The 115,343-nt window shown below is 63.3% G+C and carries 86 protein-coding genes, 1 tRNA gene and 2 pseudogenes (2 of these 89 running past the window's edge); 45 read left to right on the forward strand and 44 right to left on the reverse strand.

Annotated features, from left to right (window positions below):
- Both CBM2586_RS11350 and gluQRS read left to right on the forward strand, forming a co-directional pair.
- Nucleotides 1-754, forward strand: the 3' portion of a protein-coding gene (locus tag CBM2586_RS11350) for a LysR family transcriptional regulator (RefSeq protein WP_112774555.1). Its footprint begins 167 nt before the window's first position; the window shows 754 of its 921 coding nt (coding positions 168-921); the start codon falls outside the window, past its left edge; the stop codon is at nt 752-754.
- A 28-nt stretch (nt 755-782) separates the two neighbouring features.
- Nucleotides 783-1,697, forward strand: a complete 915-nt coding sequence (gene gluQRS / locus CBM2586_RS11355; RefSeq protein WP_115687571.1) for a tRNA glutamyl-Q(34) synthetase GluQRS — start codon at nt 783-785, stop codon at nt 1,695-1,697.
- Between the two features lie 57 nt (nt 1,698-1,754).
- On the opposite strand, the gene CBM2586_RS11360 is transcribed toward gluQRS, so the two are convergent.
- The gene (locus tag CBM2586_RS11360; protein ID WP_115661562.1) at nt 1,755-3,257 is read right to left on the reverse strand and encodes a DEAD/DEAH box helicase; all 1,503 of its coding nucleotides are present in this window, start codon (nt 3,255-3,257) and stop codon (nt 1,755-1,757) included.
- 334 nt (nt 3,258-3,591) lie between these two features.
- Here CBM2586_RS11360 and CBM2586_RS11365 point away from each other — a divergent pair, with 334 nt between their 5' ends.
- Nucleotides 3,592-3,747: a hypothetical protein gene (locus CBM2586_RS11365; RefSeq protein ID WP_172583245.1), complete on the forward strand. Its 156-nt coding sequence runs from the start codon at nt 3,592-3,594 to the stop codon at nt 3,745-3,747.
- A gap of 32 nt (nt 3,748-3,779) precedes the next feature.
- Here the strand turns inward: CBM2586_RS11365 and CBM2586_RS11370 are convergent, their stop codons facing one another.
- Both CBM2586_RS11370 and CBM2586_RS11375 read right to left on the reverse strand, forming a co-directional pair.
- Complete coding sequence (locus CBM2586_RS11370) at nt 3,780-4,778, reverse strand: Bug family tripartite tricarboxylate transporter substrate binding protein (RefSeq protein WP_115661561.1); 999 nt, start codon at nt 4,776-4,778, stop codon at nt 3,780-3,782.
- A 173-nt stretch (nt 4,779-4,951) separates the two neighbouring features.
- The gene (locus tag CBM2586_RS11375) at nt 4,952-6,589 is read right to left on the reverse strand and encodes an acyl CoA:acetate/3-ketoacid CoA transferase (protein ID WP_115687573.1); all 1,638 of its coding nucleotides are present in this window, start codon (nt 6,587-6,589) and stop codon (nt 4,952-4,954) included.
- A 192-nt stretch (nt 6,590-6,781) separates the two neighbouring features.
- Between CBM2586_RS11375 and CBM2586_RS11380 the strand changes: the two genes are divergently transcribed.
- Nucleotides 6,782-7,561: an IclR family transcriptional regulator domain-containing protein gene (locus CBM2586_RS11380; protein ID WP_115687575.1), complete on the forward strand. Its 780-nt coding sequence runs from the start codon at nt 6,782-6,784 to the stop codon at nt 7,559-7,561.
- Between the two features lie 534 nt (nt 7,562-8,095).
- On the opposite strand, the gene CBM2586_RS11385 is transcribed toward CBM2586_RS11380, so the two are convergent.
- Nucleotides 8,096-8,386 (reverse strand): LysR substrate-binding domain-containing protein, encoded by a 291-nt coding sequence (locus CBM2586_RS11385; protein WP_240988411.1) that lies wholly within the window; start codon nt 8,384-8,386, stop codon nt 8,096-8,098.
- A 79-nt stretch (nt 8,387-8,465) separates the two neighbouring features.
- Here CBM2586_RS11385 and CBM2586_RS11390 point away from each other — a divergent pair, with 79 nt between their 5' ends.
- Nucleotides 8,466-8,975 (forward strand): nucleoside deaminase, encoded by a 510-nt coding sequence (locus tag CBM2586_RS11390; RefSeq protein WP_115687577.1) that lies wholly within the window; start codon nt 8,466-8,468, stop codon nt 8,973-8,975.
- Between the two features lie 96 nt (nt 8,976-9,071).
- Here the strand turns inward: CBM2586_RS11390 and CBM2586_RS11395 are convergent, their stop codons facing one another.
- The 5 genes from CBM2586_RS11395 to CBM2586_RS11415 form a co-directional block, all read right to left on the reverse strand.
- Nucleotides 9,072-9,650, reverse strand: a complete 579-nt coding sequence (locus CBM2586_RS11395; RefSeq protein WP_115661557.1) for a hypothetical protein — start codon at nt 9,648-9,650, stop codon at nt 9,072-9,074.
- Between the two features lie 56 nt (nt 9,651-9,706).
- Entirely contained in the window at nt 9,707-10,771 is a 1,065-nt protein-coding gene (locus tag CBM2586_RS11400; protein WP_115661556.1) for an extracellular catalytic domain type 2 short-chain-length polyhydroxyalkanoate depolymerase, read from the reverse strand.
- Between the two features lie 158 nt (nt 10,772-10,929).
- Nucleotides 10,930-11,163: a response regulator transcription factor gene (locus CBM2586_RS32650; protein ID WP_115663702.1), complete on the reverse strand. Its 234-nt coding sequence runs from the start codon at nt 11,161-11,163 to the stop codon at nt 10,930-10,932.
- On the reverse strand, nt 11,097-11,372 hold the full coding sequence (locus CBM2586_RS11410) for a response regulator transcription factor (protein WP_115661555.1): 276 nt from the start codon (nt 11,370-11,372) through the stop codon (nt 11,097-11,099). The genes CBM2586_RS32650 and CBM2586_RS11410 overlap by 67 nt, the downstream gene beginning before the upstream one ends.
- Before the next feature lie 58 nt (nt 11,373-11,430).
- Nucleotides 11,431-11,868, reverse strand: a complete 438-nt coding sequence (locus tag CBM2586_RS11415) for a hypothetical protein (protein ID WP_145987397.1) — start codon at nt 11,866-11,868, stop codon at nt 11,431-11,433.
- 14 nt (nt 11,869-11,882) lie between these two features.
- Here CBM2586_RS11415 and CBM2586_RS11420 point away from each other — a divergent pair, with 14 nt between their 5' ends.
- The 7 genes from CBM2586_RS11420 to CBM2586_RS11450 all read left to right on the forward strand — a co-directional run bounded on the left by CBM2586_RS11420 (nt 11,883) and on the right by CBM2586_RS11450 (nt 19,807).
- Nucleotides 11,883-12,638 (forward strand): hypothetical protein, encoded by a 756-nt coding sequence (locus CBM2586_RS11420; protein ID WP_115687579.1) that lies wholly within the window; start codon nt 11,883-11,885, stop codon nt 12,636-12,638.
- 125 nt (nt 12,639-12,763) lie between these two features.
- Nucleotides 12,764-14,443 (forward strand): S8 family serine peptidase, encoded by a 1,680-nt coding sequence (locus CBM2586_RS11425; protein ID WP_115687581.1) that lies wholly within the window; start codon nt 12,764-12,766, stop codon nt 14,441-14,443.
- Nucleotides 14,444-14,659: 216 nt separating this feature from the next.
- Complete coding sequence (locus tag CBM2586_RS11430) at nt 14,660-15,394, forward strand: hypothetical protein (RefSeq protein ID WP_240987918.1); 735 nt, start codon at nt 14,660-14,662, stop codon at nt 15,392-15,394.
- Between the two features lie 4 nt (nt 15,395-15,398).
- Nucleotides 15,399-16,277, forward strand: coding sequence for a DUF4239 domain-containing protein (locus tag CBM2586_RS11435; protein ID WP_115687585.1), 879 nt, complete (start codon nt 15,399-15,401; stop codon nt 16,275-16,277).
- Nucleotides 16,278-16,327: 50 nt separating this feature from the next.
- On the forward strand, nt 16,328-16,867 hold the full coding sequence (locus tag CBM2586_RS11440; protein ID WP_115688739.1) for a glycoside hydrolase family 19 protein: 540 nt from the start codon (nt 16,328-16,330) through the stop codon (nt 16,865-16,867).
- A 704-nt stretch (nt 16,868-17,571) separates the two neighbouring features.
- Nucleotides 17,572-18,447: a LysR family transcriptional regulator gene (locus CBM2586_RS11445; RefSeq protein ID WP_115687587.1), complete on the forward strand. Its 876-nt coding sequence runs from the start codon at nt 17,572-17,574 to the stop codon at nt 18,445-18,447.
- 130 nt (nt 18,448-18,577) lie between these two features.
- The gene (locus CBM2586_RS11450; RefSeq protein WP_115688741.1) at nt 18,578-19,807 is read left to right on the forward strand and encodes a YbfB/YjiJ family MFS transporter; all 1,230 of its coding nucleotides are present in this window, start codon (nt 18,578-18,580) and stop codon (nt 19,805-19,807) included.
- 78 nt (nt 19,808-19,885) lie between these two features.
- On the opposite strand, the gene CBM2586_RS11455 is transcribed toward CBM2586_RS11450, so the two are convergent.
- The 4 genes and pseudogenes from CBM2586_RS11455 to CBM2586_RS11470 all read right to left on the reverse strand — a co-directional run bounded on the left by CBM2586_RS11455 (nt 19,886) and on the right by CBM2586_RS11470 (nt 24,084).
- Nucleotides 19,886-20,707: an alpha/beta fold hydrolase gene (locus tag CBM2586_RS11455; RefSeq protein WP_115687589.1), complete on the reverse strand. Its 822-nt coding sequence runs from the start codon at nt 20,705-20,707 to the stop codon at nt 19,886-19,888.
- Nucleotides 20,708-21,206: 499 nt separating this feature from the next.
- A pseudogene (locus CBM2586_RS32035) lies at nt 21,207-21,452 on the reverse strand (maleylacetate reductase); the annotation flags it as partial.
- A 7-nt stretch (nt 21,453-21,459) separates the two neighbouring features.
- Complete coding sequence (locus tag CBM2586_RS11465) at nt 21,460-22,926, reverse strand: aldehyde dehydrogenase family protein (RefSeq protein ID WP_115661548.1); 1,467 nt, start codon at nt 22,924-22,926, stop codon at nt 21,460-21,462.
- 228 nt (nt 22,927-23,154) lie between these two features.
- Nucleotides 23,155-24,084 carry a LysR family transcriptional regulator gene (locus tag CBM2586_RS11470; protein WP_115687591.1) on the reverse strand — a complete coding sequence of 310 codons (930 nt, stop codon included), beginning with the start codon at nt 24,082-24,084 and terminating at the stop codon, nt 23,155-23,157.
- 224 nt (nt 24,085-24,308) lie between these two features.
- Between CBM2586_RS11470 and CBM2586_RS11475 the strand changes: the two genes are divergently transcribed.
- Nucleotides 24,309-25,694 carry an MFS transporter gene (locus CBM2586_RS11475; RefSeq protein ID WP_115661546.1) on the forward strand — a complete coding sequence of 462 codons (1,386 nt, stop codon included), beginning with the start codon at nt 24,309-24,311 and terminating at the stop codon, nt 25,692-25,694.
- Nucleotides 25,695-25,873: 179 nt separating this feature from the next.
- Nucleotides 25,874-26,869: an NAD(P)H-quinone oxidoreductase gene (locus tag CBM2586_RS11480; protein WP_115661545.1), complete on the forward strand. Its 996-nt coding sequence runs from the start codon at nt 25,874-25,876 to the stop codon at nt 26,867-26,869.
- A gap of 197 nt (nt 26,870-27,066) precedes the next feature.
- Here CBM2586_RS11480 and CBM2586_RS11485 read toward each other — a convergent pair whose 3' ends face one another.
- Nucleotides 27,067-28,227, reverse strand: a complete 1,161-nt coding sequence (locus CBM2586_RS11485) for an IS30 family transposase (RefSeq protein ID WP_115687593.1) — start codon at nt 28,225-28,227, stop codon at nt 27,067-27,069.
- Nucleotides 28,228-28,878: 651 nt separating this feature from the next.
- Between CBM2586_RS11485 and CBM2586_RS11490 the strand changes: the two genes are divergently transcribed.
- From CBM2586_RS11490 to CBM2586_RS11520, 7 genes and pseudogenes are all read left to right on the forward strand, one after another.
- Nucleotides 28,879-30,057, forward strand: coding sequence for a hypothetical protein (locus CBM2586_RS11490; RefSeq protein ID WP_115687595.1), 1,179 nt, complete (start codon nt 28,879-28,881; stop codon nt 30,055-30,057).
- An 833-nt stretch (nt 30,058-30,890) separates the two neighbouring features.
- Nucleotides 30,891-31,625, forward strand: a complete 735-nt coding sequence (locus CBM2586_RS11495; protein WP_115661543.1) for a Crp/Fnr family transcriptional regulator — start codon at nt 30,891-30,893, stop codon at nt 31,623-31,625.
- Nucleotides 31,626-32,416: 791 nt separating this feature from the next.
- On the forward strand, nt 32,417-32,653 hold the full coding sequence (locus CBM2586_RS11500) for a hypothetical protein (RefSeq protein WP_115687597.1): 237 nt from the start codon (nt 32,417-32,419) through the stop codon (nt 32,651-32,653).
- Between the two features lie 437 nt (nt 32,654-33,090).
- Nucleotides 33,091-34,278 carry a hypothetical protein gene (locus CBM2586_RS32040; protein WP_240991466.1) on the forward strand — a complete coding sequence of 396 codons (1,188 nt, stop codon included), beginning with the start codon at nt 33,091-33,093 and terminating at the stop codon, nt 34,276-34,278.
- Nucleotides 34,244-35,742, forward strand: a pseudogene (gene istA, locus CBM2586_RS11510) (IS21 family transposase). Before CBM2586_RS32040 ends, istA begins: the two are co-directional and overlap by 35 nt.
- Nucleotides 35,739-36,575 carry an IS21-like element helper ATPase IstB gene (gene istB, locus CBM2586_RS11515; RefSeq protein WP_012354406.1) on the forward strand — a complete coding sequence of 279 codons (837 nt, stop codon included), beginning with the start codon at nt 35,739-35,741 and terminating at the stop codon, nt 36,573-36,575. Before istA ends, istB begins: the two are co-directional and overlap by 4 nt.
- A 63-nt stretch (nt 36,576-36,638) precedes the next feature.
- The gene (locus CBM2586_RS11520; RefSeq protein ID WP_145987398.1) at nt 36,639-37,154 is read left to right on the forward strand and encodes a hypothetical protein; all 516 of its coding nucleotides are present in this window, start codon (nt 36,639-36,641) and stop codon (nt 37,152-37,154) included.
- A 723-nt stretch (nt 37,155-37,877) separates the two neighbouring features.
- On the opposite strand, the gene CBM2586_RS11525 is transcribed toward CBM2586_RS11520, so the two are convergent.
- Entirely contained in the window at nt 37,878-38,129 is a 252-nt protein-coding gene (locus CBM2586_RS11525; protein ID WP_115687599.1) for a hypothetical protein, read from the reverse strand.
- A 481-nt stretch (nt 38,130-38,610) separates the two neighbouring features.
- On the opposite strand from CBM2586_RS11525, the gene CBM2586_RS11530 reads away from it, so the two are divergent.
- The 5 genes from CBM2586_RS11530 to CBM2586_RS11550 all read left to right on the forward strand — a co-directional run bounded on the left by CBM2586_RS11530 (nt 38,611) and on the right by CBM2586_RS11550 (nt 42,602).
- A complete protein-coding gene (locus CBM2586_RS11530; protein ID WP_145987399.1) occupies nt 38,611-39,045 on the forward strand; it encodes a hypothetical protein in 435 nt (144 codons plus the stop codon).
- A 41-nt stretch (nt 39,046-39,086) separates the two neighbouring features.
- Nucleotides 39,087-39,380 (forward strand): hypothetical protein, encoded by a 294-nt coding sequence (locus tag CBM2586_RS11535; RefSeq protein ID WP_115687603.1) that lies wholly within the window; start codon nt 39,087-39,089, stop codon nt 39,378-39,380.
- Nucleotides 39,381-39,405: 25 nt separating this feature from the next.
- Nucleotides 39,406-39,597 (forward strand): hypothetical protein, encoded by a 192-nt coding sequence (locus CBM2586_RS11540; RefSeq protein WP_115687605.1) that lies wholly within the window; start codon nt 39,406-39,408, stop codon nt 39,595-39,597.
- Between the two features lie 903 nt (nt 39,598-40,500).
- The gene (locus CBM2586_RS11545) at nt 40,501-40,791 is read left to right on the forward strand and encodes a hypothetical protein (protein WP_115687607.1); all 291 of its coding nucleotides are present in this window, start codon (nt 40,501-40,503) and stop codon (nt 40,789-40,791) included.
- A 1,019-nt stretch (nt 40,792-41,810) separates the two neighbouring features.
- On the forward strand, nt 41,811-42,602 hold the full coding sequence (locus CBM2586_RS11550) for an NYN domain-containing protein (RefSeq protein WP_115687609.1): 792 nt from the start codon (nt 41,811-41,813) through the stop codon (nt 42,600-42,602).
- Between the two features lie 113 nt (nt 42,603-42,715).
- Here CBM2586_RS11550 and CBM2586_RS11555 read toward each other — a convergent pair whose 3' ends face one another.
- The 10 genes from CBM2586_RS11555 to CBM2586_RS11600 form a co-directional block, all read right to left on the reverse strand.
- A complete protein-coding gene (locus CBM2586_RS11555; protein WP_240988084.1) occupies nt 42,716-43,588 on the reverse strand; it encodes a hypothetical protein in 873 nt (290 codons plus the stop codon).
- A 504-nt stretch (nt 43,589-44,092) separates the two neighbouring features.
- Nucleotides 44,093-47,233, reverse strand: coding sequence for a sacsin N-terminal ATP-binding-like domain-containing protein (locus CBM2586_RS11560; protein WP_115687613.1), 3,141 nt, complete (start codon nt 47,231-47,233; stop codon nt 44,093-44,095).
- Entirely contained in the window at nt 47,230-50,817 is a 3,588-nt protein-coding gene (locus CBM2586_RS11565) for a DEAD/DEAH box helicase (RefSeq protein WP_115688743.1), read from the reverse strand. The genes CBM2586_RS11560 and CBM2586_RS11565 overlap by 4 nt, the downstream gene beginning before the upstream one ends.
- A gap of 1,188 nt (nt 50,818-52,005) precedes the next feature.
- Entirely contained in the window at nt 52,006-53,193 is a 1,188-nt protein-coding gene (locus CBM2586_RS11570) for an HNH endonuclease (protein ID WP_172587071.1), read from the reverse strand.
- On the reverse strand, nt 53,190-53,945 hold the full coding sequence (locus tag CBM2586_RS11575; protein ID WP_145987400.1) for a hypothetical protein: 756 nt from the start codon (nt 53,943-53,945) through the stop codon (nt 53,190-53,192). The genes CBM2586_RS11570 and CBM2586_RS11575 overlap by 4 nt, the downstream gene beginning before the upstream one ends.
- Complete coding sequence (locus CBM2586_RS11580; RefSeq protein WP_197723039.1) at nt 53,942-55,738, reverse strand: GmrSD restriction endonuclease domain-containing protein; 1,797 nt, start codon at nt 55,736-55,738, stop codon at nt 53,942-53,944. The genes CBM2586_RS11575 and CBM2586_RS11580 overlap by 4 nt, the downstream gene beginning before the upstream one ends.
- 52 nt (nt 55,739-55,790) lie before the next feature.
- Nucleotides 55,791-57,554 carry a hypothetical protein gene (locus CBM2586_RS11585; protein WP_240988085.1) on the reverse strand — a complete coding sequence of 588 codons (1,764 nt, stop codon included), beginning with the start codon at nt 57,552-57,554 and terminating at the stop codon, nt 55,791-55,793.
- A 225-nt stretch (nt 57,555-57,779) separates the two neighbouring features.
- Nucleotides 57,780-62,240: an Eco57I restriction-modification methylase domain-containing protein gene (locus CBM2586_RS11590; protein WP_115687621.1), complete on the reverse strand. Its 4,461-nt coding sequence runs from the start codon at nt 62,238-62,240 to the stop codon at nt 57,780-57,782.
- 31 nt (nt 62,241-62,271) lie between these two features.
- The gene (locus tag CBM2586_RS11595; RefSeq protein ID WP_115687623.1) at nt 62,272-65,121 is read right to left on the reverse strand and encodes a helicase-related protein; all 2,850 of its coding nucleotides are present in this window, start codon (nt 65,119-65,121) and stop codon (nt 62,272-62,274) included.
- Between the two features lie 9 nt (nt 65,122-65,130).
- A complete protein-coding gene (locus CBM2586_RS11600; RefSeq protein ID WP_115687625.1) occupies nt 65,131-70,443 on the reverse strand; it encodes a DEAD/DEAH box helicase in 5,313 nt (1,770 codons plus the stop codon).
- 735 nt (nt 70,444-71,178) lie between these two features.
- Between CBM2586_RS11600 and CBM2586_RS11605 the strand changes: the two genes are divergently transcribed.
- Both CBM2586_RS11605 and CBM2586_RS11610 read left to right on the forward strand, forming a co-directional pair.
- Nucleotides 71,179-72,753: a hypothetical protein gene (locus tag CBM2586_RS11605; protein ID WP_115687627.1), complete on the forward strand. Its 1,575-nt coding sequence runs from the start codon at nt 71,179-71,181 to the stop codon at nt 72,751-72,753.
- Nucleotides 72,754-73,906: 1,153 nt separating this feature from the next.
- Nucleotides 73,907-74,311 (forward strand): M15 family metallopeptidase, encoded by a 405-nt coding sequence (locus CBM2586_RS11610; protein WP_115687629.1) that lies wholly within the window; start codon nt 73,907-73,909, stop codon nt 74,309-74,311.
- A 30-nt stretch (nt 74,312-74,341) separates the two neighbouring features.
- On the opposite strand, the gene CBM2586_RS11615 is transcribed toward CBM2586_RS11610, so the two are convergent.
- Complete coding sequence (locus CBM2586_RS11615; RefSeq protein ID WP_115687631.1) at nt 74,342-75,286, reverse strand: hypothetical protein; 945 nt, start codon at nt 75,284-75,286, stop codon at nt 74,342-74,344.
- Between the two features lie 392 nt (nt 75,287-75,678).
- On the opposite strand from CBM2586_RS11615, the gene CBM2586_RS11620 reads away from it, so the two are divergent.
- The 3 genes from CBM2586_RS11620 (at nt 75,679) to CBM2586_RS11630 (ending at nt 77,969) form a co-directional block, all read left to right on the forward strand.
- Nucleotides 75,679-75,975: a hypothetical protein gene (locus CBM2586_RS11620; RefSeq protein WP_145987401.1), complete on the forward strand. Its 297-nt coding sequence runs from the start codon at nt 75,679-75,681 to the stop codon at nt 75,973-75,975.
- A 19-nt stretch (nt 75,976-75,994) separates the two neighbouring features.
- Nucleotides 75,995-76,201, forward strand: a complete 207-nt coding sequence (locus tag CBM2586_RS11625) for a hypothetical protein (protein ID WP_115687635.1) — start codon at nt 75,995-75,997, stop codon at nt 76,199-76,201.
- Between the two features lie 1,417 nt (nt 76,202-77,618).
- Complete coding sequence (locus CBM2586_RS11630) at nt 77,619-77,969, forward strand: hypothetical protein (RefSeq protein ID WP_115687637.1); 351 nt, start codon at nt 77,619-77,621, stop codon at nt 77,967-77,969.
- 44 nt (nt 77,970-78,013) lie between these two features.
- Here CBM2586_RS11630 and CBM2586_RS11635 read toward each other — a convergent pair whose 3' ends face one another.
- The gene (locus tag CBM2586_RS11635) at nt 78,014-79,072 is read right to left on the reverse strand and encodes a hypothetical protein (protein ID WP_115687639.1); all 1,059 of its coding nucleotides are present in this window, start codon (nt 79,070-79,072) and stop codon (nt 78,014-78,016) included.
- A 259-nt stretch (nt 79,073-79,331) separates the two neighbouring features.
- Here CBM2586_RS11635 and CBM2586_RS11640 point away from each other — a divergent pair, with 259 nt between their 5' ends.
- Complete coding sequence (locus CBM2586_RS11640; protein WP_145987402.1) at nt 79,332-79,709, forward strand: hypothetical protein; 378 nt, start codon at nt 79,332-79,334, stop codon at nt 79,707-79,709.
- Nucleotides 79,710-79,818: 109 nt separating this feature from the next.
- Here the strand turns inward: CBM2586_RS11640 and CBM2586_RS11645 are convergent, their stop codons facing one another.
- The 3 genes from CBM2586_RS11645 to rpoD all read right to left on the reverse strand — a co-directional run bounded on the left by CBM2586_RS11645 (nt 79,819) and on the right by rpoD (nt 83,037).
- A complete protein-coding gene (locus CBM2586_RS11645; protein ID WP_115687643.1) occupies nt 79,819-80,322 on the reverse strand; it encodes a hypothetical protein in 504 nt (167 codons plus the stop codon).
- A gap of 110 nt (nt 80,323-80,432) precedes the next feature.
- Nucleotides 80,433-80,520, reverse strand: a tRNA-Ile gene (locus tag CBM2586_RS11650).
- Nucleotides 80,521-80,763: 243 nt separating this feature from the next.
- On the reverse strand, nt 80,764-83,037 hold the full coding sequence (gene rpoD, locus CBM2586_RS11655; protein ID WP_231942408.1) for an RNA polymerase sigma factor RpoD: 2,274 nt from the start codon (nt 83,035-83,037) through the stop codon (nt 80,764-80,766).
- Between rpoD and CBM2586_RS32045 the strand changes: the two genes are divergently transcribed.
- Nucleotides 83,027-83,434, forward strand: a complete 408-nt coding sequence (locus tag CBM2586_RS32045; protein ID WP_231942406.1) for a hypothetical protein — start codon at nt 83,027-83,029, stop codon at nt 83,432-83,434. The two genes, rpoD and CBM2586_RS32045, sit on opposite strands and share 11 nt — an antisense overlap.
- A gap of 106 nt (nt 83,435-83,540) precedes the next feature.
- On the opposite strand, the gene dnaG is transcribed toward CBM2586_RS32045, so the two are convergent.
- The 4 genes from dnaG to CBM2586_RS11675 all read right to left on the reverse strand — a co-directional run bounded on the left by dnaG (nt 83,541) and on the right by CBM2586_RS11675 (nt 87,757).
- Nucleotides 83,541-85,352 (reverse strand): DNA primase, encoded by a 1,812-nt coding sequence (gene dnaG / locus CBM2586_RS11660; protein ID WP_115687645.1) that lies wholly within the window; start codon nt 85,350-85,352, stop codon nt 83,541-83,543.
- 202 nt (nt 85,353-85,554) lie between these two features.
- Nucleotides 85,555-86,004 carry a GatB/YqeY domain-containing protein gene (locus CBM2586_RS11665; RefSeq protein WP_115661539.1) on the reverse strand — a complete coding sequence of 150 codons (450 nt, stop codon included), beginning with the start codon at nt 86,002-86,004 and terminating at the stop codon, nt 85,555-85,557.
- Nucleotides 86,005-86,130: 126 nt separating this feature from the next.
- Nucleotides 86,131-86,343 carry a 30S ribosomal protein S21 gene (gene rpsU / locus CBM2586_RS11670; RefSeq protein ID WP_115661538.1) on the reverse strand — a complete coding sequence of 71 codons (213 nt, stop codon included), beginning with the start codon at nt 86,341-86,343 and terminating at the stop codon, nt 86,131-86,133.
- 154 nt (nt 86,344-86,497) lie between these two features.
- Nucleotides 86,498-87,757 carry an NAD(P)/FAD-dependent oxidoreductase gene (locus tag CBM2586_RS11675; RefSeq protein ID WP_115687647.1) on the reverse strand — a complete coding sequence of 420 codons (1,260 nt, stop codon included), beginning with the start codon at nt 87,755-87,757 and terminating at the stop codon, nt 86,498-86,500.
- Between the two features lie 155 nt (nt 87,758-87,912).
- On the opposite strand from CBM2586_RS11675, the gene tsaD reads away from it, so the two are divergent.
- The gene (gene tsaD / locus CBM2586_RS11680) at nt 87,913-88,947 is read left to right on the forward strand and encodes a tRNA (adenosine(37)-N6)-threonylcarbamoyltransferase complex transferase subunit TsaD (protein ID WP_115687649.1); all 1,035 of its coding nucleotides are present in this window, start codon (nt 87,913-87,915) and stop codon (nt 88,945-88,947) included.
- A gap of 72 nt (nt 88,948-89,019) precedes the next feature.
- On the opposite strand, the gene folE2 is transcribed toward tsaD, so the two are convergent.
- The 4 genes from folE2 to CBM2586_RS11700 form a co-directional block, all read right to left on the reverse strand.
- Entirely contained in the window at nt 89,020-89,823 is an 804-nt protein-coding gene (gene folE2 / locus CBM2586_RS11685; RefSeq protein WP_115687651.1) for a GTP cyclohydrolase FolE2, read from the reverse strand.
- Nucleotides 89,824-90,034: 211 nt separating this feature from the next.
- Entirely contained in the window at nt 90,035-91,951 is a 1,917-nt protein-coding gene (dxs, locus tag CBM2586_RS11690) for a 1-deoxy-D-xylulose-5-phosphate synthase (protein WP_115687653.1), read from the reverse strand.
- A 24-nt stretch (nt 91,952-91,975) separates the two neighbouring features.
- On the reverse strand, nt 91,976-92,860 hold the full coding sequence (locus CBM2586_RS11695) for a polyprenyl synthetase family protein (RefSeq protein WP_115661533.1): 885 nt from the start codon (nt 92,858-92,860) through the stop codon (nt 91,976-91,978).
- Complete coding sequence (locus tag CBM2586_RS11700; protein WP_115661532.1) at nt 92,857-93,162, reverse strand: exodeoxyribonuclease VII small subunit; 306 nt, start codon at nt 93,160-93,162, stop codon at nt 92,857-92,859. The genes CBM2586_RS11695 and CBM2586_RS11700 overlap by 4 nt, the downstream gene beginning before the upstream one ends.
- Nucleotides 93,163-93,538: 376 nt before the next feature.
- Here CBM2586_RS11700 and CBM2586_RS11705 point away from each other — a divergent pair, with 376 nt between their 5' ends.
- The 3 genes from CBM2586_RS11705 (at nt 93,539) to CBM2586_RS11715 (ending at nt 96,684) form a co-directional block, all read left to right on the forward strand.
- A complete protein-coding gene (locus tag CBM2586_RS11705; protein ID WP_115687655.1) occupies nt 93,539-94,642 on the forward strand; it encodes an aromatic ring-hydroxylating oxygenase subunit alpha in 1,104 nt (367 codons plus the stop codon).
- 205 nt (nt 94,643-94,847) lie between these two features.
- Entirely contained in the window at nt 94,848-95,771 is a 924-nt protein-coding gene (locus CBM2586_RS11710) for a DMT family transporter (RefSeq protein WP_115661530.1), read from the forward strand.
- 55 nt (nt 95,772-95,826) lie between these two features.
- On the forward strand, nt 95,827-96,684 hold the full coding sequence (locus CBM2586_RS11715) for a sulfurtransferase (protein ID WP_115687657.1): 858 nt from the start codon (nt 95,827-95,829) through the stop codon (nt 96,682-96,684).
- 5 nt (nt 96,685-96,689) lie between these two features.
- Here CBM2586_RS11715 and CBM2586_RS11720 read toward each other — a convergent pair whose 3' ends face one another.
- The 4 genes from CBM2586_RS11720 to polA form a co-directional block, all read right to left on the reverse strand.
- Entirely contained in the window at nt 96,690-97,571 is an 882-nt protein-coding gene (locus CBM2586_RS11720; RefSeq protein WP_115687659.1) for a ZIP family metal transporter, read from the reverse strand.
- Nucleotides 97,572-97,696: 125 nt separating this feature from the next.
- Nucleotides 97,697-98,575 (reverse strand): dienelactone hydrolase family protein, encoded by an 879-nt coding sequence (locus tag CBM2586_RS11725; RefSeq protein ID WP_115661527.1) that lies wholly within the window; start codon nt 98,573-98,575, stop codon nt 97,697-97,699.
- A gap of 135 nt (nt 98,576-98,710) precedes the next feature.
- A complete protein-coding gene (locus tag CBM2586_RS11730; RefSeq protein WP_115661526.1) occupies nt 98,711-100,036 on the reverse strand; it encodes an NAD(P)/FAD-dependent oxidoreductase in 1,326 nt (441 codons plus the stop codon).
- Between the two features lie 169 nt (nt 100,037-100,205).
- Nucleotides 100,206-103,025, reverse strand: a complete 2,820-nt coding sequence (gene polA / locus CBM2586_RS11735; RefSeq protein WP_115661525.1) for a DNA polymerase I — start codon at nt 103,023-103,025, stop codon at nt 100,206-100,208.
- A 4-nt stretch (nt 103,026-103,029) separates the two neighbouring features.
- Here polA and CBM2586_RS11740 point away from each other — a divergent pair, with 4 nt between their 5' ends.
- From CBM2586_RS11740 to CBM2586_RS11755, 4 genes are all read left to right on the forward strand, one after another.
- Nucleotides 103,030-103,974 carry a TIGR00730 family Rossman fold protein gene (locus CBM2586_RS11740; RefSeq protein WP_240987919.1) on the forward strand — a complete coding sequence of 315 codons (945 nt, stop codon included), beginning with the start codon at nt 103,030-103,032 and terminating at the stop codon, nt 103,972-103,974.
- A gap of 228 nt (nt 103,975-104,202) precedes the next feature.
- Nucleotides 104,203-104,646, forward strand: coding sequence for a hypothetical protein (locus CBM2586_RS11745; protein WP_115663699.1), 444 nt, complete (start codon nt 104,203-104,205; stop codon nt 104,644-104,646).
- Between the two features lie 129 nt (nt 104,647-104,775).
- Entirely contained in the window at nt 104,776-105,780 is a 1,005-nt protein-coding gene (locus CBM2586_RS11750; RefSeq protein ID WP_115661524.1) for a homoserine kinase, read from the forward strand.
- Nucleotides 105,781-105,785: 5 nt separating this feature from the next.
- Nucleotides 105,786-106,583: a BPSS1780 family membrane protein gene (locus tag CBM2586_RS11755; RefSeq protein ID WP_115661523.1), complete on the forward strand. Its 798-nt coding sequence runs from the start codon at nt 105,786-105,788 to the stop codon at nt 106,581-106,583.
- A 223-nt stretch (nt 106,584-106,806) separates the two neighbouring features.
- Here CBM2586_RS11755 and CBM2586_RS11760 read toward each other — a convergent pair whose 3' ends face one another.
- A complete protein-coding gene (locus CBM2586_RS11760) occupies nt 106,807-107,565 on the reverse strand; it encodes an IclR family transcriptional regulator (RefSeq protein ID WP_115687661.1) in 759 nt (252 codons plus the stop codon).
- Between the two features lie 189 nt (nt 107,566-107,754).
- Here CBM2586_RS11760 and sauS point away from each other — a divergent pair, with 189 nt between their 5' ends.
- The 3 genes from sauS to CBM2586_RS11775 all read left to right on the forward strand — a co-directional run bounded on the left by sauS (nt 107,755) and on the right by CBM2586_RS11775 (nt 112,249).
- Nucleotides 107,755-109,200 (forward strand): acylating sulfoacetaldehyde dehydrogenase, encoded by a 1,446-nt coding sequence (sauS, locus tag CBM2586_RS11765; RefSeq protein WP_115687663.1) that lies wholly within the window; start codon nt 107,755-107,757, stop codon nt 109,198-109,200.
- Nucleotides 109,197-110,726: an acyl--CoA ligase gene (locus tag CBM2586_RS11770; RefSeq protein WP_115687665.1), complete on the forward strand. Its 1,530-nt coding sequence runs from the start codon at nt 109,197-109,199 to the stop codon at nt 110,724-110,726. Before sauS ends, CBM2586_RS11770 begins: the two co-directional genes overlap by 4 nt.
- A gap of 230 nt (nt 110,727-110,956) precedes the next feature.
- Nucleotides 110,957-112,249: an MFS transporter gene (locus tag CBM2586_RS11775; protein WP_115687667.1), complete on the forward strand. Its 1,293-nt coding sequence runs from the start codon at nt 110,957-110,959 to the stop codon at nt 112,247-112,249.
- A 26-nt stretch (nt 112,250-112,275) separates the two neighbouring features.
- Here CBM2586_RS11775 and CBM2586_RS11780 read toward each other — a convergent pair whose 3' ends face one another.
- Nucleotides 112,276-114,624, reverse strand: a complete 2,349-nt coding sequence (locus tag CBM2586_RS11780) for a UvrD-helicase domain-containing protein (protein ID WP_115687669.1) — start codon at nt 114,622-114,624, stop codon at nt 112,276-112,278.
- 254 nt (nt 114,625-114,878) lie between these two features.
- On the opposite strand from CBM2586_RS11780, the gene CBM2586_RS11785 reads away from it, so the two are divergent.
- On the forward strand, nt 114,879-115,343 hold the 5' end (the start) of the coding sequence (locus CBM2586_RS11785) for a valine--tRNA ligase (protein WP_115687671.1). 2,403 nt of this gene lie beyond the right edge of the window; the window shows 465 of its 2,868 coding nt (coding positions 1-465); its start codon is at nt 114,879-114,881; the stop codon falls past the right edge of the window.

Raw genomic sequence — 115,343 nt, forward strand, 5'->3', positions numbered from 1 at the left:
CGCCGAACTGACGCCCGCCGGCCGCGCCCTGCTCGACGAGGGCCGCCACCTGCTGCACGCCGCCGACGACCTGGCGCGGCGCGTCAAGCGCCTGGCCACCGGCTGGGAGGCCACCCTCACCATCGTGGTCGACGACCTGATCAACTTCCGCGCGCTGCTGCCGGTGATCCACGACTTCTACGCCGAGAACACCGCAACCCGGCTGCGCTTCTCCAAGGAGGTGCTGGGCGGCGCGTGGGACGCGCTGGTCAGCAACCGCGCCGACCTGGTGATCGGCGGCGCCTACGACGCACCCAGCACGCAGGGCTTCCAGATCCGGCCGCTGGGGTCGATGCCGTTCGTGTTCGCGGTGGCCGCGCACCATCCGCTTGCCACCGAGGAAGGCCCGCTCACCACCATCCAGATCGCCAAACACCGCATCGTCGCGGTGGGCGACACCTCGCGCAACCTGCCGGCCCGCACCCATGGCGTGCTGGCCGGCCAGGACGTGCTGGTGGTGCCGACCATGCGCGACAAGCTCGAAGCGCAGATCCGCGGCCTTGGCTGCGGCTGGCTGCCGGCGCCGATGGCGCAGCCGCATATCGAGAGCGGCGTGCTGCAGGCACGCGAGACCGTCGAGGTGCGCGCGCCGGGCAACTTCAAGGTGGCGTGGCGCACCAGCAACCGCGGCAAGGCGCTGCAGTGGTGGGCCGGCAAGCTGGAAGACCCGCGCCTGGCGCAGGCGCTGCTGCAGCAACCCGACTTTGCCGGCTGAGGAAGGGCTGATGGCAGGGAGGGCTGCAATGGCAGTGCAGAAGAGCGCCGCGGGCGGCTATCGCGGCCGCTTCGCGCCCTCGCCCACCGGGCCGCTGCACATGGGCTCGCTGGTGACCGCGCTGGCCAGCTGGCTGGACGCGCGCGCGCATGGCGGGCAATGGCTGGTGCGCATCGAGGACATCGACACGCCGCGCTGCGTGCGCGACGCGGACCACGACATCCTGCGCACGCTGGAGCGGGTCGGCATGACGCCCGACGAGCCGCCGGTGTGGCAGAGCCGGCGCGAACCGCACTATGCCGAGGCGCTGCGCCGGCTCGATGCCGCCGGGCAACTCTACCCGTGCGGCTGCTCGCGCAAGGAGATCGCCGATTCGCTGGTGCACGTGCGCGAACGCCACCAGACCCTGGGCTATCCCGGCACCTGCCGCCACGGCCTGAACGGCAAGCTGCCGCGCGCGTGGCGCGTGCGCGTGCCGGACGGGCCGGCCGCCATCGTGTGTTTCGATGACCGCTGGCAGGGGCGCCAGTGCCAGAACCTGGAAACCGAGCTGGGCGACTTCGTGCTGCGCCGCGCCGACGGGCTGTGGGCCTACCAGTTGGCGGTGGTGGTCGACGACGGCCTGCAGGGCATCACGCATATCGTGCGCGGCGCCGACCTGCTCGACTCCACGCCGCGGCAGATCCACCTGCAGCACCTGCTGGGCCTGCCCACGCCGGCGTACCTGCACGTGCCGGTGGTGGTGAACCAGCTTGGCGAGAAGCTCAGCAAACAGAGCGGCGCGCAGGCGATCGACACCAGCGCACCGCTGGACGTCTTGCGCGAGGCCGGTGCGCACCTGGAATTGTCGAATGCCGCCGGCACGGTCCAGGACTGGCTGGCGCGGGCCACCGACGGCTGGCGCGAGCGCCTGGCCACACCGCCGTTGCCGGCACGGCGCTAGACCCGCAAAAGCAAAGGGCCCGCGCAAGCGAGCCCTTCTCTGTCAACGCGGATCCGGTCAGGACTTGCGCGGCGCACCGCCGAGCAAGGCCGCCACCGGCCGCTTGGGCGCCTGGCGGCCGCGCGTGAGCGCGGCGGCGACTTCATCCGCGGCCTTGGCCTGCGCCGCGCTGGCGGGGCTGGGCTCATACGGGCGCGAGAAGAACGGGTCGTCCGAGGCGCGGAAGGCCTGGCGGCTGGCGCCGTGGTCGTGGCGGCGCGGACGCTCTTCGCTGTCGGCGCTGCCGCGCGCGCGGCGCACTTCGCCGCGCTCGCGGCGGCGCTCGCTGTCGTCCTGGCGGGCGCGCGCGCCGGTGGGGTCGAAGCCCTCGAGCTTGCCGCGCGGGATGCTGCGCTTGATCAGCTTTTCGATGTCGGACAGCAGACGCTCGTCATTGCCCGGCACGTAGATCGACAGCGCGTCGCCGCTGGCGCCGGCGCGGCCGGTGCGCCCGATGCGGTGCACATAGTCCTCGGCGCTGTACGGCACGTCGAAGTTGATCACGCACGGCATGTCGGGAATATCGAGCCCGCGCGCCGCCACGTCGGTGGCAACCAGCGCATCGATGGTGCCGCTCTTGAAGCCGTCCAGCGTCTGCATGCGCTCGGTCTGGGTCTTGTCGCCGTGGATCGCGGCGGCGTTGATGCCCTCGCGCTCCAGGTGCCGCGCCAGCCGCGAACAGCCGATCTTGCTGTTGACGAAGACGATGCACTGGCGCGAAAGCCCTTGCTCGGCGCGCTGCCTGAGCAGGTGCACCACCGCGGCCTGCTTGTGGCCGTCCTCGACCTGGTACACCGCCTGACGCACGTTCTCGTTGGTCGAGTTGCTGCGCGCCACTTCGATGGTGACCGGCTGCTTCAGGTAGCTGGAGGCCAGCCGCTTGATTTCCGGCGAGAACGTCGCCGAGAACAGCAGCGTCTGGCGCTGCGCCGGCAGCAGGTTGATGATGCGCTGCAGGTCCGGCAGGAAGCCCATGTCGAGCATGCGGTCGGCTTCGTCCAGCACCAGCATCTGCACCTGAGACAGGTTCACCGATTTCTGCTGCACGTGGTCGAGCAGGCGGCCGGGCGTGGCCACCAGGATCTCGACGCCGCGGCGCAGCGCATCGGTCTGCGGGTTCATGTCGACGCCGCCGAACACCACCGTGCTGCGCAGGTCGGTGTGCTTGGCATAGCGGGCGACGTTGTCATAGACCTGGTCGGCCAGCTCGCGCGTCGGCGTCAGCATCAGCGCACGCACCGGGTGGCGCGCCGGCGAGGCGCTGGCATTGGCCAGCGGCAGCAGGCGCTGGATGATCGGCAGCGCGAAACCGGCGGTCTTGCCGGTGCCGGTCTGCGCGGCGCCCATCACGTCCTTGCCCAGCAGCACCACCGGAATGGCCTGTGCCTGGATCGGCGTGGGAGAGCTATAGCCCTGCTCGGACAGGGCGCGCAGGATGCGCGGATCGAGGCCGAAGCTGTCGAAGGTCTGCACAGCGGCGGCAACCGCGGTGGTAGGTTCTGGTGCGTTCGTAGTGGTCATGGGTATCGGTATTGGCGGGAGGCGAACCCGGCACAAACGGATACGCGTCTGGAACTCATCTCGCCCTGAATCTCGCCCCTGAATCACGCCTGGCGGCAAGGTTCCGGCGCGGCCCTGCTGGCTACAGCATTTGGCCATGAGAATCAAAGACTTAGATTTTAGCACCTCTGCCCGCGCAGTGGGCGCTCCGGCGCCGCCGTGCGGCGGGTGCGACAAGCCCGTGCCAGCGGCGGCCGGCGCGCGCATTGTCAAGACATTGTCATATCGGCCAAGCAAGATGCCGGCGGCGCGGCGGCACTGCCGGACCGCGCGGCTTCTTCACATCGAGACTGACATGGATTTCGAGCTGTTCCGCCAGACCTGCCAGCAGTTCCTGCGCACTTCCAGCCAGTTCCTGGGACTGGCCGCAGCCGGCCGCCAGCCGGCGCTACCGATGCCGGCGCTGCCCGCCCTGCCAGCGAGCGAGCCCCGGCGCCGGCAGCCCGCCTGAACCGCGGCCAGGCGCCGGCTCGTCATGCGCGCTCAGTCGCCGCGGATGCCGTTGTCCTGGATCACCTTGCCCCACTTGCTGTAGTCGGCCTTCATGCGCGCGGCCAGCTGCTCCGGCGGCATGTAGGCGGCCACGGTGCCGGCGCCCAGCATCTTCTGCTGCACGGTCGGATCGGCCAGCGCCTTCTTCAGTTCGGCCGACAACGTCGCCACCACCTCCCTGGGCGTGCCGGCCGGCGCCAGCAGCCCGCCCCATGCGGTGGCATCGAAGCCCGGGAAGCCCTGTTCGGCCACCGTCTTGACCTCCGGCGTAAAGCTGACGCGCTTGTTGGAGCCGACCGCGATCGGGCGCAGCTTGCCGGCCTTGATATGCGGCAGCGCCGCGATCATGTCCGAGAACATCATCGGCACCTGGCCGGCAAGCAGGTCGGAGATGGCCGGCGCGCTGCCCTTGTAGGGCACGTGCTGCACGTCGAAGTGGCCCAGGTTCTTCAGCAGTTCGGTCGACAGGTGGCCGAAGCTGCCATTGCCGGCACTGGTGTAGTTGAGCGCACCCGGTTTGGCCTTGGCCTTCGCGATGTACTGCTGCAGGCTGGTCACGTCGGGCATCGCCTGCGGATTGACCACCATCACGATCGGCAGGTCATAGGCGGCGCCGATGGGCGTGAAGTCCTTGAAGATGTCGTAACCCTTGCGGTTGATCAGGTGCGGCGCCAGCAGCGTGGGCGTGGCCAGCACCAGCAGGGTATAGCCGTCGGCGGCGCTCTTGGCGACGTTTTCGGCGCCGATCGTGCCCGAGGCGCCGGGGCGGTTGTCCACCACCACCGGCTGCTTCAGCGTTTCGCTCATCTTCTGGCCGATGATGCGCGCGGCGGTGTCGGTCGGGCCGCCTGGCGGGAACGGCACCACCAGCCGGATCGGCTTGCTTGGGTAGGTCTCGGCGAAAGCCGGTGCGGCGGCGAGCGGCAGCGTGGCGCTCAGGAGCACGGCGCCCAGGCGGCGCTGGAAGGTACGGCGGCTGGTGTTCTGCATGATGTGGCTATGTCCTGCGGTAAATCGCGATAAGTCAGAATCGATGCGCGGCCCAGGCCGCGCCGGGATGAAGCGACTGCGGTTGCGTAACGTCATGACAGATCTGGCGTGCCTCCTTGCGAACCGGTCATCGCCGGCCCGTCCGATGGAATGGTTGTCTGGTGCGGCGGCCGTTACAGGCGCATGGTGCCGGCCTGGAACAGCCGTGCATCCATCTGGCGCAGGTCGGGCGCCACCGCCACCGGCGTGGCGCACTGGTCGAGCACATCGCGCTGCAGGTCGACGCCGGGAGCGATCTCGACCAGCGTGAGGCGAGCCTCCCCGCCCTCCCCGCCCTCCCTGGGCCGCATCTCGAACACGGCGCGTTCGGTGATGTAGACCACCGGGATGCCCAGCGATGCCACGTAGGGGCCGTTGAAGCTCAGGTGCGACACCTCCGGCACGATCTTCTTCACGCGCCCTTCGCGCACGATCCGCAGGCTGCCATGGTCAGCGCGCACTTCCAGGCCGCCCGCGGTCAGCGTGCCCATGAACACCACCGCGCGCGCGCTCTGGGTGATGTTGATAAAGCCACCGACGCCGGCGATCAGCGCGCCCTCGCCTTCGCCGAACTTGCTGACGTTGACGTTGCCCTGGCCATCGAGTTCGGCCAGGCCGAGGATCGCCAGGTCGATGCCACCGCCTTCGTAGAAGTCGAACTGCGCGGGCTGGTCCACCACCGCCTCCGGGTAGGCCGAGGCACCGAAGCTGAGGCCATCCGCGGGCGTGCCGCCGATGGGACCGGCTTCGACGGTCAGCGTGAAGCCGTGCAGCCCGGCCTGGTGCGCCAGCATCCCCACCGCGGCCGGCATGCCCACCCCCAGGTTGACCACGCGCGGCGCGCGCCGCGCCAGCTCCATCACCGCGCGGCGCTGCACGATGGTGCGCGCATCCAGCGGCCCGGCCTCGGGCGGCGGACCGGCGGCATCGTCGGCACTCCCCTCGCCCTGCCACGGCGTGACGTAGGCGGGGTTGAAGGCCTCGGCAAAGGTCATCTGGTGGTTCGCGGGGTTGTCGCAAACCACCACGTAGTCGACCAGGATGCCAGGCACGTGGATGGCCTGCAGGATTTCATGGTGATCGACCAGGCTTTCGACCTGCGCGATCACGATGCCACCCGAGTTGTGCGCCGCCTGCGCCAGCGCCAGCAGTTCGTGGTGGAAGGCTTCGCGATGGGTGCTGAGGTTGCCGCGCGCATCGGCGGCGCTGCAGCGGATCAGCGCGCAGTCGATCGCAAAGCTGGGGTAGAACAGGTATTCGTCGCCGCGGAACTCGACCGCATCGACCCAGCACGCCTTGCCTTCGGCGATGGCGCGACGCGCGCGCTGGTTGACGGCGCCGCCGTGGTAGCGCGCGTCCTGCGCGGTGCGTGGGTCGACAAAGGTGTGCAGGCCGATTTTGGTCATCACGCCGGGCTTGCCGCCGGCAATGGCGCGGTACAGGTGGGTCAGCACGCCCTGCGGCAGGTTGTAGCCCTCGCACTGCTCCGCCATCGCCAGCGTGGCCAGCCGCGTGGCGGAGCGCCAGTGGCCGCCGACCACGGTGGCAGTCATGCCGGCGTTGCCGAAATGATTGACGCCGCGCGCGCCGCGGTCGCCCTGCCCGGCCGAGTACACCAGCGTCAGGTCACGCGGCAACCCGTCGCGCAGGAAGCGCTGCTCCAGCGCCTCGGTCACGGCCTCGGCGTGGCCGGCCCCGACAAAGCCCGCGCTGGCTACGGTCCAGCCATCCTGCACGAGCGCCGCCGCTTCACGCGCGGTGATTACCTTCATTGCTGTCTCCGGTTTTTCGTCGTGCCGTCCCGCATCGCTGGCGGCACGCTTTCCGTGAATGCGTTTTGCGAACATTTGTTCGGAAAACGCTATCATACGGAGATGCTGCCGGTCGGCGCAAGTCCTGCGCGACGGCCCCGCCAGCACGTGCCTGATCGTTCATTTCACCACCGCGCCCCTGCCACACACCCTATGCCGCAAGCCGAAGCCGCCAAGAAAGACGAACTGCTGGAGTCGCTGAGCAAGGGCCTGGCGCTGCTGCGCCTGCTGGGCGCTGGCGCCGAGCGCCTGACCATGCAGGAGGTGGCCGACCAGCTCGACGTGACCCGCGCCGCCGCGCGCCGGCTGCTGCTGACACTGGAGCACAACGGCTACGTGGCGCAGGACGGCCGCCACTTTGCGCTGACGCCACGGGTGATGGAGCTGGGCTACGGCTACTTCGCCTCGATGAGCCTGCCGCAGATGGCGCGGCCCTACCTGCAGCAGCTGTGCGAGACCCTGGGCGAAAGCTGCTCGCTGGGCGTGCTCGACGGCGAATCGGTGGTGCTGGTGGCGCGCGAGGAGCCGCGCCAGTTGCTGCGGGTGGACATGGCGCTGGGACGGCGCATGCCGGCCTATGCGCACTCCCTCGGGCGCGTGCTGCTGGCCGGCCTGGACGACAGCGCCCTGGAGGCCTACCTGGCCGGCGCCACGCTGCGCAAGCTGACGCCGTTCACGGTCAGCTCGCGCACCACGCTGGCGCGCACGCTGCGCCAGGTGCGCGCCGACGGCTATTGCGTGCTGGTCAGCGAACTGGTCGACGGCTACGCCGGGATCTCGGTGCCGCTGCGCGACCAGGCCGGCACGGTGGTGGCCGGGCTGGGCTTCAGCATGGTGCTGGGCAGCCGCGACCGGGCCCAGCTGGAAGCGCGCTTCCTGGCGCCGCTGCGCGAGGCCGCGGCCGGCATCGAGGCCATCCTGCAGGCGCGCTGAGCCGCGCCCGGCCGATGTAAAGAAGCCCCGCGTGCCGGGGAGGCAGCGGGGCTCAAGCGGTAGCGGGGCAATCTGTCGACCACCCACGCCGTCGATCTTGGCGCATCGCGCCGACTCGGGCATCCCCCAAATGTGGGCCATTGCATGCGCCGTGGCTGGCAGGCTGCAGGCGCGCCCTGCAAAGCCAGTCAATCATGGCCCTGTCACACGCCCGTAGGAATCCGGGTTTTCGCCGAGCGGGTTTTCGCCAGCTTCCGGCCGGCGCCCGGATGCGGTCTACTGGTCTCACATCGACGCCCCTGGCACCGCCCAAGCCGGATTGCCACCGCCGATGGTGCTGTAAAACTAGTCCAATGACAGGGAGACAGACCATGGTGACGAAGAAAGAAGAGGCTTTCGTACTGAAGAACCTTCTCGCCCTTGCCGCAGTGGAAACCCTGGGCGGCGCCATCGCCCTGAGCATGGTCTTCCATCTGATCTGATCATCCCCAACGGTCGCCGGTGCTGCCACGCCGGCGACCGCCTCGCGCGCCCTCAGCGCGTGGCGTGCTGCCCGCGCCGGTCCACCTCGAACTCCGTGGTGTCGCGGAAGCGCTGCCGCAGCCACTGCTCGGCCCGGCCCTGCGGCCGCGCTGACTTGGCCCAGACCAGGTCCACGCTGACCAGCCAGTCCGTGTACGGATAGGCCGCCAGGTCAAGTTCCACCAGTTCGCCGCGCGCCAGCGCCTCGCGCACCAGTTGCCGCGGCAGCGTGGCCAAGCCCAGTCCGCCCTTCACCATCTCCACCAGCGCCAGGTAGCTTTCTGGCGCGCGCAGCGCCATCATCGTCCCGTTGCCCCGACGCGGGTGCAAGATCAAGCCGAAGCGTCCATCCTTCCTGCTCCTTTCCCCCGGAGACCCAAGCATGACCCGAATCACCGATCCGTCCGGCGCCGAACTGTCGCCGCTCGACCTGGCGCTGCTGCGCCAGTCGATCGCGCTGTCCGACCAGTCCAAGACCCGCGGCCGCCACCCGTTCGCCGCGCTGGTGGCCGATGCGGCCGGCAACGTCATCGCCAGCGCCGGCAACAATTCGATGCCGCCCGAAGGCGACCCGACCCAGCACGCCGAGCTGGTCGCGGCCGCGCAGGCCGCGCGCGTGCTGCCGCCCGCGCAATTGGCCGATTGCACGCTCTACACCAGCGCAGAGCCGTGCTGCATGTGCGCGGGCGCGGTCTACTGGACCGGCATCGGGCGCGTGGTCTATGCGCTGTCCGAACACAAGCTGCTGGGGCTGACCGGCGACCATCCGGAGAACCCGACCTTCTCGCTGCCGTGCCGCGATGTGTTTGCGCGCGGCCAGCGCAAGGTCGAAGTGGTCGGCCCCGTGCTGGAAGATGAAGCCGCGGCACCGCACGCAGGGTTCTGGCAGTAACGCGGCACCCGTGGGTCCGCCGCGATCCGGCGATGGCGACGCCGGCACACGGCTGAGGCAGCGGGCCCGCGCCGCGGCGCGGGCACTGCCCGGTGTTCAACCGTCCTGCGCCGCGCGCTGTCCCGCCGCGCCCGCAACGGCACGCGACCCGCCCGGCTCGGCCAGCGCCGCCTGCAGCCACTGCGTCCATGCCGGCATCATCGCGGCAGCCATGGCCGCGACCTGCCCTGCGCAGGTCTTGCCAGCCTCCTGCCAGTCTGTCAGCGCGCGCAGCAGCGCCAGCCCGATGTCGCTGCCGTCGCGCGCCTCGGCCACATCCTCGAGGTAGCGCGCCAGCGCTTCCCGCACGGCGTCGTTGTAGCCGGCCCTGGCCTGCGACGCGCGCGCGGCCAGGTCGGCCTCGATGGCATCGAGGCCGCGCCACGCCTGCGCGACGTCGGCCAGGTCGAGGCGGTCGCGCTGCGCGCGCCACCATTGCGCTTGCTGCGCGGCGCGTTCCCCGGCATAGCGGTTCAGCACGGCCAGCGCCTGGCGCGCAGGCGCCCGTGCCGCGGCAGGATCGGCGGCGCTGAAGGGTGACTGCGCGAGCGCGGTGGCGGCTTGCAGCTGGCACAGGGTCAGGTCCAGCGCCGTACGGCTGGCGCTCTCCCATTGGGCTTGCAGGATCGAAAGCATGGCGGTTCTCCTTGCGGATTGGAGCAGTGGATCGGATGGGGCCGGAGCGGCAGCGCTCACTGCGGCGCGGCGCCGAGTCGGCGGACCATGCGCATGACCGCGGCCATCTGCGGCGCCTCGCGCGAGAAGAAGTCCGGCTGGGCCGGGTCGTCGCTGGTATAGCCCCAGAAGTCCCAGCACCCGAGCGGGTTATGCCGCGACGCGGCGACCTGCGGGAACAGCACCACGATGCGGTTGGCCTCGGCACTCTCCAGGTAGCCGGCACCGCGAACGAAGCGTTCGCCGATGGCAGCCGCGCCCTGCAGGCAGCCATGGAAGGCCACGTGCACGCGGCAGCCGGCAGCACTGCCGTCGGCGCCGCCCGCGGCGCACTCGCCCGGCACGTAGACATAGCCACTGTCGGCGAGCAGCGCCTTGCCGCCGGGGTCGAATGCGCGCTGGTCAAAGCGCAGCAGCTCGCCCGTCGGCCGCGCCGCCGGCTTCAACGGTCCATGGATCCACTGCAGGATCTGCCGTGCCTGCTCGAGCCCGCAATTGTTGATGTAGGGCGATGCGCTGACCGCGCAGGCGGCGTCGCCCGACTGGCTGGTGATGAAGGCATGTCCGGCCGCGACCTCGGCAACATATTGCAGCTGCGATGCCGGCACCCCGGCCAGCGTATAGAACCGCCCCACCTGCGCGGCAACGCGCGGCAGCACGGTCTGGTCGCGCGTGCCGGAAAACACGTAGACGCGCTGGCGCGCGAGGTTCTGCACCGGGTCGATGCGGCCATCGCGGGCAAAGGTGCGCGCCGCGTCCAGCGCCGCCTGCGCGTCGGGGCCGGTATCCCCGACCGGCTGCATGCACTGGGTCGCGGCGGCGGTAGCAGGCGGCGTCGGCGCGAACAGTCCCGCGCAGTAGAACGGTCCTCCGGCGACCACGCCGGCGCCGACCATGGTGCCGGAATACGCAACGTGGAACTGCGTGGCCATGAACGCACCGGACGACAGCCCCGACACCGAGGTCTGTGCCAGGTCCGCGCCCAGCGCGGGCAGCGCCTGCGCGGCGACGCCCCCGCTGGCGCCGAGCGCGCACGCCGCGGCAAGTGCCCGATAGCGGGCGGTTGGCTTGCATCGAATCATGATGGCTCCAGCACGGCGACAGGAATCGGAACGGCGCAGGGATCGCGGCAGGCAGCACGCTGGTCGCCATGCGGCGGCTGCGTCGACCATTGTCCGGAGCCACCGCCACACGGTGCCATTGGGCAAATGCGGTAGCGCGCCACACTGTGCCGCACCCGCTATGCATCGCAGGCCTGCGGCTGCGGCAGCTCCAGCCATCCTTTCTGCACGCTCACGAACAGCAGGGCGCAGACATTGCCGGCACCCGCCTTCTGCAGCAGCCGGGCCCGGTGCGTGCGCGCGGTCTGGTCGCTGATGCCGAGCGCGCGCGCGATTTCCTTGTCGCTCAGGCCGCGCCCGAGCCATTCCAGATATTCGCGCTCGCGTTCCGAGAAAGGATTATCCGCGGCCAGCGGCCCGCTTTTTTAAACAGCCCGTGCTGGCGCGCGAGATAGCACATGGTCAACTGCGAGGATTTTCGCAATTGCATTTTCGCGAGCAGATGCTCACGGTGCTTGCGCGCCGTGGATATGGAAAATGCGAGACGCGCGGCGATCTCGCGATCGCTCATGCCGCGCGCAATAAAGGCGAGCACCGTCTCTTCCCGAGTGGTGAGGTTCATGCGGAGGACTCCATGCGATGGAACAAGTGGTTCCGTCGCAGGAGCGGCAGCCGCGCGTCTATCTGTGCATCAGTGCATCACAGGACCCTTCGTGCAAGGCTAGTGCGGACCTACGAGCGGAACCGGGGACGGCCCGGCCGGGCTCCAGATCACTGCTTATGTTTTCGATCTCTTGCGCTGTTGCGCCGGCATGGGATTGCGCACTACCCGAGGGTGCGATCCGGAGTTTCCGGATGCCGGCAGCAGAGGCGAATTCTAGGTGCTGGTTTTTATATTTAAAAGCCAATTCATGCTGCGCGATATTTAATTCTGATTGTTGCACGGCATTATCCACTGGCCATACCGCATTTGCCCAATGGCGGCGGCGCGGACGGAAAACCAAGAATGATTCCACCTGTCCGGTGTCGCGCCAATGGCGCAGCAACGCGGCAGGCGCGGCATCCGCGCCAGGCATGCGTGGCCCGCCGCCCTGGTTTTTCTCAATCCACGCAGTCATTCAAAGGAGTCGTCATGACCTACCCCATCCACGCCGCCGTCCTGGCGCCGCAAGGTGTGCTTGGCAATCTCGTCAGCGGTATCGGCGGCCTGCTGCCGTTTTCCGCGCAGCCGATGCTGGTGCCCCAGAGCGCGATGACCGACGCGGTCGCCCCGGCGGTGCGAGACGGCGTGCAGACCGTGGTCACGCATTATGTGAACCCGGTGATCGGCCATGCAGCCGGCGCCGCCGCCGGTGCGCTGGCCCAGCATATTCCCTTCCCCGAGCCCGGGCATACCGGCCCGATCGGCACCGCCATCTCGGCGCACGCACCGGGATTCATCCAGGCGGCCGGCACCGCCGCGGGCTATCCGACCATCGCCATCCATGGCGCCAATATCGTTCGCGAAGGCGCGCGCTACCTGCCGTTCTCGGCCATGCCCGCGGTCACGCTGGCGCCGCAGGGCGTGTTCGGCTCGCTGATCGGCGCGGTGGCGCCGACCCTTGGCCATGCCGTCGGCGGCCTGCTGGGCAATGCCAACGTGGGCCAGCAGATCGGCACCGTGGCCGGCCACCTCGGCGGACTGCTGCCGTTTTCGGCACAACCGCAGGCGGCGCTGGCACCGCAGGGCGTGTTCGGCTCGCTGATCGGCGCGGTGGCACCGACCCTCGGCCATGCCGTCGGCGGCCTGCTGGGCAATGCCAATGTGGGCCAGCAGATCGGCACCGTAGCCGGCCATCTCGGCGGCCTGCTGCCGTTCTCGGCGCAGCCGCAAGTGGTCTATGCCTGAAGTCCGGCGCATGAAGTCCTGCGCATGACCCGTGGCGCCCGACGGCGCCGCCGCGGGCCGGCGTGTACGCGCCGGCCCGCCCGAATCGATGCGCGCGCCGCCTGGCGCCGCGGTGGAGAAAGCAAATGGAACGAGACAAGAAGGCCGAGGCCACGCGCGCCGGCGCGGGCAGCCGCGATGCCGTGGCGCTGGACGCCGGCCGCAAGCAGTACCTGATCGCGCCGCGGCGCCACGCACTGGCCCGGCAGGCGGGCGTGGCGCCGATGTCGGCCAGCGAACTGCACAGCACGGTGACGCAGCTGCCCGGCGTTGAAGTCGTGCATGTGGTCGAAGGCCACAAGAACACGCACCTGCATTCGGTGCGGCCCGACGAGGCCGCCCACACCTACGTGGTCAAGCTCGACGCCGCGCACGCGCAGATGCTGCAGGCCACGGCGCCGCCGCACATGATCGTCGAGGAAGACCATCCGCTCGGCTATGGCCGCAAGGCCGAACTCGAAACCTCCGACCGGCTCCATCCGCAATCGGCGTTCGACGGCCCGGTGTCGCGCGAGGTGCTGGTACGTGTGCTGGGCACCGGCGACACCCCGCTGCCGGGCGTGGCCATCACGCTGGCGGGCGATGGCTTCCCCGCAACCGCCACCACCGACGCCGGCGGCGAAGCGACGCTGACGCTGGTGCAGCAGCAACCCGGTCCGGCGCGCTCGCTGTTCGTGCGGCCGCTGAGCGGCTACTGGAACAAGTACCTGCTGGCGCCCAATGTGGTGTCGGGCCAGCCCAACGTGATCCGCGTAACGCCGCTGTCGCAGCCGAATCCCGACGTGCCGCCGCATGGCCGCTTCGGCTGGGGCCAGCGGCTGATGGGGCTGGACCGGCTCACGCGCAGCTTCGGCGGTCGCGGCGTGCGCGTCGCGGTGGTCGATTCGGGCGCCGACGCCGCGCATCCGCTGCTGGCGCATGTCCGCCATGGCATCGACCTGACCGGCACCGGCGCCGACGCCAGCGCTACCTGGCGCCTCGACACCATCGGCCACGGCTCGCACTGCGCCGGCGTGATCGGCGCGCGGCCGCAGCCGGGTGCGCCGGCGTCCGCCGGCGCGGAGGCACAGGCCCAGGCCACCATGCTCGGCTTCGCGCCAGAGGCGGAAATCCATGCGCTCAAGATCTTCCCGGGCGGGCAGTTCAGCACGCTGCTGCGCGCGCTCGACTACTGCATCGACCACGATGTCGACGTGGTCAACCTGAGCCTGGGCGCACCGCAGCCTTCACAGGCGGTCGAGCAGAAGCTGATCGAAGCCGTGCACAGCGGCGTGGCCTGCATCGTCGCGGCCGGCAACTCGGGCGGGCCGGTGCAGTACCCGGCGGCCTCCGCGTCGGTGCTGGCGGTCTCTGCGCTGGGCCTGCAGAGCGAACTGCCGCACGATGTGTGGGAGCGTACCCAGGTGGTGCAGCACGCGGCCACGCGCGCCGGGCTGTTCGCACCGACGTTCTCGTGCTTCGGCCCGCAGATCGCGGTGTGCGGCCCGGGCGTGGGCATCATCTCGACGGTGCCTGGCGCCGCCTTCATGCCGGACTCCGGCACCTCGATGGCGGCGCCGCATATCGCGGGGCTGGCCGCGCTGCTGCTGTCCGATCCGCAACTGGCCGCGTGGATGGGTCCGCGCGGACCGCGTCGCGTCGCGGCGCTGTTCCAGCTGATTCGCGCCATCAGCTCGCCGATCGTGGCACACGATCCCGAGAACCGCTTCGGCGGCGGCCTGCCGCAGTTGCAGAACCTGCAGCGCCTGCTGGGCCGGCCGCAGTAGGACGCGCCTCCCGCCAGGCGGGCAACGCGGCCCGGCGCCACCCGGGCCGCCCTCACTGTTCCACTGACCATGCGCACGCTCGACTTCACCGCCGCGCCGCCGCGGCGCGCCGCTGCCGTCGCGGCAGATACCGTTGCCGCAACGCCGCCTCGACTTGGCCCGGCAACCGCTTTCGCGCTGCCGCTTGACGGCCAGCTCCGCCGCGAATGCGAGGCCATGGCAAGCCATGCCCTGCGGCTGGGGCTACCGATGCCGGGGGGCTGGACCGTGCTGCTCGGCAGCGAGCACGAAGCGGCCGCGACGGTGGCAGGCACCGCCGCGAGCCTGCCGCCACCGCCCGGTGCCGGTCTTGCCGCGCAGCAGCTCGCGCAACTGCACCAGGCGCTGGCGTGCGCCATCGCGCCCGCAACGCCGCAGTGCATCACCCTGCTCGACGATGAGCGTCGCCGCGCGCCGACGCTGGCCTGCCTGGGCCCCGTGCCGCTGGTGCGCGCCCTGACCGGCACCGCGGTGTGCTGCCTGCTGGCGGTGGTGCTGACCGGCTTGCCCGCGGAGGTGTCGATGGAAAACATGCGCGCCGGCATCCTGGCCTCGTCGGGCCGCACGCTGCTGTTCAACATGCTGTTCCTGCTGTTCTGCGCCGGGCTGGGGGCCTCGTTTGCCTCGCTGTTCCAGGTCCACGGCTACATCGCCAGGGGCACCTATGACCCCAAGTACGACGCCGCCTACGCCGCGCAACTGATCCTTGGCGTGATGTCCGGGCTGATCCTGGTCGAGATGCTGCCGCCGCAACTGTTCGACTCGGCCGGCATGCGCAGCTTCGGCAAGCCGGCCTTGTCGATGCTGGGCGGCTTCTCCGCGACCGCGGTGCATCGCCTGCTCCAGCGTATCGTCGAGATCGTCGAGACCGCGGTGCGCGGCAGCACGCCGCGCGAGCCGCGCAAGGCGTAGCGCCATGCTGTTCCTCTACAGCCTGCCCAGCACCGGCATGGCCGCGATCGTGGTCGCGGCGATCGTCGCGGTGGTGCTGGCCGGCTATGCGGTCGCGCGCCGCTTCGCCCTGATCGAGCTCGATGCCGAGCAGCGCGCAATGGCGGTGTCGATGGTCTCGATCATCACCACCATCAACTCGCTGCTGGTCGCGTTTGCCGCGATCAACGTCTGGGACACCTACAACGCCGCCGATCGCACCGTCGCCGCGGAAGCCACCGCGGCCGGTGAACTGGCGCGCGACCTCGCCGCGTTCGACAGCAGCGCCGCCGATGCCGCCGCGGCGGCATTGCGCAGCTACCTGGAGCAGGTGGTGCACGACGAATGGCCGCGCATGCAGCGCCAGGGCAAGCCCGACGCGCACACCGAACAGCGCTTTGACGCGATGTTCGACCTGGCCAACCGGATCCGCCCGCTCGACAGCCGCCAGACCGTGCTGCTGGGGGAGGTGCTGATGCGCGTCAACGAGATGGTCAAGTACCGGCAGCAGCGGATCCTGACCCTGCACGCGGCGATGCCGAACACCTTGTGGGGCGTGATCCTGATTGTCAGCGCGCTGTCGTTCGCGTTGCTGTACGTGCTGCCGGCAACGCCGTTCAACCTGGCACTGATCACCGCGTGGGCCATCACCATCGGCCTGGCGTTTTTCTTCCTGCTCGCGGTCGACCGGCCCTTCGCCGGCGAGTTCAGCGTCAGCGCCGACCCGCTGCAGCACACCATCGACACGCTGGTGGCCAACGGCACGTGGCCCCAGCCAGCACCGACACCACAACCCACACCACAGCCGGCGCCATACCCAACGCCATACCCAACGCCATACCCAACGCCATACCCGGCGCCATGACCGCCACCGCGGCAACGGCCACCACCACGACAAGGAGACGCAGCATGCAGATGACACCGGAACAATTCCGCGCCGCCACCGGGCTGGGCGAGCCGCAATGCGCCCGCTGGTTTCCACGCCTGTGCGAAGCGATGCAGGCGTACGACATCACCGGCACGGCGCGCGTCGCCGCATTCCTGGCGCAGACCGGGCATGAATCGCTGGGCTACCAGTTCACGCACGAGCTGTGGGGACCGACGCCGGCGCAGGCGCTGTACGAGCCGCCGTCGCGCAAGGCGATGGCGCTCGGCAACGTGCGGGCGGGCGATGGCAAGCGCTTTCGCGGCCGGGGCCTGATCCAGATAACCGGCCGCGCCAACTACTCGGTGTGCGGGGCCGCGCTGGGCGCCGACCTGACCGCCGCGCCCGAACTGCTCGAACAGGACGCCTGGGCCGCGCGCTCGGCGGCATGGTGGTGGCGCACGCACGGCTGCAACGCGCTCGCCGACAGCGGCGATTTCATCGCGCTCACGCGGCGCATCAACGGCGGCACCAATGGACTTGAAGACCGCCTGCGGCGCTGGAAAGTTGCCACCGCGGCGCTGTCCTGAAGCCGCACGGCACCATAAAAAGAGTTCTCCGAAGAATTCCTGGAGGCTGGATTGGCACTGTCCGTATCCTGTGGCCGTGGAGAATCAAGGCTGAACCTTTGTAGGGGATGTGAGTTTTTGATGGACACCTACGGTAAGTCTTCGCGAGAGAAGCTGTTGGAGTTCTTGTCTGCAGCCGAGGACTTTAATCAGCTCAGGAACCTGGAGCAGCCGCGGCTTGCGAAAGAATACTGTCTTCATATGGCTGCAAACATCTATGCACCGGCCGCCGGATCACCAAAGGCTGCGTAGACCAGGCTTGCAGCTATCGGGCCGTCACGGCCGCATTGATAGAACACACAATAGAGGGTCGTCGTTTCCTTACGGCCGCCCGTCTGAGTTGGGCCAAGAGCGGCCATCCGACCTACAGCGCCAACCTAGCGAGTCGAGTGCGCAATTCACCGCAGGTCTAACGACTCGCCCTCTTGCCGCTCAATGGCCAGTCGACGTTTGCATGGGCGGCATCGGACCGAGGGCTCCGGTATCGACGTTGTCGCCCATTCCTGTATCCTTCTGCATCTCGTTGGAAGGTAGAGCCAAGCGAACCGTCCCCCGCGTCATCAATATCACACTTGACATCGGCGGCGTAGCAAGAAGCGTGCGTGTTCGACCGGGGGAGCCGAGGGCAAAGTCCGACATCGCCATCAAGGACCACGGATTTTTGAGTGAACTGGGACGACACAAGAATATTTCTCGCTCTACAGCGGGAGCGGACACTGCGGCGGGCTGCCCGTGTCGCCGGCGTAGACCAAGCAACGGTAGGCCGCCGACTGGCAGCCCTCGAACATGCTTTGGGTGCCACGCTGTTTCTCCGGACTTCCGAAGGCTATGTGCTGACCCCGGCCGGCGAGAATGCACTGCGCTCTGCCGAGCAAATGGAGAAATCTGCCAACGCGCTGATTCGCCAGGCGCAGGGTGCGGACAGCCGCCTGGCGGGCGAGGTCAAGGTCACCACGACAGATTCCCTCGCGCTGCAATTTGTGATTCCGGCCATGGCACGCCTGCATGCGGCGCATCCGGACGTCAGCGTGATCCTGAACACGTCCACGCAGATGCTGAACCTGGCGCGGCGCGAGGCAGATATTGCGATACGCAATATGAAACCGGAGAACCCGGATCTGGTGGCCAGGCGCCTGGCGCACTGGACGGTGGGCCTGTTCGCCTCTCCGGCCTATCTTGCCGAGCGCGGCGAGCCGGCGCGGAACGAAGCCTTCGCCGGGCATGACCTCGTCATGTACCAGCCCTATCTGAGCGGCAGCGCCGCGCCGACTCTGGTCGGAGAACCGATCCATGCGGGCCGGCTGGTCAGCGCGGTGAACTCGAGCCTGATGCTGCGGAGCATGATCAAGGCCGGCATGGCGATTGGCGAGGTGCCGGTGCCGCTGGCGGAGCGCGACGGACTGCAGCGCATCTGGCCCGAGAAAGCTCGTGAGGGGCACTATGAAGTCTGGCTGGTTACCCATCAGGATCTCCGGCACACCGCCCGCGTCCGCGCCATGATCGATACGATCGTGGAGGAGTTTCAGGGCGCTCACGGCTGAACACGGCGCGGGCGCTGCATAAATGCATGCGCCGCGTGGCAAATTTCAGCATCGTCGGCAGCGCGGGCGTCCCTACACTCGTATGCACGGCAGCCGGACAGACCGGCTGCGCTTCTACGGTGCATACGCCATGACCACGCTTTCCTCTCCGACCGTCCACGCTGCCTCGCCACCGCGCACGCCGTGGTACATCTTCGCCGGCTTCGCGGCCAGTCTCGTCAGTATCGGACTGGCCCGCTTCGCCTACACGCCGCTGCTGCCCGCACTGATCGACACAGGCTGGTTTTCGGCCTCGAACGTTGTTTTCCTCGCCGCGGCGAACCTTGCCGGTTATCTGCTCGGCGCGCTTGCCGGCCACCCGATGGCCCGGCGCTTGTCGAGCGTTGGCGCATTGCGGCTGATGATGGTCATCGTCACGCTCGCATTCGTCGCGTGCGCCTGGCCGCTCTCGGTATCCTGGTACTTTGCCTGGCGCCTTGCATCGGGCGTGGCGGGCGGCGCCATCATGGTGCTGGCGCCGGGAGCCATCCTGACGCATGTCCCCCGGGACCGCCGAGGCATCGCAAGCGGCGCCATCTTTCTCGGCATCGGGGTCGGCATCGCAGGTTCGGGAACCATCGTGCCGCTGCTATTGCAGTCCGGCCTGCGGACGACCTGGCTCGGCCTCGCGCTGATCGCCGCGGTCTTGACGGGGACGACATGGTCAGCATGGCCTCGCGGGCATGCGGCTTCAGTACCCGACCATGGTGGACAACAGGCCGAGCCAGCGGCCGGCCTCGACCGCGGCGTCGTGCTGCTCTATGCGCAATACGGCCTGATGGCGATGGCCCTGGTGCCCACCATGGTCTTCCTCGTTGACTTCGTCGCCCGCGGACTGGGAGCGGGCGCCCATGCCGGCGCGCTGTTCTGGGTGGTGTATGGCGGCGGCGCGATCATGGGGCCGCCGGTCTACGGCTGGCTTGCCGATCATCTCGGCGCCCGCCGCGCGCTCCGCGTGGCATTGATTGCCCAGGCCATTGCCGTCGCCATGATGGCATACGCGTCGAACCTCATCGGGCTTGCGATGGCGACGGCGGTCATCGGGACATTCCCGCCCGGCATCGTGCCGCTGGCGCTGGCCCGCCTGCATGAGCGCATTCACGCCCACCACCGGCACGGCCAGGCGTGGAGCCGTGCCACGATCAGCTTCGCCACTTGCCAGGCAATTGCCGGCTACGCGTATTCCGCGGTATTTGCGGCCAGCGGTGGCGCGCACCGGCTGATGTTCGGCATTGCGGTGGGCTGCTTGCTGCTGGCGCTCGGTTCCGAGCTTGTTTTCTCGGAGGCATGGGTCGCGCGGTCGAGGAAGCCTGGGCTCTGACGCTCGTGCCGGCTGCGCATGAACGGAGCGCGCAGCCTTGAAAGTGCCCAGTGCCGCCGAGGCACTGGCACGCAGTGCTTATGCGTTGATGAAAGCCAGGAGGTCCTCGTTGACCTGGCTGGCATGCGTCGCGATCAGCCCATGCGAACCGCCGGCGTAGACCTTCAGCGTCGCATTCGGGATGAGCGAGGCGGCCGGGCGCGATGACATCTCCACCGGCACGTTCTGGTCGTCATCGCCATGCAGCAGCAACGTGGGAATGCGCAGCCGCTTCAGATCGTCCGTGAAGTCGACTTCGGAGAACTCGCGAACGCAGGCGTACTGGGCCAGGATGCCACCCGTCATGCCCTGCGCCCAGAATGCATCGATCAGGCTCTGGGAAGGCACCGCCTGGGGCCTGTTGAGACCGTAGAACGGAACCGCAAGCTCCCTGAAGAACTGCGATCGGTCTCCGGCCAGTGCGTTGCGGATGCCGTCGAAGATCTCCAGCGGAACGCCATCCGGGTGCGTCTCAGTCCTGGCCATCAGTGGAACAGGCGCGGCGATCAGAACCGCCTTCGCGACGCGCGCGCTGCCATGCCGGCTGATGTAGCGCACAATCTCGCCGCCGCCGATGGAGTGTCCTACCAGGGTCGCGTTCTGCAAATCAAGCGTGCTGATCAGCGTGGCCAGATCATCGGCGTACGTGTCGATGTCATTCCCGCTGGCCGGCTGATCCGAACGCCCGTGCCCGCGGCGATCGTGCGCAATGACGCGGAACCCGCTTTGCACGAGCAGGAGCATTTGTGCATCCCATGCGTCAGCGTTAGCGGGCCAGCCGTGCGAGAGAACGACCGGGCGGCCAGCGCCCCAGTCCTTGTAGAAAAGCCGGGTACCGTCAGGGATAGTGATGTAGGGCATGTTTTGGTTTGTGTGTGGAAAGTAAGACGTGCGGACACGTGGAAGCGCAGCGACGACAAAGGGGCCGCTCCGCTGGGGGGACTGCAGCAGACAGGAGTCAGGAAAACCTGCGACTCGCGGTGGAGGCAGGCGGTTGAAGCGTTACTTGCTGCCGTTGCTTCCTTTACTGCCGGCATTTCCTTCGTAGTCGAGCGGTACCCACTCGAAACGGTCGCCGTTACGCCGCAGATGGCCGAGGCCGGGGAAGGCGATATGGGCCGCCGCAATCACCGTGCGGGTCCGCACGACGTCGTCGAACAGCTGCTTGCGCGCGTGCCAGGCCGCACCCCGTTTTGTTTGACGACATAGGAAACGTGGCCAGGCGTGTGTCCGGGAGTCTGGATCGCGGTGATGCCCGGCGCGACCTCGGTGTCTCCCGCGAACGGCGCGAAGCGATGCGCCGCCTGGTAAGGCGCGGCCGCGGCGATCGCGTCGTCAAAGGACAGGCGGCTTGAGGAGCGAGCGCGGCGGCGGCGTCCCGCGCCGCCGCCGCGACCTCGATATGCATGACGGCATTCGCATGGAGGCCAGCCGCCCGCTCGCCGAGTGCCGAGGCAATGCGGTCGGCCAGGTCGCGCTGATCGGGCGACGCCAGAATGAGGGCGCGCTTTGCGCCCAGCCGGTCGAGTTCGGCAGGCAGCTGCGCGAGCGCGCCCCATTCGAACACCACACGGGCCGCCGTGCCGTGATCGACAAAGCCTTTCATGGCAGCCTCAGCGCCGGAAATGCGGCGGCACATTGCCGTCGACATTGACCCACACCGAGCGCGCCTCGGTGTAGTCGTGCATCGCCTCGTAGCCCATCTCGCGCCCGTAGCCGGACTGGCCGACGCCGCCGAACGGGCTGCCGGGGTTCACGCGCTTGTAGCAATTGATCCAGCACATGCCGGCTTCCATGGCCGCAGCGGTGCGATGCGCACGCGACAGGTCACGCGTCCACAGGCCGCTGCCCAGTCCGTAACTGGTGCTGTTGGCGATCTGCAGGGCTTCCTCATCGCTGTCAAACCGCAGCACGGTGACGAACGGCCCAAAGACTTCTTCCTGTGCGATCCGGTCCTGCGGAGTCCTGGCTTCGACGATCGTCGGGCGTACGTAATAGCCCTTCGCCAGGGACGGATCGCTTGGCGCGGCGCCGCCAGCCATCACGTGACCGCCTTGCTCTCGCGCGACGTCGACGTAAGCTTTCACCCGCTCCAGATGCTGCAGCGAGGTGAGCGGCCCCATTTCGGTGGTTGCGTCGAGCGGATTGCCGATCCGGATCGAATCCGCCAGCGCGATGAAGCGGTCCAGGAACTCGTCGGCAATGCGTTCGTGCAGCACCAGCCGCGAGCCGGCGATGCACGCCTGCCCCTGATTGTGGAAGATCGCCCACGCCGCCCCGTTGATTGCCGCGTCGAGCTTGGCATCGTCGAACACAATGTTCGCGCCCTTGCCGCCCAGCTCGAGCTGGACGCGCTTCAGGTTGCCCTGCGACGCTTCCACGATACGGCGCCCGGTGGCCGTCGAGCCGGTAAAGGCGATCTTGCGGACGCGCGGATGTTCGGCCAGCCGCTGGCCGGCGGTATGGCCGTATCCAGGAACGATGTTGACGACGCCTTCAGGGAAGCCGACCTCGGCCATCAGTTCGGCGATCCTCAGCGTCGAAAGCGGCGTGATTTCCGAGGGTTTCAGCACAACAGTGTTCCCAGCCGCCAGGGCCGGCCCCATTTTCCAGCTGGTGAACATCAGCGGAAAATTCCAGGGGACGATCTGGCCGACCACGCCGATGGGCGCGCGCTGCACATAGTTCAGAAAGCCCGTCTCGACGGGAATCACCGAGCCTTGCAGCTTGTCTGCCATGCCGCCGAAATAGCGGAAGCAGGCAGCGGTGCGTGGCACATCCAGTGCGCGCGAATCGCGGATCGGATGGCCGGTATCCAGCGATTCCAGTTGCGCCAGGCTTTCCGCATTGGCGTCGATGGCATCGGCGAGCCGCAGCAGCAGGCGCCCGCGATCCGCGGCCGCCATGGCGGACCACCGGGGAAAGGCGCGTTCCGCGGCCGCCACCGCGAGATCGACATCGGTGGATGTGGCGGCGGCAACCTTCGTGATCAGCGATCCGTCATGCGGATTCAGCACGTCGATCGTGTCGCCTTCGGCTGCGTCGACGAAGCGGCCGTTGATAAACAGTTGGTTCTGCATGCAACATCCTCATTGGAAGCGGGGGCGCCTGTGGCGGGGCACAGGAAGCCGGTCGCGATCGCCCGCCCCTCGCCGAATGGGGAGGGAGGCGATGTTCGTTCGGTCCGAGAAATGTATGGCTACGGGCGCCCCGCGACTACGGCCAGCGCGCCGAGGACGGTATTCGCGCTTCTCGAATAATCCGCGGGATGCTGCAGGGGAGAAGGGAAAAGGACTGACGGGGCGGCGTCAGCGAATCCAGCCGCGCTCGATGAGGGGAACGTCCCACTTCGGTTCCGGGCCCAGCCACTCGGCGAGAAACTCAACCAGTGCGCGCACCTTCAAGGACTGTCGTTGCGTCTCCGGGTACACCGCAGCGAAGCTGAGGTGCGACAGGTCATAGTCCGGAAGGATCGGCACAAGGGTGCCATCGAGGAGCGCGGCACTGGCCACCAGGGTCGGCAGGCATACCACCGCTGCACCTGTAATGGCGTAGTCGCGCAGGAGATGGACGGAATTCGAGCGTATCGTCCCCGGAAGCTCCATCTCCACGGTTTCATCGCCTCGCGTCATGGTCCAGCGATTGCGCGATGGATAGCCGGAATAGAGGGCCATGTTGTGCTGCAGCAGGTCGCGGGGATGGCTGGGCGTGCCCTGCGCCTGAAGATAAGACGGCGCCGCGCAGAACAGCCGGCGCACCGGGAACAGCCGCCGTTCGATCAGTGACTCGGAAATGGGCGGGAAGATCTGGAAGGCGACGTCGAAGCCTTCTTCGATAGGATCGACGACCCGGTCGTTCACGATGATGTCCACCTGGATCGCCGGGTAACGGCGGCTGAACTCGGCCAGTGGCGCGCCGAAATGGTCAAGGCCAAAGCCGGGGAGGACCTGGATACGCAGCTTGCCGGTCGGCGTGGCGCGCAGTCCTCGCATCTGGTCGGTCAGATCGTTCACGCGGCCGACCACGTCGGCGCACTCGCGATAGAACGCCTCGCCCACGTCGGACAGCCGCACATGCCGCGTGCTCCGGTGAAACAGCGGCGCTTCGACGAATTTCTCCAGCTGCTGGACCCGGTTGGTGATGACCGAACCCGTCACACCAAGCTGTCGTGCGGCCTCCGCGAAGCTGCTGGTCTCCGCCACGCGGACGAAAGCTTCGATGCTCAGAAATCGATCCACTGCGTCCGTCCCCTGGTGCCGGCAATTGTTTGGTAATCGCGAATGGCGTAGTCGCCTTTCGCGCAATTGTAGCGGCGGCAGGCCGTCTCCAGAATGCAGGGCGACCCGATGGCAGCGGGCGGTATGAGGGGACGCCATGCCTGTGGCGCGCTTGCGGACCTGCCGCCGGTCGGTAACTGCCTGACAACAATACGCTGGCTCGACCGGCTCAAAGGAGACCCCATATGGCCCCGGACCATGCGCCCGATGTCCAGAGGTTCATCGATGCGCAACGCTTTTCGCCGCTGCAATGGCTGGTGTTCGTGCTGTGTTTTCTCGTGATGGTGCTGGACGGCTACGACACCGTCGCGATGGGCTTTATCGCGCCGTCCCTGGTGCAGGCATGGGGTGTGAGCCGGTCTGCCCTCGGGCCGGTGATGAGTGCCGCGCTGGTCGGGGTCGCGATCGGCGCGCTCCTGACCGGGCCGGTTGCCGACCGCTACGGTCGCAGAAAATTACTGATTCTCTCGGTGCTGTGGTTCGGTGGATGGACGTTGTTGTCGGCTCGCGCACAAACCATCGGCGAACTGACGGTTCTGCGCTTTCTGACTGGTCTGGGCCTGGGTGCGGCGATGCCCAACGCCGTCACGCTGATGTCCGAATACGCGCCGGCGCGGGTGCGCAGTCTGGTCATCAACGCTATGTTCTCCGGCTTCTCGTTCGGCCTCATGGCCGGCGGCGTGGTCGCCGCCTGGCTGATCCCGGCCGCCGGCTGGCGCAGTGTCCTGCTCGCAGGCGGTGTCGGCCCCATTCTTCTGGCTTTGCCACTGGCATTGTGGCTGCCCGAGTCCGTACTATTCCTGGCCGCGCGCATCGGCGGGACCGCACGGGCCCGGGCCATTCTTCAGCGCATTGGACCCGTCGCTGCTTTGGAGAATGCAACGATCATCGCCCAAGCGCCAACTCCGGCACCAGCGGGCAAGACCGCGCAAAGCGCCGCCGCGCTGATGCTCATGCTATCGCCGCGTTATCGCTGGCCGACGATACTGCTATGGGTGGCCTATTTCATGGCTTTGCTGACCTGGTACCTCCTGGCTGGCTGGATGCCGATGCTCTTTCAAGACGGAGGCTTCAGCCCCAGGGACGCTGCCCTTATCGCATCGACTCTGCCGCTTGGTGGTGTACTCGGCAATCTGTTTGCCGGCTGGCTGATGGACCGCTGGACGCCGCACCGCATCATCATCGCCGCCTTCCTGATGACTGGCATGCTCTCGGTCATTGCGGGACAGTGCGCTGGCCAGCCAGGGTTGCTAGGGGCCCTCCTGCTTGTTTGCGGCGTCGCGGTCACAGCGCCGGTCACGTCGTTGGCGTCCTACGCATCGATGCTTTACCCGACCGAAGCGCGCGCCACCGGGGTTTCGTGGATGTTCGGCGTCGGCCGGTTCGGGGGCGTCGCGAGCGCCTTTGTCGGGGCCGCGCTGCTGGGATTCGGATTGCAGATCAGCGTCGTCTTCTCCCTGCTGGTGGTGCCCTCACTGATCGGTGCGTTCTCGTTGTGGGCGATTCAGCGCGACAAGACCCGGGGTGCCGTGCACTGGGAGCCGGCAGAAGAGCTGACCAGCGAGCCATGAAGCGCGCGCTGCCGCCGGCACTCCACCAAGAGCCCGACAGACCATGAGTCGATGATGGCGCCGTGATGCAAAAACGCATACCAGAAGAGGAAAGGTACATGGTTTCAGCAGCCACTTGCCTCCCTATACTGCCCTTGCCGATGGGGCATATCCCGCCCCAATCTTCTTCTGGAGTCTGCATGAAAGCGATTGGTTTCAACGATTTTGGGCCGCACGACATTCTCCACCTGACGGAGGTCCCTGCTCCGGAGATCCGCCCGAATGACCTGCTGGTCCGCAACCATGCGGCAGGGGTCAATCGCGCGGATATTCTTCAGCGCAACGGGGCCTACGGACGCTCGTATTTCGGCGACTCCGATGTCATGGGCCTGGAGATCGCCGGTGAAGTGATCGGCATGGGCAGGGAAGTCCAGGGCTTTCGTATCGGCGATCGGGTCATGGGCATCGTCGGTGGCGGCGCGTACGCAGAACTGGCTCGTATCGATTACCGCATGGCCATGCCTGTGCCCAAGGGATTCGGCTACGCCGAAGCCGCCGCGATCCCCGAGGTATTCGTGACGGCTCACGAGGCGCTCTTCCATCTGGCGGCGTTGCAGGCGGGCGATCGCGTATTGATCCACGCGGCGGCCAGCGGCGTGGGTACCGCCGCGGTGCAGCTGGCGGCGGCCGCAGGCGCTGAAGTGTTCGTCACGGCCAGCGGTAGCAAGCTGCCCCGGCTTCGGGAACTGGGCGCTAACGTCCTGATCGACTACAAGGCGCAGGACTTTGCATCAGCTGTCGCCGATGCAACGGGTGGGGCCGGCGTCAATGTCGTCGTGGATTTCGTTGGCGCGCCGTACTTCGAACGCAATATCCACGTGCTCGCCAATGGCGGGCGACTGATACAAGTGGGTACGCTCGGGGGAAGTTCCGATGCCAAGGTGCCTTTGGAGCGGATTCTCTATGGACATCTGAAGGTCATCGGCACCGTGATGAAGTCGCGCACGGCGGACGAGAAGCGGGCAATGGTGAGGCGCTTCAGCGATCGCTGGCTGGTGCGCTTCGATGAAGGCACTATCCGGCCCGTCGTCGATAGTGTTTTCCCCCTCGCCAACGCTGGCGATGCGCATCGCCAGATGGAATCCAATCAGAGCGTGGGAAAAATCATTCTTGAAATTTGCCACGCAGCTCAGTGAACGTTTAGCAACAAGCCATCGACCGGTTGAATCTGCGGTCGGTAGCGGCCGCTGCGCCATGCGGAACGCAGTAAATGCCGCTGACGACCGGGGTCGGCCAGGAACGGTCTATGGCCAAAACGCTGGTCAATGCAAAATTGGTGCTGACGACCGGTCTCTCGTTCGAACGGTGGGAATGGCGGTTTCGGGGTGCGGATTCAACCGGTCGATGCAACGTTTTGATGGAATCGTTCGGCCGGCGTATCAAAGTTGAGTGTCTTGCGCGGACGTTCATTGAGCCGCCTCGCGACGGCATTGAGTTTGGCTTGCGAGTAGACAGAGAGATCCGTGCCTTTCGGGAAGTATTGTCTTAATAGGCCGTTCGTGTTCTCGTTGGAGCCCCGTTGCCAGGGATTCTGAGGGTCGCAGAAGTAGACCTGAATGTCGGTCGCCACGGTAAAGCGCTTGTGATCGGCCATCTCTTTTCCACGATCCCACGTCAGCGATTTGTACAGCTCCTGGGGTAATTTGCCTGCATGTTTGATCAGGGCATTGACCACAGTCTCTGTGTCCTTGCTGGCAACCTTCACCAGCATCACAAACCTCGTCTGACGCTCGACCAAGGTGACGATCTGGCTGTTGTCGCTGCCGAAGAGCAGGTCGCCTTCCCAGTGGCCGGGAATCGCGCGATCTTCGACGGTTGCAGGCCGCTCACTGATCGAAACGGTGTCACAGATTCTTCCACGGTCGTCAGTCTTCGCGGAATAGAGACGAGAGTGACGCATGACCCGGCAGCGCCTCAGGTGTTCAAGCAACTCCTTCTTCAGCGCACCGCGGGCCTGTACATAAAGGCTACGATAGATCGTCTCGTGTGACACCTGGTAGTCCTTGTTGACCGCATATGCATGCTTGAGCCAGCCTGCAATCTGCTCTGGGGACCATTGCATCCTCAGCTTGGCTGCCACAACCTGCGCCAGCGTTCGGTTTCCGACGAGCTTACAGGCCTTTGGGCGGCGCGCTCGCGCCCAGGCAAGCTCGTCCGCCTGGTTTGCACGATAGCCTTGGCTTCCCCCGTTTCGCCTGAGCTCACGGCTAATGGTAGACGGGGCGCGTCCTAGCCGGGATGCAATCGACCGGACAGAGAGTCCGGCCGCCACGGAGCGAGAGATCTCCTCTCGTTCGGCAAGCGTCAATGCCAATCGGGAGCGGTGTCGCTGTACTGGCTGGATACCACCGGTCTCCGCCAAGATCCTCTGCATCGAAGAGTGACCCCGATCGAACAATCGTGCGATCTGATGAAGCGTGTCACCTTTGCGCCACCGTTCCCACATCAGTGCCTTTTGGGTCTCGGTGTAGTAGATCCGCCGTCTTTGCTTCATTTGCAGCACCCCTCAGGCTTGCAAAGCCTTTAGTGTGTTGCATCGACCGGTTGAATCCGCAGGCGAAAGCAGCCCTCCGGCATTCTTGCCGCTGCAGAGAGGCACCAACGGTGCCTGCTGCCAAGCCGACGGTGAGCAATCTACCGAATCGCCTTCGACTTCAAACTTGCCCCAACCGAGGGCGGCTTGCCGCGGGCCAGTTACGCGCATGCTAGGGATGGTGTTTCGATTCTGATTCTATTGTTGGGATCGGCCTACGTCAAAATTGCCCTTCCCACCCACTGCCGATCATGCTGTTTCACCGGCGACCTTCGAGAGTAGGCACGATGCTTGGCGCCTTGTACACGTTGCCCTTCTGCTGGTGGTCCCGATGCTGCTATGGGTTCCTTCCTCGAGTGCAACTGCACTACACTTTTCTTATCCTGGAGCGCTGCAGAGGAAAGCCAATTTCGCCCTCAGGCCCTGAGCGGCGGCGTGAAGCACAGGCGCTCACTATTAGCGCCAAGGGCTGGCGGGGAGGAGACGCATGGGCGGCTTTGGCGGACGCGGCGGGCTTCGCTAGAAGCTGGCAAAACTAGACGCTCCGCCCTCGGCAGATCAATAAGCATTTGCTGAAATGTCGGCGGGCAAGCATTCGTTGGAGCTCCCACCATGGCGAAGGATCAGTTGCGCGGCAACCACGAAGCCAAGAGGCACACCATATTCTGGATCAAAAGCCCGGCGTGGGATTTCGTTTGGGTGCTGAACTCACTATGGTTAGCCCCCCTGATTCTTCTGCTGGCCTGGGGCCATGACGACGTGCGCGCCAGCCCGGTGGACGGGCTGTTCTTTGCCTTCGCGGTACCGCTATGGTTCGGTCACCGCGTCTCATCGGCCTGGTTGGCCTATGCAACCCCGGCCTACCGGCCCCTGCTCGCCAGGCAGCGGTTGCGCTTCGTAGTGGCGCCGTTGGCTATCGCCGTGGCCTGCTTCGCCCTGCTTCTGGCTCCCGAGAGCGCGCTGACCATGCCGCTGACTGAGCGCGTGGTCTGGTTGGCCGTGCTGGACTACCTGCTGGTGAGCCACCATTTCGCCGCGCAACATTTCGGGCTGCTTAGCCTCTATCGCGCGCGCGCCGGACGAAAGTCTGACGCGGCCACGCGACGGCTTGATCGGTGGTTCGCGCTCGTCGTGGGCGGCGGATTCGTTGTACTGGCAGAGGCCCTGGCCGGATCGGTCGCCTTCCAGGATCGCTGGATCGACCCACTGCTGGGTGAGGGTTGGACGGATGTGTTCGCGCGCACGTTGCACGATGGCGGCATCGCCTTCGTCGTCATCCTAACCGCTCTGATGCTCTACGCGGAATTGCGCTCGCAGCGCGCCTCGCCGCCGCGCATGGCCTACGTGCTCGGCGTCTCGTCCATGGTGCTCTTCGCCTTCCTCGCGCGCGACCCCTTCTTGTTCGTTGTGCTGTGGAGCGTGCAGCATTGGAGCGCGGCAATGGGGCTCGCCTCGCTTACGGCTTCCGGTGGAGACCAGGCGCCAGCCACGCACTGGCTACGGTTGCTGGCGCCTGTCAATCGACGCGGCTGGGCAGTGCTGCTGGTGCTCGCAGTCGTCTCCGCCTTGCTGCTACCCGTGCTGGAGGTAGAGGCCGTGACCGAAGAATACGCCTATGCCGATCGCCTCTTCGGCGATGCGGCGCGCTGGCTGCGCTCCTCACCTTTTGTGCCAGCGCTGCTGGCGCTGGGCTTCGCGACTGGATTCATCCACTATTTGCTGGATCGCGCTGTGTTCCGCTTCTCCTCGCCCGATGTCAGGCAGGCCGCCCGCGCGTTGTTGCAGCCCTGACTATTGACGATGAATGCGATAACGGAGACGCAGAGGTTCCTCACATCTGAGCAGATCGCAGCGCGCAGCGCGCAGCGCGCAGCGCGCCAGCCTAGAGACCTTGTGTGGGCTGACACTAGCTTCCATTGGTTCGTCCGTGGCCAGGACTTCAACCGGAGCTTCGGCCACGGCTTCAGCGGTCGCGTCCGAGGACATGGCTTCAATGGGCGCTACCGGCGCGTCAGATTCAGTCAACGCTTCCGAGGCGGCAGCTTCCCTCGATTCTTCCGGTGCCACGTCTTCCGTTGAAGCGTCCGGGGCTGAGTAAGACCGCCGGCGCCGATATGACACGGTCGCCGTCGGGCCGCTATCCCAGCTTGTCGAGCAGAAGTCCAAGCGTTGGGAGTGTCAACACTGCCACTACCGACGCCTGCACCACTGGCTTCACCAATGGCGGGATCCGCGTCGCGCATCGCCTGAGCGATGGGAAGCTCCATCTGACCAAGTCCGTTCGTATCGCATTGCTCCCGGAGCATCCTGTCATCGCCATAGGCCGCCAGACCGCCGCAGTCCCGGAGAAACATGCCTTTGCGGATTCCGCTTAACCACGCGAAAAAAGATTTCACTTCCGTACCGGGACGGCATGCATAGAATGTTCCCATCATAAAATTCGGGCATGATGGAGAAATGAAATGAAACGGGCCAGTTGCACGGCAAGCCGACTCAAGATGCCGGGAGCCGAACCTGCCTTGGACCCGCGCAACTACCCGCACTATCTCCCTGCCGCCCAGGCGCCCGCGTGCAACTTTACCGGTCGACCGGTATCCCCCTAGCCCGACACCCGGACTCGCGTCATGATCGCCTCCGAACCGGCTTGCCACCGCTGCATGCTGCAACCGGTGTGCGGCGCCAGTTCCCATGCCAACGGCCCGGAGGCGAAAATCATCCAGCCCATACAGCGCTCGGTAGGCGCCGGCGAGGCGCTATATCGCCAAGGGCAGCTGGCACGCATGGTTTTTGCCGTGCGCGCCGGTGCCGCCAAGCTGGTGTACGAGGCTGCGTCAGGATGGCAGCAATTGATCGACTACGCCTTCGGCGGTGAAGTGCTGGCCCTCGGCCTGGACCATGAGCGCGCGCTCTACCAGGAAAGCGCCGTGGCCCTGCAGACGACCGTGGTGTGCGTGGTTCCAGCCGAAAGCTGGCGAGCTGCGCAGACCCATGCCTCGATCAGGGATGCCGGGCAGGCAGCCTTGCAACGCGCCGACATGCGCCGCCGCAACCTGCTGGTCGTACTCGGCCAGCTCAACAGCCCCCAACGCCTGGCGATGCTGCTGCTGGACCTGCACGCCGAATCGATCAGCCGTGCGCGCACGCCGCCCATCGTATTGCCGTTTTCCCGTGCCGACATGGCGAGCTACCTGGGCCTGACGGTGGAAACCGTTTCGCGCCTGCTGCACCGCTTTGCCAGTGCGGGCCTGATACAGGTTAACCACAGACTGGTCCATATCATTGACCCGGCAGGTCTGGAGCAGGTGCTGACTGACGATGAAAGCTTGCCGGACGTCAGACTCGCACCACGGGGAAGATAATGCCAGGACGGTAACAGCCGCCGTCTCGCCTGAAGCAGGCCGGGACAGCGGCGCCAGGGCACGGCGCCGTGATCCGCCGTCGGCGGCTGGCCGTGCCTGGCTACACCACCAGCCCGTGCACGAAGGCGTAGCGGTAGAGCCCCACACCGCCTGGCGAATCGCGTTGAGCGTAAAACACTAAACTTCGATACACCGGCTGAACGATTCCATCAAGCTGTTGCGTTGACCGGCTGAATCTGCAGTCGACAACTGCCTATCGGTCTTGTCAGGAATTTCGCAAACCGGCCCCAGGTCTGTTCGCTTGGCAAATGAATTATCGTTTCGGGATGAATAGGGGGAGCTGCGGCTCGGGCAAGAGGCTTGGCAACCCGGCCACCGCGATTCGAGCGCTGTGGCACCCGGCTTTCAGTGCCGCAGTCTGCCTTGATTACCAGGTGGCTACTGGTCACACCGTGCCAGCCCGGAATCTCCGAAAGCTCCGGCGAGGCCGATAGCTCGGCAAATTGCCGGCGCCCGCCCGCCACCGCTTCGGGCTTGCCTGCCCCTCGCCCGCGCCCTACGCTTCTCGCCTCACACCCGCCCGCGCTCGCCGTTCCTGCTCGCGCCGCTCCATAGGCTGATGGTAGGCCAGTCCGTCAGACTAGGTTGCGCACGGCGCTCGACGTGCGGACAGCCAGCAGCGAGCATCGATGCCCGCCAGTCAGACACAAGACGGTGGGCGCAGGCCCTTGAGCTTACCCTACGCGTTATGATCTGGCGGAAGACGACACAGTCGAGGCGACGCGCAATACATGAGCAATACACCGCTACCACCGCTCGGGGACGAGCAACTCCGCAAGCTGCACAAGCTGGTGCAGTCACTCAAGAAGCTAGGCTACAGCAAGACTGAAGTCGTGGAGTACATGCGCCGCCACTTCCCGCCCGACCCAGCCCCGGACGCACCAGAAACGAAGGGACCGACGGATCGGACGTTCCCGAGCCGGCAGCAAATCAACGAGACACCGAAGGGCGGCGAGCTGCCCGAGTAGCGCCGTCGACTGAGCTTCAGCCCTGTCCCTGAAGATAACGGCCACTGGCCTAGCGGGGGCGCCCCCTTTGCTGAAGCTCGCTCACCGCCGTTACCCGGGCGTTACCCGAAAAAGAAACGCGGGCTTGCAGACAGCGACGAATCGCCCGCAAACCCGCGTCAGTATTGGTGGGCCTCCCATGAGTCGAACACGGCACCAACGGATTATGAGTAGTGCCGTTGTTGCAACACCTCTATCGCCGGCACGCATTTAAGCACGGAAAGCACATATAAATCCTTGATTCAATGTACTTTTTCTGGTGCACTGCTTTCCACACACCGCGTAGAGCACCAAAATGCCGTGGAAAATTTCCACGTCTATTCAGAACTTTCGCTTTATACGGCACGCGAGTTGTGGAAAAATGATGGAAAACATTTTCCACTTTTCGTCACCTGCCCGTGATTTTGCCAGCGTCCGATACGAAGCGCACTTTCTCAACCAAGCGCGAGTTGCTCTCGCTCGCAGCACCCGCAGACCGCCCTTACATCGAATATGCCCACGCGACTCAAGCAGGCTTTCTCGTGCGCGTGATGAAAGCGGATAGGGACGGCCGCGTGCGCCGTTCATACGTACATCGGTACAAGGACGAAGTCCCCGATGGCGCCGGCGGGATGACCAAGAAAGACCGAAAAGAGGTTCTCGGGCTTGTCGAGCCCCTTGAAAAAGGCGACGTAGCCCTGCCATACGAGGAAGCACTCGCTACGGTACTGAATGCGCGCAAGGCCCTGCGTCAGGCTAAGGCATCCGGAGCAGAAGGTCGTACATCCACTCGGCTAACGGTCGAAGCGGCATGGTCTCACTACGACCTGGTAAAACCGACCAATAAAAGTGCGACAAAGATAAAGGAGTCAGACCAGTACGAGCGGTACCTTTCTCACCTGCGCCATCGTTTCCTCGATGAGCTGGATTTGAGGTTCTGGCTTCAGTACGTCCGAGACCTCAAGACGGGCACGCTCGTGGTGGGACAACGCCCGCGCGCCGGCGGGTCAGGCGAGATGGAGCCGGAGACCCGCGGGCCGCTGGCCAACGCGACGCTTATCGGCGTCATGAACACCGCCGCCAATTTGTACATCATCGCGGACAAGCTGGGCGGCCTGGGCCCAGACATGAGGGGGAAAAACCCTGCACGCGATGCGCGCAAAGAAGTCGGTACGCCAAACAAGCGGACTGGGCACATCCCTCTCTCGCTCCTAGGCAAAGCCTGGAACGCGTCCGACCAGCTGTGCTCGCCGTGGTGGCGCGACCTTTGGCGCATGTATGTGCTGACGGGACTGAGGTACAGCTTGATGACTGAGCTGCGCTTCGATGAAATTGATTTCGAGCGCGGCGTGTACAAAGTGAGCCCTCACAAAAAGGGCACAAAGCGCCGGGGTCGCGACCTTGCGGAGAATGCTCTGGGCGGCGACAATCATTTTGTCCGGCGTAGCGACAAACATCTTGGCCGGTGGCGGGAACTCGGAGGCGGCGTAGCCGCCGGAGAGTTTCCGCCACCGGCGGCGCCGAGTTGGCCGGGTTCTACGATGGCTGATCGCATCAATAAGCGGTCAGTCCATGTCTGGAACCCGTATTACCGACCAACAGGTTAGCCTCTACATGTCCAAACGCAAACAGCATACCCAGGAGATTGCCGCTGCCAAGGCCGGCATCAGTGTGCGCAGTGCCCGGCGTATCGAACGTGATAGCCAACTGCCTTCGCAGAAGCCCGCCGTTACTGGCGCTCGCGGCCCGATCCATTCGTCGAGGTCTGGGACACCGAGGTCGTGCCGATGCTTGCTAGCGAGCCGCGCCTGCAAGCCATCACCATTCTGCGCAAGCTCCAGGACGACCATCCCGACCAATACCCTGACAGCATGCGCCGCACGCTCGAACGGCGCATCAGCAAGTGGCGGGCTGTGTCTGGACCGGCCAAAGAAGTCTTCTTCCCACAGGAACACGCGCCGGGGATCCGGGCACTGTCGGACTTCACCGATATGCAGGCGCTGGGCATCACCATCTCCGGCGTTCCATTCCCTCACCGCCTGTATCACTTCGTGTTCGCGTTCTCGCGCTGGGAGTACGCCCAAGTGGTTGAAGGCGGAGAGAGCTTCGAGGCGCTGTCCTCGGGCTTGCAGAACGCGCTCTGGCAGGCCGGCGGCTGCCCGCGAGAACATCGCACCGACAGCCTCTCGGCGGCGTTCAAGAACCTGAAGGAGCAGGAGGACTTCACAACGCGCTACGAAGCCCTGCTGGACCACTATGGGATGACCGGCACCCGTAACAACCGCGGCCTGGGCCACGAGAACGGCAGTGTGGAATCATCCCACCGCTATCTGAAGGAGGCTGTCGACCAGGCACTGATGCTGCGCGGCCACCGGGACTTCGAGGATCGAGCCGCCTATGAGGCGCTCCTGCGCGAGGTCGTGATGCGTCGTAACCGGCGTCATGCAGCGGCGTTCCGTCTCGAGCGCGAGCAGTTGACGGACCTGCCTCCCCGGCGCACGACGGACTTTGCCGAAGAGGAAGCGCGTGTCACCCGTTGCAGCACATTCACCGTGCGCGGCATCCTCTACAGCGCGCCGTCCCGCCTGATTGGTCACCGTCTGAAGGTGCGTGTGTACGGCGACCGACTGGACTGCTACCTGTCCGGAGCCATGGTGTTCAGCACTCCTCGGGGCTCCCACGCCGCGCACAGCACCCGCCGCGCTATCGACTATCGGCACTTCATTGAGGGGCTCAAACGTAAGCCGCAGGCCTTCAAGGGCCTGGCGTTCCGGGACGATCTGTTCCCTCGGGAGGCCTATCGGCGAACCTGGGAGCAGCTTGATGCCCGGCTGTCGCAACGCGACGCGTGCAAGACGATGGTTGGCCTGCTTGAGCTGGCGGCCATGGACGGTATCGAAGCCGTGCTGGCCGTGCGCCTGGAAGCCATGTTGGGCGATGGTGATCTGCCGGATCTGGAAGCGCTGCGCGAGGAGTTCTCGCCGCGGCAAGCCGATCACCCCGTCATCCATGTCCAGATGCCGGCGACCAGTTGCTACGACGCCCTGCTGGGCCAGGGGGTCGCAGCATGAACGCGCCGCTCCCAATTGATGCCGCCCGCCTGACGTTGATGCTCAACGAACTGCGCCTGCCCACCATTGGCCGGCTCTGGCCAGAGTTCGCACAGCGCGCCGACAAGGAAAGCTGGCAGGCAACCCGGCTGCTTGGCGCCTTGCTCGAACACGAACTGGCCGAACGGGCCAAGCGGCGTATCGAACGACACCGAACCGAATCCCGCCTGGATCCAACCAAGACGCTGGCTGCCTTCGACTTCAGTGCTGTGCCCATGGTCTCCAAGGCGCACGTGATGGCACTGGCGAGCGGTGATTCCTGGCTGGAGAAAGGTGCCAATGTGTTGATCTTCGGCCCGCCGGGCGGTGGGAAGAGCCACCTCGGATCGGCCATCGGGCATGCCCTGATCGACGCTGGGTACAGGGTACTGTTCACGCGTACCAGCGAGATCGTCCAGAAGCTGCAGGCAGCCAGGCAGAGCCTGCAGTTACCTGCAGCCCTGGCCAAGCTCGACCGCTTTGACCTGATCATCCTGGACGACCTGTCGTACGCCCGCAAGGACCAGGCCGAAACCAGTGTCCTATTCGAACTGATCGCCGAGCGCTATGAGCGGCGCAGTCTGCTGATCACGGCCAACCAGCCGTTCTCAGGCTGGGACAACGTGTTCCCTGACCCCGGCATGACCATCGCCGCGATTGACCGACTCGTCCACCATTCGACGATCTTTGAAATGAACGTCGAAAGCTACCGTCGGCGCACCGCAAGCGACAAGCAGTCTGCTCGCCGACGACAATCATCCAGCGACAACGACAATCACCGCGACATCGATAACGGAGCGACAACCATGACCTAACACTCACCGACAATCATCCCGGCCAACCGGCCAAAATGATTGTCGCTGGACCGGCCGTCCTGCTTGACGCTATCTAATGCTCCGCATATCGTCATCCCTCTCTCTACCGTCGCCCTGGAGATTCTTGCACGCCGACGTCAGTTCGCCCCGGACCCCTCCGGCCCCGTCTGGTTTGCACCGGCGCGTACGCGTGGCAGAAAGACGCGTGAGATTGCACTGCTCTCTGACCCACGCGCATCCTGGACTCTCATCGAAGAGGCAATCGGCGGCCTGCATTTCACCCCACATGACAATCGAAGGACGTTTGCCACTGTAGGCTCTGTCGCTGCAGACGATGTCTTTGCTGTATCGCTGCTGATGATGCACTCGGGCGGTACGCTAGCAAAGGCAGCTGGCATCCCAGATATTACTGTCGATTACATCGCTACCGCTGAAGCGCAAGACAAGATGCGAGCGGCGGCAGAGGCTATCGCACAGCACGTGTTGAAGCTGGCGAAAAACGCTGCGAATGGAGTCGCTTACGCTGGCAAAGAGCCCGTACTGCCACCAGCGCTTGAAGCCGCGGCGCAGGAAGCGTGACCCGACTCGTCGATTTTGACGTCAAAATCTCTCAACACGTCGGCGACCACGCTACCGCCGACTGCACGCCTACGAAGGCTTAATGCGGCCAGCGGGACTCAAGACAACTCCCACTAAAAGCTGCACTAACCCATACTCGGCAGCGATGCAATTATTTTGACGTAAAAATCCCCTACTTCACGATTTTGACGTCAAAATCGTTCTATGCACTTTCGCATAAACCTGCATTTAAATCATGACCAGTACCCCCCCACTTCTGTCCCCTCCGATTTCCCGCGCGCTAAAATTATTAGCGCTTTAACCGGAGTGCAGCCTAAGATTGCCGTTACAAAGGTTGGGGATAAATATGAACAGCCCACGGTCTCTGACGAAGAGCACCAACAGCGCTGGGAAAGCTGTGAAGACCTCGCGCATCAGCTCCGCGACTACTGTCTTCGCAAGGGGCGTGAGAATCTCACCTGGACACGCGAGTACAACCTCAACCGCACGCGCCGCGGTCTCGAATCCAAAGTTCGGTCTGGAGTTTGGGACTATTCAGACGCAGAGGTCGCCTGGGTAATGGAGCGAATTGAGGCGCTGCTTGGCTAAGGGGCCGGATTTTGACGTCAAAATCGAGGTCCGGTGGTGGCGGAAAAATCTTGAGGTCCGGCGGCCTCGATGTCGGACCTCAGTCTACTGCGAAATTGACGCCAGCGCTGCACTATGAGCACCTCAAGGCCACGCTCAGCGAGAGACAGGCGGCGGGCTGACCTTTTTCACCCTCGTAGCGAGTAGCGTGCTCGATACGAGGAAGCGTCGTGCGTCGTCGTCGCCAGCGGTTTTATACGCCTCTAACTGAGTGCGGTGGTCTTCTGCGAATGCCTCGCAGACCTTCAAAACACCGGACAGCCCGTCCTCCGCAAGGCCTTTGCGCATCGCCGCGATGACGGCCTCCATCACCTTCTCTTCCATCCTCGCAGTCACCGGGTCACTCATCTGGGTTCTCCCAAATTCCTCATTATCGGCACCGCGCGGCCCACCTTGAGGGCTTGACGCCATACCCGCTTGACGCGGGCCGCAGCGCGCGGGTTTCTGGGCCGCCATGACCCCACAAAGAACCCTACAAAGAACCCTACAAAAGCCCCTACCAGGTATTGGCACTTCGCTAGGCTGGGCGCGGGTTTCTGGGCCGCCATGACCCCACAAAGAACCCTACAAACAACCCTACACCAGCCCCTCCAAACTGCTTCGCCTCTGTCAGCGCAAGCACGATTAGAGTATTTCCTCTAATAAATATTTTCTTTTGCAAATCAAGTACTTATTTGTGTGCAATCGCTCTGCAGGGAGTTAATTGCGTTTTTATGGCGCTTTAACGCGAGTTGGTGCGAGGCCTCCCGATTTGTGGTGCCTAGACGGTTTAACAGCAGCAAAACACAACGCTGCTGTGAACACCACAACGACACCAGCGAGACAACAAATGACAACTCGAATCTGCAAATTTTGCCACCCATATGCTTCCCGCACGACGCTCCTGTCCGAGTTCGGTGAGTGGAATGCGGAACGAGGCATCGGACTCGTCGAGCATTATTTCCAGAAGGCAGCCAAGGAACACGGCTCCACTGTGGCACTCATGACGTGGACTGGCGAGCTGTATATCGACATCGAGGATGAGCCGGATGAGCTGAATTTTGACCACTATAACGAGTGGCTCGACGAGGCTTTCGAAGCGGCTGGCGAAGATTGGAGAGAGGAGCGCGACGAGTACTACGCAAGCACGCGGCACTTCGACATCGGCGTGTATCGGCCTCTGTGCGGCGCAAAGTATTCCCGGGGCAGCGAGTACCTGACGGACCGCACTGATGTCTCTTGCAAACGCTGCTTGAAGTCGCTCGCAAAACAAGAACACAACTGACACCAACGCCCCCCCTCGCCGGGGGCCTCTGGAGACAAAACATGATGCAAGCAATCGAAGAACCCCTGGCCACCAGCGCTATCACCGTGCAGCGCTTTGAAGCCCTTTGCGAGCAAAAGGGCGTGACGTGGGAAGTACACTGGTTCTGGCGCGAACGCCGCAAAGATGGACGTCTGCTGCTGCGCCGGGAAGACGGACGCGCCGTATTCTCGAAAGAGTACGAGCGCTCCACCAGCCTGTGGACTGGCAGTGATAAGTATTTGCGCTGCATGCGCACTGGCAGCCCCCGACATCTCGCTTTTCAAGCGGCCGTGGACTTCCTGCAAAACAACTAAGACTCTTCGCAGGAGTACAACAGCAATGAACGCTCTCACACATCAAACACCGCGCCCGACAGTCACCCGCATCTGCGGCGGCATCAGCGACACCCTCATCGACGAACTCGAGGACCTTGGCGACCCCTTCATGGAAACGCCACACAGCTATCAGATCAAGGCACCGCCGCGCTCACGCCGGCTCCCCGGTGGCATCTCTGACACGCTGCTGAACTGATAACAACACCGGGGCGGGTATCCCCCGCCCCCACCCTGACCACAACGGAGCCTTCCATGCACATCGCACCTTTCCGCCTCCCTCTCGAGCGACGTCCGTACCGCAGCTGCCACTGCTCGCAAAGCCGGCTTTGACCTCATCCGTGACGGCGGCGCGTGGGTCCTGCGTCAGCACCACCAGCTATTTGTCGGCACCACCGTTGCTCGCAGGGGCTTCTCGACGGAGAGCACTGATGTAGGGCGCTTCAAAGACCTCAGGCCAGTCCGTGCGCTTCTGATATGCCTTTCCGTGGCCGATACGCCCCCGCTCGACGCGGGGGCTAAAGCGTCTCTCTAAATATGAGGCTTTTTGACAAAGCCAGCAAAGCGCGGTACTTTAATCAAAACAAATTCGCAGGGGTCTCAGCATGGAAGCACAACTCATTTTCGTTGCTATTATCGTCACCGGGCTCATCCGCTTTATTTTTCCGGAAACCTTCGGCAACGGTCACGACTAAAGCCACCGCGCTCGACGCGCGCTGCTACCAGAACACCCAAGGCCCCGCCATATGCGGGGCTTTTTCATTTGCCACGATGCAGCTGTCGCTGCCGCAAGCGTCTTTGCCGGGGAGCCGGAGCGTCCTTATGCCATCCAAGGCATTTTGCCGGCATCTATATGAAAAACTATTCTAAAACGCAGGCCCGAATTCTGGCCATTTTGCAGGAGGCAGTTTTATCAGGGTGCTTATACAGAGTATGACAGCAAGAAATTGTTGTCATCGGGCCGACGGGCTCGTTAACCAACCCCCTTGGCGTCGACTCTCCGCCAAGGGGCGGATGGTGACAACAAGGACATTCTCGAGAGTGAAAAACGGAAAAAGTTCAAGCGTTTATCCTCGCGCTGCCCGTCGTCGTTCAGCTGCTGTTGCTCGCATTGTTTATCGCTTTTGCGCAAAAATGCACCCACGAAATCCTACTGCTGCGCAGCGCCGGTTACCTTAAAGTGCTTCCCATGCTCACAATGAGCACGGCGTGGAGTGTCATCAGCTACGAGCTGGTCGCAGATACCCTTCATGCGGCAGGGATTTGGATTGTCGTGATGTATGCGCAGCTATTTTACGCACAGATGACGCACTCTATGAAAGAGCGCGCTAAGCGCAAAAAGTCTATTGCCGCGGCTATCGACAAGTTTTTTGAGAACAAGGACAAGCAATAACCCCCTGACTCTTGATTCAAAGGCCCACTTCGGTGGGCTTTTTCTTTGCTCGAGATAATCTGCAAGCAAGCGTCGTTCAATCCACTATTCGTTGTATATTAGACAACAGTTGTTGTGTATAGCACAACAAGAAGTGCATTCACGCCTCCTCTATGACCGTCTCTCCGGAAAGTACAGCGCTATTGCCTCTAGGTACTTTTTATAACGTCCGCGTGGCCGACCCGGTTTTCATTTATTTATATTAAAAAGCCGCGGCATTAGTTTTTACGAGACAACAAAGACAAAAATACTCTCGCAATTGACTGCCCCACATAATCTTCCTGAGCGCACCCTTGCTGCCGTCCAGGCGGCTTCGCTTGAGCCCACTTTCCTGGCCACCATCGTGGTCGAAGACATCGACCGCATGCGCCTCGCGTATGGCCGAGGACCGCCGGCTTTTCAACGAGCACTCGGACGACCCGTGGGGCTTTCGCTCTGACCGCCACCGCGGGGACGAGGCCACTCAGGCCAAGACGTGGGCTGATGGCTGCCTTGGCGAGGCCGTCATTGGCCGCGTCCTGCGCAGCCTTGGTAACAGGGCCCTGAAGCTGAGCCGGCCTGTCGAGTGGGTCCCCTCCACGGACCCTGGAGCAGAGATGCTCCGTTGCCCCCTTGGCCCCGGGGCTTTTTTACGCCAGGGTCCGGCCTCGAAAAATGCCACGGGTCCGGCTCAAGAGCTTCATGAGGTTTCATGGAACATGAGAAGTTTCACTTTCGATGAAACTCTAAGGCTTGCTGGGTTGGCCAGAATGCGCTGTCGCGCATACGTGCTGAGACTATGCAGGCGTACTCAAAGCAAGCGCCCATAGAAGTACCGCTAGCTCGGGCGGCCTGAGACATTGACAGTCATTCTCATCAGACTAGGACATCCCCCTTGCCGGGGCGTTCCATGTCTCCTCCATCATTTGCGAGCGTCAACGCAGTTACAGTCGTCGGATATGCATTATGCTTGAGCCTCCGTAGACTTTTCGAGCCACGTGATGGTATCTCCCAGAATTGTCGCCAAAATCGAAACCGAAGAACGGGCTTTGCACCTTGCTGTTCTCATAGACGCCGACAATGCCCAAGCGGCCGTTATTGAAGGGATTCTTGCGGAAATCGCGCGATTCGGCGAAGCGTCCGTGAAACGCATTTATGGTGACTTCACCTCTCCAAACAGTTCGTCCTGGAAGAAGGTGCTGCACAAGTACGCCATCAAGCCAGTGCAGCAGTTCGCCTATACGACCGGAAAGAACGCGACAGATAGTACGCTCATCATTGATGCTATGGACTTGCTATATACCCGACGGTTCGATGGGTTCTGTCTTGTGACCAGCGACAGCGATTTTACGGGTCTGGCAACACGCATACGCGAAGAGGGGCTAATGGTGTTTGGCTTTGGGGAACAGAAAACTCCGGATGCCTTTCGTAACGCTTGTCACAAGTTCGTTCTCACCGAAGTGCTTCGCCCCACTCAAGTAGAAGGTGTCACAGCCTCGAGGCAAGAAGCTGTCTCAATCGCGCCTCAGTCGACTACTGCTGTCCCTCCGAATTCCACGTTCCCAAGGGAATTCATGCTCTCTGCCCTCGAGCAATCGTCCGACGAGAGTGGCTGGGCACATCTTGGAACGTTCGGTAGCTACCTGACAAAATTGCAGCCAGATTTCGACTCCCGGCTCTACGGTTTCAGAAAACTCTCGGACTTGGTCAGGGCAAAGGGAGATATTTTCGTCACGGAAGACCGTGCAGTACCTGGTCAGTCCCAAAAACAACTCTATCTAAAGCCGAGATAGCTATCCGCATACCCCGCCGTGCGAACTAGGTCTGCAGGCACTGCCCTGTTTCAGCGGGGTATCCGACAGCCTCGGTAACTGCTCACCGAGAAACGGAAGTTCTCGGGAGGTTGCTAACGCTCCTCCGGAGCCTTCCACGAGCGAAAGCGCTCAAGTGCATCGACGCTGCCAATGAGTTCATGAGCTCGTCTTAGCCGTTCAAGCATCTCGTTCTGTTCGTCTGCGCTCAAGTCTTCCAATCTGCGTTTTGCATCAGAGAAGAAATCGGCCAAGCGCCTCGACTGGGCCCAGCCTTCAATGATTTGAAGGAGCTCCTCCGTACTGTCCTTAAGTGCCTTCGCCGCTCGCTTTTCCGCTTCCTCTCGGCGCCATTGCTCCTGTTGAGCTTCCCAGCGTTGACGTTCAAGCTCAGCCTGGCGCTCGCCCTCAGCAGCTAACCCAGCGACTTCGGAGGCCGACTGCCGCAGTTCCTTCACAATGACTGGAATGAGACCCGTAATGTCCCGGCTCGGCGTTTCCCGCCATTGCTTACTCCATTCTGCGCGCCAGTATGGAGAGTACGCCTGCAAGCAAAGGCGGCCGCTAGGCAAATCTTGTTTGCTGTTCCATCCATGGTCGGACACGTAGCGCCCTCGCTTCGGATGTACGTACTCGCTGAGCCGCACGTATTCACCGTTGACATATCTCGCCTCAACCTGTTCGGACATCTCAAAAATCGTGAGGCCGATGGCAACCGTACCGATGTAGACAACCGTGCAGCGTCCCGGTGACCATCGGTCACGGTAGCTATGGTCCTTCCGAGGTACTTCCCGCTCATCAAAGTCCCTTCGCGCGAGATGCTCACCATGAGGTGCGATGACAACGCGATAGCCGTCGTCCTCCAAAGCGAGGAACAGTTCATTTCCGAACGAAAGGGCCTTATCAAGGCCGGTCTTGGTGGCGACTATATCAACAAGCAACCTCTTTCTTGGCTTGAGGTATCCCACTCCATAAGCCGTCCTGCCTTCTTCGAAAATCGCATTGGCCCCGGCTATTAGGGCGTGCTCCGTGTTAGTCCGCTTGACGCGCGTGGCCCGCCGTTTGGGGGTGTCTGACGGTGGCTTTGGCAGCGGATGCCTAGATTCCCACTGAGCGTCGCCCCGAGCCCACGCAAGTTCGTCCCCTGGGCGAGCATCGGGCAGGTTCGGGTTCGGCGACGCCTTTCCAACAGCCAACTTCGCCCAATATCCGCGCGCTGGACGCGGGACATTGAGTAACGTGCATACTCTGGCCAGGTAGCTGGACGACACTCCGAAACGAGCTGCTACTTTCAGCATCGGTTCAGCCCAGACCAGTTCATAGAGCGATTCGCGACTGACTACACCGGCAGAGGCCTCGATAGGCTTACCCTGGGACCTCGTGCCATCACGGCTATCATTCTCGTGCATACATGAAATCCGAATCGAACTTTGCGCTAGCCTGAGCCCTTCTTATACCGAGAGCGCATCCACCTAGGCCACGTCACTCTCAAATGATTCCAAACATGCACGGGCATCTGCCAAGTGCATCTGCGTGAAGTACACGGTAGTCTCGGTCCCCCCAAGCGCAAGCTCGACTTCGTTGCCAGCCGCAGTAACGACAACCTCGTGCATGGCATTGCGTTGGGCGTTAGCATGCTGGTATGCGGCGGCATGATTCGGGCAGAGCGCGAGATACCCCTCGCGAAATCGCTTTGGAGCGCCTGCAACTATCTCGACCGCCTCAAAGTAGTAAGAGCCATTAGGAAGCTTGAACGGCAGTTCCTTCTTACAAGCTTGGCAAATCATCTGACCACTTGAGTTTGTGTATTGGTCAATCAAATATAATTTCGCCTCTGCCTTCGCCGCCTCAACACCGAGTTGGACGTAACGCTGCTTGAGCATTGACTCCTTTTCCGGGGTCGATTTCGCCTGTTCCCCTACACGCCCAGCACGAAAATCAGCGTTCCGTACAGGACGCTCTGGCAGTTCAATAGTTTGCTCTGTTTGGTGCCGGGTACTGGACAACATCCGAAGTTGCTCGTCTTCGGGCAGCTTTGAGAACTCCAAGGCCCGTAGATAGTCTTCATCAGTCTCAAAACCGAGCTCTGCACGCTTCGCTGCCCTTGCCGCCGAGTCGGCGCTTCGCTTCCTCTCATCTGCGCCGAACTCAACCTGCTTAAGCCATTGGTAGCCGGCATCAACGGCGAAGCCCTCTGGCAGCCTTGCAGCTGTGGCCTGACGAGGTGATACGAAGGTACCATCCCTCTGCGGGACCCACGCTAGTCTCCGAAGCCAATCAATGAGTTGCGAGTCAGCATAGTGGGCACCATTACTCTCATTCTTGCGATAGCAAGCCTGCAATACGCGACTGCTCGCGTTGCACATAGCTGCCCACACCAACCTCGAGCCTTCAATTGTGTTCTTCTTCAACATGCCTTGAGCTCGCTTGGTTAGGGTGTAGTCGCGGTTAATAGGCGACGTATACCTCTCACCAGGAGCCTGAATCAAATAATTGAACTTTGCGTTCCCTTGACAGTTCGTTTCAACGTAGAGTTCGCGGAATTCTTGCTCGACACCCGCCAATTCGGCAAACTTGACCAGCTTGTCGATTGCTATCTGCTGGTTCTTGTACCAGTTACTTAGTGGCCACCTTCTATCCTTATCATCCCGAATGGAGTCGTAAAAAGTACGAAGCCCGGTCGCGAGGAATGGTGCGTCTATGTAAGCATCCCTCGCCTGGCCCCATTCGAACTCCGATGAATCAATACGGAATAGGTACGCCTCAGCCAACATCTCCCGGCACTGAGGATTCTTCTCCGCGAAAGCCATGAGTCGCTTGAGGTCAGCAACATACACCTTGTCAGACGGCGCGTCTCCCTCAGGCCCATAGCGCGCCTGGAGGAGCAGAGTGAGTTCTTCAAGCTCCCCCGGAACCTTGACCCCAATGTTGGCAAGGAACTTCCTTGCCTCAGACTGCTGTGCCTTCTTGGCCCCCACCGTGAGCACCTCTTCGTCCACGCGCGGCAGAGGGTCCTTCGCATCGGTTGCGCCGGTCTGAAAGTACGCGTTCTTCGGCAAGCTATAAGTGCCGTTGACCAGCCGAACAATTTGGGTCTCATCCAGCGAGAAGAAGTCGCCTTCGTCCTCGCAGTACTTGTTCAGAACGGCATACAGCGCCTGATGCCATTCAGGCGATTTTTCGCTCAACCACTTCATAACCGCCGGGTCCACGCGTACATTCAGCCAGTAGTAAGGGGAAACGCGTGCTCTTGCCTCAAAGAAGTCTTTGAGGTCCTCGGCATCCCAAGTGAGGATGTCCAGGCTGGCGAGGAACTTGTCCTGGTTCTGGTTCTTCTGAGTTACCCCAATCGCCCATGACGGCTTGTCTTGCCGGTCAGTCAGAAAGGCAAGGTCTTCATCGGACAGCAAAGCTTTGATTGCCGCCCGGGACTGCCAGAGGCGGGAGCCCGGTGCATACCCGCCGGCATATGTGGGCACAAGCGCCTGCGACCTCATCTCCTGCACGATGGCCGTGCGAATCACCGTGTAGCGGTCAGCTAGCGCGTCGTCGTTGTTCGGGAGGACTGCAAGAAATTCACCTGTAAGCAGCCCCACGTCTCTTATGGCATGCAGGGACCGAGCGCTCAGCTTCGCGAGTTGCTCGATAAGCGGTATGTTTTCAGGGGAGTTCTTGATGCTTGCTCTGCTGAGTTCCGGGATAAACGGTGCGTGCAGGTGAAACCGAAGGCCCGATGTCTCTTTCTCTGCCGGGAAGAACACCGAAACCTTGCCCTCGACGGCCGGGGCGATTCGCAACTGCTCTGCTATCGGCTTGGCAGGGTCGAAGGTACGCTGCTCACCACGGAAGGCCAGCTCAAACGCGATAGCGACCTTTTGCCGTTCAACACCGTCAACGGGAGCTGTGAACTGATGGACGTTCTCAACAGAGGCTGCAAAACGCAGCCAGTGAGAGCTTTGCACGTCTAGTCCGTCGACTTGCTTGAGCACCTCAATGTGTGACGGCGAATGCTCGTGCCGAAAGACTGCGCCCTCTTGAGTTCCAAGCTTCCAGCGAATGAACTGAAGGTTGTTCAGAAACAACAGCGTTGTCTCCGACAGCTGCTCCAAGCCGGACTTGACCTCCGCGTAGGCCTCATTGACGTTCTTTTTGGGATTGTTGAAGGGCAACTCGAAGCGAGTCCTGTCGCCTAACCCAGGCCGCTGCGGCACAGCCTGGGGCATCACCAGCTTGATAATTTTGAAGCTGTAGTCCCGAGAGTAGATAATGGGCGTCTCGGTATAGACAAACACCGATTTGAACCCAACACCGAACTTGCCGATGCGGTCGGGGTTGTTCTTTTTGCTGCTGTTATGGATGCCGGTGATGGCACGGATATCAACTTCATTAAAGTGCCTAGTACCGTTGTGCTCGAAGTAGCAGGCATGAGGCCGGAGTTCAAACATGACCTCCGTAGCGCCGGCGTCTTCGGCATTCTGCAGGAGCTCATAGATAAAGTGGGCTTCGTCAGGGTAGAAGTCTTCAAAAATACTGAGGTTGATGTCCCCCTGATTCGCTTCCATCCCATCAAGGAAACGCTGGCGTTGCTCAGCAAGGTTCTTTAGGAAGCTCATGCCGGCCTCCTGATTTCCAGAACGCCAAATACAGCGGGCGTGGCTCGGATATCACCGCTTTCCGCTGCCCGACGCATGGCGGCAAGCCGTATGTCAAGGTCGACCTGTGCGCGCTCAAGCTCCGCTTGCTTCATCACGCGAATCTTGTCGTTCGTCGCGCGACCAATCTGCTCTTCCAGCAAGGCCTTTCGAGCGGTGAAGCTGGCCGTCAGGCTTTGAATACGCACACCGACGAACTGCCGGTTGTCCTCCGCATGTTGCGTCGACTTGGCTAGCCACAGCTCATGATGAACGCCGTCGAGGTCGTCCCAGGTTTTCGGCGACGGCGCCGTGATGTCGGCCGCGTCTGTAGCGTTTTGCAGTAACTCCAGCAGTGCCTCGGCTACGGATGCGTCTCCGGCCACGGGAACGAGCTCCTCGTCGCGCTTCACTCCCTGGCGATACCAGCGGTAGAGGGCAAACGGGTGCCTGCCGGCAGGCAGACTTTCATGCATAGCCAGCAACCTTACGCTGACCGCCTCGGGCTCCTGAAGGAAGGCCGCAACCTGACGGAGCAACGGGTGTCCCAGGGAGAGCAACACCGCTGATGGATTGTCCACGGCACACTCCTGTTCAAAGGTGACCTGCAACGTCGGCGTTGTACCCTTGAGCCACTTCTCCCAACTGCGATGCATCGGGTCAGTTGAGCGTGGCAGCTTACGGAAGTCCTCCAGCAGTGTGGCGCGAGCTTCTTGGCTCAGACGCAATGTCTTGAGGGGCTTGTCACCAAGTAGGAAGTCTTGCTCCTTGCCAAGACGTCTGCTCAAGTAGGAAGCCACTGCCTCGCTGAGGGCGTGGGGCTCGAGCCAGTGATTGCGAGACTTCGCGAGCCGCTCCTCCCAGCTGGCTGCGGGGATGTTGAGTCCAAACAGCTCACCCTGTCGCTCCTCCAGCCGCTGCTCTTCCTCTACTTGCCGAATTTTGTTGTCCGACAGCTGCTGAAGTCGCTGCGCCCGGTCGTCTTCGCTCAGGTTGAAGTTCTCGGCAATGTTGTGCAACTCCCTCGTGATGTCGCCCAAAATTTCCTCGTTCCCGCCAATGGCGTGCTGAAACACCCCGATGCGAGACAGACAGCGTTCATAGATTTCTGCGTCAATAGTCCCAGGCGTGACCAGGTTGAAGATGGCAACCGCTTCACTCTTTTGCCCATAGCGGTCGATACGCCCGATGCGCTGCTCGATTCGCATCGGGTTCCACGGCAAGTCGAAGTTGATGAGGCAGTCGCAGAACTGGAAGTCGAGACCTTCGCATCCGACCTCCGAGGACAGGAGGATATCGATTGCGTCCGCTTCTTCCTTGGGCAGGGAAAAGCGACGACGCAGCGTTGCACGGTCGTCATCGGAGATGCCACCATGGACCAAGCCGAAGCGAATATCAGCAGCCGTCAACTTGCCAACCAGGTAACGGAGCGTGTGCCGGAAGGTACTGAAGACCAAGACCTTGTTACGCGGCATGTCCAGCTTGCCGGTGACCACCCGCATGAAGGCATCAGCCTTAGGGTCCTTCGGGTCCAGTCGTTTGGCTCGCTCGACCAGCGATTCAATATCTCCGCGAATCTGGTCTACGAAGTCGAAGGAGCGCTCTTCAATATCTTCGCCGTCATCCTCAGCTTCAAGGCGGGCCAGTTTTCCCTGGAGGATATCTTCGAGAGCCGGAGCCAAGCCGTAGAGACTGCTCGCCGCTTGGCGGCTGACCGTGGTCATCATGAATTTGACGTTCTGGTTACCATGCAGCCGCGCTAACATGCGCGCAATGACCGAGAGCAGGTCGTCGTGGAGGGCCTTCTGGCTTGGGGTGAAGTCGGTGGTGACCGTCTCTGCCTTCCGAGTCGTGAACTCACCGATGTCGCGACGCCTAGTGCGATTGATGAGCGAGCTGAAGGTATAGAGTTCTTCCAGGGCCTGGATAGTCTTGATGCGAGCAATGCCATCCTCAGGACCCTCCGCTAGGCCGTCGTAGATATGCTGAAACCCTGGGTTCACTGCGAGCACCTCGCGTCCCCAGGTCGTGCCGGCAACGCGACGAAGCTGCTCGCGCACTTCCGAGGTCCAACTTGAACCTCCTCGTCTGCAGGCCTGAATGCCGGCGTTGACGAACTGATTCGGCTCAGCCATCTGGTTGAAGCTGGCCGGGTCAATGATGACATCAGGCCGCAGAACGTTAAGCAACGTGTAGAGGTCTTCGCGGCCCAGCTGCACCGGGGTTGCCGACAGGAACACTACGGCTTCCGCGTTGTCTGCAAAGTAGCGCACTGCCTGGTGCAAGAAGGTGTCGGCATTGCGGATGTGATGTGCCTCGTCGACGATGACTAGGTCGAACTTGGGCGAAGGGTCCAAGTCCAGCAGGCCCGCGTCTCTTGACTTCCCCTTGCCCGACTTGCCAAGGAGCAACTCGTTGTCAAACAGCGAAGTCGGCAAAATGGCCTTCTCGTACTGGGCGGGCCACTCTCCGCTGAGGTGCGTTTCCTTAATGCAGTGGCGGAGCAGCGACCCGTCTAGCGGAACGAAGTGTTCGTCGAAGCGCTTCATTTCCAGCTCCCACTTGCGCTCAGCTACCAGAGCCTTCGGGCAAATGATAAGGACGGACTTAATGTCACTGCGGGCCTGCAACTCCTTGAGGATGAGCCCGGCCTCGATGGTCTTACCCACACCAACCTCGTCGGCAATGAGCAAACGGGGGCGGTCGGCTCGAATGAGCTTGAAGACCGGCCGATACTGGTACGGAACGAAGCGAACACGACCTGAGTTCAGGGAATACAAACTCGACGCCGACGGCGAAGACAACTGCACGGCGCTGAGCATTGCCGACAGTTCGGTGGCACTCAGGACCTTACGGCTGTCTGCTGGCTCATCCAGGGCTTGGAGCTGGCTCTCGTAGTAGACTTGTCTCGCGCCATTCTCGAAAACCCTGTATCGAGTCTCCGCCGTCCCTGTACCGGGCATGATTTCGAGCGCTGGGAATACGGCGCTTGGGTTAGAGCGTAGGCAAAGCAACTGTCCTACCGTGAACTTGTGGGCGGGCGCCGATGCTGTTCCGACTGCGGGTGCCCCGGTGGACGAACCGCCTGAAGCTGGACCCCGCGTGGGCGCGGCTGATGACGCCGACGGCGTTGCCGCCATCTTCGCAAGGGCCGCCTTCTTGAACTCTTCAACCCGAGCCATAAGCTCGTCATCACCACCGACAATTTCGAGGAGTCGCGCTAGTGTGTCGGCATCGCGAAAGGCGTCATTGGGGCCAAGACCGCTCGCAGGCGCGTGAGCCCATCGGTTACGCACGCTCTGCATTTCTTTAACCCAGGTTCTGGCCTCCCTCGGGAGCGGCTGAGAGCCGGCCAATTCCGACCAGTTCTGGTCGAGCACTCGCAGTACCGCAGCAAAATCCAGACCGGAAAGCGACCGGATGCGCCTTTCCTCAACAAGTCGCTGCTGCTGAAATGTCAGACGGTTGACTACATTGTCAACCCACCACTTGGGGCCGAGCAAGGGAAGCTTAGCCTCCAACCACCGTGATATCACACCTCCAGATGTCTGCAACAGCTCGTTCATCCCGCCCCCCTGAAAGAAGAATGTTGTCACTGCGCCTGCTACCGGGCTATTGTCACTGTGTATTTTTTTATGTCACTAAGCAAGAGAATCGTGGTCCGTTTGCTAACTGACTAGCGCCTCGGCCTATGCGTCCAATATCCCCTTCCCTTCTCGACGACGAAGCATGGATGCCACCTGGGGGAATGTCTCGATTGGCACGCGATGGGTACAGGCCATACCGTCTTTGTCGACACCCATACATACATACTCGTACGAGCCAAAGAGAGTCCTGTTTGCCCCCGACCGCTCAACCTGCTTCATCGGCAATAGATGATGGGGGGCAGAGTATTGAATCATCGACGTCCCCGAGCCCCTGCCTTACCCTAGCATGAGTCATCGCAATCTGACTTGGCTCATTCCATAAGCGATTCCGAGTACGAGCATCTCCGTCGAGGTCCGCGTCGGCCTGGCGGAGAACATTCCCACCCTCACGAGTGGGGTCGAAGTAGATTCTTGGACACGGAATTCTCTTCGACGCAGTGCATTGCCAGTAGAATTTACGGGTGTTATCTCGCTCCTGTAGGGGACCTTGCCGAATAGTCATGACGCCTCCGCACGAGCAGGCCTTTGTTGCCATGAGGCCTGTATTCGCGCTGACCTCATCCGAGGTCACCGGTGCGACTACGAGGTCCTCGCTAGCGTCGTGCAGTTCCTTTGCCGCCTTTTCTGCGTGCTCATGTTCCAGCGCCGCACGATGCTTTCCTCGCTCGGCATTAATCTCATCAAGACGTTCTCGGTCTATGTCTCTTAGCCTGCCATCTCGCCGCGCTCGTGCATGAATTTCTACTTCCTCTTCAGCAAGGCTTACAGCCGAACGTCGAACATGTTCAGTGGCAACCTTTACAGCTTCAGTTATCGCCCTGCTCACGGCCGACCTGTCAATCTCCTCCAGCACACTTTTGACGACATGTTGGACGACAGGAGTTACGGCCTTTGACAAACGCTTTCGCACCAGAGAATAGCGACTCGAGAACGCCCATTCTGAACCTCCCCTTTATTCTTCACAGAACCTCACAACACCCCCCGACTGTTCCATCGCGACCATTCTAGATGTATGATTTGACCTTGTATGCTTCATCGAAGATGTTTTCCAACACTAGGTGAGCGCCTCTCATTGCGTCAACTACAGCCTTCCCTTTCGCAGCAACGCTACGCGTAGTGGAATACGTTCTCGCGGTGATAAGCAAGATACCGCTTGTGCCCTGACGTTATCGTTTCTAGGCCCCATTCCAGATGGACGCCGAGTTGCTTGAGCGCGGCCGCCGATAGTCCGCGACTCACCAGTAGCGCCCCGCCATCGGAAAAACTAATCCAGCCACCATCAAAAAGCGCGTCTAGATGCGGAGCTAACAACAAGCCGTTAAAGACGTCTAGCCGCTCGGCGTCGGATTCGCATTCTGCCCACGGTTTAATATGGGACGCTCTCAACAGCGGCACGATTTCCAGGCCCGTCACTGCGCACCGGCCCTGCCAATAGTCCACTAGCGCGTTGCGGAATAGGTTCTGCCCAACCCGTTGTACGACAAGCCTTTCGGCTTCTGTGGATAGTGGCAGCGTCCTGACTTCGGCCTCGAACTGCCCAATTGCCTCACCGCTCATTACTCGAGCAACTCTAGCCGCGCGAACCAGCAGGCGATGTAGCGTTTCGTAGCCGGCGACTGCCTCCGCCCAAGCGGGCCAGGGACCGTTCTGCAATGTCAATGAGAATGCGAAGTCATCAGCCATTTTCCTCCCCCAATCTGCATCGGAGAATCCAACGCGATAGCTTCCACCTGCGAACTGGGACACGCCGATAATCTGCGGGAAGGCACTACAGCGGAAAATTAACCAATTCCCCTCCCCCAACGGGGTGACGTCGAAGCCGGCGTCCACCGCTGCCTTCTCCACCTTCGCCAGCTCAAGTGGGTGCCAAGGCGCTGCCGCGCCATCCCGGGGCTCAAGCCTCTCTCTGCCCGCGTACCATCGCAACAGCGCCGCCAGCGATGCTTCATCGGCAACGAGGCAAGATACTTGGTTTGGCGATGCCAATCGCGAATCCCGCTGCGTCTTGATGCGTGAGCCCTCGTAGGGTGCGTCGAGAACCTCTATCCCAGGCATCATGGGTAGGGTGCATCGCTCAAGCAGAATCCGTGTTTGTTGCGCCGGATGTTGCCCCGTCTGAATATCGGTGTTGCCCAACACAATCGCGAACTGCTTTCCCTTCGGCCCGCCGATGGCAAACAGCTGCGCCTTGCTTCTATCATGGCCATCAAACCGATGAATGCCCAACTCGCTGGCCAAGGGGCCGTCAATGACGTCAAGTGCTTGGCCTGCCGGAAATTTGACAATAGTCGTCATTCCTCGCCTCCACCCTTCATCCCCGAAGAATCGGACGGCTTCGCCAATAGCGGGAGTCGAAGTGATTCCGCTATCTGTTGCCATTGCACACGGATGAGCTCATGCTCATCCTGTGCCAGTGCCGCGTCTCGCAACACATTTAATGGATACCAACTTTTATTCTTCTCCTGATACAGAACCCGGTCATAGATATTTCCGGTATGCGACTTGCGCCATGGCTCAAACTCCTCCGAAAGACGAGTGAATGCATGGTTGAGGCTGTCCAATGGCGTCTCGGATACCTCCTGCGGGACCTTCACCTGACTTGTGACTATGCCCTTTGGTTGCGTCCCTTGCACGCTCAGCCAGATGCCGCCATCGTTCCCGGGATGCTTCCGTATTTGTTGCTCCGTTGGCCCGCCAATGCTCACCTTCACGAACATGGTATCTCCCGAGCGAACGACATGAAAGTAGTTCGGCGACAGGGACACCGCGCTCTTCGAAATCAGGTACTTCCTCAAGCTGTCGCTCAACGGAACTTTTGGCTTCACGGTCAAGGCGACCAGCAATTCTGTTCCCGCCGAAAGTATCTTGTGCTCAGTCCTCTTGCTCAGCAATGCCAGAAAGTTCTTGTCAACAATCGCGCCTCTATTCAGGACAAGGTCAGCGACCGTGCCTTCACGCGCAGGAACAGGACCCCCATATAGGAACTCCCACCGTCCATTGATGAATTGAACAGGGATGCGAATCGGCGCGGCATCATAGGGACTCATACTTCCCCCACCAGTCGCTCATGGCCGGCACGAATAACTTCCGCAATCAGCGGTCGCCGAGCTACCAGGAAGCTCTGATAATTCATCGACTCCCAGCCATCTGGGAGACCATGCCAGCGTTTCATATCCGCAAGGTCTGTGCTTGAGAACCGTGCTGCATACTTTGACCAATAGGTCGATGGGGCGATATCGGAGATAGCAATGTTGTCATCCCACTCAACGAGCGCGTAGTTTGCAATCTGGTTGGTATCGCGGAGTTCCTTTATGCCGATGCTGTGGAGATAGCGCTTGGGAAATAAATGATGACGCTCCAGCGGCTTCTTGTTTCCCACCGCCGGCGGGTCAAGCAAGTCAGCCACCTTGCTCTTCGAAAACAATGCCTTCGCCTCGCACAAGACCAACGAGGCATAGTACGCAAACAAGCTGGGGCTTCGGCTTGCCGACGTCGAAAGCTCAAGAGGAAGCGTCTTCGTCCAGAAATCGTTAGTTAGCGATGCAGCCTCAACGTCAAGCAGAGTCTTGACGAATGCCTCGGCGTCATTCGTTCCTGGTAGGAGCGCAAGGTCTTTCTCGTATTGTGACTCGGGGGAGTTCGTATAGCGCCCCGTCAACAGCGACATGAATATCCACCGCGCCACAGCTTGCTTAAGCACGAAAGGTTCGACACCAAATTCGGTACGCCCAATCAGGTAAAGCTGGTAGGCAAACAACAGCGCACCCTCCGAACTGACATATCGTAGGTTGCGATATCCAGCATACCGCACCACGTTTAGGAAATCCGCCCAATGGGTCGGATTAAGCACACGACTCTGTGCCTCCCGAAGTTTCGCAAACTGCATAGTCCGCCTGCCGGCATCGAACTCCTTCGTACGAAGGTCCTTGCCGCGCAGTATGGAATAGACATGCTCCAAGCGTCCCCGCCGGAATGCAACGCCAACATCCACTCGCAATAGTTGGTCTGGCTCTGGTTGGAAGATTGGGTTGAACGGGCTCGCTCCATTTCCCGGAAGCGGTTTGCGCGTTCCAATACTGAAACGCTCCAGGTCCGTACGGCCTTCATCCCAAAAAACTGACATCAGTGTAAGAATGAAATCCGATTGGTTAAGCTTCTTGCCCTCACTGTTAATACGCACAAAGACGTCAGCCACCTGCTCCTCATCGGCACTCTGCGTTAGTTCGAGAGCGACGAATGGGTATTCCTTTAGACCTGCCAGCCGCCCGATTGCTTTTACAATCTTTTGCCGTTCTTCCTTGGAGACTTCGCGAACGAGCGACAACCGCTCCAGATAGTCGGATATGGTTTCGTAGGTATCCTTGACGAACACTTCCGAGATATCCACGATGAACTCAGGTTTCTTATCTGTCGTCGCGTCCGGTACGGCAAAACTGCCCTCTAGTGGATTGAAGGCGATGCGAATGAATTCGTGCTCGAAGTTCTCGCGCAGCACGGCTTCTTTGCGCACCACGGCATAGAGCGATGTCAACCGTTGCTGCCCATCAACAATAAGCAGGGATGGAGCTTTCTGCTTCACCTCAAGCCCAATCGCTTTGGTACCGACGTTGTCCGCACCAGTCTGCCAGAACAGGAAGTATCCTACTGGGTAGCCCTTATACATTGAGTCAAACAGGTCTCTGACCTTTGCGTTTGACCAAACAAAGGGCCGCTGGATATCCGGCAACGCAATCCTGCCCAAGCCAATGTCATGGATGAGCCCATTGAGGGTATAGCGGACTTCCGTGAAAAGAGTACCCGTCATTTTTAAGTATTTATATCTTTCATAGTTCTTCTTCACGCAGCAATCTTCTGCGCGTCATTCTCGAGTCATCGACCAGCGAGATAAGCCTTCAAATACCTGGCAATTGTGTAGTAAGTCTCCGCTTGAAAAGCAAATGCTCGCCGGCCCCTGGATGCAACGTCAATGCGAGGTAGTTGCCGGTCCGCAATTCTTCTGGCGGAGGCGATGTCGTAGTCACTATATATTGAAATGGAATCGCGTCTTTGGACTTGGCTAGTGCTTTCCCTGCCTCCAAAGCCATCGACAGAAATTCGCGATACAGACGCTCACTCATGTCGGCCTCTCGCGGACAGTCGTGAACAAGAAAACCAGGATGCTGACTGGCTACTGTAGTTGCCGAATCAATTAGGCAAGTGATATCGCCAAGGAGAACCTCGAGAACTTGATATGCTTCCCCGCCTACGGCAAGTTCGAACAGACGCTCATCTGATTCCGGAACAAATCGACCGTGCCCCGCTTCCCCCAGAAGTCTCGTTGCAACAAGTCGGGTGAGCGTTGCCAACGCTTCGGCGCGACCAGACCGTTCTTGACTTCGCTTGAGTAAAGCAGCCTTCCTACTGTTCAGTTCCAGTTCCTGTGCATCGCGCTTCGCGCGTGCTTGCACAAGCTCCTGAGATTCCTCGCCTCCCGCCTGTGCCCCGATACGCGATTCCAAATCTGTCCAAATCGATTCCAGATAGGCCCGTTCCGCTTTGCTTGTTCCCTTGCGCATCTGCAGACGACGAACGGCCGCTCGCTTCTCGCCGACAAGCGCTTCCAGGCCGCTCAACTCCCTCATGCACGAAAGCTCCGCTTGGGTTGCGTCATGCAGTTCGGCTAGTAATCTCTGTTCGTCAGCTTTTACTTCGCGCTGGCCAATGAGACCATGCAGGCTTTGGGAGCGCTGACGGTTGACAACATAGTCGCAGGCCGAGAAGTCGACATTTCCGTGTCGACACAATCCAGCTAGATTGCGCAACTCCTGCAGCTCGCCTACAAGTCGCGTGTACTCCGCCTGATTGGCATCAAGCAAGGCTTTGGCGATTTCCTTTTCCTTCGTTCGCAGAACGAGTTCGCGCCGAAGCGGCTGGAGCTCAGACAATAGCGGAGCTAACTCGTCCTCAGCGATTGTAGTTTCCTCATCCAGCTGAGTCTCGTCAGCCTCCGCCCGCGACACGGCATCAGTCACCAACGACTGCAACGATGGCCCTAAGGTTGTATCAAAGACAGGTACGCTCTTATCAACCTCTAGCTGACGTCTAAGCTGTTTCTCGGCATGAGCCAGACTCATTGCGGGTTCACGCTCCAACTCCGACAGTCGTTCTTCGAGACTCTTCAGCGTAACCTGAGCGGCGTCCGCATCCCGAATTAACCTGTCGCCCTCAGCATCCAATAGCCCCAGAACCGACTGAACAAAGAGCGGCGGGTCCTGACGGGGCCGTCGGAATCCCAATCCATCTCCATCGCGCCAATGGAAGAAGCCGTCAAAGCGCGTCCTTTGGTCTCGGATACACCAAGCAAGCAGGTGCCTCCATTCCAAAGTCTGGTTGCTGCCAGGCAATGACTGGGCTGGCAGCTTTGCAATAAACGACTCATGCAGCGCTTGCGAAAAATCTGAGAAGTCACCATGCGGCGACCCTGAAATCAAGGGTTCAAGCTCGCGCCCCAAGCCCGCGAAGGATGTTCCTTGGCCGTATGGCCGATAGACCATCCAGGCGGTCCCATCGACATGAACTTGCGCGGCAACTCCCCCTTTTGGAAACGCACCAGCCGCCTTTTCACGCAACGCAGAAATTGAGGGCGCGTCGTCCCCAAGACAATAACGGAGCAACAAGCACAGTGAGGTCTTTCCAACGCCATGGCCTGCGCTAGCGAGCCCTGATGCGTCGTTCGATTCCGGCTCCCTTGCCCAGATAACGTTCAGACCGGGACGTAGGCCTATTTCTCGGACAATGGCTAAGGGCTCCCTTGACTCCAGTAGCCACAACCGCTCAATCCAAAGCCGAGGTAGTTCTCTGGCCGGCGAGTAACCTTGAAGCCAGCTTGCCATCGTTCCTCCTTAATCTGCACTAGTACCGGTAGACTTGCTGAGTTCGCCTCTCTCTGTCAAACGAGTACCATCCTGGCGAGCGACTCCCGCCTTCGAGTCGAGCGTCCACATCAGCTTGGCCAACTCCGCATGCTCTGGCACGCTTCGCACATCTTTTGGGAGCTGATTGTTTCCGCGAATGAAAACAGTCGTCGTCCCCCTACGCTCGCGTCGAACCGACTGACCCACCTCGAGGCGTTCAACAAACGGGGGAATCTTTGTCAGGCACGTAGGCAAAGCAAGTTCGCTGGTACTTGCGACGAGCGCTCGCAACCGCTCCGAGTCCTTGGGTTCAAGATACAACTCAGGGTATCCTGGGGCTGTTGCCCGACTGACGATGGTCTGCAGTTCGGAGATGGAGATGCCACTCTCATATTGCGCAATCAGCTCGGCAATCAATCCAGCGAGCTCCGCTTCAGCTTCACTACTGATAACGCCGAGTTCCGAGTAGACGACTGAACCTTGGCTCGTCAAGAGCATATCTGTGCCCAAGGCACGCGACTCTAAACGGTCCCATGCGTCGAGTACCAACCGCCGAGTTCTGAATTCACCGAACTCGCGAATCTCATTATTCTTTAAGCCCCTGAACGTTTCGGATGGATAGTCATCTCCCATCACGTCAGCCGGGTCAAGAATGTAGCGCAGCTCATCGCGAGTCAAGCCGTAGAGACGCGCGTAGTAAGCATCCAGCTCAGCCCGCAAAATAGCGCGACGCTCTGGATTCCAAGGAAAAGGGTCACCCTTATAGCCTAAATCCTCTGCCCATGAACTAAGGTCGTGGGCCGTATAGGTTAGCTCAAGCACACGAGGAAGAATAAACAACCCATCCTCGGCATCAAAACTATCCGGAGACAATACCGGGAGCTGCTTAACTGTGAATGGAGTTAGACTTGTAGTCCCCAATTTCTGACGGGCTACAAAGTCACAAACCATTGACGACAGACACCCAAGAAGATAGCCGGCCATTGATGCATATTCTTCAGCGATAATAATTATCGGGAACTTGTGACCAATACCAACCAATGGGAGGACGGCTGGTATCAATGTTCTTTCATTTGTAGGGCTAGTAATCTCCTTCCACCCAATAACCCATTTTCTATTCCATCGACTTCCCGCTTGCTTCTCGACCTCTGATTCTGCCACCCAGTAGCGTGGCATGGGTTGTCGATTTGGATTTTGATGTTCGACATCCGTCAGCGCCTCTGATTGACCCTGCCGAAGAATCGCTGTGTCACTGATGACCACGTCAGCGGCCCGATGGTCATACAGAGAAACCATCTTTCCTTCGTAAAGAGGCAACCATCTTTCATCGCCGGCCACGAATGTGTTCCCATCCTGAAGGAATCCAGCCCTCTCCAATTTCTCTTTATTGCGGAACAATTTAGAGTGCCCAGCCATATTAAACAGCCCCGGCCGGGTGCTAATTTTCCATGGGTTTCCGGTGTCGGAACCCTCGTTAAGAAAGACTGTGCCACCCCGATAAATACGCTTGGTCACTTCAGCGTCGTACTTACTCCTGAATGCCGAAGCAGTTTTCGTATTTGGATTAAGCATGGCGAAATCCTCCCTGCCCATCCTAAACATTCTCCGTCCATCATGGATATCCCGCACCGAGTGTGCGTAGAATACGAACATCGGCTCATCACTTAATCCTGCGTCCTCTGAGGCAAGAGTAACGAGGGAGAATTTTGTTCTCGAATCAATACCCGGGAAAATTGGCAACCGATTTTCGAAGTCAAAAAGACTGATTAATGAACTCGACGTAACGAGGGCTTCAAAAAATGTCTTTGTCGTATCATCGGTTGCAATACCTGACGGCACAACCAAGCCTACCCTTCCCGCTGGATGGATAAGTCTCCAAGCCAACTCAGAGAACAAGGAGAATGTATTACTCCGCCCCCTGCCTGTAAGAGGGAATCGGCCACTATCCTGCACAAAAGACCTTTGCGCCTCGGAATTACGCGCGGCCTTCAGATAGGAAGCATACAAACTCGGGTTCTCAAATTGAAGTTCAGCAACAAGCTTTGCCCTGTCATCGGAACTTGGGGCGTTGGCTATACTTGGAGCTGATGCTGCAAAGAACTCTTGGTCCCGAAAGACAAGTTGGTCCCAAGGCGGATTGCCAAGAATGACGCTAAATCCGCCAGCTTTATATACATGTGGGAACTCCTGCCACCAATGAAAAGCCTGCGAAATATGCGCAAATTCAGTTGCCGCTGCTGCAACACCCGGCCGAGGCTCATCACCGTTTAGTACCAACCAAAGGTCCTGACTAGTCGGCACTTGCTTTTCGGCTTTTAGCGTCTTTGGAACGAAAAATGAGGCGACGAGCAGGTCTGCAGCGAGTCGCTCATTCGATGTAGCGATGTTCATCTCGAGTTCTCGATATGCCGCTCGCTTTGCTTCGAGTGCTTCGAGAGTATCGTCTACCAAGGACTCGATGGCATCGGATTTGGCTGCCGATTCTAGCCCAAGGGGCATAATTCGGCGCGATTTCTCCTTTGCCGTTCGAATAGCTTTAAGTGCTTGACGGTTAGCCTTCTTTAGCTCCTTAGCTACGTCTTTATCATCACCCGACATTGCATCAAATGCGCCATCAGGGACACCATTCTCCAAAATCTCTGGGGCGAGAATGCCGAGCAGCGCATCACCGCATCGAAGATGGTGGTCAAGAAAAGTTAAGGGCCGGTCAGGCGTATAGGCTTCTAGCCAAAGCGCGGTTCGTGCCAACTCAACCGCCATCGGATTCTTGTCAACACCATAAATGCAATGGGCCACAACATCGCGGAGAGCGCGGCGGAAGTCCTCGGGAAGAGGATTGCCATCTTTGGCGTTGAGTATTGCAACTTCCTCTGCAATACGGCGTGCGGCGGCTAACAGGAAATGGCCAGAACCACAGGCAGGGTCGCAGACGGTTAGACAAAGCAACGCTTTGACAGGCTCCTGCGGGTTCGCCTTTAACGTCTGGTCAATAACCGGCTCAAGCGCACTCTTAATCAGCTCCTGCACTAAGCTGTCAGGGGTGTAATACGAGCCGGTAAGCTTGCGGACATTACCCTTTGTACTGCCTTCTTCGCCATCACCAACGAAACCGAAAGTCCGCGCCCCGCCACTCAGCGTAACCATCGGTACCAATTCGAGCAGGCTCTCATAGACGCTTCCAAGCTCTTCGGAATCCATGTCGCGATAGTTCACCCGCGAAAGTGCCGCCCCGTCGCGGAAGAAGCATAAGCTGAACAGCGCGGTGAGCAGCGACTGGTTTTCCAGTGCGGCCCCGTCGAGGTCTGGGCATTGATTCGCATCGAACAGACCGCCCAAGGCGGGCAAGCCAAGCGCGGATTGGCCTTGGCTAAGGCCGGCAACCGTGATGGTCAATACCTTCCACAGGTCGCCATACCGGTCATAGCTTCGTCGACGCGCTGCGAGCTGACGCAGTCGCTGGAGGCTGTAGCCCGCCTGGTAGCGAGCCTTGGCTTCGGCCGTCGCGTCGGGCGCGAACATGAGTTCACGGTCCTCAATAGTGGCGAGGAAGATGAAACGATAGACCAAGCGCAACAACTGCTCGAAGAAAGCCTGTGTTGAAAGTTCCCCTTCTTGGATGCGCTCACGCAGCCCAGCATTGTCCGAGTGTGCAATAAATCCTGTGCCGAGTGCCCGCAATGCCTCGGTAACTCCATCCCGCAAGCGGTCACGAGCGCGAATACCGTCTTCTTGAGCGGTATTCCGCCAACGCTCCAGTGGACTATCCGCCAGCTCTGCGCCAACCCTGCTAAAACGGGTACCGTGAGCGAGCAGCCACAGCGCCGTGAAGTCCGGATACAGTCCTTCGGTGAAGACGGCCTCTAGGTCAGCTTCAATGTAGGCCGGGCGAGTCAGACTGGCATTGTCACGCAGAATGCGAAACCTCAGCCCATTGCTAACGATGCCCCAAAGCATCTGCTGACTCGCATTCAGGCACTCCTGTGTGAGGAGAAATGGCGAGCGACTGCGCAGGCCATCACCGTAACGCCTACCTGGCTTGTCCAGCCCTTGGTCATAGGCGGCAAAGACCAGCGGGACCCGACCATCCCCTGCGCTGAAGCCTATTGGGAAGACACGCTCATCAAGCACAAGCTGGCCAACTGACCGCAGGTCTGCAAAGCCGAGAACCTGGCGGCAGAATGGCTCCAGAAAATCTCGCACAGTAACGGCGTGCGTATCGACGTCTGAACGCTTGCGCTTGGCATCGAAGTCCTGCCAGAGGTTCTGGGCGATTTTCCAATAGCGACCGATTTCATCACGCAGTTTGAGGCCGCGCGGGATATCGTAGTCGGCCTCGGATTGCTCCGCCGCTTCCAAATGGGCGACCTTGTTGAGGAAGTCTGGGGCGAGCAGGCTTCCTTCGATGGCTAGAGCGGAAAAAGCGAGTTCGTGTGTTGAGCGGCGAGCCATATTCTTTTGAAATCCTATTTGTGAGCTGGCGTCAGGCCGGAATGAGGACAAAAACCCCTACGACATCGATTGGCAAGCTAGGGGTAACCCGGTATTCCCCTCGCGCATCCGAAGCCGCGCGAACGCGTCGATGGTCTTCAAGCAGTAGTTGGGCGCGGGTGCGAGCGACGGCTTCCAGCATGGATTGCCAGCCGGGGAGCTGGTCGAGCGCTCGCTGGATGTGCTGGTCGCGCAGCGGAGGCGGCATGTTACGACTGGGCACTGCAGCCATCAGGGCACGTGCCACGTCATCGTCGAGCAGCGTGGATTCATCACCTGCCGGCACGCCGACAGCCAGCGTTTCTTCACAAAGTAACAAGCTCGAATTGCCCCGGATGGTTACCGTTAGTTGGTGGCGCAGGCGAACCAGCAGTACCGTGGTGCGACTCGAAACCGCCTCAGTGAAAATGGCCCCCGCACGTGCCACGGCCTCTGCAACTAGTTCGGCCGCCCCACGCCCCTCGTCCAAGGCTGCTTCGAGCAGATAGTCAGCCAAGACAGAGACAAGTGGATGGGTACGATGAATGAACTGTGCAGCCGGCGCAGGAGGCTGGTGAAAATCGATATGCAGCGTACCTGCGAGTCCCTCGCCCTCCAGCCGCTCACCTACCACAGATGGCAAGCTATTCGCATGGAGCTTCCAATGGGTTGCGCCGCTTTTGGTGCTGTGCTCCAGCGGAGCCCCAAGTTGCATAGTCGCCCGTTTGACGAAGCGTTCAACATCCGATTCGCCACCCAGTACAGCCATGGTCTTTTGCCATTCCGGCAGCACATCCTCGGGCTTGAGGCGGCGTTGTGCAAAAAGAGTGCGGTTTTTTGCAGCCTTGTCCCGCGCCGACTGCCACGCTGTATCAATGGCCTCTTCTGGGGCCCCAAAGTCCAGGCCGAGTTGCGGTATCTTCGCTTTGGAAGTTCCCTTTCTTAGCAACACGGCGCCGACGAGCGCCTGAGTTAACTTGCCTTGGTCGTCCGGCATGGGGACGAGCACCCCAAGCTCCTTGCGGATGCTTTCCGCCTTGCGCAGAATGACCTGCAACACCGCGCCATCCACTGGGTTGTCCTGCCCGTAAAGCAAGGTAGTACGAACCTCACGGGCCTTCTGGCCGAAGCGGTCGACGCGGCCCTCCCGTTGTTCATGACGGGTGGGGTTCCAGGAAAGGTCGTAATGGACAACGGCCGTAAATAGGTTCTGAAGGTTGATACCCTCCGAGAGGCAGTCGGTCGCAACTAGAATACGCTGCTCCGCCTCACCCATCGCTTCCACGGCAGCCTCACGCTCGGCCGGTGCAAACTCGCCAGTGACGGCCGTGACCTGGTGGTCCGAAAATACGCGACGCAACTGTTCGGCCACGTAATGGGCGGTGGCGATATAGCGACAGAACACCACTGGCTGGAAGCCGTCATCGGTGAGTTCCTTGAGATGGTCGATAAGGCGCTTGAGCTTAGGGTCCTTGGCCGCGCCCGCTAGGCCTTCTGCACGTGTAACAAGGGCCTTCAGGAGCGTGCTGTCTTCCGTATTGGCCGCCGGCTCGATATCTTGGGTCGTCAGGTCATCCTCGGTGCCATCCAGGACGCGCTCCATGCCCTGTTCATCCGCTTCTTCGAGCGTCACGGCTTCCGCAATCTCATCCTGCTCCGCCAGCGCCTGCCCCTGTAGACGAGTCCGCAAAGCATTCACGGCTGCTTGTGGGGATGATGAGATGCAGCGTAGCAGCGCCAATGCTGCCCACCAGCTCATGCGTTGCTGCATCAAGCTCTGGTCTTCGGTGCGCATCACGAGCTCGCGAGCGTAGTCAAGCACGTCATCAAAAAGCTTGCCCCACTCTCCGGTCAGCTTGTACGTAATCTCGGTGGTCAGCCGCTCGGGGAACACTTGGCGGTCCTGCCACTCTTCGATATCCGGTCGACGACGCTGGACGAAGTGGTTGGCCAGTTGCTCGCGCAGCGGCCTGCGGCTATCCGGCGGGAGGTCCTTTAGCTCGCGGAATTCCGGTTTAAGGAGGCCGAGCAAGTTGTAGAACGCCTCTTCGTCACCGGAGTGCGGCGTCGCAGTGAGCAAGACCATATGCCGCTCAGGATTCTCGGCGAGCCCTTTCAACAAGGTGTATCGCTGTTGACGACCTTGACCACTGTACGTGCAAGTGTGCGCCTCATCGACGATAACGCACTCCGGGCACGCGCGCTGGAATTCGTCCCGACGGCGGTCTGACTTGATGTAATCCAGACTCACCACTGTAAAGGGATAGGCCTCGAAAACGGACTGGTTGGCGGGTAGCCCGCGCTCCAAACGGCCCGCAGTGGTGTTGCGTACCACAACAGCGTTAATGTGAAAGCGCTCCTTCAGTTCGCGCTGCCACTGCTCGCACAGATGCGGTGGACATAGCACCGCAAGGCGAGAAACCTCTCCACGGTCTAGGAGTTCGCGGACGATGAGCGCGGCCTCGATAGTCTTGCCAATACCGACGTCGTCGGCAACTAGCAGTCGAACCACGTCTTGCTTGAGGGCCATCAGAAGCGGAACCAGCTGGTAAGCACGTGGTTCAACGGCGATGTTGCCAAAACTGCGGAAAGGTCCAGCGCCCGTGCGGAGTTTTAGCTGGAGCGCGTCGCGCAGCAACTGACCTGCTGCAAAATTCGAAGCTTGCTCAACCCTGGGCCACGGGAATGTGGCGGGGCCAACCGGATGGGGTTCGATTGGCAAATAGATAAGTGTGGCGTCGTCTTCAGTAGCACCAAGCGGGCGAAGGTACAATGTATCGGCGAAGGACTGCGGAAGAACAATCCAATCACGACCACGGGCGGAAACGAGACTACCCGGCTGAAATGATGTTTGACCCGACATGATTGTTACTTACTTCCCAGTTCCAAAGAGTGCACCATGGTTGGCAAAGACTTCCGGCCAGCCGGCAGCGTCTTTCGGAAAGCGCACTACGTAGTAGCCAGCGCCCTCCAGGCATTGCGTAATAATGGAATCTGCCTCCGCCTGCTGCGGAGAATCGTGATGGGGACCATCTATAAAGATGGCGGCCTTCCAATCCTCGTAGAAAAAGTCAGCCTTCGTGTTGCAGCGTGCAATGCTCTCCTGACCACGGTCAGGCATGCGATAGCCATGTGCCTTGACGTGCTTGAGCCATGCATGTTCCAGCGAACTTCCTGCGAGCCGCTCCAACTCATCTCCCTGGGCCTCCGGCGTGCGACCAAAAGTCCCCACCACGCCCTCCGCACGGGTAAGCCGGCAAAGCACCTCGAGTACCTTGCCCTCGTTATCAATGTCCTGACGGTCAATATTGGAATGGTCGGGCTGGTTGTAGTACGAGAGCAGGCACTTGTAACAACCTGCTTCGCAGATTGGCCTGCCATCGGCATCCTTCTCTTGGTCCAGCCCCTCCGCGTTCCACTTGCCATCGGGTAAGGGGATGAAATGCATAATCGCCAACGCTTCGGCCGCCACAATGGCCAGCGCCCCGGGCTCAGTCGCAATCCGTGTGAGCACCCCGGCGCCTCCCTCCGCTGATTCGTAAAACAGAATCGAGTGGCGCAAGTCCGCTTTAGGCAGAGGCTCAGCCATCAATTCGCTCTCCTCCAGCTGATACACCGCCTCGATGCCACGCTTCAGAGCGTATTGCAGGGTTGCCATCGTATGCAGGCCAAGCTCCTCCACAGGACGGACAATGAGGACGTTCCTGCGGTCTTCGACATAAGGGACAATGCGCTGGGGCGGCGTCTTGTCCGGCGGAGCATCACCTTCTAGCTCGCCCGCCTCATCAGCCCCCCCCATCCAATGTCCTGTCACTGGGTTAATCATGAAGCCGAGGGTAGTCTTCTCCTTCCGGCGTCGCCAGCCAAGATTCATACGCCAAACCGTGGCAGCCGACCCGTACTGGAGTTCAAGGACGGGTCCCACCTCGTCTTTCAGCGCTGCATGTAGGACCTGTAAGTCGCCATCTTGCTCGCCAAACTGAACGGTCGTCTGCATCTCATAACCTTGACGGACGCGCTCCTCCTCGTTGGCCGTGATACGTTCGGCGCGTCGCGTTGATACGTTCTCGATGCGGTAGAGGTTCTGGACAGCGACCGCGTCGGCAAGCGACGCCTCGCACGACATGCAGCGGTCGGCATCACGTTGACCGCGAAAGTGTCCATAACCACAGGCTGGACACATGCGTGCCACCTCGGTCGCGAGCTTGGCGCCAACAGACACTTGGTCGTCGGCACCCACGGACAGCATCGCGCGTGTGACCCGATATTGACTGCCCTCATGATAGATAAGGCTGTACGGGCCGAACTCAGAGAGTGCCAGGAAGCGCGGGCGCGAGAGGAAATTCTCACGCCCGATTTTTCCCTTGCGCGCCGGGATATAGGCCATCAGGGGTAGGCGCGGAAAGTTGTAGCCGGGCAGGAACCCCTGACTGGCGAGATACCGGTAGGTATAGAAGTCTGAGTTTGCCGAGCCGGATTCCTGCAGCAAGAGCGATTGCTGACGGAAGGCTTCATCGTGCCGTTGCTTGGCGTCCCGACGTTCCCGCTCACTTGCAGCCGGGTTGTTCATTACCTTCTGGTTGATTTCCATCTGTCGCTTGGTCGCAGCGAAAAGGTCGCGCCAGCGGTCAAGCGCCTGGTCGAAGGAGTGGAACGCACGACGATAGACGTATTCCGCAAACGCGTCGTTGTACCAAGGTGCCTTATCAGTAGTTAGCTCCGAGGAAAGCATATCAAGCACCCGCAGCCCGCGAACATGCGCTCGCTTTTGCGGTGCATCAGCATCCATAGTTTGCCGGTACTCTTCAGTTAGTGGTGCCGTCAGGTCGTTCATATCCAACAGGCCACGCACGCTCTTGTCGAGTTTTTTACCGGTCTCGGACAGCCAGATGGCGTGCAGGTGGCTCTGGATAAGCTCCCGGTTGGCCAGGTCGAGAGTGGGCGGATTTACTTGACCGTGCACCATGCGGACTGGGTCGCGGAAGAAGTATTGGTCGTGCGGCGACTGGGCAGCGCAGTACGTAATAACCAGAGCCGGTTGACCCGCGCGACCCGCGCGTCCGCTGCGTTGCGCATAGTTCGCTGGCGTCGGAGGAACGTTGCGCAAATAGACTGTATTGAGCGAGGAGATATCGACGCCCAGCTCCATCGTCGGGGAACAAAACAACACGGGAAGCCACTCGAGCAGCTTGCCTTTCGCTTTGAGCCAGTCGTCGCGGTCTTTTGGGGTGAAACGAAAGCGCGCTTCGCGCTCCAGGCGGTCTTCCTGCTCAACTTGTGCCGTATGCTCTCTGGCCTCGAAATCGAACAAGCGGTGTACCGGATTGCCAAGCATGCCCGCAATGTTCGCATAAAGATTACGGAAGAACGCGTTGTCGTCTGCACCTCGCTTGCTTTGCCCGTCCCCATGGACCCAGACCAGGCCGGTACCATTGAGCTGGTAGCCCGTCATCCCAAATTCGGTCTCTTCGGACACAATCAATCCGTATGACTTCGCCGCCTTGAGCAGTGCGGTGACGATTTCCTGATAGTCGTCGTCCTTGATTTTGGCTGCGTGCGGGTTGTCTCGCTTGGCGCCATTCTGGTCCACTTCCTGCCAGGTGCTAGCTCGCTTCAGCGTCCTACCCAGCTTGGAGCGCGCGCTGCCCGACATCAGGTATTCGACATTTCGTCGGTCCTCATCCCTTGGCCTGCCCGTGGTGATAAACCAGTTCGCAGCGATGGGAGTCTCATCCTCGGTAAATCCCCACGGCTCCCGAAGGTTTGCGAAGCTTGCAGTCTTGAGTTTGTCGAGTTCGGTACGGTCCAGAAACCGCGAGGCAAGGCAAAGCCCCTGCCGCATCGCGTCAAAGAGCAGCACGAGAAGGCGTCTGCGCACAGCGGCAGACGCGGCCTGCAGTATCAGTGGGGCTTCTGCCCATTCGCTCGCGTCCGCAGCCAGCTCATCGATATCTTGGTACTCGATGCGCACGAGCCCGAGCTGCTCCAGATTGGGATTGTTAAAGCGCCACCCCCGACGCAGGTCGAAGTACACCCGATAGCCGAAAATGGCTCGCATGATGTCCTGGACCTGCCGGCGCGCGTTACCCTTGACCTCCGGCTCCTGCATATACTCGGCGCGCACGCCCGGGTCATCCCGGTCGAATCCGAGTGCACTGAACACAGCGTGTGACACCTCACCTTCGCTGAGTTGTCCACCGGATTGTTGGACCGCCGCGAGCAGTGCGGCGCGCTGGAGAAGGACTTGCAGAAAATCGTTGAAGTGCCCCACCTGCAGCGCGGCGTCCTGTCGATTGTCGGTGAAGCCGAGAACCTTCTTGGCCTCGTCCTTGAGCTGCGCATCCTCTTCATAAAGGTAGCGCAGGGCAGACAGGGTAAGCATCGTCGTTGCCGAACTCCGCCCCTCCCCGGACAGACCGGTAAGCCTTAGCGACTCCTTACCAGCCGTCTGATGTACAACGCCGCAGTTGAGGCAGAACCCAAAGCTCCCAGGAATGTACCAACCGGGTGTACCACCTGGCGCATGCCGCCCAGCTGCATCCACGCGAACGGAATGAGGCTGACGCTTCCGATAGTTTGACTTGAGCTTCAGGTCGCCATCTTTCTTTTGCTCAAGCCACGTCTCGGGATACCGGTCTAGCGTATCGTCCCAGATACCAGTAGTGTCAGGCATGAAGTAGCCGCTTTTGATGTCTTCGTCTTCATGCGTACGCTCTTCAATGCCTCTCGGATTGAAGATTCGGCTACCAGAGGCGCTCTCATCCCAGACGGGGGCATACTCCTGCCCGCACTCACGGCAGAAATGAAAGGCAAACAACCGGCGCTCGCGCTCGCCGGGGACATACTGACTACCCTCGAGGGTTAGGAAACGTTGGCTCTCCGGCTCCAGCGTGCCATAGACCTTGCTGCCGCCCGAAATGAATTGGTGAAGTTTGAAGGCAAAGAGGCTGCGACCGCCTTCGCTGGTTGGCTTGTCGGTGGTTCGGTATGCGAGAAGCAGGAAGTCGGCGAGCGTGCTGCGTGCCAAGTCCTCTTCGACGCCAGCGTCGATTGCTAGGCGTTCGCCCGCGTCAGATAGCTTAATGGGGCGTGCCCGTCGCCACTTGCCCTCATTGCGCATCAAGCCAAGGTTCAACTCGACCCAGACGGCTAGCGGATGCTCCGCCAACGCCGCAAATGACGGTGCCGAAGGCAAGCCTGCCAGAATCGCCTGCTTAAGCGCTGGCCGCACGTGGTCGACAAGCAAGTGTTCAGGCGTTACCCGCTGGAGCGTTTCGGTGATGACATTGGCAGCACCGATGGTCGTGCCGAACAAGCGGCTCGCAACCTCTGCCACCTTTTCGTTCTTCTCTTGCTCACTACCTTCGGTAGCCATGGTTGCCGACGTCCCGATGCACTGCAGCTTGTCCGCAAGTGCTTCACGAACACGACGCACAAGCAGTGCCACATCGGCACCCTGGCGGCCGCGATAGGTATGCAATTCATCAAGGACCAGGAAGCGCAACCCATTGGCATTGCGTATCACGGCCTTGTCCGTATCGTCCTGACGGGTCATCAGGAGCTCGAGCATCATGAAATTCGTCAGCAGGATATCGGGGGGATTCGACGCCAGGCGCTGGCGCTCGCCGTCATCCTCCTGTCCGGTGTAGCGCCCATAGGTCACGGGAGCATGGTCACCGTAATCAGCCAGGAACTTGCCAAGTTCCTCCAACTGGCTGTTGGCCAATGCGTTCATCGGGTAGATGACGATGGCCCGGGTGCGGGGAGTATTGTCGGATTCCTTGGCTTTCAGAATGGCATCGATGACCGGGATGAAATATGCGAGGGACTTGCCCGAACCGGTACCGGTCGTCAGGACGTAGCTCTCCCCACTCTGGGCAAAGCTGATGGCTTCTTCCTGATGCTTGAACAATGTCAATGGAGCGCCCGGACTTGAGGCTGACTTGCCGGCGCGGAAAATCCGAGCGCACTCGGCATGTAGGCCTCCAGCCTTAACCAGGGTCTCGACGTTGGAGCCCACCTTGAAATTGGGATTGACTTGGATTAACGGTGCAGGCCAGTAGCGTTCGGAGTCGTAGGCCGCATCGACGAACGACTTGATATCCTTCGCTCTGATGCGGGTGAAGCTACGCGTGAAGGTCGCGTAGTCGGAGACGAGTTTTCCCCGGAACTCAAAGACATCCATTTGACCGTTTCCCTGAAAAATGTAGCTGGCCAGCGGCTGCACGTGCCGAGCGAATCACCTGAACTCAACAACTTCACTACCTGCAAGACCAAAAGTTGATTGCGGAACGGCACACGCCGTCCTTCGCCTCGTCGCCCGGTCGACAACAGCCGTCAGCCATTCCCGCTAAGTAGTGAGCACTTACTCGCGAATCCGACGTTGATTCTTCGTTGATACGAAATGTTACCCGGAAGACGCCAGTTTAGCCTTGCTGCAGCGCTAGCAGGGCAGCAGCTTTGTGTTGTAGAGGCCCTTAATCGTCGCGCGCAAACGGAGCACGTGATTGCCGGTTGGGCATTCAGCGCGTCAAGTCCAACGCCGACCGCATGTCCGACGGGTATGTTTCCTGCACAAGCACGCCCTTCAGGCCGCACAACTCCCCGAATGACATTGTCCAAGAGTGGCTAGCCGCCTGCGCCTACTCCTTCGCGCACGCGGCCAACACCGTCCCCTTCTTGATTTGGCCGTCCGGAAGGCGCCACTTTATACACATCCATACCCATTCGTTGTCTCCAGGCTAAATCCTCCTCTCTTATAGTGCCCCCTCTTTTGCCTCATTGACACAGGGCATGGGGATGTGGTGATGCGGTTTTTTTCGATGTGCCTATATCTAGCAAGAGACGCAGAAGCCCAAAGCGTACTGCGTATAACCGACAGCGCTACACGACGCACTACTCTTCGCAGAGAGACACACGAATGAACACGAACGCCATCCCATTCCGCCCGCTTGCTCTAAATACAAGTGACCTCATCGACCTAGACCTTAGCTTCCTGAAAGCTGCACTCTCGCTCGATGAAGATGCCATCTACTCGTACACGCCTAACACGCTGCGAGACGCTGCTTACGAGAGCAGCCGCATCGCCGACTACCTCGTTGACTACATCGGCGGCATGCAAGCCACGGCAGACACGACGACGCTGTACGCACGCGAGGGCTGGACCCGCGCCATGACGGACGCGGAGTGGCTCGAGGAGATGCTGCATATCGCCCACGCTGGCTTCAAGCAGTGGCCTGTCACTCTCTCTGAAGATGAAGCTGGCTTCGCTGCGTGGCAAGCCGAGCAAGAAAAGAAGAAGCGCAAGCGCGCAGCGCGAATGGCTGCACGCGAGCAAGGGCGTATCGCTCGCCAAGCCGCCGAGCAGGCGAAGACAGAGGAAGCCTTGGCCGCACAAGCCATTACGGCTGAAGCCATCCGCAAGGCCTCGGCACAGCCGCTGACCGCGCTGGCCGCCCCTGATTTCATAGAGTTGATGTCAGGTGGCTTCGAACTGGAAGATGACGAGCATCTCGTCGATGACGCTGAGTCGTGCCTCGCACAGGTCACTGGCGTGCTCGCTGAAGACCGTGACTTATATCTGACACGCTTCGTCGAAGGCCAGATGCACCTGCCGAATCTGCTGCTCGGTAGTGCAGCTGTACGCATCGGCGCGCGCAACGCGACGCGCCAGCGTTGGCTCGAAACTGCACCCCTCGTCATTGGTCGCGTGTCAGGCTACAAGCGCGATGAGGTGATTGTCAGCTACTCCGGGGAAGAGCTGCATCCCGAGGATATCGAGACGTATGCAGAGCTGCTGCTGCGTGCCTCGACGCAGCCACTCGGCACCGACGTTCATATGACAAAGCAAGCCCTGCGCAAGGCGCTGGGTCGTGGCACCGGTGGCAACACGTATCCCAACATCCTCAAACAAGTCACGCGCCTCGGCGCCGGTCGACTGCACATCAAGACCGCGAGCAAGGACCTTATCCAAACGTTTTCGACCCTTTTCCCGAACGACCCGTCGGTTCGAAACGCGAAGACGACGGGTTACGTGGAAATCTCCGTGCCGCTGCTGGGCAGCATGACATACGACGGGGAGACGTACACTTTTGAGGTGCCACGTAAGATTCGCGCGCTGTTTGGTGACCGGTTGTCGTCGGTATTCAGCAAGGAAACGTACTACAACCTGTGTACTCAAATCGCCCGACGCCTGTACTTGCTCTACGGCATGCATGCAAGCTGCTGGGACTACTCAGTGCCGGAGTTGATGGAGTACACCGGCACATCGATGAGCCGTGCGCAGGACGCCCGTGCCTTGTTTGATGCAGGCTTCGCCGAGCTGAAGGCGAAAGGCATCATCCTCGACTGGACTTACAAAACGAGCGAGGTCCGGAAGCTGAAGGGATTGTTCTATGTCGTCAAAATGAAGGGCGCGAAGAAGGTCAAGCGGGACAAGCCGCTGACCGCGCGGATGCTAGCGAAAATCGAGCAGCGCGAGTACTGCGGCGAGTAACCCTCCCCCACCTCCCACCCACCCCACCCACCCCGGCAACCACCGGGGTGTTGTCTTTTGGGCCGCCGATAGGTCCGCAGCAATGCGCCCGACGGTCCCCTTGCGTGCGCCCGACGGTCCCCTTGCGTGCGCCGGACGGTCCCCGGGAGTGCGCCCGAAGGTGCGCCCGAAGGTGCGCCCGACGGTCCCCCTTACCTCCCCGGAAAGCCAATACTGGCACGGGTTTCCGGTTTCTGTATCTAAGTATCTGAGTATTTAAGAGCCTCACGCGCTCGGCCGAGGCCTCGCGGCCGTCGCTGCGCTCCAGTTCTTGCACAACGCGCTGCAAGCCTTTCCTTGGCAAATACCGAGAGCCCGTCAGGCTCGAGGATATTCTTTCAGTCCCCGAGAGTTCAAGGTTTGACAAGAAAGCCCACACCTAGAGCGGAATTGGGCACCCTTTCGGGTGCGTCGCCCTGACGGGCGGGTCGGCCACGGAACGCTGCGCGTTCTGAAGTGGTGGGCAAGAGGGAGAGCGCGAGAGCGTCCAGCTCAAGCATCAGGCTCTGGAGTCCGGCACCGGGGCTCTGAGGCAGCGCAGCTGCTCCGTGGCCCATACGGCCCCATAGGGGCCTTGGGGCTCCCATCCCCTTGCCAAGGCGGGCGCAAGGCCCTGTCGGCGCTCTGAGCCCCGGGAACCGTGTCCTTCCCGGTGCGGTCTGGCGCCCCAAAAGATTGAGCCCCCGGGGCCTTTCGGCTGCCAGGGGCTCGCTGGTCTCTTCGCAGGAGGACAGCTACTACCTCCAGTGTAGCCCGCTGGTTTATACCCGCCCCAGCCTAAAAAGCCGCGGCGACGGTGCGCTTCACGTGTCAGACACGCGCACTCGGCTGCCGGAGCTGCTCGGGCTCAGCGGCAAGAAGGCCGAGGCACCGAGCGCGTAACCAAAAAACGCAAGCCGGCCGCCGCGCCGGACTTGCCGACGCAGTACAACGCCACCGGGGGGCAAAGTCACCATCACGGACACGCTGCCCGCGGGGCGCCTCGTGATGCAAGTGAACCTGCTTGTGACCTCGCCAAGCGGGGGGCAAGCGTTCTTCACGTACGGCTGGATTCGACCATAATGGGCCGCGGCGATGGGTCTCTGAACGAAAGAACACCTGCTTCGGAGACCCGATGCCCAGCCGAAAAATTGAGGGCTGTCACCCCACCCTGCAGCCCCTCCTGCGGGAGTTTCTGACTCACTGCCAGGCTGCTGGCATGAGCATCCTGGTGACCTGTACGTACCGGTGCGGCGCTGAGCAAGATGCACTGTATGCTCAAGGTCGCACCAAGCCTGGCTTGAAAGTGACTAACGCGCGAGCCGGACAGAGCCGTCACAACGATACGCTGAACGGTAAGCCGGCGTCCACGGCGTTCGACTTTGTGCCGCTCGACGCCAATAGCAAGGCCATGTGGGACGGCAAGCATTCGCACTGGCAAAAGGCCGGAGAAATCGGGGAGGCGCTGGGCCTCGAGTGGGCTGCCCGATGGCCCTCGTTCAAAGAGATGCCACACCTTCAGCTGAAGCAGCGCCCATGAAAATAGCCCCCTTGTCGGGGGCTTTCTCGTTTAGGTCGTTGGGGCGCGCCACATCAGGCCAATCTTCTTCGCGTTCTCCTTCCAGTCTTCCCGCCGCCAGATGAGCTGGGCAATCGACTCCACTTTGGGCTGCCCTGCCGCTGGTTCGGGGCGCCAGATTTTCAAGTGGTTCAGCACGTATTCCTTGCCGATGTCGCGAGCGGAGGGGGACATCAGGTAGCCCGACAATGTGTTGACGAAGCGGGTCTCCAAGGTGTCCGTGGGACACACTACTATCGCCTCGTGGACGACAAAGCGCGTCATGATGCCCTGGTGGTTCGCCGCTGCCTTGCTCATCTGCGTGCCAGTCTGCCCGAGAATATAAGACAGCTCTTCGACAAGGTGGCGCTGCTTGTCCTTGTTTTTATGCGCGAACTCGACCTCCACCCACGTTGCCAATTTCGCCTGTCGGCAGCCGTGCAGCTCGGTCCCGTGCGGGGCGTCGCAGTACAGCATGCTATCGGGAATCTTTCCGACCTTCGAGCAGAAGTGCGGGTCTTTTTTAGTCACGATGCCACGCTTTGTCGCGACGTCGTGCTCGCTATCAAAGAACCTCCCCGACCCACTGCCATGGTGCTTCCACCAGATGCATATGTCATTTGCCAGGGCACGGTGCTCGAAAGTTCGGTCGAGGTAACGCAGCAAGTCTTTGGTCGGCCCCGGGTCAGCCCCGTAGATGTCTTCGAAGCGACGTGCGCCTTTCAGCGTCAAGGCGTAGACCGTGGAGCCGTCGGGACCGCGCCCCCAAGTCACCTCACCCTGCTCGCGCAGACGCTTCAAGGTGCGATGAGCCGCGCCGGGGTTCGCACTGGTCGGCCAGACAAAAGCATTGATTTGACGTGTCACCAGCCAGCCAAATTGAGCTAGCGAGAGGAGGACTTCTTCTTCATTGTCGCGAGCGATTTCACGACCGTCGCGAAGAGTTTTGTTGTGCATGGATGCTGTCTCCGAAAGGGAAAATGGAGTACTTCGTATAGCGCTGGCACGCAAACGGCCCTGCGCCCGACGGCCCCCATCAAAGCAGGCACCCCTGTCGGACCCCCTATCACGCGCCGAACGGTCCCCATCGGGACAGGCAATCGGCCGCCAGCCCGCGCGGGGCTTTGGAGTCGACTTTAAAAAGCGCGACTCGAACGGTCCGCCAATACCCTCTTCTTTGGCTACGCAGATGCCCAAAACTGACGGCGCCAGAACGCGATAAAACCCATATCCCTAGACTTATCGTGCAAGGCAGTTTTTGAGGACACGCTATACGCACTACTCCCTCCGCGTGAGTACGCGTGATGACACACACCGCGTGCACACCTGAACCCATATCGAGTAACGCCATGAGAACAACAACGATGACAGCACCTGTACCTGGAGTGGAACTGGCAAGCGACTACGTGCGGTTTCCCGTGCGGACAAAAGACGGTCACAAGACTTCTGTCTCCATCCCCCGCTCCCTGTTCGAAGCTTTTGTAAAGAAGTGCGGCGGTCGCGAGGATTTTCGCGTGTACCTGAATGCAGCTTGTCGGCAAGTGGAGCCCGTCCCGGGCTACTCGCGCTCACAGTGCGTGCGCATGTACCTCGAGCAGCAGTTGGGTGTACGCCCGCAGGCTATCGACGAGATTTTCGACAAATGACAAACAAGGACCCTTCGCGATGACAAAACCGACGTATCTGGACTCCCTAGTCGTGAAAGCTGGCAAGCGCGCCGGCGTGTATCTTGAGGGCGAGGTCAAGGGCGAGCGTGTGCTCATGCCCCTGACCCCTGAAGGCGCGATGCAAATCGCCGCCGACCTGACCCGCGCAGCGAACGCCGTACTGGCGCGGCGTGCCGCAGATGAGGCATCAGCTACAGTGCACTGATATTGCCTTGCACTGTTCGCAGAGGGCCCCCTTCTCGGGGGCCCTTTGTCGTCTCGGATGTTGGAGCACGAAGCAACCGCTCCCTCCCCTTCGGTCCGCTCGCTACGCCTCCCCGCGCAGGACCCGCTCCCGACGGTCGCTCAACTACCGCTCGCTGCGAATATCGCGTGCCCCACCATCCCCGCCCGTACTCCCTCCCTCCGGCCGCTCACCGCGGCACCCGGTCGGCGGGCTGCGTCCCCTCCTCGCTCGCTAAGCCCTGCAAGTCCTCCGGGGTTGCGCCAGCCCAATCCTGGTCAATCGGGCAGTCCCGCTGCATGGGCAGCGACACTCCCTGAGCCCTCCCCAATATCCGCACCCCTGCGGGATAGAGTCCAGCCCCTCGCCAGGAACTCGAAGCGGTACTGCACCTGCGCAGGCAAGAGTCCCGAAGCCCCTACGTCGAGAGAACGCATTCTTTGCAATCAAAGGGGAAGCCCAGCCTGCGCCCAGGAGCCGAAGCTTGGATATGCAGACGCTTCACGCAGCGAGCGTCGAGCGAGCGGTGCCTGCGCCGGAAGACTTCACTCCATCCTGTGCGGGAAGGGTTGGGGGTTTGCACGCAACGAGCGGAGCACTGTACCTGCGCCGGAGGACTACAGGCGATGCTCGTGGTGGAGGCTTGGCGCTACGTTCCCGGGAGAGGCTGGGGTTTGTTTGAGGGCAAGGGGTTTGTCCTCATCTTCCCGGAGCCTGGCTTGTTTGCGCGGTGAAGCGCGTACCGAGACGCCGCGCCATGCCGACGAGCCGCCCATGGCGTACAGTGTCACAGGGAGCAACCTTGCGTGAGTGGAATTATGAAGCTGACTAAGCGATGGACGCTCGTGGACCTGTCCACACTTGCGGGAGCTGACAATGACGCGTTCGAGCGGCTCATCGTGGGGGCAGGCGTACCACCTGTGCCTGCCGTGAGAGCGCCATTGGTCCGGCGGAAATGGAGCAGCTCCACGCTTTCGACAGAGCAACGTTCGACTACGAGGCTTACCTCCAGTCCCTAAAGTGAGGAACTCCGTGCGCCGTGAAGCGCGTACCAAGAAGCCGCGCTATGGACTACATCTCTGGGGCTATGGACTACAGATATGGGGAACGAGGGACCCCGCACATTGAAAAGTCGCCCATACATCCCATGGACCATCGACTTGAGCGCCTTTTGTGCCACGTATCGCCCCCCCCTGGCGCACCGACCTCCCACAAACGTAGTCCATACCTCTGGTGACACCGCGGAAGCGCGGAGTGCTCCCACAGATGTAGTCCATACCCCTTGCGGTGCCCTTGCACCGAACCTTGGCGAACTCGATTGGAGGACCTGTTTTTTTGAGGGTGCTATACGCAGTACCAACAACAAAATGCGCGCTCTCTCGCGCAAGGAGTAAGACAAATGGCATCCCTGAAGAAAGTCAAAATCGTCGACCCAAACGAACGCGTGAATTTGTCGCTGAGAGAATCCACGCGCATCGCCCTCGAGCAGTACCGCCGGTTCGCCGAGAAGGCTCATGAAGTGCCGTACGCAGCGAGCGAAATTGTGGACCAAATCCTCGTGGCGTGGTTCGACCAGGACGGTGACTATCAAAGGTACGTCAAGGGACTTAAGGCGGCTGAGCTGGATGACATCAAGAGGGCCGTCGTCAAGGACGCCAAAGAGGACAAGCCTGAGGAAGCAAAGGCGACGCCGGCCCCCACAAGCTACGGCCAGGCTCCCGCTCCTGTCCGGGGCTTTGGCCAAGCCTAACCTGGTCATCTGTTGTACACAGCCCCGGCCCTGCCGGGGCTTTCTTATGCAGTCTTGCCATATGCGTCTGCCAGACCGCGGCGATGGTCATCCGACACCCCTTCAGACAGTTCGTCGCACCACGCCTCAAGGGCATCGAACGTTCCCACACTGAAAACTTTCGTGCCATAGCGCGCCTCAAGCCCCACTGTTGGCTGCCGCACGAGGCCAGCCATCGGCCCGTCGACGGTTATTGCGTCGCAGTAGGGACCAAACAGTGAGATGTGCTTTACGTCGTAGAACACCCCGCTCAGGCGCCGCTTCGCGTCTTCACGGTTAGCGTAAGCCCCGTGTTTTACTTGATGCTTGAGCGCGGCGAACATGCGCGCAGACATGTATTGATAGGGTATCTGAGCGAAGTGCTCCGACTGGAAGAACTGCGCACATCGCTGTAGCTGCTCCCGGAGTGGCATGACTTTCGGAAGGCAGTGCCGCATCGACTCTACTACCGTGGTCACGATGGGCGCATTCATGTACACCATAAAGTTGCCTTTCGCCATCTCAGTCAGCATTTCAACGTACGGCTCTATGTAGACTTTGGGGGCTGCCCGCAGTTCCGCGGCGACGTCCTCTTCGAACGTGGTATCGGCGCGCTGCCAGCCATCAAACAGAGACACTAACTGCGCAACAGCATCGGCCTTTAGTTCGCGAATCTGCTCAACATCTTTGAAGTAGCCCGGCACATCGATGAAGATGTAGTCTTGCCACGTGTGGACGTTCTCGTTCAGGACATCGTCTTCTTCCAGCACATATTCCGAGGGTCCGCCGCTTAGGAATGCCTGAAATGCTTTTAGTATCTGCACGCGTTCGATGTCGTAGTCGGGCTCGAACTCGTGCCCGCTACTCGTGCGTTTGATGAAGTCCATCAAGTCCGCGGGCAGCTTTCCGTCATGCCCACGCCATTGGTGAGTTTCATCTTCATGCAGGGACGAATACGGCGCGACAAGTAGCTGCTGCTGGGTCGCGTCGCGAACCTTGGCAGCAGCTCTCACGAAGCGCGGGTCTCGCTCCCGGAAAGCACCGCTGAAGAACGACTGGTCGAGGTAGACAGTCTTCTTGTGCACTTCTGGCAGCCAGATTTCATTCTTGTACCGGCATGCGGTGCAGCCGCGCTGCAGAATGTCATCGCGAACCCAGGCGTTTCCATACGTCCGCACGCCACCACAGCCCGGACAGTCCCCCAGAATTCTCGCTATTAGCACGCCTGCCCTCCTCAGATTCGTTCGCCGAGTATCTCACGGGGCATGTCGACCAGCGCGTCTATTACAGAACTCAAGACCGTGCAGCTCGCAGCCGATATAGAGGTCTTTTGGGAGATTGTTTGTGGCCAAGGAAATGAAACCGAAGTACACGCCTTCAGCGACCGCACTGGATGCAGTCGTCTGTATGTTTTTTACCCAGCGCTCCGTTGCGAAGAGCATCAGCTCCCCGCTCTCGCCTGCGGCCGCGGCTATCCTGTGCCTTGTAGAACAAGCTGGAAAGGATGGGCTCACCGAGTTCCACGCGCGGCTCGGTCTGCGCTTCGCTTTCGACCGCGAGGAAGCGGACCGCATCGTCGAAGCTGGCTTCGAGAAAGCAGTGAAGGCAGGATTTGCCGAACTACGTCCGGCCAAAAAGGAAGGGGACTTGCCGACGCTGCATCTCACTGGGCAGGGCATGCTGCTCATTGACAACCTCAATAGGGTCTTCAAAGAAGGCTAAGCGCGGCCACGCGAGAGCACGCAAAGAAGAAAAAGCCATGACCCAGTGATGAGCGTGGCATTGTTACATCTTGGTCGGCAGGATGGGACTATTAGAGCGCTACCTCTCGTCAGGCCTGAGGTGTGCGATACATTTCGTCCATACGTGCCACGATATCCTCATTGCCGATGCAGTGGCGGTAGTACTTGAACAGTAACGCAGAGATGTCCTTCGTCTTCAGCTCTTGCTCGACAATCAGGGACACGCCGACATCAATACCTGGCCCGTAGCCAGCGACAAACTCGGGCTCCTCTGTCATCGTGTCCCAGGACTCTCGCACCACTGCTATTAGCTCTGCGGCATCGCGACCGAAAACGTCACGAAGCGTCAGAATCATTGCCATGAAGAAGACTTCTGGCTCTTTGAACTCTGCAGCGTAAGCAGCCCCTTTGCAGGTACCGTAGATGTAGCCAAGCAAAGGCAATGGCGAGGCAGGCGCAAGCTTCGATACGTCGAAGTGGAGCACTTCCACATTCGTCATGATGTGAAGGGCCACTAACTGCGCTATGGCCGCGCTCTGCTGGTCTTGCGGGTCTTGCCGCCGAGTAATACGCTGCCAAAATCTTTTGAGCATCTTTCTCTCCACAGAACGCTTGCCCGAGTCTCTCACAAGGCATGTACGCCGCGAAGGACGCCTCAAAAGAAAAAGCCACCCTCATCGCTGAGCGTGGCTTTGTTACATCTTGGTGGGCCGGGTGGGATTCGAACCCACGGTGTCCTTTCGGAGGCGGATTATGAGTCCGCTGCCTGCAACCAGCACGGCGTCCGGCCCTTAAAACGTGAAGCGCGTGATGTTACCCGAAGGAGACGTCTTGCGGAGCGTTTTCCACAACTGCACTTCTATAGCCCGCCACGGAAAGTGGAAAAATGATGGAAAAGTGACTGTCCACTGGCTTATACGAAACCGGGCAACCCATTGATGCACAAGGCATTTCAGATGAGCGCCCCGGTTCAGCACAAACTATTATGAGTCCGCTGCTCTAACCAGGCATGAGCTAGAGGCCCTTGGAAGCGTTTAGTTGCCTTCCAGGAAACTCTTCAGCTTGTCGGAGCGGCTCGGGTGGCGCAGCTTGCGCAGTGCCTTGGCCTCGATCTGGCGGATCCGCTCACGCGTGACGTCGAACTGCTTGCCGACCTCTTCCAGCGTGTGGTCGGTGCTCATTTCGATGCCGAAGCGCATGCGCAGCACCTTGGCTTCGCGCGGCGTCAGCGAGTCCAGCACGTCCTTGACGACGTCGCGCATGGAGCCGTGCAGCGCCGCTTCGGCCGGGGCCAGCGTGTTGGTGTCCTCGATAAAGTCGCCCAGATGGGAGTCGTCGTCGTCACCGATCGGCGTTTCCATGGAGATCGGTTCCTTGGCGATCTTCATGATCTTGCGGATCTTGTCTTCCGGCATCTCCATCTTCTCGGCCAGCGTTGCCGGATCCGGCTCGTTGCCGGTTTCCTGCAGGATCTGGCGCGAGATGCGGTTCATCTTGTTGATGGTCTCGATCATGTGCACCGGGATGCGGATGGTGCGCGCCTGGTCGGCGATCGAGCGCGTGATGGCCTGGCGGATCCACCACGTGGCGTACGTCGAGAACTTGTAGCCGCGGCGGTATTCGAACTTGTCGACCGCCTTCATCAGGCCGATGTTGCCTTCCTGGATCAGGTCGAGGAACTGCAGGCCGCGGTTGGTGTACTTCTTGGCGATCGAAATCACCAGGCGCAGGTTGGCCTCGGTCATCTCGCGCTTGGCTTCGCGCGCGCGCCGCTCGCCTTCCGACATCTTGCGGTTGACGTCCTTCAGCTCCTTCAGCGGCAGCACCACGCGCGCCTGCAGGTCGATCAGCTTCTGCTGCAGCTCATGCACCGCCGGCACGTTGCGCTCGACGATGATGCTGTAGCCCTTGCCGTCGGCCACCACGGTGTGGATCCACTCGAGGTTGGTCTCGTTGCCCGGGAAGCGGGCGACGAAATCCGCGCGCGGCATGCCGCACTTGTCGACCACGATGTTCAGGATGGCACGCTCGAGCTTGCGCACTTCGTCGACCTGGCCGCGCAGCGTGTCGCACAGGCGCTCGACGTTGCGGGCGGTGAAGCGGATGCCCATCAGCTCGGCCTGGATCGCTTCCTGCGCCTTGACGTAGGGCTTGGACTTGTAGCCTTCCTTCTCGAAGGCACGGCGCATCTTGTCGAACTGCTCGGCGATCACGCGGAATTTCTCCAGCGCGTTCTGCTTCAGCTCTTCCAGCTGTCGCGCGGAGGCACCGGCGCCGGCGCCGCCTTCGTCGTCATCGTCCTCGTCGCCTTCCTCGTCTTCGTCGGACTCGAGGTCCTCGTCGTCGGCCGCCGCGGCCGGGGCCGACGGGGCTTCTGGGGTTTCCTCGGCGTTCGGGTCGATCAGGCCGTCGACGAACTCGTCGATCTTGATCTCGTCGTTGGCGACGCGCTCGGCATGGGCCAGGATCTCGGAGATGGTGACCGGGCACGCCGAGATCGCCATCACCATGTCCTTCAGGCCCGCCTCGATGCGCTTGGCGATCTCGATTTCGCCTTCGCGCGTCAGCAGCTCGACCGTGCCCATCTCGCGCATGTACATGCGCACCGGGTCGGTGGTGCGGCCGAACTCGGAGTCCACCGTGGACAGGGCCGCCTCGGCCTCTTCCTCGGCTTCTTCCTCGCTGGTAGCGGACGGGGCGTTGTCGTTGAGCAGCAGCGTCTCGGCATCCGGCGCCTGTTCATAGACGGCGATGCCGATGTCGTTCAGCGTGGCGACCAGCGTGTCGATCGTTTCCGAATCGACCATGTCGTCCGGCAGGTGATCGTTGATTTCCGCATAGGTCAGGTAGCCGCGCGACTTGCCCAGCTTGATCAGCGCCTTGAGCTTCTGGCGACGCAGCTCGAGCTCTTCCTCGGTGCCTTGCTGGGTCGAGGCGAACTCCTTGAGCAGCGCCTTTTCCTTGGCCTTGCGGTCCTTGGCTTTCTGCTTTTCGGTCTTCGGCGCCGCCGGTGTTGCCGCCGCGCGCGTATCGTTCTCGTAAAACTCTTCAGTCACGTCGTCTGTTGTGCTGTCGTCGTGCTGCATCTCGGCCTTGGGCTTGCGGCCACGCTTTTTCGGCTCCGGCTTGATTGCCGGCGCAGCGGGACGCTCGGATGCAACGGATGCAGGTGTCGCGGCACGCGCCTTGGCGGCCGTCGCGGCCGCGCCTTGCTTGGCGCCCCCGCTCTTGGCGCCGGCGGCTGCCGCTCGCTTGCTCTCGACTTCGGTATTCTGCTGTTTCGCCACGGTGATACTCTTGCCTTTCACTGGTGCAGATGCTGCTGCAGATGCGGCGACCTTGCCGCTGGTACTGGGGCTCTTGCCGCTCTCGCGTGCCGAAGTCGAGGCCTTTGTCTTTTCGGATGTGCGGGTTCTGGTGGGAGTCGTCACGGCGGGCGCTTGCGCGCGGCGCACGGACTTTGATGGCGCAGACCGGGCTGGCGTCTTGACGGTCGCGGTCGATGTCTTCGCCGCCGTGGTTTTCACAGACGCCTTGCCGCTCCCTGACTGGGGAGCTTTAGAGGTAACCCTTTCGGTTGCTTTGGCCTTTGCCATTGGCACGCTCACTTTCACCAGAACTGGAGAGAAAGATTTCGCAATCCAAACCCGCTATTGTAGCACGCCACAACTAGCCGGCTCCCTGTCAGGTGAGGTTTTCACCTGAAAAATCAAGGCTTAAGCTCGGCGCAACCGGGCCCGGACCCTGATCCACTGCTTGTCCAACGCTTGCTGCCGCCTCCCGGTTGAAGGCCGGGGCGCCCGCCGGCGCCTCAGCCCAGTTGGCGCCGCCGGTGGATTTCACCCACCAGCCAGCGCATGCGCTGCTTGGCGGCCTCGTCGGCCGTGCCGGCGACCACTTCCGCCTGCAGGCTGTCGAGCTCACGCCGCAGCGGCTCGGCCAGCAGCTTGGTGATGGCCGCATCGAATTCCTGTGTAGCAGGTGCCTCTTCAATCTCCTCGCGCAACACCGCCGTGCGCGCCGCGGCATAGACCTCGGCGTACGGGGTCTGGGCCAGGTGCTCGCTGAAGGCCGCGAAGTTCACCTCGCCCTGGACGCCATCGCATGCGCCGACCAGGTGCGCCAACACTTCGCTGTTCCCGCCCTCGCCCTCCAGCAGCAATGCGCGCGCGTCCTCGTCGAGCCGCGCCGACAATGCCGGGTAGCACATCAGCAACTGGATCACCCGCTGCTCCAGTCCGGTCGGGGCCTGGCGGCGCGCGCGCGGGCGCGGCTGGGCGAAACGGCCGACCCGCGCCGGATCGCTGCGCAGGCCGCAGATCGCCTCGATCTCCGCGGGCGTCGTACCGGTGGCATCGGCAAGTTCGCGCACAATCTGAAGCCGCAGCCCGCCTGCCGGCATCGCCTGCAGCAGCGGCTTGGCCTCGTACTGGGCGCGGGCACGGCCCTCGGGCTGGCGCAGGTCCAGTTCCTCGGTCACCGACTGAAGCAGGAAGCGCGACAGCGGCATGGCATTGCGCACCTGCGCGGCGAAGGCTTCGGTGCCTTCTTCGCGCACATAGCTGTCGGGGTCGTGCTCGGCCGGCAGGAACAGGAAGCGGATGGTCTTGTTGTCGGCCACATGCGGCAGGCAGGCTTCCAGCGCCCGCCTGGCGGCGCGCCGGCCCGCCGAGTCGCCGTCGAACGAGAACACCACCGCGTCGGTCTGGCGCAGCAGCTTCTGCACGTGCACGGGCGTGCACGCCGTGCCCAGGGTGGCGACGGCGTTGGCAAAACCGAGCTGGGCCAGTGCCACGACGTCCATATACCCTTCGACCACCAGCACATAGCCGGTTTCCCGGATCGCATGACGGGCCTCGAACAAGCCATACAGTTCGGTGCCCTTGCTGAACAGCGGGGTCTCCGGCGAGTTCAGGTACTTGGGCTCGCCCTGCCCCATGACGCGCCCACCGAAGCCGATCACGGCGCCCTTGGTGTTGCGGATCGGGAACATGATGCGGTCGCGGAAGCGGTCGTAGCGGCGCGGCTTGCCGTCCGCATCGCGCTTGTCGCTTTCGATCAGCAGGCCGGCCTCGACCAGCGGCGCCGCCACATTGTCGTCGCGATAGCTGCCAAACACCGCTTCCAGGCCCTGCCAGTCGTCCGGCGCATAGCCCAGGCCGAACTGGCCGGCGATCTCGCCGGTGAGCCCCCGCCCCTTCAGGTACTGGATCGCCTGCGGGGCGCCGCGCAGCTGGCGGCGGTAGAAATCGGTGGCGCGGGTCATGGCGTCGGACAGCGCCACCGAGCGCGCCTGCTGCTCGGCACGCTGGCCGGGAGGCAGGCGGTCGCGTTCCTCGGGCACGGTCATGCCAACCGACTGGGCCAGCTCCCGCACCGCCTCCGGGTAGGACTGGCCGGAAAACTCCATCAGAAAGCCGATCGCCGAGCCATGGGCGCCGCAGCCGAAGCAGTGGTAGAACTGCTTGGTCGGCGACACCGTGAACGACGGGGACTTCTCGTTATGGAACGGGCACAGTCCCATGAAATTGGCGCCGCCCTTCTTCAGCTGCACATACTTGCCCACCACATCGACAATGTCGACACGGTTGAGCAGGTCCTGAATAAAGGATTGCGGAATCACCCGACTGACCGTCCTGAGGCTTGGCCGTCCCACGGCGGACGGCCCCTTTTTTGGAATGCGTGGCCGGCGCGACGCCCGGCTGCTATCGGAATATTGTAGTGCAGCGCGGAACGGCTACCCGGATTGCTTCACATTTGCGCGCAACTCCAGCGAATCAGAGGGATATTGCGCGCATCGCGCTTGCAAGCGATTAAATCAGTATTTACTTTGGTGCCAGCGCGGCCTTGACCAGGGCCGATACCGCGGTCATGTCGGCACGGCCGGCCAGCTTGCCCTTTAGCACGCCCATGACCTTGCCCATGTCCTGTGGGCCGGCGGCGCCGGTGGCGGCGACGGCCTGCTGCACCTCGGCGGCCACTTCCGCGTCGGACAGCGCGGCGGGCATGTAGACCTTCAGCACTTCGACCTCGGCCAGTTCCTTGTCGGCAAGGTCATTGCGGCCCGCCTGCTGGAATTGCGCGATCGAGTCCTTGCGCTGCTTGATCAGCTTTTCAACCACGGCCAGCACCGCGGTGTCGTCCAGTTCCACGCGCTCGTCGACTTCGCGCTGCTTGATCGCCGCCAGCAGCAAGCGGATGGTGCCAAGGCGCTCCGTTTCGCGGGCGCGCATGGCGGTCTTCATGTCTTCGCTGATACGGGCTTTGAGGGACATCGTGATCTTCCAGAAAGTGGGCGGGCACTTACACATGGCGGCGCATTGCCGTCGCTGCAAGGCCCATAACGCAAAAACCCGCCGAGCATACGCCACAGCGGGTCGTGGGCAAGCGCGAAGCCGGTGTCAGTACAGCTTCTTCGGCAGCATCTGGCTGCGGATGCGCTTGTAATGGCGCTTCTCGGCGGCAGCCTTCTTGCGCTTGCGCGCGGCGGTGGGCTTTTCGTAAAACTCGCGGGCCCGCAGTTCCGGGAGCAGGCCGTTCTTCTCGATGATGCGCTTGAAACGACGCAGGGCAACTTCAAAAGGCTCGTTTTCCTTGAGGCGGATCGTAGTCATTTGGCCGGAAAATGTAAGTATTTTCGGGATGGCGGCGTTACGAAGTTCTGGATTGTAGCACCAACAATGCGGCGCGGAAGTGGCGTGCAACTGCACAGTCCATGCGATCGATACGCCGCATTCAGCAGGCGGGGGCCGTCGCCCGGGCCGGCGCTCAGGCCGCCGATTGCCCGGCCCGGACCTGCCGCGCGACCTCGGCCGCCGCCTGCCCCGCCGCCACTGCCGAGGCCCAGGCCCACTGGAAGTTGTAGCCGCCGAGCCAGCCAGTCACGTCGACCACTTCGCCAATGAAATACAGGCCCGGCACCTCGCGCGCCATCATCGTGGTCGACGACAGCCCACGGGTATCGACCCCGCCCAGCGTGACCTCGGCCTTGCGGTAACCCTCGGTGCCGGACGGCACGATGCGCCAGTCGTTGAGCGCGGCGCCGAGCTTGCGCAGGGCCTTGTCGGTCACGTCATGCAGCGGCATCGTCGCCGCGACGCCAGCGGCCGCGCACCACGCCTCGGCCAGCCGCGACGGCAGCCGCTGCGCCAGCAGGTTACCCAGGTGCTTGCGGCTGCCTGCCTTCTGCTCCAGCAGCCACTCGGCGGCGTCCTCGCCATCGAACAGGTCGATCGCCACCGGGGTGCCGGGACGCCAGTAGCTGGAGATCTGCAGCACCGCCGGGCCCGACAGGCCGCGATGCGTCCACAGCAGGTCTTCGCGGAACGCGCCCGCGGCCTTGCCGCTGCCGGTGGCGATATCGACTTCCAGCGAGACCCCCGCCAGCGGCACGAACGGCGCCCAGTCCCTGCCGTCGAAGGTCAGCGGCACCAGCGCCGGCCGGGTCTCGACGATGCCCAGCCCGAACTGCCGGGCAATGCGGTAGCCGAAGTCGGTGGCACCGATCTTGGGGATCGACAGGCCGCCGGTGGCCACCACCAGCGCCCCGGCCCGCACCGTGCCCGCGGCGGTGAGCAGCAGGAAGTCGTCCCCCTCGCGCCGGACTTCCGTCACCGCGCAGCCGGTCTGCCAGCGCACCTGCCCGGCGTCGCATTCCGCGCGCAGCATGGCGATCAAGTCTTCGGCGCTGTCATTGCAGAACAGCTGGCCGCGGTGCTTCTCGTGCCAGGCGATGCCATGGCGGCGCATCAGCGCGAGGAAATCCTGCGGCGTGTAGCGCGCCAGCGCCGAGCGGCAGAAGTGCGGATTGGACGACAGGTAATTGGCCGGCCCGGCCTGCAGGTTGGTGAAATTGCAGCGGCCGCCGCCCGAGATGCGGATCTTCTCGGCGAGCCGGGTGGCATGGTCGATCAGCACCACGCGCGCGCCCTGCTGCCCCGCCACCGCGGCGCACATCATGCCCGCGGCGCCGGCGCCCAGTACGGCCACGTCATACCGGCCGCTCCGGGCCTGGGCTGCCCCGCTCATTGCACGCCTCGCGAATCCATGTGTCTTGCCACCGCCTGAGAAAGGGCAGATTGTAGCGAAAAGCGCGCAGCGCGCCGCTGTGCTACCCTGCGCGCTTCCCGCAAACCCTTGTTCCGATGGCTGTTTCCCCCGACGGGAGACGGCGTCATGCTCCCATGCTCGTCCTCGGCATCGAATCTTCCTGCGACGAAACCGGCCTCGCCCTCTATGACACCGATGCCGGCCTGCTCGCGCATGCGCTGCACTCGCAGATCGCCATGCACCGCGACTACGGCGGCGTGGTCCCCGAGCTGGCCTCGCGCGACCATATCCGCCGCGTGCTGCCGCTGCTGGAGCAGGTGCTGGCCGACGCCGGCCGCAGCCGCCAGGACCTCGACGCCATTGCCTTCACCCAGGGCCCCGGGCTGGCCGGTGCGCTGCTGGTCGGCGCCTCGGTGGCCAACGCGCTGGGCTTTGCGCTGAACGTGCCGATGGTGGGCGTGCACCACCTAGAGGGCCACCTGCTGTCGCCGCTGCTGACGCGCGAGCCGCCGCCGTTCCCGTTCGTGGCGCTGCTGGTATCGGGCGGCCATACGCAACTGATGGAAGTGCGCGGCATCGGCGATTACACCCTGCTTGGCGAAACCCTGGACGATGCCGCCGGCGAAGCGTTCGACAAGACCGCCAAGCTGCTGGGCCTGGGCTATCCGGGCGGGCCGGAAGTATCGCGCCTGGCCGAGTTCGGCGTGCCCGGCGCGTTCGAGCTGCCGCGCCCGATGCTGCATTCGGGCAACCTGGATTTTTCCTTCGCCGGCCTGAAGACCGCGGTGCTGACGCAAACCCGCAAGCTGGCCAATACCTGCGAGCCGGACCGCGCCAACCTCGCGCGCGCCTTTGTCGATGCGATCGTCGATGTGCTGGCGGCCAAGTCGATGGCCGCGCTGAAGCAGACCGGGCACAAGCGGCTGGTGGTGGCCGGCGGGGTGGGCGCGAACCGGCAGTTGCGCGAGCGGCTGGACCAGTTGGGCAAGCAGCGCAAGCTCGAGGTGTATTACCCCGACCTCGCCTTCTGCACGGATAACGGCGCGATGATCGCGTTTGCGGGCGCGATGCGCTTGCAGGCCGCGCCGGAGCTGGCACGGCGTGAATACGGTTATGGCGTGACGCCGCGCTGGGATCTGGCGGATATCCGGTTGCCGTCGGCTGCCTGACCGTCGACATACCAAGCGCCAAAGAAAAAGCCACCGCATGCGGTGGCTTTTTCTTTGGCAGCGGCAACCCGATCAACCGACGCGCTTGTCGCGCTCGATCACCGCATACGCGCTGTGATTGTGGATCGACTCGAAGTTCTCCGCCTCCAGCACATAGGCCACGATGCGGTCGTCCGCATTGAGCCGCATGGCGATGTCGCGCACCAGGTCCTCGACGAACTTGGGGTTCTCATAGGCACGCTCGGTGACAAACTTTTCGTCGGGCCGCTTGAGCAAGCCCCATAGTTCGCACGACGCCTCTTCCTCGGCCATGCGCACCAGCGCCTCGACCGGCAGCTCGCCCGCCAGCTCGACGTTCATGGTGATATGCGAGCGCTGGTTGTGGGCGCCGTATTGCGAAATCTTCTTCGAGCACGGGCACAGGCTGGTCACCGGCACCAGCGCCTTCAGGAACACCCGCGTGGCGCCGTCGCGCACTTCGCCGGCCAGCGTGACCTCGTAGTCCAACAGCGACTCCACGCCCGATACCGGCGCGATCTTGCTGATGAAGTACGGGAACGTGACCTCGATGCGGCCGGCGTCGGCTTCGAGCTTTTCCAGCATCTTGTCGAGCATCAGCCGGAAGCTGGCCAGCTCCAGCGGCGCGCGCTCTTCTTCCAGCAGCGCGACGAAGCGCGACATATGCGTGCCCTTCTGCTCGGCGGGCAGGTGCACGTCGAGGTTGAAGGTGCCGACGGTCGGCACGATGCCGGCCGGGGTCTTCAGGGTCACGGGATAGCGCACGCCCTTCACGCCGACACGCTGGATCGGGATCTGGCGGGTGTCGGGGCTCGACTGGACGTCGGGCATGACGAAGGCGGGGTTGATGTCATTCATCTACGGTTTCCTCCAGGGTTGCGCAGGCAAAGCGCAAGCCCTTACGGTCGCGGCATTTTCGCAGTCCCTCCATGCCGCGCAACGAGTGTGAAACCACGGGACCCGGCACTGGCGTGCCGACCCGCAGCTGCGAACACAAAAAAACGGAGTTTAAGGGAATTCCGACGCACTCGTAGTGCGAGCGCCCGAATCCCCTTGGCTTGGCAGGTGATCAGGCCACGCGCGAGGCGACCGTGACCTTGGGCTGATCCAGCCCGAAACGCGCGCGCACGGAGCGCTCGATGCCGGCCGCGTCGAGGCCGCATTGCTGCAGCAGGTAGGCCGGGTCGCCATGGTCGACGAAGCGGTCGGGCAGGCCCAGCGTCAGCACCGGCTTGTCGATGCCGGCCTCGGCCAGGGCCTCGAGCACGGCGCTGCCGGCGCCGCCCATCACGCTGCCCTCTTCCACCGTCACCAGGTAGTCGTGGTCGGCGGCCAGGCGCTTGACCAGCGCCAGGTCGAGCGGCTTGACGAAGCGCATGTCCGCCACCGTGGCGTCGAGCGCCTCGGCCGCGCCCAGCGCCGGCTGCACCATCGAGCCGAACGCCAGGAAGCCGACGCGGTGCCCGGCGCGCGTGCCGCCCTCGCGGCGCACCACGCCCTTGCCCACCGGCACCGGGGCCAGGTCGGCCGCGATCGCCGCGCCCGGGCCGGAGCCGCGCGGATAGCGCACCGCGGTCGGGCAGTCCTGCTGGAATGCCGTGGTCAGCAACTGGCGGCACTCGTTCTCGTCGGACGGCGTCATCACCATCATGTTGGGGATGCAGCGCAGATAGGCGATATCGTAGGCGCCCGCGTGGGTCGCGCCGTCGGCGCCGACCAGGCCGGCGCGGTCGAGCGCGAACACCACCGGCAGGTTCTGCAGCGCGACGTCGTGGATCAACTGGTCGTAGCCGCGCTGCAGGAACGTGGAGTAGATCGCCACCACCGGCTTCAGGCCCTCGCACGCCAGGCCGCCGGCGAAGGTCACCGCATGCTGCTCGGCGATGCCGACGTCGTAGTAGCGGTCGGGGAAGCGCTGCTCGAACTCGACCATGCCCGAGCCCTCGCGCATCGCCGGGGTGATGCCGACCAGGCGCTTGTCGGCCGCGGCCATATCGCACAGCCAGTCGCCGAACACCTGGGTGTAGGTCTTGCGCGCAGGCTTGGCTGCAGGGCGGATGCCTTCGGCCGGATTGAACTTGCCCGGGCCGTGGTACAGGATCGGGTCGGCCTCGGCCAGCTTGTAGCCCTGGCCTTTCTTGGTGACCACGTGCAGGAACTGCGGGCCGCCGCCTTCGAGCGCGCGCTCGCGGATGTTCTGCAGCGTCGGCACCAGCGAATTCAAGTCGTGGCCGTCGATCGGGCCGATGTAGTTGAAGCCGAATTCCTCGAACAGCGTGGCCGGCACCATCATGCCCTTGGCATGTTCCTCGAAGCGCTTGGCGAACTCCAGCACCGGCGGCGCCACCGACAGCACCTTTTCGATGCCCTTCTTGGTGGCGGCGTAGAACTGCCCGCTCAGCAGCCGCGCCAGGTGGCGGTTGAGCGCGCCCACCGGCGGCGAGATCGACATGTCGTTGTCGTTGAGCACCACCAGCAGCGGCAGGTCCTTGTAGACACCGGCGTTGTTGAGCGCCTCGAAGGCCATGCCCGCGGTCATCGCGCCGTCGCCGATCACCGCCACCGAGACCCGCTTCTGGCCCAGCGTGCGCGCGCCCAGCGCCATGCCCAGCGCGGCCGAGATCGAGGTCGACGAGTGGGCGGTGCCGAAGGTGTCGTATTCGCTTTCGCTGCGGCGCGGGAAGCCCGAGATGCCGCCCCACTGGCGCAGCGTGCCCATGCGTTCGCGGCGCCCGGTCAGGATCTTGTGCGGATAGCTCTGGTGGCCCACGTCCCACACCAGCCGGTCATCGGGGGTGTTGAAGACGTAGTGCAGCGCGATGGTCAGTTCGACCGTGCCCAGGTTGGACGACAGGTGGCCGCCGGTCTGCGAGACCGACTCCAGCACGTAGGCGCGCAGTTCGTCGGCCAGGGTCTGGAGCTCGCGCCGGTCGAGCTTGCGCAGGTCCGCGGGGGCGTCAATCTTGTTGAGGAGTGCGTAGGTCATGATGTCCGTTCGGCCGGCTCTAGTTTAATGCGTGCGCAGCACGATCAGGTCCGCCAGGTCGCGCAGGCGCGCGGCGCGCTCGCCGAAGCCGGCCAGCGCCTGGTACGCCTCGGCGCGCAGCGACCCGGCCAGTTCGCGGGCCGGCTCCAGCCCCAGCAGCGACACGTAGGTCGGCTTGTCGTGGGCGGCGTCCTTGCCGGCGGTCTTGCCCAGCGTCGCGGTATCGGCAGTGACGTCCAGAATATCGTCTACGACCTGGAACGCCAATCCCACCGCCGCCGCGTAGCGGTCCAGCGCCGCCAGGCCGGGAGCATCGATCTCGCCACACAACGCGCCCATGCGCACGCTGGCGCGCAGCAGCGCGCCGGTCTTCATGCGGTGCATGGCCTCGAGCGCGTCGCGCGTCATGGCGCGGCCCACGTTCTGCAGGTCGATCGCCTGGCCGCCGGCCATGCCGGCGGATCCCGAGGCCCGCGCCAGCTCCGCCACCAGTTGCAGCCGCACCGCGGGCGCGACCGGCCCGGCTTCCGCCAGCACGATGAAGGCCTGGGTCTGCAGCGCATCGCCGACCAGCAGCGCGGTGGCCTCGTCATAGGCCTTGTGCACGGTCGGCCGGCCGCGGCGCAGGTCGTCGTCGTCCATGCACGGCATGTCGTCGTGGACCAGCGAGTAGGCGTGGATCATCTCCACCGCGCAGGCGGCCGCGTCGCAGGCCGCCGGGGCCGCGCCGCTGACTTCGCCGGCGGCATGGACCAGCAGCGGGCGCACGCGCTTGCCACCGCCCAGCGCAGCATAGCGCATCGCCTCATGCAGCGTATGCGGCACCGTGCCGGCGTCGGGCAGCGCGGCCTGCAGGGCGGCCTCGGTGCGCACGCCCTGCGCCTGCATCCATTGTGCGAAGTCGCTCATGCCTCGTCCGTCCCCTGTGCTCCATTGGCACCGTTGCCCTCGCCCGCGAGCGGCCTCAGCGCGTCGCCCTCCAGCACCCGCACCTGCTGCTCGACCCGCTCCAGCTTCTGCTGGCAATAGCGCACCAGCTCGGCGCCGCGGCGGTACGCCGCCAGCGAGGCCTCGAGCGGCAGTTCGCCGCTTTCCATGCTGGCCACCAGCGTTTCCAGTTCGGCCATCGCCGCCTCGTAGGAGGCGGGCGGCGCCGAGGCGGCGTCGGCGGTGTTGTCGGTCTGGACCGGAGCGGTCGTCGTTTTTGGCATATCAGGCCCTGGAAGCTGGAACCGGGGGAAACCCGGATGGGGAAGCCCGGATTTTACGCCAAAGCGCGCGCCTGCCCCCATCTTGCAGGGGGATACCGTGCCCCGATCGGGTGCGTCCGACGCAGAAGTGACTTGTGCGCTCGGGTCGTCTTTCCGAATGCGCCCGCTACGGCACCCAGATGACGACCCGGGTCGACTTTTTCGCTAAAAAGGCAAAAAAATCAGTCCCTTAACTTTTTGGGTCGGGTACAATCTTTCGTTCGCCGCCAGGGGTCGCGAGAGCGTCCACGCCGGGCGGCAGTGTTTCCCAAATCGATTCCATTTTCGATGGTTGGGTTGTTCACTGCTTTCACCTGTTCATCTGGGAGTGGGGATAATGTCCAATCTCAGCACCGCGCTCAAGCTGGCGCCGGCTGATTCGCAACTGCCCGTCGGCGCCTACTTCGACGAAGCGCTGCATCAACAAGAACTAGAACTGCTGTTCAGGAATGGCCCGGGCTATGTCGGCCATGAATTGATGGTCCCGGAGACCGGCGACTACCACACGCTCAAGGCCGAGGACGAAGGCCGCATGCTGGTGCGCAACGCCGCCGGCGTCGAACTGATGTCCAATGTCTGCCGCCACCGCCAGGCCATCATGCTGAACGGCCGCGGCAACAAGCAGAACATCGTCTGCCCCCTGCACCGCTGGACCTACGACCTCAAGGGCGAACTGCTCGGCGCGCCGCATTTCGAGCAGCAGCCCTGCCTGCACCTGAAGCGCTCGCCGCTGCAGAACTGGAACGGCCTGCTGTTCGAGGGCCCGCGTGACGTCCGCGCCGACCTGGCGCGGCTGGGCGTGGCGCAGGACCTGGACTTCGACGGCTACATGCTCGACCACGTCGAGGTGCACGAGTGCGACTACAACTGGAAGACCTTCATCGAGGTATACCTCGAGGACTACCATGTGGTGCCGTTCCACCCGGGGCTGGGCAGCTTCGTCTCGTGCGACGACCTCAAGTGGGAATTCGGCGAATGGCACAGCGTGCAGACCGTGGGCCTGCACGCCGGCCTGAAGCACCCCGGCAGCCCGACGTACCAGAAATGGCACGACGCGGTGCTGCGCTTCAATAACGGCGTGCTGCCCAAGCACGGCGCGATCTGGCTGACCTACTACCCCAACATCATGGTGGAGTGGTACCCGAACGTGCTGGTGATCTCGACGCTGCATCCGGTGGGCCCGCGCAAGACCCGCAATGTGGTCGAGTTCTACTATCCCGAGGAAATCGCGCTGTTCGAGCGCGAGTTCGTCGAGGCCGAGCGCGCCGCCTACATGGAAACCTGCATCGAGGACGACGAGATCGCCGAGCGCATGGATGCCGGCCGCCTGGCGCTGCTCAAGCGCGGCACCAGCGAGGTCGGCCCGTACCAGTCGCCGATGGAAGACGGCATGCAGCACTTCCACGAGTGGTACCGCCGCGCCATGGCCTACGCCGGCTAGGGCTGGCCCGTGCGATCAGCGCACAAATCACTGCATCGAGCAACCTGCAACGGACCGCCACGGCGGTCCGTTTTGCTTTGGCAGGCGATGTGCGCTGCTAGAATCATTGTCCGGCGCGACGGACGCGGGGCCGCAGAGCCCCGCTCGCGCGCCGGCCTGCTTTCCCTGTCTCCTTCGCTCCTGCCCGCTTCACCGCGCCCTCGCCATGCAATCGCTCTGGATGCTGTTCGCCGCCTTCGCCTTTTCGCTGATGGGGGTTGGCGTCAAGCTGGCGTCCGACCTCTACACCACCGGCGAGATCGTGTTCTACCGCGGCCTGATCAGCGTGGTGATCATGTGGGTGCTGCTGTCCTCGCGCGGGGTCTCGGTGCGCACCCCGTACATGCTCTCGCATATCAAGCGCAGCGTGTTCGGCGTGACCTCGCTGATGCTGTGGTTCACCTCGATCTCGCTGCTGCCGCTGGCGACCGCGATGACGCTGAACTACATGTCGCCGGTATGGATCGCGCTGATCCTGGGCGCCAGCGCGGCGCTGGCGGGCACCGGCGGCAACGCTGACCGCCGGCTGGTGCTGGCTATCCTGCTGTCGTTTGCCGGCGTGATCTGCCTGCTGCAGCCGTCGGTGGGCAAGGACCAGCTCACCGGCGGCCTGGTCGGGCTGATCTCGGGCATGTTCACCGCGCTGGCCTATGTCGAGGTGCGCCAGCTGGGCCAGCTGGGCGAGCCCGAAGGCCGCATCGTGTTCTATTTCTCGCTGGTCGGCATGATCGCCGGCCTGGTGTGGATGCTGCTGGGCGGCACCAGCCCGCACAGCTGGTACGGCGCCGGCCTGCTGCTGGCGATCGGCATCCTGGCCACGCTGGGCCAGACCGCGATGACGCGCGCGTACAAGCGCGGCAACACCTTGCTGACCGCCAACCTGCAATACGCCGGCATCGTCTTCTCCAGCGTGTGGGGCATGCTGATCTGGTCCGACCGCCTGAACTGGCTGTCTTGGCTGGGCATGGCGCTGATCATCGCCAGCGGCATCGCGACCACGCTGATGCGCGCGCGCCAGGGCACCGACGCCAAGCCCACGCCCGCCACGCCGGTCAAGTCGCCGGAGGCGGAAGTGCACCCCGAGGTGTAGCATCCGGTAAGCCCGACCGCGTCAGATTTCTCCCTTCGACCGCTACAGGATTCCCATGCAGAAACCGCTGATTTCCGTCACCGCGCTGCAGTCCCTGCTGGCCGGCCCCGGCCGCTGCGTCGTCATCGACTGCAGCTTCGACCTGACCGACCCCGCCGCCGGCCGCGAGGCCTACCGCACCGGCCACCTGCCCGGCGCGTTCTACCTGCACCTGGACAACGAGCTGTCCGGCCCCAGGAACGGCCGCAACGGCCGTCACCCGCTGCCGGATGCCGACGACCTGGTCGCGCGCCTGCAGGCGCTAGGCATCGACGACGACACCCCGGTGGTCGCCTACGACGCCCAGGGCGGCATGTTCGCCGCGCGGCTGTGGTGGCTGCTGCGCTGGATCGGCCACGATGCCGTGGCCGTGCTCGATGGCGGCAAGGACGCCTGGGTCAAGGCCGGCCTGCCGCTGGAGCACGATGCCGCGGCAGAGCCAGAGTTTCCGGGCAAGATCCGCCGCGGCAAGTCGCTGGTGCCGACCGTCGATGCGGACGCACTGGTCGACAATCTCGCCCGGGGCCGGCTGCTGGTGGTCGATGCGCGCGCGCCCGATCGCTTCCGCGGCGAAAACGAAACGCTGGACCCGGTGGGCGGCCATATCCCGGGCGCGGTCAACCGCTTCTTCAAGCACAACCTGGACGCGGAAGGCCGCTTCAAGCCGGCCGAGACCCTGCGCGCGGAATTCGGCGCGGTGCTGGGCACGCACGCCGCCGCGCAGGCGGTGATGCAGTGCGGCTCGGGCGTCACCGCGTGCCACAACCTGCTGGCGCTGGAAGCGGCGGGCCTGGGCGGCGCGGCGCTGTACCCGGGGTCGTGGAGCGAGTGGTGCGCCGACCCGGCGCGCCCGGTTGCCACCGGAGCGGCCTGAGCCGGCTAGTGTGACGCGGCAACGGGCGCGGCATGGCCGTGCCCGCCGTGGCTGTGCCGCTCGTGCACGCCATTGGTGATGAAGACGATGGCCGAGATCCCCGCGGCCACCAGCACCACCTGGATCGCCGACTCGCGCCAGCGCGGCTTGCGCTGCATCTGCGGCATCAGGTCGCTGACGGCGATATAGATAAAGCTGCTGGCCGCGATCACCAGCACGTAGGGAATCCATCCGCTCAGCTGGTCGAGCAGGAAATACCCGACCACCCCGCCGGCAATCGCCGCCAGGCTCGACAACAGGTTGAAGGCGAAGGCGCGCGCCTTGGAGAAGCCGGCGTTGAGCAGCACGATAAAGTCGCCCACCTCCTGCGGGATCTCGTGCGCGGCGATCGCCAGCGCGGTGACCACGCCGATATGCGGGTCCGCCAGAAACGCCGCCGCGATCACGATGCCGTCGGCAAAGTTGTGGAAGGTGTCGCCGACCAGGATGGTCAGGCCGCTGCGGCCCGCCTCCTCGCGGTCATGGCCGTGGTGGTGGTGGTGCCCGTCGCCCTCGTGATGGTGCGAATGGCGCAGCAGCGAGAGTTTTTCCAGCAGGAAGAAACCCAGCAGCCCGGCCAGCAAGGTGCCGAACAACGCGCGCGCATCGGCGCCGGACTCGAACGCCTCGGGCAGCGAATGCAGCAGCGCGGTGGCCAGCAGCACGCCCACCGAGAAGCTCACCATGCGCTCGACCACGCGGGACGCCACCGTCAGCGACAGCAGCGCCGCCCCGAAGATGCTGCCCACCCCCGAGATCGTGGCGGCGAGCAGGATATACAAAAGCGTCGAATGGATGATGGGCTCCCGGGGTGGCGGTGCCGGGCGGCCCCGCCGTTCCGCCCGCATCGCGCCGGGCGGCAAACGCAACAATGTTGCAATAACTCAAAGGCCGCATTGTACGTATCCGCCGGGACTTTGCAATCCTGTCGTCGGCCGGCCCGAACCACCCCGGAGCGGGGCCGGCTGCCGGCTCACGCGACGCCGTGCTGCCGGAACCAGTCCAGGCACTTCTGCCAGCCGTCCCGGGCATCGGCCTCGCGATAGCTGGGCCGGTAGTCCGCATGGAAGGCGTGGCCGGACTCGGGATAGACGATAAAGCGCGAGCGCCTGGCGTCCGGATCGGACGACGATGACAGCGCGGCCTTCATCCGGTCCACCTGCTCCAGCGGGATGCCGGTGTCCTTGCCGCCGTACAGGCCCAGCACCGGCGCATGCAGCTGGCCGACCAGGTCAATGGGATTTTTCGGCTTGATCGGTGTCGGCTCGGGCGCCAGCTGGCCGTACCAGGCCACGCCGGCCTTCAGGCGCTGGCTGTGCGCGGCGTAGAGCCAGGTCATGCGGCCGCCCCAGCAGAAACCGGTGATGGCCACGCGCGAGACATCGCCGCCGTTGGCGCCGGCCCACGCCACGGCGGCATCGAGATCGCCCATCACCTGCGCGTCGGGCACCTTGGCGATCACCTCGCGCTGCAGTTCCTGGATGGTGCCGAAGCTCTGCGGATCGCCCTGGCGCGCGAACAGCTCGGGCGCGATCGCGAGGTATCCGAGCTTGGCAAAGCGCCGGCACACATCGGCGATATGCTCGTGCACGCCGAAGATCTCGCTGACCACCAGCACCACCGGCAGGTTCTTCTTGCCTTCCGGCTGGGCCCGGTAGGCCGGCATGCTGAAGCCGCCCGACGGGATCGTGACCTCGCCCGCGTTCAGGCCGGCAAAATCGGTCTTGATCGCCTGCTGGGCCATCACCGGCAGGACCGCGGCGGCAAAGGCGGAACCCAGCGCGGTCTTGACGAAGCCGCGGCGGTCGAAGGTCTGGCCGGGGACCAGGCTGTCCACTTCTGGTTTGAGCATGCTTGTCTCCAGGATCGTTGGTGGCTGGGCCGCCACGCGGCGCCAGCGCCCGATTTTAAGCAGACATGGAGAAAACATGGCGGCGCATGGCCGCCGGCGCATCCCACCCGCAAGCGGGGGGCCCGGGCCCCTGCGTCAGTGCAGCTTGACGCGCGGACTGGTCTTGCTGCGCAGCCAGTGCGAGACGGTGTCCAGCGCCATCCCGACCGCGCCGTGCAGCGCCATCACGTGCATCCGGTACAGCGAGGTGTACATGAAGCGCGCCATCAGCCCCTCGATAAACATCGAGCCGCCGATCAGCCCGCCCATCAGGCTGCCCACCGCGCTGAAGTGCCCCAGCGACACCAGCGAGCCGAAGTCCTTGAAGGCGAACCGCGGCAGCGGCCGCCCCGCCAGCCGCGCGCACAGCGCCTCGTAGAGGAAGGTGGCCTGCTGGTGCGCGGCCTGGGCGCGCGGCGGCACCGAGCTCTGCTTCTCCGGCCAAGGACAGCTGGCGCAATCGCCAAAGGCAAAGATGTCCGGGTCGCCCTCGCTCTGCAGCGTCGGGCCGACCACGATCTGGCCCTGGCGGCTGACCGGCAGGCCCAGGCCGGCCAGCACCCCGGGCGCGGTAATGCCGGCGGCCCACACCGTCAGGTCGGCATCGATGGTCTTGCCGCTGGCGGTCAGCACCGCCTGCGGCGTGACTTCGGTCACGCGCTCGCTGGTGAAGACGTCGACATCCAGCTTCCTGAGCAGCTTGGCGGTCTCGGCCGAGACCCGCTCGGACAGCGCCGGCAGGATGCGCGGACCGGCCTCGATCACATGGATGCGCACATCGCGGCGCGGATCGAGGCGGTGCAGGCCATAGGCGCTGAGCACATGCGCGGTGTTGCGCAGCTCCGCCGAGAGCTCGACGCCGGTGGCGCCGGCGCCGATGATGGCCACGTCCACGCGCGGCCGGCCATCCTCGCCAACCCGGCCGCGCCCGTTCTGGGCACGCACGCAGGCCGCGATCAGTCGCTTGCGGAAGCGCTCGGCCTGCGCCACGGTGTCGAGCGCAATGGCATGCTCCGCGGCGCCCGGCACGCCGAAGAAATGCGTGACGCAGCCGATCGCCAGCACCAGCGTGTCGTACGCCAGCTCGCGCGCGGGCAGCAGCTCGGCGCCGTCCTGGTCGACGCAGGCCGAGACCGAGATGGTCTTGCGGGCGCGATCGATGCCGGTCAGCTCGCCCTGCTGGAACTCGAAATGATGCCAGCGCGCCTGCGCCGCATATTCGAGCTGGTGGGTATTGGGATCCATGCTGCCGGCGGCGACTTCATGCAGCAGCGGTTTCCAGATATGCGTGGGCAGGCGGTCCACCAGCACCACCTGCGCCGCGCCCTTGCGGCCGAGCTTGTCGCCCAGCTTCGTTACCAGTTCCAGCCCCCCTGCTCCGCCGCCGACAACGACGATGCGGTGCGTCCTTGTTTCTGTCATGGTCTACCTGCTGCGTTTTTATAAAGGCTTTACCTGAGGCGTTTGCCACAGTCTGCTGCATTGCAGCATACCTGGCAAGCGCCGCACGCTGACTCAGCAGTCGCTTCATTCGATACCACCACGCAGGGGCAGCGGGCCGATTGGGCGCCGGCTCGCAAGGGGGAAAGCCTCAGTGCGCCTCTTCCCAGTTGGCGCCGCTGCCGACTTCTGCCACCAGCGGCACGCGCAACGCTGCCACCGTGCACATCAGCTCCGGCAGCCGCGCCTTGACCAGCTCCAGCTCGTGCTCGGGCACTTCCAGCACCAGTTCGTCGTGCACCTGCATGATCTGGCGGGTCTGCAGGCCGTCGCGCTCCAGCCAGTCCTGCACCGCGATCATCGACAGCTTGATCAGGTCGGCCGCGGTGCCCTGCATCGGCGCGTTGATGGCGGCGCGCTCGGCGGCCTGGCGGCGCGGGCCGCTGCCGCCGTTGATATCGGGCAGCCACAGCCGCCGGCCGAACACGGTCTCGACATAGCCCTGCTCGCGCGCGGTCTGGCGGGTCTCTTCCATGTAGTGGGCCACGCCCGGATAGCGCATGAAGTAGCGGTCGATGTAGTGCTTGGCGGCCTCGCGCTCGATGCCCAGGTTGCTGGCCAGCCCGAACGCGCTCATGCCGTAGATCAGGCCGAAGTTGATCACCTTGGCGTAGCGGCGCTGCTCGCTGCTGACGGCGTCGCGTTCGACGCCGAAGATCTCGGCGGCGGTGGCGCGGTGGATGTCCTCGCCGTTGGCAAAGGCGCGCAGCAGGTTCTCGTCGCCCGAGATATGGGCCATGATGCGCAGCTCGATCTGTGAATAGTCGGCCGACACGATCACGCTGCCCGGCTCGGCGATAAAGGCCTCGCGGATGCGGCGGCCTTCCTCGGTGCGCACCGGGATATTCTGCAGGTTGGGCTCGGTCGACGCCAGCCGCCCGGTCACCGCGGTGGCCTGGCCGTAGCTGGTGTGCACGCGCCCGGTCTGCGGGTTGACCATCTTCGGCAGCTTGTCGGTGTAGGTGGACTTGAGCTTGGACAGGCCGCGGTAGTCCAGCAGCAGCTTGGGCAGCGGGTAGTCCTCGGCCAGCTTCTGCAGCACCTCTTCGTCGGTCGACGGCGCCCCGCTGGCGGTCTTCTTCACCACCGGCAGCTTCATCTGGCTGAACAGGATCTCGCCGATCTGCTTGGGCGAGCCCAGGTTGAACGGCTGGCCCGCGGCCGCGTAGGCCGACTGCTCCAGCGCCAGCATGCGCTGGCCCAGCTCGGCGCTTTGCGCGGCCAGGCGTCCGGCGTCGATCAGCACGCCGTTGCGCTCGACCTTCTGCAGCACTACCGAGACCGGCATCTCGATCTCTTCATAGACGCGGCGCAGTCCCGCCGCGGCCTCGACCTGCGGAAACATCCTGCGATGCAGGCGCAGTGTCACGTCGGCGTCCTCGGCGGCGTACTCGGTGGCGCGCGCCAGGTCGATCTGGTCGAAGCCGATCTGGCTCGCGCCCTTGCCGCACACCTCTTCATAGGTGATGGTCTTCAGGCTCAGCAGGCGCTCGGCCAGGCTGTCCATGCCGTGGTTGCGGTGCGACGCCAGCACGTAGCTCTGCAGCATGGTGTCGTGGGCAATGCCGCGCAGCTTGATGCCATGGTTGGCGAACACATGGACGTCGTACTTCAGGTTCTGGCCGAGCTTGGGGCGGCTGGCATCTTCCAGCCAGGCACGCATGCGTTCCAGCACGAACTCGCGCGCAAGCTGGCCGTGCTCGGGCAGGCCGGCCACGTCGGGGCCACGGTGCGCCACCGGGATATAGCAGGCCTCGCCCGGCGCCGCCGACAGCGAGATGCCGACCAGTTGCGCCTGCATCGGATCGAGCGAGGTGGTCTCGGTATCGATCGCCACCAGCGGCGCGGACTCGATGCGCCGCAGCCAGTCTTCCAGCATGCCCGCGGTGGTGACGGTCTCGTAGCGGATCTCGGTGGGCGCCGTGTCCTCGGCCGGGGCCGCGCCGGCATCGGCCGACGGCGCCGGCGCATCGAACAGGCCGCCCTGCGCGGGCGCGCTGGCCGCGGCACGGGCGCGGGCCTGGGCGCGCGCATCGGGCAGGCTTTCGCCGGTAGCCTCGCGCAGCCAGGTCTTGAAGCCATAGCGCTGGAAGAACGCCACCAGCAGCTCCTTGTCCTCGCCGGTCTCGCGCAGCGCGTGGAAATCGGCGACCGACTTGCTCAGGTCGCAGTCGGTCTTGACCGTCACCAGCCGGCGCGCCATCGGCAGCCATTCCAGCGTGTTGCGCAGGTTCTCGCCGACCACGCCCTTGATCCCCGGCGCGGCCGCGATCACGCCGTCGAGCGAGCCATGTTCGGCCAGCCATTTGACCGCGGTCTTGGGGCCGACCTTGGGCACGCCCGGCACGTTGTCGACGGCATCACCGATCAGCGACAGATAGTCGATGATGCGCTCGGGCGGCACGCCGAACTTGGCCACCACGCCGGCAGGGTCGAGCACCTCGCCGCTCATGGTGTTGACCAGCGTGACCTGCTGGTTGACCAGTTGCGCCAGGTCCTTGTCGCCGGTGGACACCACCGTGCGCACGCCCTGTTCCATGGCCTGGCGCGACAAGGTGCCGATCACGTCGTCGGCCTCGACGCCGTCGACCACCACGATCGGCCAGCCCAGCGCGCGCACGGCCTCGTGGATCGGCTCGATCTGGCGCGCCAGGTCCTCGGGCATCGACGGGCGGTGCTCCTTGTAGGCCGGGTACAGGTCGTCGCGGAAGGTCTTGCCCTTCGCATCGAACACGCAGGCGCTATACTCTGCCGGGTAGTCGTTGCGCAACTTGCGCAGCATGTTGATCATGCCGTAGATTGCCCCTGTGGGCAGACCCTCCCCATTCCTCAGGTCCGGCAAAGCGTGATAAGCGCGATACAGATAGCTCGATCCATCGACGAGCAAGAGTGTTTTTGGACTATCCGACATTCCCATGGACTCAAAATTGACTGGTGCCGCTGCAGGCGGTGCCTCGACCGCCCCCCTTGCTGACCCGGACGTTGCTGATATCTCCGGCGATACCGTACAACCCCCGCCGGAGGCTGCCGCCGAGCACGCCGCGGCCGTTGCCGCGGCGGCCGATGCCGCCGCCGCGGGCAACCCGCCGGAAGTTGTTGCTGAAAAGGCTGCTGCGGCGGCGCGCGCCAATCCGCGCAAGATGATCCCCAGCCTGCGTGCGCTGGCCGACGAAGACCGCGCGACCGCGAAGAAGGCGCGCGCCTCGTGGCAAATGTTCACGATTATGGCAGAGTTCATCGAGGCCACCGAGTACCTGTCCGAGATCCGGCCGGCGGTCTCGATCTACGGCAGCGCGCGCCTGCGCGAGGACTCGCCCTACTACCAGCGCACCATCGAGATCGCGCGCCTGTTCTCGGACGCCGGCTTTGCCGTGATCTCCGGCGGCGGCCCCGGCATCATGGAAGCGGCCAACAAGGGCGCGCATGCCGGCAAGTCGGCCAGCGTCGGCCTGAACATCGAACTGCCGCACGAGCAGCAGGGCAATCCGTACCAGGACATTGCCATGCGCTTTCGCCACTTCTTCACCCGCAAGGTCACCTTCGTCAAGAATTCGGACGCCTTTATCGTGATGCCGGGCGGCTTCGGCACGCTCGATGAACTGGCCGAGGTGCTGACGCTGGTGCAGACCGGCAAGTCGCGCTCGGTGCCGGTGATCATGTTCGGCAGCCGCTTCTGGAAGGGCCTGCTGGACTGGTTCCGCTTCACGCTGCTGCCGATGGGCCTGATCGCCGAGCACGACCTGGACCTGATGAAGATCGTCGACGAGCCGCACGAAGTGCTGGAAGCGGTCTACGACTACTACGAGCAGCGCGGCGGCGACAAGCCGATCCCGCCGAAGGAAGAGATGTTCTACCTGTAAGGCCGGGATCGGTGGCCACGGGGTCGCCGGCGCGCCGCAGCCACGCATGCGCCACCCGGCATCGTGGCGCAGGTGCCCCCCGGGGCACGGCGGCGGCCTGTGCGGGACAGGAATTGCTAGAATGGAACCTGTCCGTCTGCCAAGCCCGGCGCCGCCGGGTTGCAGTCCAACCGCCGCATGCCACGGCGCTGCGTGCCGCTTGCGCCGCAGCCCGCACAGGAGCACCCGATGACCTCCCCTTCCCCCGTCCGCCCGGTCCGGTCCACGCGCGCAGCCACCGCAGCCGCCGTGGCCGGCGAGCCTGAATCGCCTGCCAGGCGGCCCGTGCCCGGCCTGGGCGTGGCAGTGGCTGCCGCGCTGGTGCTGGCGTCCGGCTGGGCCGGCGCGCAGGAAAGCAATGCGCTGACCCAGCAGGAGCTGAACCAGATCAACAACCAGCCGATCGCCCCGGCCGCCAGGTCGCAGCTGAACCAGCCGCGCCAGCCGAGCTTCCAGCTGAACGAACGCGATGGCACCCAGGTGCGCGAGTACCGCGACAAGGGACGCGCCACCGACATCCAGGTCAGGTCGGGCTTCGGCACCAGGTACGAGATGAGCAAGCCGGAAGACAGCTCGCCCAAGATCCGCGAGCATGACGTCAACCGCGTGCCTTCGGTCAACCTGAAGTTCTGAACCCGCTTGCCCACGGCCTGGCCTGAACGCCAGGCCGCGCCGGCCCTCCGGCAGTCATGCCGCGGCGGCGGGCCGGACTTTGTCCGCAACCGCCTCCCGCCGCTTTCCGATTCGCTTCACACAACGAGTATGGCCGTATTCACCACGGTCTCGCAGGACGAGATCGCACGCTGGCTGCTGGATTTCGACCTTGGCGAAGTGCGCGAGCTGCGCGGCATCGCCTCGGGCATCGAGAACAGCAATTTCTTCCTCACCATGGAGCACGAGGGCCAGACGCGCCAGTACGTGCTCACCATCTTCGAGCGGCTCTCGTTCGCGCAGCTGCCCTATTACCTGCACCTGATGGCGCACCTGGCCGGGCGCGGCATCCGCGTGCCGGCGCCGATCCCGGCGCGCGACGGCGAGATCCTGCGCCCGCTCAAGGGCAAGCCCGCCACCATCGTCACGCGCCTGCCCGGCGCGTCGCAGCTGGCGCCCGACGCGCAGCACTGCGCCGAGGTCGGCGACATGCTGGCGCGCATGCACCTGGCCGGCGCCGACTACCCGCGCCGCCAGCCCAACCTGCGCAGCCTGCCCTGGTGGCAGCAGACCGAGCGCGAGATCCTGCCCTTCCTCGATGCCGGCCAGCGCACGCTGCTGCAACGCGAAATCGCCCACCAGGCGGCGTTCTTCGCCAGCGCGGCGTACGCCAGCCTGGGCGAAGGCCCGTGCCACTGCGACCTGTTCCGCGACAACGCGCTGTTCGAGGAAGACGCCAGCGGCCGCCACCGGTTGGGCGGCTTCTTCGATTTCTACTTCGCCGGCCAGGACAAGTGGCTGTTCGACGTGGCGGTCACCGTCAACGACTGGTGCATCGACCTGGCCAGCGGCGAACTCGACCCCGTGCGCGCGCAGGCGTTGCTGCGGGCTTATCATGCGGTCAGGCCGCTGACCGAGACCGAGGCCGCGCACTGGCAGGACATGCTGCGCGCGGGCGCGCTGCGCTTCTGGGTGTCGCGGCTGTGGGACTTCTACCTGCCGCGCGAGGCCGACATGCTGCAGCCGCACGATCCGACCCATTTCGAACGCATCCTGCGCCGGCGCCTGGACGCACGACCCGCGAACCCTGCGAGCGCCCCGCTCCCCTGGATCTGACCCGTATGCAACTACTGGAAGTCCCTGCCAAGGAAGGCTACACCTGGTTCCGCCAGGGCATCTGGCTGTTCCGCAAGAATCCGCTGACCTTCCTGATGCTGCTGTTCGTCTACCTGATTGCCGCGCAACTGGCCATCGTGGTGCCGCTGATCGGCATCATCGCGCTGCTGGTGGTCACGCCGGGCCTGTCGGTCGGCGTGATGACCGCGTGCCGCGACGTCATCCAGAACAAGCGGGTGCTGCCCACCGTGCTGCTGGCTGGCTTCCGCGCCAACGGCAAGGAAGCCACGCGCAACCTGCTCGTGCTGGGCGGCATCTACGCCGGGCTGGTGTTCGTTCTCGGGCTGATCGCCGGCGCGGTGGTCGACATGAGCGCGCTGGTGCCGATCGTGCTGAAGGAAGAGGCGCCGACCGCCGAGGCGGTGCGCCAGCTCTACTACGCCATGCTGATCGGCGCGCTGCTGTACACGCCGATCGCGATGATGTTCTGGTTCGCACCGCTGCTGGCCGCCTGGCACGGCGTGCCGCCGGTCAAGGCGCTGTTCTTCAGCTGGACCGCATGCTGGCGCAACCGCGGCGCGTTCTTCACCTACGCGGTGCTGTTCGCGATGCTGCTGGTGGCGATCCCGTTCTTCCTGGAGGCCGTATTCAGCGCCTTCGGCGCCGAGACGGTGCTGTCGTTCCTGGTGACGCCGTATTCGCTGCTGATGCTGGCGATTCTGTATTGCTCGTTTTATGCGACGTACCGCGGCTGCTTCAACGTGACGCCGCCGGGCGTGGAGCCGGCGGCGCCGGTGGTTTGAAGCGCCTGAGGCAAGCGCGGTTTTGGGTGCTCCCAGGCCGCCCGAGCTAGCCCAAGCAAGGTGTTCCCCCTCTCCCCTCAGGGGGAGAGGGTTGGGGTGAGGGGTGGGCTAGCAAAAGACCACATCAAGCAAGGCCAACTGTCTTACCCACAGGCTTCAGCAGCCGGACCCGCCCGCCCTCTCCCGCAAGCGGAAGAGACACCGGCGGCAAACACGCCCACAACTACTCCCCGAACGTCTTCACCATCGCGTCCGCCGCCATGCGCAGGTCGGGCACGACTCCCATCAGCCGGTCCATCGTCATCCGCGCCAGCGGCGCCTGCACCGCGATCGCAGCGCACGCGCGGCTGCGGTTGCGCATCACCGGCACCGCCACCGCAATCATCCCCTCGAGGTTTTCCTGGTTGTTGATGCCCAGGCGCCGCCGCCGCGTCTCCGCCAGCTCAGCGTGCAGTGCGGCAGCGTCGGTGATGGTACGAGCCGAATGCGCGCGCAGCGGCAGGCTTGCCACCAGACGCTCGCGCTGCGCGCATGGCAGGAACGCTAGCAACAGCTTGCCGCTGGCGGTGCAATGCAGCGGCACGCGCGAGCCCGGCTGCAGGTGCATGCGCAGCGGCCATTGCGTTTCGACCCGGTCCAGGTAGACCACGTCGTCGCCCGACAGCATGGTCAGGTTGCAGGTCTCGCCGACCTTGTCGACCAGCTGCTGCAGGATCGCGTGGCGCGCCGCCGCCGGCCCCGCCTGCATCAGCACGTTGACGGCAAGCTGGCGCACGCGTGACGAACATTCATAGCCGGGGCTGCCCGCGGTGCGCGATACCAGCCAGGTGCTTTCCAGCTGCTTGAGGATGCGGTGCACGGTCTGCTTGGGCAGGCCGATCTCCTGCACGATGGCCGACAGCGGCATGGGCCCGTCGGCAGCGGACAGGATCTCGAGGATGCGGAAGGCGCGCACCGCGGCGGCGTTCGAGTGGTTGCTCATGGATGCAATTTAGCGGATTCCGGGACGCCCTGGCGTCCCGAAAACTGCATTACCGGTTGCGGCTCGCAGCGGTGCTCGCGAATGCGCACAAATTGGGACGGCATGCCTGTCCGGGTTCACTAGATTCGATCCGGGGCCGCCGCGGCGGACCTACCAACCAACCCCGCGACCCAATCACGGAGCCGATCCATGAGTGTGCAGATACTGCAGCGCCAGCAGTCCCATTCCACCGATGTGCCCGTACAGGAAGACCAGGTCGAAGCGATCGTGGCGCGCGCCCGGCAGGCGCAGCGCGCGTTCGCGCGCGCGGGCCAGGCCACCGTCGACACCGCCGCGGCCGCCGCCGCGTGGGCCATCATGGAGCCCGCACGCAACCGCCGGCTGGCCGAGCGGGCCGTGGCCGACACCGGCCTGGGCAACGTCGACGACAAGATCCGCAAGAACCATCGCAAGACCCTGGGCCTGCTGCGCGACCTGCACGAACGCAAGACCGTCGGCGTGATCGCGCGCGACCCGGCCACCGGCATCACCGAGATCGCGCGGCCGGTCGGCGTGGTCGCCGCGATCACGCCGTCGACCAACCCCGGGGCGACGCCGGCCAACAAGATCATCAACGCGCTCAAGTGCGGCAACAGCGTGGTGGTGGCACCCTCGCCCAAGGGACAGGGCACGTGCGAGCTGCTGCTGTCGTTCATCCACGCCGAGTTCGCGCGCGCCGGCCTGCCCGCGGACCTGGTGCAGATGCTGCCCGCGCCGGTGTCGAAGGCATCGACTGCCGAGCTGATGCGCCAGGCCGACCTGGTGGTGGCCACCGGCTCGCAGGCGAACGTGCGCATGGCCTATACGTGCGGCACGCCAGCGTTTGGAGTCGGCGCGGGCAATGTGGCCGCCATCGTCGATGCCAGCGCGGCACTGGCCGATGCGGCGGCAAAGATCGTCCGCTCAAAGACCTTCGACAACGCCACCAGCTGCTCGTCGGAGAACAGCCTGGTGATCCTCGACGCGGTCTACCAGCCCATGCTCGAAGCGCTTGCCGCCGTCGGCGGCGTGCTGCTGACGGCCGAGGAAAAGGCGCGGCTGCAGGCGCTGATGTGGCGGCACGGCAAGCTCGCCGGCGACATGACCGGCCAGAGCGCGCCGCGCATTGCCGAACTGGCGGGCCTGGCACGCGTGCGCGCGCTGCAGCCGACCATGCTGCTGGTGCCGGAGACCGGCGTCGGCGGCGACTATCCCTTCTCCGGCGAAAAGCTCTCGCCGGTGCTCACGCTCTATCGCGCCGCCGACTTCACGGCCGCCGTGGCGCGCGTGGCGAGCCTCTACGACTACATGGGCGCGGGCCACTCGGTCGGGCTGCATACGGCCGATCCACAGCAGGCGCTGCAACTCGGGCAGGAACTGCCGGTGGCGCGTGTGATCGTGAACCAGGCGCACTGCTTCGCCACCGGCGGCAATTTCGACAACGGCCTGCCGTTCTCGCTGTCGATGGGCTGCGGCACCTGGGGCGGCAACAACTTTTCGGACAACCTCGGCTGGCGGCAATACCTCAACATCACCCGCATCGCCGAACCGATCGCCGAGCGCGTGCCCGACGAGCGCGAGCTGCTGGGCGACTACTTCGCGAGGGTCGGCCAATGAACGCGCGCATCCGCCCCGAAGTGGTCGACACCGTGGCCACGCTGCTGGCCGCCCGTGCCGCGCAGGCCCCCGACAAACCCTACCTGCTGTCTCCCGACAGCGGCCGCGCGCTCAGCTTCGGCGCCCTGGCTGCCGACGCCGATGCGCTCGGGCGCCGCTATGCCGAGGCTGGCCTCGCCAGCGGACAGACGGTTTCGGTGTACCTGCCCAACGGCGAACAGACCGCGCGGCTGCTGCTTGGCACCATGGCGTGCGGGCTGGTGGCCAATCCGATCAACCTGCTGTGCCAGCCCGCGCAGCTGCGCTACATCCTCGGGCACGCCGACACGCGGCTGGTCTTCACCTCGCCCGGAGGCGAAGCCGCGATCCGCACGGCGCTGGCCGAAGCCGGCGTCGAGGTGCCAGTGGTGGTCACCGCGCCGGATGGCAGCGCTTTGCCCGCGCTGCCGGCGATGCAGCCCGGCGCAGCGCCCCTTCCGCCACCGCAGCCGCACCACCCGGCGCTGCTGATGTATACCTCCGGCACCACCGGCACGCCCAAGGGCGTGCTGCTGACCCACCGCAACCTCGCGGCCAATGGCGCCAGCGTCAGCCGCGAGCATGCGCTCGGCGCCGGGGATCGCGTGCTGGCCACGCTGCCGCTCTACCACATCAACGGACTGGTCGTGACCGCGATCGCGCCGCTGGTGCATGGCGGTTCGGTGGTGATGCCGATGCGCTTCTCGGCCAGCGCGTTCTGGCACGACATTGCCCGCCATGGCTGCACCTGGCTCAACGTGGTGCCGACCATCATCGCCTACCTGCTCAACGATCCCGGTGGCCAGGCGCCGGCCGGCGTGCGCTTCTGCCGCTCCGCTTCCGCCGCGCTGCCGCCGGAGCATCACCGCGCGTTCGAGCAACGCTTCGGCATCGGCGTGATCGAGACCATGGGCATGACCGAAACCGCGGCGCCGGCCTTCAGCAATCCGCTCGATCCCGGACAGCGGCGCATCGGCAGCATCGGCCGCCCATCCGGTACGCAAGCCCGCGTGCTGGGGCGCGACGGGCAAGCGCTGCCCGACGGCGAGATCGGCGAAATCGTGCTGCAAGGCGAGAGCGTGATGGCGGGCTACTACAAGGCCCCCGAGGTCACGCGCGCCGCCTTCACGCCTGACGGCTGGCTGCGCACCGGCGACCTCGGCTACCGCGATGCGGAAGGCTACTTCTACATCACCGGCCGCGCCAAGGAACTGATCATCAAGGGCGGCGAGAACATCGCGCCGCGCGAGATCGACGAAGCGCTGCTGCGCCATCCGGGCGTGCTGGAAGCGGCGGCGGTGGGCGTGCCCGACCCCGCCTACGGGCAGGAGATCGTCGCCTTCATCGTCAGGCGCGAGGCCGTGGCCTGCGACGACGCGGCGCTGCGCGCGCACTGCCTGCGCGAGCTGGGCCGCTACAAGACGCCCAGGGAATTCCGCTTCATCGCGGAATTGCCGCGCGGGCCCTCCGGCAAGGTGCAGCGGCTGAAGCTGCTGGACCCTGCCTGACCTGACCGCCCTTCCCTTCCCCCAACCCTCGCCAAGGAGCCCAATCACCTGCCACTACGATTTCCGGAGACACACACGGAGACACACAGCTGTTTGCTCAAGGACGGGGCAGCGCGGCCAGGACTTACCACTGGCGCGCCCCTGACGAGCCGCAAGCGCATGGCAATGGACCATGCGCCGGCCGCCGCCCCGTCAACACCACGCGCGCCCGCCGCGCATAGGAGGTGGTTATGCAGCAACGCATCAAGACCCGTCACATGATCCTCGGCGTCATGTGCCTGATGTATTTCATCGCCTATATCGACCGCGTCAACATCTCGGTCGCCGCCCCGCTGATCCGCGAAGAGATGGGGTTGACGTCATCGCAACTCGGGCTGGTGTTCTCGGCCTTTGCCTATCCCTATGCCGCCATGCAGATCCTGGGCGGCTGGATGTCCGACAAGTTCGGGCCCAAGAAGGTGCTGATCGTGCTGTCGCTGATCTGGGGCGTGGCCACGGTGCTGACCGGCTTTGCCGGCAGCGTGCTGATGCTGGTGGTATTGCGCTTCGCGCTGGGGGTCGGCGAAGGCGGCGCGTTCCCGACCGCGACCCGCGCCTTCACCTACTGGATGCCGGTGGCGGAGCGCGGCTTCGCGCAGGGCATTACGCACAGCTTCGCGCGGCTGGGTGGTGCGATCACGCCGCCGATCGTGCTGGCTATCGTCGCCACGGCGGGATGGCGCGAGGCCTTTGTCGTGCTGGGTGTGGTGAGCCTGGGCTGGACCGTGCTTTACGCGATGATGTTCAAGGACTCGCCCGACAAGCACAAGCGCGTCACCCCGGAAGAACTGCAGGAAATCGGCTACCGGCGCGGCGATTCGCAGCACGCCGCCAGGGCGCCCACGCCGTGGCGGCGGCTGTTCCGTCGCATGTGGCTGGTGACCTTCGTCGACTTCTGCTACGGCTGGTTGTTGTGGGTCTACCTGACGTGGCTGCCGTCGTACCTGAAGGAAGCGCGCGGTTTCGACCTGAAGCAGCTGGCGCTGTTCACCGCGCTTCCGCTGATGGCGGGCGTGGTCGGCGATACGCTCGGCGGCGTGCTGTCGGACCGCATCTACCGGCGCACCGGCAACCTGCGCCTGGCGCGCGGCGCGATCCTGTTCGTCGGGCTGGCCGGCTCGCTGATGTTCATCGCGCCGATGACCTTCACGGCCGATGCCGTCAACGCGGTGATCCTGCTGTCGCTGTCGTTCTTCTTCCTGGAGCTGACCAACGCCGTGCTGTGGAGCCTGCCGCTCGACATCGCCGGCAAGTACGCCGGCACCGCGGGCGGCATGATGAACACCGGCTTCGGCCTGGCCGGCATGGTGTCGCCGGTGGTGTTCGGCTACCTGATCGAGCGGACCGGGAGCTATGACCTGCCGTTCATGATCTCGGGGGCACTGCTCGGGGTTGGCGCGCTGGCCTCGTTGTTCATCAATCCGCTGCTGACGGTGGACAGCCCGGACCCCAAGCCAGAAGAGGTGCTGCACGCGCTGTCTTGAGCCGCACCAGGCGAAGCCGGACCGCTTCAGTCGATCGCGTCCAGCTTCGCCACCGCCAGCGCCAGCCACTTGGCGCCATGCCGCTTGAAGTTGATATTGGCGCGCGCATCGGCGCCCTCGCCTTCCAGCGCGGTGATCACGCCTTCGCCGAACTTGTTGTGGAACACCGACTGGCCGACGCGGAAGCCGGTGCCGGCCTCGCGCCTGGCGTCGGCATAGCCGTTGCCGTTGTCCATGCCGCCGGTGGGCCTGGTGCCGGTATAGGGCACGTCCTCGGGCTTGCGGAACCAGTCGCGGCCCCAGGCATTGTCGCGCTCCTGGCGGCGCACGCCGCCGTAGCTTTGCGCCGGCGGGGTCAGCCATTTGAGCGAGGCCTCGGGCAGTTCCTCGAAGAAGCGCGAACGCACATGGTAGCGGGTCTGGCCGTGCAGCATGCGGCTTTGCGCGAACGACATGTAGAGCCGCTTGCGCGCGCGCGTGATCGCCACGTACATCAGGCGGCGCTCTTCCTCCAGGCCATCGGGGTCCATCATGCTGTTCTCGTGCGGGAACAGCCCTTCTTCCAGCCCGCTGATGAAGACCACGTCGAACTCCAGCCCCTTGGCCGCGTGCACGGTCATCATCTGCACCGCGTCCTGGCCGGCCTGGGCCTGGTTGTCGCCGGCCTCGAGCGAGGCGTGGGTCAGGAACGCGACCAGCGGCGTCATCACCACCGGCAGCGCCTCGGGGTCGAGCAGTTGCTGGGCCTGGTCGCCCACGGCCAGCGCCGGCGCGGCGGGGGTACGGTCGGCCGGAATCACCGCGGCGAGCGCGTCGAGCCCGTAGCCCTCCTCCGTCACGAAGGCCTGCGCGGCGGTCACCAGTTCCTGCAAGTTCTCGATGCGGTCCTGGCCTTCCTTCTCGCCCTGGTAGTAGGTAATCAGGCCGCTGTTGTTGATGACGTACTCGACGGTCTCGGGCAGCGTCAGGCGGCGCGTTTCCTCGCGCATCGCGTCGATCAGCCGCGCGAACGCCGCCAGCTTGCTGCCGGCCGCGCCGGGCACGTAGGCCACCGCCTCGGACAAGGCGCAGTCGTACTGGCGCGCCATGTCCTGCAGCACCTCCAGCGAGCGCGCGCCGATGCCGCGCGCCGGGAAGTTGACCACGCGGCCGAAGGCGGCGTCGTTGCGCGGGTTCTCCAGCAGCTGCATGTAGGCCAGCGCGTGCTTGATTTCGGCGCGCTCGAAGAAGCGCAGGCCGCCATAGACGCGATACGGGATGCCGGCCGAGAACAGCGCGTGCTCGATCACGCGCGACTGCGCGTTGCTGCGGTACAGGATGGCGATCTCGGCGCGGCTGGCGCCCTGCGCGATCTGGTCGCGGATTTCCTCGATGATCCAGGCGGCTTCCTGGCCGTCGGAGCCGCCCTGGAACACACGCACCGGCTCGCCGTGGCCGGCATCGGTGCGCAGGTTCTTGCCCAGGCGGCGCGCGTTGTGCGAGATCAGGTGGTTGGCCGAATCCAGGATATGGCCGTGCGAACGGTAGTTCTGCTCCAGCTTGATCAGCCGGCGCACGCGGAACTCATGCTCGAAGTCGCGCATGTTGCCGACGTTGGCGCCGCGGAAGGCGTAGATGCTCTGGTCGTCGTCGCCCACGGCGAAGACCGCGGCCGGGTTCTGCGTGCCATGGCCGGCCAGCAGCTTGAGCCACTGGTACTGCAGCACGTTGGTGTCCTGGAACTCGTCGACCAGCACGTGGCGGAAGCGGTGCTGGTAGTGCTGGCGGATCGCGTCGTTGTAGCGCAGCAGCTCGTGGCAGCGCAGCAGCAGCTCGGCGAAATCGACCACCCCCTCGCGCTGGCACTGCTGGTCATAGGCGGCGTAGAGGTCGACGAAGCGCTTGTTGAAGTCGTCGTTGGCCTCGACGTCGGCCGGGCGCAGGCCCTGCTCCTTGGCGTTGTTGATGAAGTACTGCAGGTTCTTGGCCGGATACTTCTCGTCGTCGACGTTGAGCGACTTGAGCAGCCGCTTCAGCGCCGAGAGCTGGTCCTGGCTGTCCAGGATGGCAAAGGTCTGGGGCAGCCCGGCGTCGCGGAAATGCGCGCGCAGCATGCGGTTGCACAGGCCGTGGAAGGTGCCGATCCACATGCCGCGGGTGTTGATCGGCAGCATCGACTGCAGCCGCGTCTGCATTTCCTTCGAGGCCTTGTTGGTGAAGGTCACCGCCAGGATGCCCGCCGGCGAGACCCGGCCGTTCTGCAGCAGCCAGGCGATGCGCGTGGTCAGCACGCGGGTCTTGCCGCTGCCCGCGCCCGCCAGGATCAGCGCCGGTTCGTCAGGCAGGGTGACGGCGGCTAGTTGTTCGGCGTTCAGGTTGGCGAGCAGGTCGGACATCGGAAAGGCCTAATGGAATCGCCCGCAATTATACCGGCGGGCCCTGTTCCATAAATCACATCCGGCCGGGCGCCGGGACTCGCGCACGGGGCGCAAGCCGGCCGGCGCTGGCCACGAAATAGGCACCGGCCGCCCGCCCCCGTATAATTTGTGGTTTCACTGGCGCCAGGCCGGCCCTCGCAGGCCGCCAGCGACCGCCAGGCGCAGGCCACCGCACCTGCCACGCATCCAGACGCCAACCTCGACATCCCAGCATGACCGCCCAAGACCAATCGCTTGCCAAGAGCTTCGAACCCGCCGCCATCGAGGCGAAATGGGGCCCCGAGTGGGAGAAGCGCGGCATCGCCAAGCCGACCTTCGATCCCGCCCGCCCGGACTTCGCGATCCAGCTGCCGCCGCCCAATGTGACCGGCACGCTGCACATGGGCCATGCCTTCAACCAGACCATCATGGATGGCCTGGCACGCCACGCGCGCATGCTGGGCGCCAACACGCTGTGGGTGCCGGGCACCGACCACGCCGGCATCGCCACCCAGATCGTGGTGGAGCGCCAGCTCGAGGGCCAGGGCGTGTCGCGCCATGACCTCGGCCGCGAGAAGTTCACCGAGAAGGTGTGGGCCTGGAAAGAAGAGTCGGGCTCGACCATCACGCGCCAGGTGCGGCGCATGGGCGCGTCGATCGACTGGAGCCGCGAGTACTTCACCATGTCGCCGGAGATG

Source organism: Cupriavidus taiwanensis, assembly GCF_900250115.1.
Classification (GTDB): Bacteria; Pseudomonadota; Gammaproteobacteria; order Burkholderiales; family Burkholderiaceae; genus Cupriavidus; species Cupriavidus taiwanensis_B.

Bases quoted from the DNA above. Each gene is read 5' to 3' on its own strand.
- gluQRS (WP_115687571.1), top strand. From the start codon at position 783: ATGGCAGTGCAGAAGAGCGCCGCGGGCGGCTATCGCGGCCGCTTCGCG.
- CBM2586_RS11360 (WP_115661562.1), bottom strand. From the start codon at position 3,257: ATGACCACTACGAACGCACCAGAACCTACCACCGCGGTTGCCGCCGCT.
- CBM2586_RS11365 (WP_172583245.1), top strand. From the start codon at position 3,592: ATGGATTTCGAGCTGTTCCGCCAGACCTGCCAGCAGTTCCTGCGCACT.
- CBM2586_RS11370 (WP_115661561.1), bottom strand. From the start codon at position 4,778: ATGCAGAACACCAGCCGCCGTACCTTCCAGCGCCGCCTGGGCGCCGTG.
- CBM2586_RS11375 (WP_115687573.1), bottom strand. From the start codon at position 6,589: ATGAAGGTAATCACCGCGCGTGAAGCGGCGGCGCTCGTGCAGGATGGC.
- CBM2586_RS11380 (WP_115687575.1), top strand. From the start codon at position 6,782: ATGCCGCAAGCCGAAGCCGCCAAGAAAGACGAACTGCTGGAGTCGCTG.
- CBM2586_RS11385 (WP_240988411.1), bottom strand. From the start codon at position 8,386: ATGATGGCGCTGCGCGCGCCAGAAAGCTACCTGGCGCTGGTGGAGATG.
- CBM2586_RS11390 (WP_115687577.1), top strand. From the start codon at position 8,466: ATGACCCGAATCACCGATCCGTCCGGCGCCGAACTGTCGCCGCTCGAC.
- CBM2586_RS11395 (WP_115661557.1), bottom strand. From the start codon at position 9,650: ATGCTTTCGATCCTGCAAGCCCAATGGGAGAGCGCCAGCCGTACGGCG.
- CBM2586_RS11400 (WP_115661556.1), bottom strand. From the start codon at position 10,771: ATGATTCGATGCAAGCCAACCGCCCGCTATCGGGCACTTGCCGCGGCG.
- CBM2586_RS11410 (WP_115661555.1), bottom strand. From the start codon at position 11,372: ATGAACCTCACCACTCGGGAAGAGACGGTGCTCGCCTTTATTGCGCGC.
- CBM2586_RS11415 (WP_145987397.1), bottom strand. From the start codon at position 11,868: ATGACTGCGTGGATTGAGAAAAACCAGGGCGGCGGGCCACGCATGCCT.
- CBM2586_RS11420 (WP_115687579.1), top strand. From the start codon at position 11,883: ATGACCTACCCCATCCACGCCGCCGTCCTGGCGCCGCAAGGTGTGCTT.
- CBM2586_RS11425 (WP_115687581.1), top strand. From the start codon at position 12,764: ATGGAACGAGACAAGAAGGCCGAGGCCACGCGCGCCGGCGCGGGCAGC.
- CBM2586_RS11430 (WP_240987918.1), top strand. From the start codon at position 14,660: ATGGCAAGCCATGCCCTGCGGCTGGGGCTACCGATGCCGGGGGGCTGG.
- CBM2586_RS11435 (WP_115687585.1), top strand. From the start codon at position 15,399: ATGCTGTTCCTCTACAGCCTGCCCAGCACCGGCATGGCCGCGATCGTG.
- CBM2586_RS11440 (WP_115688739.1), top strand. From the start codon at position 16,328: ATGACACCGGAACAATTCCGCGCCGCCACCGGGCTGGGCGAGCCGCAA.
- CBM2586_RS11450 (WP_115688741.1), top strand. From the start codon at position 18,578: ATGACCACGCTTTCCTCTCCGACCGTCCACGCTGCCTCGCCACCGCGC.
- CBM2586_RS11455 (WP_115687589.1), bottom strand. From the start codon at position 20,707: ATGCCCTACATCACTATCCCTGACGGTACCCGGCTTTTCTACAAGGAC.
- CBM2586_RS11465 (WP_115661548.1), bottom strand. From the start codon at position 22,926: ATGCAGAACCAACTGTTTATCAACGGCCGCTTCGTCGACGCAGCCGAA.
- CBM2586_RS11475 (WP_115661546.1), top strand. From the start codon at position 24,309: ATGGCCCCGGACCATGCGCCCGATGTCCAGAGGTTCATCGATGCGCAA.
- CBM2586_RS11480 (WP_115661545.1), top strand. From the start codon at position 25,874: ATGAAAGCGATTGGTTTCAACGATTTTGGGCCGCACGACATTCTCCAC.
- CBM2586_RS11485 (WP_115687593.1), bottom strand. From the start codon at position 28,227: ATGAAGCAAAGACGGCGGATCTACTACACCGAGACCCAAAAGGCACTG.
- CBM2586_RS11490 (WP_115687595.1), top strand. From the start codon at position 28,879: ATGGCGAAGGATCAGTTGCGCGGCAACCACGAAGCCAAGAGGCACACC.
- CBM2586_RS11495 (WP_115661543.1), top strand. From the start codon at position 30,891: ATGATCGCCTCCGAACCGGCTTGCCACCGCTGCATGCTGCAACCGGTG.
- CBM2586_RS11500 (WP_115687597.1), top strand. From the start codon at position 32,417: ATGAGCAATACACCGCTACCACCGCTCGGGGACGAGCAACTCCGCAAG.
- istB (WP_012354406.1), top strand. From the start codon at position 35,739: ATGAACGCGCCGCTCCCAATTGATGCCGCCCGCCTGACGTTGATGCTC.
- CBM2586_RS11525 (WP_115687599.1), bottom strand. From the start codon at position 38,129: ATGAGTGACCCGGTGACTGCGAGGATGGAAGAGAAGGTGATGGAGGCC.
- CBM2586_RS11530 (WP_145987399.1), top strand. From the start codon at position 38,611: ATGACAACTCGAATCTGCAAATTTTGCCACCCATATGCTTCCCGCACG.
- CBM2586_RS11535 (WP_115687603.1), top strand. From the start codon at position 39,087: ATGATGCAAGCAATCGAAGAACCCCTGGCCACCAGCGCTATCACCGTG.
- CBM2586_RS11540 (WP_115687605.1), top strand. From the start codon at position 39,406: ATGAACGCTCTCACACATCAAACACCGCGCCCGACAGTCACCCGCATC.
- CBM2586_RS11550 (WP_115687609.1), top strand. From the start codon at position 41,811: ATGGTATCTCCCAGAATTGTCGCCAAAATCGAAACCGAAGAACGGGCT.
- CBM2586_RS11560 (WP_115687613.1), bottom strand. From the start codon at position 47,233: ATGAGCTTCCTAAAGAACCTTGCTGAGCAACGCCAGCGTTTCCTTGAT.
- CBM2586_RS11565 (WP_115688743.1), bottom strand. From the start codon at position 50,817: ATGAACGAGCTGTTGCAGACATCTGGAGGTGTGATATCACGGTGGTTG.
- CBM2586_RS11570 (WP_172587071.1), bottom strand. From the start codon at position 53,193: ATGACGACTATTGTCAAATTTCCGGCAGGCCAAGCACTTGACGTCATT.
- CBM2586_RS11575 (WP_145987400.1), bottom strand. From the start codon at position 53,945: ATGAGTCCCTATGATGCCGCGCCGATTCGCATCCCTGTTCAATTCATC.
- CBM2586_RS11590 (WP_115687621.1), bottom strand. From the start codon at position 62,240: ATGGCTCGCCGCTCAACACACGAACTCGCTTTTTCCGCTCTAGCCATC.
- CBM2586_RS11595 (WP_115687623.1), bottom strand. From the start codon at position 65,121: ATGTCGGGTCAAACATCATTTCAGCCGGGTAGTCTCGTTTCCGCCCGT.
- CBM2586_RS11600 (WP_115687625.1), bottom strand. From the start codon at position 70,443: ATGGATGTCTTTGAGTTCCGGGGAAAACTCGTCTCCGACTACGCGACC.
- CBM2586_RS11605 (WP_115687627.1), top strand. From the start codon at position 71,179: ATGAACACGAACGCCATCCCATTCCGCCCGCTTGCTCTAAATACAAGT.
- CBM2586_RS11610 (WP_115687629.1), top strand. From the start codon at position 73,907: ATGCCCAGCCGAAAAATTGAGGGCTGTCACCCCACCCTGCAGCCCCTC.
- CBM2586_RS11615 (WP_115687631.1), bottom strand. From the start codon at position 75,286: ATGCACAACAAAACTCTTCGCGACGGTCGTGAAATCGCTCGCGACAAT.
- CBM2586_RS11620 (WP_145987401.1), top strand. From the start codon at position 75,679: ATGAGAACAACAACGATGACAGCACCTGTACCTGGAGTGGAACTGGCA.
- CBM2586_RS11625 (WP_115687635.1), top strand. From the start codon at position 75,995: ATGACAAAACCGACGTATCTGGACTCCCTAGTCGTGAAAGCTGGCAAG.
- CBM2586_RS11630 (WP_115687637.1), top strand. From the start codon at position 77,619: ATGGCATCCCTGAAGAAAGTCAAAATCGTCGACCCAAACGAACGCGTG.
- CBM2586_RS11645 (WP_115687643.1), bottom strand. From the start codon at position 80,322: ATGCTCAAAAGATTTTGGCAGCGTATTACTCGGCGGCAAGACCCGCAA.
- CBM2586_RS11665 (WP_115661539.1), bottom strand. From the start codon at position 86,004: ATGTCCCTCAAAGCCCGTATCAGCGAAGACATGAAGACCGCCATGCGC.
- rpsU (WP_115661538.1), bottom strand. From the start codon at position 86,343: ATGACTACGATCCGCCTCAAGGAAAACGAGCCTTTTGAAGTTGCCCTG.
- CBM2586_RS11675 (WP_115687647.1), bottom strand. From the start codon at position 87,757: ATGAGCGGGGCAGCCCAGGCCCGGAGCGGCCGGTATGACGTGGCCGTA.
- tsaD (WP_115687649.1), top strand. From the start codon at position 87,913: ATGCTCGTCCTCGGCATCGAATCTTCCTGCGACGAAACCGGCCTCGCC.
- folE2 (WP_115687651.1), bottom strand. From the start codon at position 89,823: ATGAATGACATCAACCCCGCCTTCGTCATGCCCGACGTCCAGTCGAGC.
- dxs (WP_115687653.1), bottom strand. From the start codon at position 91,951: ATGACCTACGCACTCCTCAACAAGATTGACGCCCCCGCGGACCTGCGC.
- CBM2586_RS11695 (WP_115661533.1), bottom strand. From the start codon at position 92,860: ATGAGCGACTTCGCACAATGGATGCAGGCGCAGGGCGTGCGCACCGAG.
- CBM2586_RS11700 (WP_115661532.1), bottom strand. From the start codon at position 93,162: ATGCCAAAAACGACGACCGCTCCGGTCCAGACCGACAACACCGCCGAC.
- CBM2586_RS11705 (WP_115687655.1), top strand. From the start codon at position 93,539: ATGTCCAATCTCAGCACCGCGCTCAAGCTGGCGCCGGCTGATTCGCAA.
- CBM2586_RS11710 (WP_115661530.1), top strand. From the start codon at position 94,848: ATGCAATCGCTCTGGATGCTGTTCGCCGCCTTCGCCTTTTCGCTGATG.
- CBM2586_RS11715 (WP_115687657.1), top strand. From the start codon at position 95,827: ATGCAGAAACCGCTGATTTCCGTCACCGCGCTGCAGTCCCTGCTGGCC.
- CBM2586_RS11720 (WP_115687659.1), bottom strand. From the start codon at position 97,571: ATGCGGGCGGAACGGCGGGGCCGCCCGGCACCGCCACCCCGGGAGCCC.
- CBM2586_RS11725 (WP_115661527.1), bottom strand. From the start codon at position 98,575: ATGCTCAAACCAGAAGTGGACAGCCTGGTCCCCGGCCAGACCTTCGAC.
- CBM2586_RS11730 (WP_115661526.1), bottom strand. From the start codon at position 100,036: ATGACAGAAACAAGGACGCACCGCATCGTCGTTGTCGGCGGCGGAGCA.
- polA (WP_115661525.1), bottom strand. From the start codon at position 103,025: ATGTCGGATAGTCCAAAAACACTCTTGCTCGTCGATGGATCGAGCTAT.
- CBM2586_RS11740 (WP_240987919.1), top strand. From the start codon at position 103,030: ATGGACTCAAAATTGACTGGTGCCGCTGCAGGCGGTGCCTCGACCGCC.
- CBM2586_RS11745 (WP_115663699.1), top strand. From the start codon at position 104,203: ATGACCTCCCCTTCCCCCGTCCGCCCGGTCCGGTCCACGCGCGCAGCC.
- CBM2586_RS11750 (WP_115661524.1), top strand. From the start codon at position 104,776: ATGGCCGTATTCACCACGGTCTCGCAGGACGAGATCGCACGCTGGCTG.
- CBM2586_RS11755 (WP_115661523.1), top strand. From the start codon at position 105,786: ATGCAACTACTGGAAGTCCCTGCCAAGGAAGGCTACACCTGGTTCCGC.
- CBM2586_RS11760 (WP_115687661.1), bottom strand. From the start codon at position 107,565: ATGAGCAACCACTCGAACGCCGCCGCGGTGCGCGCCTTCCGCATCCTC.
- sauS (WP_115687663.1), top strand. From the start codon at position 107,755: ATGAGTGTGCAGATACTGCAGCGCCAGCAGTCCCATTCCACCGATGTG.
- CBM2586_RS11770 (WP_115687665.1), top strand. From the start codon at position 109,197: ATGAACGCGCGCATCCGCCCCGAAGTGGTCGACACCGTGGCCACGCTG.
- CBM2586_RS11775 (WP_115687667.1), top strand. From the start codon at position 110,957: ATGCAGCAACGCATCAAGACCCGTCACATGATCCTCGGCGTCATGTGC.
- CBM2586_RS11780 (WP_115687669.1), bottom strand. From the start codon at position 114,624: ATGTCCGACCTGCTCGCCAACCTGAACGCCGAACAACTAGCCGCCGTC.